Below are 115,343 nucleotides of genomic sequence, written 5' to 3' on the forward strand. Positions count from 1 at the left end.
GCATACCCTTTGGCGGGCATCCAACCGCTTGGATGGATTGTTTGATGACTCATGACGCTTGGTCCTTGAATTCGGTTAACTTGGTACGGAGTGTTTCCGGCCACGCCGTAGAACGACCGTTTGCGCCGACATGCACAAGCGTGGCTGTCGTGGCAAAGCGCAACTCACCTCCGCAATGTGCGGTCAGTTTGTATTCGACTGAGCTTCGGCCAATCCTAGCAACAACAAGTCGCAGAAACAGGTGATCGCCGTGTCTGCTGGGCGCGGTAAACCGGGTCTCGATCTGCGCCGTGGGCACTCCACCGCTCTGATGCATTTCTTCAAAGGGCGCGTTCAGCACTTCGTCAAAAAACGCTTCGACGCAATCGTTCATCATCTCGAAATATCGGGGATAAAAAACGATCCCGGCCGGGTCGCAGTGTTTGAACAACACTTTCTGTTGAAACTCGAAAGCCATCAAACCCCCACGTATCTTTCGGAAATCTCGGGTGTCAGATCCGCCATGAGACCCGACCAGACAGTTTTGCCGCGCTCCAGAATAACGGCCTTGTCCGAAACGGATGCGAGTTCTTTCAGAGATTTGTCGATCAGCAGAATGGCAACGCTGGTTTCCTGTTTTAGCCGGCGCAGGGCCGCCCAGATTTCTTGCCGTATGATCGGCGCAAGACCTTCAGTCGCTTCGTCCAGAATTAACAAGCGTGGATTGGTCATCAGCGCTCGACCGATCGCCAGCATCTGCTGTTCCCCACCCGACAGAGACGCCGCCCGTTGCCCCTCTCGCTCACCCAGTCTCGGGAACAGCTCCGTCACTTTGGTCATGGTCCAGTCGCCAGGGCGCGCGGCAGCAATCAGGTTTTCGCGCACGGTCAGGTCGGCGAAACAGCGGCGTCCTTCGGGAACGAGGCCAACACCTTTGCGGGCAACCTTGTGACTGGGAAGATCGTGCAGATTCAATCCATCCAGCGTCAGTGTCCCTTCGGACCTGATCATCCGGCAGATCGCTTTGACGGTGGTTGTTTTGCCCATTCCGTTGCGCCCCATCAACGCAGTCACTTCCCCTTCGGTCATGGACAGATCGACACCAAACAATGCCTGACTGACGCCGTATGTGGCTGTGAGGTTCCGGACGGTCAGAAAGCTCATGCCTCGTCCCCCAGATAGGCTTCGCGCACCTCACGGCTGCTGCGGATCTCATCCGCTGTCCCGGTGGCTATGACCTTGCCGTAAACCAGCACGCTGATCCGATCCGCCAAGGCAAAGACCGCATCCATGTCGTGCTCGACCAGCAGGATCGGAGCTTCCGCACGCAACCCATCCAGAAAGCCCGTCAGCCGTTTGGAGCCTTCCGCCCCAAGTCCCGCCATCGGTTCATCCATGATGAAAGCACGCGGCGAAAGCGTCAGGGCAACGGCGACTTCCAACTGTCGTCGTTGCCCGTGGCTGAGATTGGCGCAGCGTGTATCGCGTTCATCTGCAAGGCCAACGCGTTCCAGTGCGGCTTCGGCTCTTTCGCGTAGGGCACAGGTCTTCAGCGCACCACGCCAGAACCGCCAGGCTGCGGCTTCGGCACCCATGGCACCAAGCACCGCGTTTTCCAGAACGGTATCTTCCATGCAAAGGTCAGAAATCTGGAATGTGCGTCCCAACCCGGCACGCGCGCGCGCCTGGGTCGTTGTGTTGGACACGTCCTGCCCACACAGCGTAACACGGCCGGAATCCGGCCTGAGGCCACCACATATCTGTTTGATCAGCGTGGATTTTCCAGCTCCGTTCGGCCCGATAATCGCGTGGATTTCCTGTGGCTTCAGGTCAATCGACACGTCGATCGTTGCCTTGAGCGCACCGAAGCTTTTGTTCAGGCCATGAGTTGCAAGGATCGGTTCAGACATGCGCGCCCTCCTTGCCAGTCAACAAACCCGTCACACCGCCGCGACCAAACAGGACGATGCACAGAAGGATAATGCCCAGGTAAACATGCCAGAACTCTGTCAGCTCACCCAGAAAATGCTCGAGTGCGACAAACACACAGGCACCAATCACCGGCCCCATCAGGCGACCGACCCCGCCGATGATGATCAGAACGATCAGTTCGCCGGACAATTGCCAACTGAACATCGTGGGCGACACAAATCGGTTCAGGTCGGCAAATAATGCTCCTGCGAGCCCGGTGATCGCGCCCGAGATGATAAAGGCCACTAACTTCAGGCGCATCGGGTTCAGTCCAACGGTCTCGACCCGCGCGTTGGTTTGACGAGCCGCGTTCAAAGCCAGACCGAAAGGTGACGTCTGAAGCCGCGCAAAAAGGAAAAGCACAATGCACAGCAGGGCGAAGCAGATGCCGAAGAACTGGATCGGAACCAGCGTGTTCAATCCCGGAAAGCTGTTGCGGACATAGATTGAAAGCCCGTCTTCGCCGCCATATTGCGCCCATGAGATCGCGAAGTAAAAGAACATCTGACCAAATGCGAGCGTGATCATGATGAAGTACACGCCGGACGTTCGCAGCGACAGCAGGCCGATGAAGAATGCAACAATCGCCGACAGTATCATCGCAACAAGCCAGATGACCGGCATTGAATTGGTGCCATCAGTCTCAAAGAGCCCAAGATCCAGCGCCGTGTAGGTCTGCGCATGATAGGCAAGGATGCCCATCGCATAACCGCCTATCCCAAAGAAAACGGCGTGCCCAAAGCTGACCATTCCGCCAATGCCCAGTATGAGATTCAATCCAACCGCCGCCAATGCAAGGATCACCGCACGGGTCACCAGCGTGATTGTGAATGGCTCGTCCATAACCAGCGCCAAAAGCGGCAGCGCAAGAAGACCCAGCAGCACGACGGTGTTGATATGTCGTTCATCTAGCCTCATGCGCGCGCTCCGAACAAGCCGGTGGGACGCCAGATCAGGACCAATCCCATCAGGATGTAGATTCCCATGGATGCGATGGCCGCGCCGCTTTTCTGGGCCGCGCCTGTGTCCATGAACAGTTTGAACAGTTCGGGCAGGAACACACCGCCCAGCGTGTCGGTCAACCCGACCAGAAGCGCCCCGATGAAAGCCCCCCGGATCGAGCCGATGCCGCCAATAACAATGACGACAAAGGCCAGGATCAGCACCGGCTCACCCATGCCGACCTGAACCGATTGAATCGCGCCGACCAGCGCCCCTGCCAAACCGGCAAGCGCGGCGCCGAGAGCAAAAACAAGTGTATAGAGTTTGGAGATATCGACACCCAATGCGGCGATCATCTCGCGATCATTTTCGCCCGCGCGTATCTGAATCCCAATTCGGGTACGTTCGATAAGCAGCCAAAGCCCGCCCGCAACCGCCATCCCGATCAGGATAAGGGTCAGGCGATACAGCGGGTATTCGATCCCGCCGGGCAAAGTCACGGGGCCGGACAGGGCCTCTGGTATGTTCAGAAACAGGGGAAAGGATCCAAATACCCAACGCGTGCCCTCTGAAAAGATCAGGATCAGGGCAAAGGTTGCAAGAACCTGATCCAGGTGCGCGGCATCATAGAGCCGCCGAATGACCACCATTTCGATGATCGCGCCTGCCAGTGCGGCAGCCGCAAGCGCCGCAACAAGCCCCAGAAAGAAAGAGCCTGTCGCACCTGCTACAGCCGCCGCAGCAAAAGCCCCGACCATGTAAAGCGAGCCATGGGCCAGGTTGATCAGCCCCATGACACCGAAGATCAGCGTCAGGCCGGCAGCCATCAAAAAGAGCATAACGCCGAATTGCAGTCCGTTGAGGATCTGCTCGATAATCAGGATCGAGGACATGAAAACTCCGGGTAGCTGCCTGCCTACGTGGTCGAAGGCAGGCAGTGATCGATCACATTTTGCAGTCAGCCGCGTAGGCGTCCGAATGACCTTCCAGCGCCGTGCCGATGATCTTGTTGGTGAAGACGTCGCCTTCCTTGATCACTTCACGCGCATAGATCGTCTGCACCGGGTGGTGGTTCGGACCGAAGGCGAAATCCCCGCGCGTGCTGTTGAAATCAGCGGCCCTCAGCGCCTCGCGGAAGGCGTCGGCATCCGACGGATCGGCTTTCTCAAGCGCCGACAACAGCAGGTTTGCGGTGTCGAACCCCTGGCTCGCATAAAGCGAAGGCAGGCGACCGTATTCGGCCTGGAAGCTTTCGACAAAAGCCGCGTTGGTCGGGTTGTCGATGTCCTTGTTCCACTGCGAGGTGTTCACAACGCCAAGTGCTGCATCACCTACCGCCTGCAGGATGCCCTGATCGAAACTGAAAGCAGGCCCAACGACCGGAAGGTCGATGCCGCTGTCAGCGTATTGCTTGAGGAACGAAATCCCCATGCCGCCGGGCAGGAAGAAGAACACGCTGTCCGCATCGCTCGCCCTGATCTGAGCGATTTCTGCCGCATAGTCGGTCTGACCCAGCTTGGTATAGACCTCGCCTGCCAGATCGCCCTTGAAAAACCGCTTGTAGCCGGTCAGCGCGTCAGTGCCGGCGGGGTAATTCGGTGCCATGATAAAGGTCTTCTTGTACCCTGTATCATTGGCATAGGCCCCTGCGGCCTCGTGCAGATTGTCGTTCTGCCACGCCACGTTGAAATAGTTCTGATGGCAGCCTTTACCCGCAAGTGGCGAAGGTCCGGCGTTGGGCGACAGGTAGAAGACATTCTGGTTGACCGCCGCCGGAACGACCGCCATCGCAAGGTTGGACCAGATGATCCCGGTCATCACATCAACGCGCTCGGACTGAATCATTTTGTCCGAAAGCTGGACGGCGATGTCGGGTTTGCGCTGGTCGTCTTCGATTACGACTTCGATGTCATCACGACCGGATTGTGCGATCGCCAGCATGAAACCATCACGAACGTCAATTCCAAGACCCGCGCCGCCACCGGACAACGTGGTGATCATCCCGACCTTGACCTCGGCCAATGCGCCTGTCGCGCAGAGGGCCGATGCCGCAGCGGCCAATAGCAATTTATTCATGTGTTTCTCCCTTGTTGGTCTTTTCTATTTCATACAAGACTCGGGCGTTCTGCACACCCGTTCGAGACCCATTCTCGGACGAAATCTCAGGCACATCACCGCGCACCTCCGGAAGAGGTCCTCAGCTTGAATCGTTGCACTTTTCCGGTCGGTGTTTTGGGAAGGGTCTGGCAGAAGCGAACTGAACGGGGATACTTGTAAGGCGCAATGACGGATTTGACGTGATCCTGAAGGGCCTTGACTGTCTCGTCCGACGCTTCGGCATTTTCAGTCAGAACCACATGCGCTTCGACGATGTTACCCCGCTTCTCATCCGGTGCTCCGATTACAGCACATTCAGCGACGGCCTCGTGCGATAAAAGGGCCGCTTCGACCTCCGGCCCGGCGATGTTGTATCCCGACGAAAGGATCATATCGTCATTGCGGGCCGCAAAATGGAAGCGACCATCGGCATCTTTGAAAAAACTGTCGCCGGTAATATTCCATCCATCCGTCACATAATCCGCCTGACGTTCGTCGTTCAGGTAACGACAACCGGTGGGACCCCGCACGACCAGCCTGCCAACCTCATTTATCTCGGCCTCGGATCCATCGTCTCGCAATACTTTCGCCTCGTAGCCTGCGACAGGTTTTCCGGTGCAGGCGGGCCGATGATCATCGAACCTGTTCGATATGAAGATATGAAGCAGCTCGGTCGCACCGATACCGTCAAGCATCGGTTTGCCGGTCCGCTCGATCCAATCGTCGTAGATGGGCTTGGGCAAGGTTTCCCCGGCCGAAACCGCGGCGCGCAGGCTGGACAGATCAGCGCCCTCGTCCATTGCCTGCAGCATCACGCGATAGGCAGTCGGCGCCGTAAAGCAGACCGTCGCCTTATACTTCTCGATGATCTCGATCATGCCCGGAGGCGATGCCTGTTCCAGCAATGTTGCAGTCGCGCCAAATCGCAAGGGAAACACGGCAAGCCCGCCAAGACCAAAGGTGAAGGCAAGGGGTGGAGATCCCACGAAGACATCCTCCGGCGTCACCCCCAGAACTTCGCGCGCGTAGCCGTCGGCGATGATCAACAGGTCACGGTGAAAATGCATCGTTGCCTTGGGTTCACCGGTCGAGCCCGAGGTGAACCCCAACAGAGCCACATCATCGCGTCCGGTCTGGACGCAATCGAATTTCACCGGTTTTTCAAGCGCCAGTCGATCAAGCTCGGCCTCGTGATTGGAAGTACCGTCAAAACTGATCACTCTGGTCAGAAATCGACTGTCCTTGGCGCAAAGGTCCATTTCTTCCATCAAGCGCGTATCGCAGAGGGCAAACTGGATTTCGGCCTTGTCGACATACTTGGTCAACTCACCCGCGCGCAGCATCGGCATGGTATTGACCACAACCGCACCAACCTTTGTCGCCGCCAGCCAGCACGCAACCATGGCCGGGTTATTGGCGGACCGGATCAGCACGCGATTGCCGGGTTTGACCCCAAGATCTTCGACCAGCACATGGGCCAGACGGTTGGTCCAATCGGTAAGTTCTTTGTAGGTCCGTTGCCGTCCGTTGCCGATCAGTGCGGTGTTGTCGCCAAACCCTTTCCCGACCATTGCATCCGTCAGCTCATATCCAGCGTTAAGAAGTTCCGGATACTCGAACCCTTCAAGCAGGAAATCGGGCCATTGGTCGACCGGGGGCAGACTATCGCGCGCAAACGTATCGGTATGAGCTGACTGGCTAAGCACTACAAACCTCCCTGATGGGCCATCATGGCCTGTCGGGCGATGATGACCTTTTGCACATCCGACGCGCCCTCGTAGATGCGAAGGGCTCGGATTTCGCGATAGAGCGTTTCGACGGCGGTTCCGGACCGAACCCCGTCACCTCCAAAAAGCTGAACCGCTTTGTCGATGACCTTTTGCGCCTGATCGGTCGAAAACAGTTTGGCCATGGCCGCCTCTCGCGAAACGCGGGCTGCACCACTGTCCTTCGTCCATGCTGCGCGGTAAACCAGCAAGGCACTTGCATCGATATCCAGCGCCATTTCGGCGATGTGGCCCTGCACCATTTGCAGATCGAACAACGGCGCGCCCTGGACGTGCCGATCAGCAACACGCGACAAGGCCTCATCCATTGCGCGACGCGCAAAGCCGAGGGCGGCAGCCGCGACCGTGGAGCGGAATACGTCCAACACCGACATGGCAATCTTGAACCCAGCCCCGGGCGCCCCAATCATGGCCGATGCCGGTACGCGGACTTCATCAAAGCGCAGCGTCGCAAGTGGATGAGGCGCAATGGTATCGAGCCGCTCGGCCACTTCGAAACCCGGCAGATCAGGTGTCACTACAAACGCCGAAAGCCCCTTTGCGCCAGGTGCTTCGCCGGTGCGGGCAAAGAGTGTGTAGACATCGGCAATACCGCCGTTTGAAATCCAGGTCTTTTCGCCACTCAGGACAAACTGGTCGCCATCGCGGGTCGCTGTCATGGTCGAGTTTGCCACATCCGACCCCGATTGGGGCTCGGTCAGGGCAAATGCCGAAATCGCCTCACCGCTTCGCGTGAGAGGTAACCATGCGGATTTTTGCGCCTCTGATCCAAACAGGGAAAGCGCACCTGTGCCCAATCCCTGCATCGCAAATGAGAAATCGGCCAACCCATCATGGCGCGCCAAAATCTCGCGAGACAGGCACAGCGTGCGCACATCCAAAGCACCGGATTCGTTTGCTGTTGGTTGCAAGATACCTGCGGCGCCCAGTTCCTTAACCAGCACACGGCACGCCGCGTCGGTGTCCGAGTGATCAATCGCGATCCCCTGCGCCACCTCTTCGACCCGTCTGGCCCAGTCACGGTGACGGTCTTCAAAAAATGGCCACGAAAGAAAGATTTGATCCGCCATCAGTCGCCCTCGAACACCGGCTTTTCTTTGGCGACGAAGGCGTTGTAGGCCCGTTCAAAGTCGCCGGTCTGCATGCAGATGGCCTGTGCCTGCGCCTCGGCCTCGATCGCCTGTTCGATCGACATGGACCATTCCTGCGCAAGCATGGTTTTGGTCATCATGTGCGCGAAATTTGGACCCGCAGCGATGCGGCGCGCCATTTTTTGCGCCTCGGCATCCAACTGAATGGCTTCGACCACCAGGTTATAAAATCCCCAGGCGGAACCCTCTTCCGCACTCATGGATCTGCCGGTGTAAAGCAGCTCGGCCGCGCGCCCCTGTCCGATGATACGAGGCAGGATGGCGCAGGCTCCCATATCGCACCCTGCAAGCCCGACGCGGGTAAAGAGGAACGCACATTTGGCCTCGGGCGTCGCGATGCGCAGGTCCGAGGCCATTGCGATGATCGCCCCTGCCCCGACGCAGACACCATCCACTGCCGCAATAACCGGTTTACCGCAGTTCACGATCGCCTTGACCAGATCCCCGGTCATTCGCGTGAACGCCAATAGGTCTTTCATATTCATGCGCGTCAAAGGGCCGATAATATCGTGCACGTCCCCGCCCGAACTGAAATTTCCACCGTTTGAGGCAAACACCACAGCGTCTACGTCATCTGCATAGACCAGATCCCGAAACCAGTCGCGAAGCTCTGCGTAACTGTCGAAGGTCAGAGGGTTCTTGCGATCCGGCCGGTCCAGCCTGACGGTTGCCACGCGGTCGCTGATCTCGCACCGGAAATGTTTGACGTCACTTCGCATCGGAAACCTCTGGCAAGCTGAATTCTGTGGTAATCGCGCGGGCTTCTTCCGCAGAGAAATGACCCAACAACTCGTTGATCCACGCCTCATGGGCTGCTGCCTGACGCGCGAATTCCTCGCGTCCTTTTTGGGTCAACAAGACGCGATGCGCGCGCCTGTCGCCCGGCACGGCCATCCGAACCAGTAGTCCGTCATCCGCAAGGCGATCCACGATCCCGGTGACATTGCCATTCGATACCCGCAACACACCCGAGATTTCACTCATCTTCAATCCGTCTTCAAAGCGGGATAATGCCGCCATGACATCAAATCTGGGCAGGGTCGTTTTGAACTGATCGCGAAAATTCTCGCGCAACGTCGCCTCGATGAACCGCGTGGTCTTGAGCAACCGCAGCCACAAGCGCAGCCTTTCCTTCGAAGCATCCTCCAGCGGCATCTGAGCAAGATTCTGGCTCATATCTCGCCTCCTGAAATGCTGAGCGTGTGCCCGTTTACGGATTTTGCGGCATCTGAGCACAACCACATCACAGCACTTGTCACTTCGCCCGGTTGAATAAAGCGACGCTGAGGGTTGCCCTGATGCAGCGTTGCTGCTGCCTGATCCGGGTTCATTCCCGTTTTCTCGACAATAGTATTGATCGAACGTTCCAGCATGGGCGTTTCTATGAATCCCGGGCAGACGGCATTGACCGTCACACCTGTTTTGGCCAACTCAATTGCAAGTGATCGGGTAAGTCCAACCACCCCATGTTTTGCGGCGCAATAGCCGGATACGTATTGGTAGCCCTTCAATCCTGCCGTCGATGCGACAGCAACCAGCCGCCCGTTGCCCGCATCCAGCATGTCCGGCAGCGCGGCCTGCCAAACATTGAAGACACCAATCAGGTTGACCTCAATCATCACGCGCAGGTCGTCCGACGTCATTTTATGAAACGGAGTCGTCGTTGCTGCCCCTGCATTTGCGATCACGGCGGTGATAGGTCCCCGGTCCGCGCGCGCCGTTTCAAACGCAGATTTCACCTGCCCCGCATCCGTCACGTCGCAGACCTCGTAGGGTAATGACTGGGTCCTTAGCGTTGCCTCGGTCCGACCCAGTATCGTGACGGCCGATCCGTTCTTGTCAAAGCTTTGCGCGATGTCTGCCCCAACACCGGTTCCCCCGCCAGAGATCACAACATGGCTCATACCTTGCCCACCATTTCTGCTTCGCGATCCGCAAGGCGCCAGGCCTGATCACGACCAGCTTCGTAGGGTTTGGGCCACGCTTCCTGCCGATCGCCAAGCGCCGTGGCCGCATGCAATGTCCAATAGGGATCACTCAGATGTGGGCGTGCCAGACAAACCAGATCCGCTCGACCCGCCATAAGGATCGAATTCACGTGGTCCGGCTCGTAGATATTGCCGACTGCCATCGTTTTGATGCCGCGCTCATTGCGGATGCGGTCCGAGAAGGGCGTCTGGAACATGCGGCCATAAACAGGTTTGGCCAGCGTCGACGTTTGACCCGCTGAAACATCAATGATGTCCGCACCGGCAGCCTCGAACATCGTCGCAATTTCGACGGCGTCTTCTGCGGTCACTCCTTCATCTCCAGCCCAATCGCTGGCCGAAATGCGCACGGACATCGGTTTTTCCTTGGGCCAGACGGCACGCATTGCGGCAAAAACTTCCAAAGGATAGCGCATACGGTTTTCCAGGCTGCCTCCGTATTCGTCATCGCGCCGGTTCGAAAGCGGCGAGATGAAGGACGAGATCAGATAGCCGTGGGCCGCGTGCAGCTCGATCATGTCAAATCCTGCGCGATCGGCCATTTCAGCCGCTGCTGCAAACTCGGCTGTCACGGCATCCATATCACTGCGGTCCATGGCCTTGGGCACAGCGTTTTTGTCCGTCCATGGGATCGCGGAGGCCGACAACAACGGCCAATTGCCCGAGATCAATGGCTCGTCCATCCCTTCCCAGCCAACCCGGGTTGATCCCTTGCGACCCGCATGACCAATCTGACAACAGATTTTTGCATCCGTTTCCGAATGCACAAACGTCGTCAGCCGTTGCCACGCGGCTTCATGATCCGGAGCGTAAAGCCCAGGACAACCCGGCGTAATTCGCCCGTCCGCCGAGACACAGGTCATTTCAGTATAGATCAGGCCGGCACCACCTTTGGCTCGTTCGCCATAGTGGATCAGATGCCAGTCGGTCGGACAGCCATCGACCGCCTTGTATTGCGCCATGGGTGAAACAACGATCCGGTTCTTCAGCCGCATGTCTCGCAGGTGGAACGGTGCGAACATCGGTGCGCGGGCAGGACCGTTCACACGTTCTCCTGCCTGTTCCATAAACCAGGCCTCGGCGCTTCCCAGCCAGTTGGCATCCCGTTCGCGTAAATTTTCGTGGCTGATCCGCTGCGACCGAGTCAACATTGAGTAGTTCAATTGAACCGGATCGAGATCGAGGTAACGCTCTACATCCTCGAACCACTCCAAAGAATTCCGGGCCGCCGATTGCAAGCGCAGAACCTCCAGACGGCGTTCATCCTCGTACCGGGAAAACGCCGCTTCGAGCGTGTCCTCCCCAACAATATATTCGGCCAATGCAATGGCACTTTCCATCGCAAGCTTGCTGCCTGAGCCGATTGAAAAATGCGCGGTCGCCGCCGCATCGCCGAGAAGAACCACGTTCTTGTGGCTCCACTTTTCACACAACACCCGCGGGAACCTGAGCCAAGCAGAGCCGCGAATGTGGTTGGCATTGGTCATCAGATTGTGACCACCCAGATGTTCCTTAAAAATCTCCTCGCAAACGGCAATCGACTCCTGCTGGCTCATGTCGCCAAAGCCATAGGCGTCAAAAGTCTCTTGCGTGCACTCCACGATGAAGGTCGCCGTGTCCGGATCGAACTGATAGGCATGCGCCCAAACCCAACCCTTGTCTGTGTTTTCAAAGATAAAGGTAAACGCATCATCAAATTTCTGATGCGTTCCCAGCCACACGAACTGGCACAAACGTTGATCGATATCGGGCTTGAAGACGTCGGCAAATTCCATCCGCGTCTTCGAATTCAGGCCATCGGCACCGATAACAACATCGAAGTCATCCATGTACACTGAAGTCGCCTCGACTTCGGTCTCAAAACGCATGTCCACGCCCAACTGACGCGCCCGCTCCTGCAGGATCAACAGCAACTTCCTGCGTCCGATGCCACAGAATCCATGTCCGCTCGATACGGTTCGCCGACCTTTGTGGACAAGCGCCACATCATCCCAATACGCAAAGTTGTTGCGGATGGTTTCAGCGCTGACGGGATCGTTCCGCCGAAGGTTGCCCAGCGTTTCGTCCGACAGGACCACACCCCAGCCAAACGTGTCATCAGCGCGGTTGCGCTCGAACACAACGACCTCTGCCTCAGGATCGCGAAGCTTCATCGAAATCCCAAAATAGAGACCGGCCGGGCCACCACCGAGACATGCAATGCGCATTGCTGGCGTTCTCCTATCAGTGTCGCTGACAGGAACGGTAGACCGAGTCGATTAACGCTTCAAGTTAAAATATTTTGTGCTTAAAGTTTCCGACCTCGATCAGCGGTGCCATCTCTTCATCAAGAAGACCTACTATCACATCGGTCACTGGCGCCCGGAGAGAAAAACTGTCGGCATGATTTGGGGGTAACGCACGCAAGCACATTCCATTCGGAGTATCGAGCCGTTGGCTAGCACAAGTCTCACGGCAAAAACTGCCGAACAGGTCACAAATCGCTCAACCAGTATCGGAACAAATTTGAGGCGATATTGTCACTAAGTGCCATTCTGGTTTAATTGTCGCGCCAGAACTCGCCGACGAATCTGGCGTCGAGCTCTCCAATGCCGAAAGCATAGAAGCTCTCACCGCGGCGCACTTTCTATTGAATGTTTTTCACAACGTATAACTCGGAATTCGCTTCGGTCTCCCGAATACTGAATTTGCTGTTAGTAAAACTCCAACTCAAAAAGCAACGCAGAAGCAAAATCCGAGCTGCAGGTCTATTGCATTGAAGCTGGACGTCTTTTTGAAATATATATTTAATATCCATTATCTCATTAAACTTGGCCGCACGAAAACCTTTCAGTCAAATTTTTCGGCTGAAGAAAACTGTGAGATAGCGCATCGTGACGCCGGTTGGAGCATGAGCCATCAACTTCCTCAGATCCGTGGACCATTAGGGTGCGGCTGCCAAAGCAAAGGCTGGACAGTTGCGGCGAATGTCAGGTTTGATCAGCTACTCCGAAATATCTTCGATCTCAGATGAAGGGCGGCTTGGTCTGTGCTGGACTCGCCGGGTTGCGCGATTTACCGGCGGGCAGTAGGTTTGGTTGAGACGACTGTTCATTTTTTCATATCTCAGTTTGGAGCTTTATGATGAACGCGCGCACCCCCCCTCTACTCCGTCCCCGGCCTGCTCGAAAGGTTTCGACGGCACCAATCTTCTTTCGACGGACCGCGTTGAATACTCTGTGTTCGCTCGGCTTGCTTTCTATCCTGAGTGGCAGCTTGCAGGCCGACGAACTTCCTGCGACAGAGGACTTGGTAGATACGATTTGGGTAACCGAAAGTGGATACTCTTATGTCGCGGTAACCACCGACGGGGTCGTTGAGTCATTTTCAGGTGCTGATTTTTATGTCGAATTTCTGGAGGTAAAAAATGGGGTACTGGTGGCAAGGGTTCGGTGGATCAGCCCGGAAGAGCACCTGAGTGAATTTCAACATTTGCTATTCGTTCCTGACGGCGCCGGCGGGTTCTCATTCCAGACCGCAGGAGCGCTAAACGTGGTTGGTGGCGCAGCAAATGGCAAATTACACACTGTGGACGATGACACAGCCTTGTTCACAAGCTTTAACCTGGAAAACGATCGGGCCGGATCGATCAACACAACCTTGACCAAGGTCGACATGGTTCCACCGAAGTTCGAGGCTGAAAAATAGCTGACTGGTGGCCTTCTGCCGCTTCCGGCATCGCACGTCTCCGCCAAGGGTTATGCGCTGTGAAATGGTCCGAAGCCTTCTGCGCCAAGTAACCCATGATCTATGCTACCAGGTGACCTGTCTGAACTTCCAAAGATGGGTGCAGAAGGGTTAAAAAAACAGTCTAGGAATTGTTGTCTGTGGAACGGTCTGAGATGGTGTTGAAAATCTGGGTCAACTGTCCTTCGGAGAAAATTGCCGATGAAATTGCCGATCGACTTCTTGAGCAACGTCTGATTTCTGCGGCTAATCGATATGCGGCAATCACCAGCCGCTATGTGTGGAAAGGAAACATTGAAACAGCTCGGGAGATCCCTCTCTTGCTAAAAACCCGAAAAGACCTTTTTGAGGATGTCGCCGACGCGGTCCGAAACATTCATCCATACGATGCGCCCAGTATCCTCGCGATTGAGGTGGCACAGGTCAACGAGGAGTACCTCTCATGGATGGTCGAAAGCACCCGCACTAGCAAGAATTAGCCTTGGAAATCGAAGACAACAAAGCGCCAAGTGCGAATGTGGAACTGCGGAGCAGACATATTTAGCGCTACAGCGACTCGCGACCGTATACACTCCAAAATTCAAGACCTGACGGAGCCGTGACACAAAAAATCGCAGATTCAAGAATCCGTTATTACACAAGATCCAGCGTTGGACTTCGCTGTGCCAAAGTTTCCGCAACATCAAGCAATGCACTCTCAAACATAGTCAAAGAGTGAGGTTTTGAATCGGAAACGGGGTAGAGAAGGCCAAACGTCATCCAGCGTTCAGGTGTCACCGGAACGAGGGTAAGCTTAGTTGGCTTTGACTGAGCGGCGACCAATTCATCTGCAATTGTCACACCGGCGCCTTCAGCCACCAGCGAGCAGGCAAGCTGAGATGCGGCGACTTCGCAAGTTTGCCTCGGTGTCACACCTGCTGAACGGAAGATGTCATCCAGTTGGTCGCGCAACAATAGCCCGTGCATAAGGCGAATGACGGTTTCCTGTGCCAATTCACCGGCTGTAAGCTGCGGTCTGGATGAAAGTGGGTGATCCGAAGGTAAAACGGCTTGTGCCCTTACCCTCAACAAAGGTTTGGTGACAATGCCGGGATGATCGACCGGCAACGCACCAATTCCGATATCATACTCCCTGCCGGCCAACCACTTTCCTGCTTCTCGCCTCGCGCGGACATCGAGACTGATATTGGTGTCAGGGTTATCCTTCATGAACCGCGCCACGGCCGGGGCAGACAGGGATTGCGCAATCCTGGGCATGGTCACGATACGGAGCGTTTCCGTCCGACCAGCCTTGATTTCTGCGGCAATACGGGGAACTTCATCAAGATTGTCGAGAATCCTGCCTGCCTCTTTATAAAATGCCAATCCCTCGGGCGTTGGTGTCAGGTTGCGCCCACTGCGATCAAAGAGTGTCAGCTTGAGTTCCGCCTCAAGCCCCGAAATCAAACGGCTGACTGCGGGTTGGCTGAGGTGAAGTATTTCCGATGCGGCGACCAGCGAGCCTTCGGATAACGTGGCGCGAAACGCACGGAGGGCTTTTATGTTCATTTTCCGTTGCTTTCTAATTTTGCAAGAGTAGATAACACCTTTGCATTTTTTACAATTGAAGAATTGACGTAGATTGAACCCAAGTGAAATTGGGAGGTAATTTATGAAACGCAGAACTCTACTTGGTGCCGCAATCGCTGCCATCGCAGTCACCGCAGCGGCCACAACAAGCCTTGCGGCGGACTGGCCGAAACGCCCGATCAATCTGGTTGTTCCATACAAAGCCGGCGGAGGCACTGACGCCTACGCCCGCGCCATTTCGGCAGCTGCTGAGGGCGTGCTGGATGTGCCGGTGGTCGTTGTTAACAAACCCGGATCGGGAGGGCTGAACGGCGCCAATGCTGTCGTTGGTGCGCGCCCCGATGGCTACACGATGATGATGACATCCGGCGGGTCGTTTCTCTTGTCAACCATGACGCGTGACACAGACATCGATGCACTGGAAAGCTTTGATTTCGTTGCTCAGGTCGGGCAATTGCAAACGTCGTTAATGGTTCCGGTAAGCAGCCCGTTCCAGACTGTTCAGGATGTGATCGACGCGGCAAAGGCGAACCCCGGTAAACTGCGGTGGGCACATTCGGGTCGCGGTGGTTTCCATCACGTGGGCGGCATGGGCTTCTTGGCCAGCAACGGGATCGAGGCACAGGATGTTCCCTTCAAGGGGGGTGGGCCAACCCGTGCCGCTCTGATCGGTGAGCAGGCTGATTTTGGCTTCCTCGGCGTTCAGCAGCTTGCGGGATTCGAAGAGCAATTGCGCGCACTGGCCGTCAACAGTCAGGACCGCGACGGTATCATGACAGATGTCCCTTCGTTCGGCGAGTTGGGCATTCCATTTGCCGCCGTTTCTTCGCCGGTTATCGTGTTTGCCCCAAAGGATACGCCGACCGAGGTGATTGCGGCGATGGAAACCGCGCTGGAGCAGATCGCCGCCAAGCCCGAGTTTGCCGAGCTTCTCGCCTCACGCGGGACCGGGCCGGTCTATCAGAATGGTGCAGATGCCAAAACGACGCTCTCCGCCATGAAAGAGGACGCCACTCCCTTGGTCCAAAGTCTGACCAACTAATGTCCTCGGGGCCGGGCGGGTCGTGACCCACCGGCCTTTTTCCACCCACAGAAGCTCGCGAGGAAAGTCATGCGTTCCTATGCAGAAGGTTTGGTTCTTGCTCTTATTTCGATTGTTGCCATTTGGGGTGCGTGGCAGGTGCCAGCTGCGTCTCCGGGGGATACCTGGGCCGGGATCGTGCCGTTCTCTGCGTCGATCGCCCTGCTGTTCCTGTCGGGCCTGATGCTTGCAGGAGCCGCCCGTCAAACCGCAGGGTCTACTGGCCATGAGCAGGATGACGGAGCAACACTGCAGATCATCGGCCTGTTCATCATCGCCCTGATCTATCAGCAGTCCTTCCGCTGGTTTGGCTACCTGCTGCCGACGGCTATTGTTGCGCCGATCGCCCTATACTTCTTCGGAGTGCGCAACTGGATCGGGCTGAGCTTGTCAGTTGTCCTCTGCCCGCTGGTTTTCCACCTCATCTTTTTTGTCCTTCTTGGCGTGTTCCCGCCCTATGGCGAGGTCTTCGATCTGCTTAGCTGGATTCAGGGGTAAAACATCATGGAAATATTTCCCGCCCTTCTTTCGGTGATCACCGACCCCACGCTGCTCTTTGCAATCGTCCTGGCTGCAGTCGTGGGTATGGTTGTCGGCGCAACACCCGGTCTGACGGCCTCGGCAGCGATTGCGATGCTGTTGCCCATCACCTTTTACATGTCGCCAATTTTTGCGCTCGCTTTCCTCTATGTGATCGGAAAATCCGGACGTTATGGCGGTTCAATCGCGGCCATTCTGTTCAACACCCCGGGCACGGCGGCAAGTGCGGCGACACAGATCGACGGCTACCCTCTTGCGCGAGCTGGCAAGGCCGGAAAGGCAATGAAAGTGGCGACCATCTCATCCATCATAGGTGACCTGATGGGCGATATCCTTTTGGTCATCGGCGTTGGTTTCATCGCGGCCATCGCCCTCAAATTAGGACCGCCCGAAACCTTTGCCATCTACTTCGCTGCCTTCGTCGTCATCGGATCGGTCATCGGAAATTCCATCGTCAAAGGTCTGGCGTCCGCGCTGATGGGGATTCTGATCGCTATGATCGGCCTCGACCCGATCTCCAGCGAAGAGCGCTACACTTTCGGTTCATTCGAATTGTCCAACGGCATAGGTCTGGTGCCACTGATGATCGGCGTGTTCGTTCTTGGCGAGGTATTCGCCCAGCTGGAATCGCGGCGCAAAGCGACCGGAGAGACCGAAGAAAATGAAAGCACCAAAGACGGCAATACGCTGACCTGGGAAGAATACAAACCCTGCCTGCCGCACGCGGTCCGCGGTGGATTCATCGGTGCGGGTATCGGCGTGCTGCCCGGGCTGGGATCGGCCATCGCGGCGTTCATCTCGTACGGTGAAGGCAAGCGCCGCGCCAAATACCCCGAGATGTGGGGCAAAGGCGCATTGGAAGGCGTCGCCGCGCCCGAGGCTGCCAACAACGCTGTCTCCGGCCCGTCGATGGCGCCGTTGCTGACTCTGGGCATTCCAGGTTCGACCATCGGGGCGATCCTGCTGGGCGTTTTCCTGATCCATGGCATTCAGGTTGGTCCGACCCTGTTCCTGACGGATAAAGAGCTGGTCTACAAACTCTTCGCCTGTGGCATGCTGGGCATCCTTGCCTACGGCCTGATCGGTTACTTCGGCGCCACACAGGTCGCGCGCCTGATCTTGAAGATCCCGACCAACGTTCTGTATCCGCTGATCTTCCTGACCGCCTTCGTCGCAGCCTATTCCGCGCGCGGGTCGATGTTCGATGTGACAGTAATGACATTTGCAGGGTTTGCCGGTTGGCTGATGCGGAAATACGACTTCAACGTCGCAGCCTTCGTGATCTCCTTCGTTCTTGCCAAAGGCGCCGAAGAAACCTTCCGCCAATCCCTGCTGATGTCCGAAGGTGGAGCGATGATCTTTGTGGAACGTCCAATTGCCCTTGCATTCATCATCGTCGGCTTTGCAGCTATGGCGTTCCGAATCCGAGGCATCGTCAAAGAACGCCGTATCGCGCGCGGAGGGTTGGAAGATGCTTGACTATGGTATCTACCGGGATTGCTTTTCCAGCGCAGACATGCGTTCGATCTGGTCCGAGCAGGCAACAATTTCTGCGTGGCTCAAAGTCGAACAGACGCTTGCCGAGCATCAGGCAATCGCCGGCCTGATCCCGGCCGAAGCGGCTGTGGCGATCAAGGCTTTGTCCGTTTGCGACTTGAACCGCTTCGAATTGCAGAACGAGATGAATCTCGTGGGTCGCCCTATCGTTGGTTTGACAAAACAGCTTCGCAAGCTCGTTCCGGACCACGCGGATCATGTCCATTTTCGCGCGACCACGCAGGATGTCATGGACACCGCAATGGTTCTTCAAATGAAGTTGGGGCTTGAGCATATCCACGCGTCCCTTAGCGTCGTAATTGCTGCCATCGACCAACATATTTCCTGCCATCCGAACACAATGATGATGGGCCGCACCAACGGACAACATGCCGTTCCCATGCACCTAGCGACGAAACTAAAAGTCTGGCGATCTGAACTGGACCGTCGGTCACAAGCTTTGGAAGACGCGGCAAAAAGGGGCCTAAACGTTCAGATTGGCGGACCGGTCGGAGACCTGCGCGAATATGAAAACGGAACCGGCCAGCAGGTAAAACAGGGCGTTGCGGTTTCGCTTGGACTGAATATTGTCGAGCCGCATTGGCAAAATGCCCGCGACGGTGTGGTTGACATTGTCGCAGCCCTCGGTGCCCTATGTGGGACACTTTGCAAAATCGCACACAACATCAATCAGCTGTCATCGTCCGACATCGGCGAATTCTCCGAGGCGCATGAAACCGGCAGGGGAGTGTCCTCGGCCATGGCCCACAAACGAAATCAGCGGGCGTCGGAATTCGGCGAGGCCGTTGCCCGCTTGGGGCGCCAGCGCGCCGAACAAATTGGTGAATTGACGATGCATGAGCACGAACGGTCTGGGGGTGTTTGGATTTGTGAGTGGATTGTAGTGCCAGAGACTTTTCTTCTGACCTCGGGTGCCTTGCACTGGTCAATTCAGATGTTCAAATCGTTGGTCATCGATGAAGAGGCTTTAAAGAGATCCATTGGGAACAAAGTTCCGGATGACAAAAATATACGTCACTGATGTGATTGCGGTACCTGAGTTCGGCTTCAAGGTAGGCTACCAGACGCCCCGCACTTTTTCACTTGGAAAACTGCGGCATCGCCTTTTTCGGAGTTCATTCAAAGAGCCACAAGTGCGGTTACATTTTCGCATCAGGCGATTTGCCGACAGTCGCCAAGGGATACCGGTTCGATCATTTCCGCTGTTTCCGGATAACGACTGATCTGTACGGTCGAACGGAGACATTGGGCCCTATGCGAACACTACCGCAAAGCGGACAGAAAAGTTTTGGTTCAAGGCAGGCATTGAGACCGATACACATTGGGCTAAGTCTAGCGCATTGGATAGAGCAGTTGGGTGCAAAGGTCTCGCTTGACCCAGTGTGGAGAAAAAAATGTCGACCCTAAGGAAGTCTCGCCGCAGTTTGCTTGCTGGAGTTGCGGGCCTGGTTGGAAGTAGCGCCCTTGCGGGCAGCGCTGTTACCGTCCTAACTCCTGCAGCCGCAGAAGGGCCCTTCTATCCCAATCCTTCCATGCGGATGCCCGATATCGATAATGACCTTGTCAAAATCGATGTATTGGTTGAGGAGGCTGGCGGCGAAATCTTCATCCTGCGCGGCAAACTCTCGGACCGAAACGGAAGGCCACTTGCCGGACACCGCATCGAGATCTGGCAGTGCGACATGAACGGCAAGTATCTGCATCCAGGTGATAGACGAAACGTCCAATATGATCGCGCATTTCAAGGGTTTGGTCATGACATAACGGACGAGTTCGGAAGATACGTGTTTCGCACGATAAAGCCAGAGCTCTACCCGGGGCGCGCACCGCACATTCATGTAAAAGTACTTGAAGGTAAGCGCGAGTTGCTGACCACCCAGTTCTATATCAAAAATAATCCAAACAATGCGCGCGACGGATTGTTCAATCGCATGTCAGACGCTGAAGTCGATATGGTTTCGATGGATTTCATCAAAGGTGAAGCTGGGCCAGAAGCAATTATTGACATTGTCATTTGAACACGAGCTTCTAACAAAAAAATCCCGGATACTTCATTTCAGCATAAGATTTCAAGAAACACGGGGCTACCAGTGCTGTGCTGCTCAGCTTAATGCTCAATTGGAACACCCAAGAGTCTCGCTGGCGCGGTTTTCTCGAATCCAACTGGCTGCGAACAAACTTCGCACAGTTACTTTTCGAAACGTCGCAGATATCGTAGCGAATAGATGTCTGAAAACAACAAAGGCGCCCTTGAGCGCCTTGTTTTATTGGTCGGAGTGAGAGGATTCGAACCTCCGACCCCTGCCTCCCGAAGACAGTGCTCTACCAGGCTGAGCTACACTCCGACCGTAGCGGGTGATCTATACTTGGCGACATGGATGTGCAAGAGCGAAAAAGAGAGTGGCGTTTGAGTCGGCTAATGCAGTGATTATCGCAGCCACTTATCTCAATGTCATGGACTTGAACTGTATCCATTTGGTGAACGATTACCGAACAGCGTCAGAATTTCACACATTGTTTGGCTTACCGTTAACCGGGCCTGGTCATGGGTCAGCGTACAGTATGGCATTCCCGATGTGGGTATTACGCTCCACTTAGAGTGCGTGGATCACTCGATCGTGGTTGCCCGCAACAAATATGGCAATCGAAACATGTTTCCATCCTATCTAAGTTTATGGGGTGAAAATGGGGACCAGTGTGTTAGGTTTCTCGAGTGTATTTAATGAGTTTTGACTTGGAGTGCCATTTTGCTGCGTCAGTTTTTTTTCGAGTTCTGGGCAGATCTTCCCACGATAACCAGGAACCTCGGTCAGACAATTCGTGACTTCATGGCATGGCTGGTTGCGGTCAGGGTCGACATATTGATCGCCTTGGCAATCGGGATCGTCACTGCTGCTGTAACGTATTCGTTGGCCGAGCGCGTGCCCGACGCAGTTTATGACGTCGAGATGGACCTGTGGCTTTGGTTCAATGCAGACACCCTGAGAGTCAAGAGCACGATGATCAGCCTTGGAGGGGAACATTTCAGAACCCAGGTGCATCCGCTGGCGTCGATCATTATGTATCCGCCTACTAAAATCATGCTAATGGCCGGGGTCGAAGAACGTGACGCTTTAACTGCCTACCTGGTTGCCATCAATTTGATGTGGACAATGGCGCTTTATGCCGCGGTTCGCGGGTTGACGCTTCGGCGCACCGATGCGCTTGTATTTACGATTTTCGGAAACACGACTGCAAGCGCCATATTCTGGATGCCGATCGTCGAGGTGTATAGCACAGCGTCGCTCACGGTCTTGTTGACACTGGCATTGGGTACGCTGATCCCAAGCGGAAGGTTGCCCCAGTTCATGCAATCCGTGACAAGCGCGCTTTCACTTTCGATGACGACCACCAACTGGATGGCCGGATGGTTTGTCACAATGGCGGGAAACAACTATCGGCGGTTTCTGCGTATCACCTTTGACGCGTTGCTGATCGTCACGCTGGCTTTTGCCGTTCAGAAAATGCTGATCGCAAAGACCGTCTTTTTCGTTCCAAACGTCAGTTTGGAAATGACTTATATGTTCCATGATTATTCGCTCGGCATACCAGAGAAGTTGCGCGCATTCTTCCTTTATGCCTTTGCCGCGCCGTTTCCCGACTTCCAGGTCCACATAGAAAATGACGGCCTGATCGGACATTACCTGAGCTTTCAGGGCTCATCACTATGGGGAATGAGATGGACCGGTTTGATCGGTCTTGCTGCGGCAATTCCGTTGCTGGCTTGGGGTGTCTGGACCGCCTTGAGCGGTGCGAACCCCTCTCGCTTGGTCGGACAAGCCATATTGTCATTTGTTGCCCTGCAATGCCTATTTCACTCCGCCTGGGGTGATGAAACGTTTCTGTACTCGATGAACTATTTACCCGGGATCATCCTTCTTGTGGCGATGGGTGCACTAACCAGGGCCCGCAAATTGGTTTTGGCTGCCACGGTATTTGCAAGCGTATTTCTCGGCCTTAACAACTTCGCGGCGTTCGAGTCTTCGATGCAGGAAGTAGAAGCCTATGCTGCTGAAGAGGTAGAAAAATCGGCAAGCACATCAAGCACCCTGTTCGCACCGTTTGCGCAAGGCTCTTCTGTCGTGCCTCAAAAACACACAAGTGGCTGAATCAAGGAACCCTGTCATGAATAATCTGAAACCTGTAGCGGCCTGGCCAGTATTCGAGCTCCGCAACCTCTGCCAATGACGAGATCTTTCATGTCACATTCGGTTGGTCGGCTTGCTGCCATTTGCAATGGCTTAATTCTTCTTTTCATTTTATTCAGCGCATTGCTTCCAACCAATTTCGCCACTGCATTTCTTATCAATGCTTTGATCTATTTCGTACCCGGTATTGCTTGGCTGGGTCTGGTTGCCTCGCGCATCAAGCATGATTTCATGCTTACAGTTTTTGCAGTCGTTTTTTCGGCGCTCGCCTGGTGCATCATCATCTTGGCGCTTTATGCGCTTGGACTCACGCCAGAGAAGGCAACCTTTCTTATTGCGTTGTTTTGCCTTACCAATCTTGGCTTCTTGGTCACACGCCGGGCCGACCTCAGCGGTTTTTTTCTGGTGCGACTGCGCGATTCATCCGATGCACGCACAGGGCTGAGCCTTTTCCTGGGGTCCTTCGCAGCACTTTACACGGCAGCGGCGTTCTATGGACCAGGCATTGATCATGACTATGAGGTCCCAGGGGCGGCACCCGGAATGATCACCGAATTCAAGCCGTACTTCGCCTATAACTTGCACAATAACGTACTGTACTTTGCGCACCCGCCCATGGGGATCGTGAATGTAGGTCTTGGTGTTTTGTTGGAAGACCGCCTCAATGAGTTCGAATTTTATCTGATATCAGGAAAAGCGAGCCGAAAGGTTGTTGAAGCCGCTGAGCAACGCACAACAGCAATTTACCCGGATGCGGGTTCAGGTCTCGGTGAAACCAGAATTGTGTCCGAACTACTTCCCGACCTGCTTGTCAGGGTTACGGAAACGAACGAAAGAGGGAATTTGACCGACCTTTTCGTCGAAGGCGGTCAATGGGTGCCATCAGATGTGGACATCATCCAGCAGACCGAAAACTCGATAACCTACCAGTTTCATAAAGACCGAATTTCGCAGTTCTTTTTTGCCCACGACCTGCAGCGATTCAAGGGGCTGGACCCCATTTTGACTGTCCGCACCGGAAACATGTTTCCTACGGCAATTGCTGCGCTTCTTATTTTTCAGATCGCGATGCTGGTGTTGGGGCGGTCGCCGCCTGCAGTGCTTTTGGCACTTGCATACCTTCTGTCGGTCGGGATTTTCACGCGTTCGGTCATGGCCGGGCATGTCGGCATCTCGTCACTCGCCATTCTCATGCTGTTCCTTCAAAACTGGTCTCAGCGTGAATCCGACAGCTGGAAAGCCTCACCGTTTCTCATGCTGCCGCCAATATTTGCAGCGTGGTGCGATCAAAAGTCGATTGTTGTCCCTATCGCGATCTGCGCCTACTTGGGGCTTCGTTACCTTGTCGCCGACAGAACCTGGGCCGGGCTGGTAAACACGATCCGCCTCGCATGGTTCAACCCGATCAACATGGGTTGGGCGACAGGGCTCATGCTATTTGGACTCTACGGTTATCTGGTTGCGGCCTGGCAGTTCAAAGTATTCTTCCTGTATGTCCACGTATTGGACCGCCTCAACCCTTTGCCGGACGAGCACCTGACCAGTCTGTCCCAACTGTTTCTAAATGTCTTGGTTGAAGCCCCACAACTGCTGTTTGCGCTGGTAATAATTCCCTTGCTTCTGCTTCGGCGAAACCGCGACATGTTGGAGCCACGCTGGGCAATTCCTGCAATTGCAATCGCCATTGGTGTACTTGTCTACAGCTTGATCGATTGGCGCCAGTCAAAGCACTATATGACGCTTGTCCCAGCGGCATCATTGATACTGCTGCTTGCCTTTTCGCTTGCACCAAGAAACGTTGGCCGATGGCTTTTTGCACTGGTTTCAGTATTTGTGGTGTTCGGAGCAGGTTTTTTGCTGATGCTGGGTTACAATTTTTCGTTCTACCGGCCAGCGGGTCTTTGGTAGGCGTTGATTGTCGAACCGAACGCATACGCCGCTGTAGTGAAAATTCGCATGCCTAGCCTGTAACTAGCGATACTCCAGTTTCGGGCTGCAAGGACTTTCGACCTTCAGATTCCAAGACCCAACAATCGTGCCCCTCAAAAACGGCGGCGGTCAGCGCATGGCCATAAGCTGCACCTGTATCAAGGTTGACACGGTTTCCGTGATGTTCGGGTTTCGGTACATGAGAATGCCCGTGCACAACAAGCCAGGGATGCACGCGGCGATCATTCAGAAACTCTTCGCGGATCCAGATCAGGTCATCGAGGTCCTGTTCATTTAGCGCTGTTCCGGGCCGGATTCCGGCATGAACGAAAAGCAAGCCGTTTTCCTGATGATACGGGGTCAAATTGGTCAGAAAGTCGATGTGGGACTGAGGTACGGCCTTTTTTGCCCTTGCGTGGACTTGATAAACCCGGTCCCCATCTTCAACTTCCACCCCGTAGGACTTTAGCGTTTCAACGCCGCCGATCCGAGGATGAAGCCAATGGTACCCGACCAGGAACCGGGCGTCGCTGCGTGGATAATCTTCCAAGAACATCGCACAAATCTGATCGTGATTGCCGCGCAGAAAAATCCAGTCTCGCCCGCTGTTTTGCCCTTGAATCAGCAAATCCAGAACCTCGCGGCTTTGCGGGCCACGATCGGTGTAATCGCCCAGAAAGACAACCTTGGCGTTTGGCCCGCCATCTTTCTCAACCCGTGACAGGACATCCTCAAGCATGCCCAGCTGACCGTGAATATCTCCGATGGCATATATCGGATCTGTCATGGAGGTCCTTTTTCTCAGTTCTGGTGGTAAAAAACCTGAGCTTAATCAGCCCAGTCGATGCTGAAGTCTTCGCGAAACGCAAACCGAGAAAGATGGGATTCAATCACCCCCTGCCAACTGGGCATATCGCCCCTTGGTCCGGTTTCGGCCATAAGCGTCAAACTGAAGTCATCGGCGCGCATTGTAACCCGGTTTCCCCCGGGAAAAGCCACCCTCCCCTGATTTGCATCGAAAGAAACGTCGGCCTTATGAGACCAGTGTTTGCAAAGTTGCTGCAGGTATTTGCCGCCCGATGGCGTTCGGGCAATCCCGGACATCTTCTGATCCGGCAACAGGGTCAGCGCTCGGTCGGCGGCTTCGCGCAATGACTTGGCAAACAAGGTCACGTCGATATCGGTCGCAAGAAATGTAACGCCCAGTTCCAGGCATTTGCGCTGCATCGCAGGATCCAGCGTCAGAATGCCTGCGGCCCTGCCGGCCGCAACAATCCGGTTCAAAGCATCCAGGACCGCTTCGACCACATCAGGGTGTCCGGCGTTGCCAATGTGACCCATATCTGCCGCCAAGTCTGAGGGCCCGATAAACACGCCATCCACATCGGTGGCCAGAATGTCATCCAGCGCCTCCAACCCAAGACGGTTTTCGACCTGAACCAGCAGACAGATCTGGTCATCAGCCGTCGTCAGGTAGTCCGGGATACCCGCAAAACGCGAAGCGCGCGCCAAAGCAGACCCTACGCCACGGACGCCGTGCGGAGGGTATCGGACAGCCCGCACAAGCGCGCACGCCTGATCCCCGCTCTCGACCATCGGGACCAGAAGGCTCTGTACGCCCGCGTCGAGGTATTGCTTGATCAGCCAGGTTTCACCGATCGGCAAACGCGCCACCGGGTGACTGCCGGACCCTTCGATCACCCGAACCTGCTCGAGGATCGAACGCAAGTCGTTCGGTGCGTGTTCGCCATCGATCAGCAGCCAGTCGAAGCGCGCGGTCGCGGCGATTTCGGCGGCATAGGCATTTGCCATCCCGACCCAGCATCCGATCTGAGGATCTCCGGCCTTTAACGCGGCCTTGAACGTGTTCTTCGGCGCGGGCATCACGGCGCTCCTTTACGCGAAGTTGATGTCGACCGAACCAAACGGTCCGAAATCTGCATGGATCTCTGTGCCGGGCGGGCATTCGATCGGGCGGATGAAGCTGCCGGACAGAATAACGTGACCGGGCGCGATGCTTTGGCCGTATTGCGCCATGCGACGGGCCAGCCAGACGACACTTTCCACGGGATCATTCAGCACCCCCGCGCCCAGTCCGGTCTCTTCGATCTCGCCACTGCGAAAAGTCAACGCGCCGACCCAACGCAGGTCACAGGCGTCTACTGCGTGACGCTCGCCGCCCAGAACGATGCCCGCGTTGGCGGCATTGTCGCTGATCGTGTCAATAACCGTGCGGGCCGAGCCCGTCTCAGGGTCCACACGTTGAATGCGGGTGTCGAGGATTTCGATAGACGGCGCGACATATTCAGTCGCGGCGAGGATGTCATCGCGGGTTACGTCCTCTCCACCCACAGCGGATTTCATGACAAAGGCGATCTCGGCCTCGATCCTTGGCTGGATGAATCGGCCGGCGGGGACGGTGCCGCCCGTTTCGAACACCATGTCATCGAACAGAATTCCGCTGTCGGGGATGTCGATGTTCAGCGCGTATTGCATTGCCTTCGACGTCAGCCCGATCTTCCACCCGATCACGTTGCGCCCCTCGGCCAGTTTCAGACGGTAGATGGCATTCTGCACCGCGTAAGCGTCGTCCATCCCCATCTCCGGGTGGCACAGGGACAGAAGGCCGATCTGTTCGCGGTTGCGTTCGGCCGCCAGCAGGTTGGCCGCCGCACGGGCGTGATCTTCAGGGGTCATACCTGCTCATCCTCAACCGTGTTGCGCAAGGTGCCGATGCCTTCGACCGAGACCTCGACTACATCGCCGGGGGCCAGGTATCTGGGCGGATCAAACCGCGCGCCCGCGCCCGTCGGCGTGCCAGTGACGATGATGTCACCGGGCAACAGGGTCATAAAGGTCGAGATATATTCGATCTCGCGCCGGATCGGGAACATCATGCGGTTCAATGTATCGTCTTGTCGTAGCTCACCATTCACGCGGGTCTGAATGCGGGCCTCATCCAGTTGAGCGGCATCAGTGAATGGAACAAGCCACGGGCCAATCGCGCCCGAATTGTCCCAGTTCTTGCCCTGCGTGACGTTGAACTTGGCATGTCGCACCCAGTCGCGGATGGTCCCTTCGTTGCACAGTGTCAGTGCGGCGACGTGGTCATAGGCTTTGTCCTGAGAAATCCGACGCCCGGCCTTTCCGATTACAACGGCCACTTCGCCTTCATAGTCCAGCGTATGATTTTCCGGCGGGCGGATCAGAGGTCGGTCATGGCCGGTGAAGCCGCTGGCGAAACGCGGGAACAGCGACATGAACTTTGGTTGCGCACTGCCATCTTTGTACTCGGCGTTCCGATCGGGAAAGTTCACCCCGACGCACAGGATGCGGCGGGCATCGGGCATCACCATCTCATAGGTGAAATCGGTATGGGTCACGGACCTTCCCGCCACCGCCTTGTTCAGTTGGTCGAATGCACCCGCGGCAATCACCTCATACAGGCTGGCGTGAGCCGGAAATGCGTCATTCAGCGCAATCGCGCCCTCATGGGTGATCGCGCCAAAGTAGGTTTCACCATTGGCGGAATAGGTTGCAAAACGCATCTGGCCTCCTTGGCGCATAGTGTTCCGCGTCAACATTACGGCGCGATAATGGGTGAGGCGGCAAGATCAGCCTCGGTCACATTCACGCCGACAAAGGGCGTGCCGTGTTCGAACCAACTGCGCGGCGCAGGCGCGCCCCAAAGCGTCTGTCGTTGCGGGTCTTTCAGGTCCCATTTGATTGGTTCCAGATCCGGGTCGACGGTCTGGTAATCCGAGCAATAGATCTCGATCCGGTGCCCGTCCGGATCGAGGACATACAGGAAAAACGCATTCGAAATCCCATGTCGCCCGGGCCCGCGTTCGATATTGTCCACATAACCGGTGGTGGACATCAGATCGAGCAGGTCGATGATGTTCAGCGGCGTTGGCACCCAGAAGGCCACATGGTGCATGCGCGGACCCCTGCCATTGGTAAAGGCCATGTCATGCACGCCCCCCTTGCGGTGCATCCAGGCCGCCCACAGACGCTTGCTCTCTTCATCCTCGGTGTATTCCGTCACGCGAAAGCCGAAATCGCTGTAGAACGCCACGCTGTCATCGACATTGGTCGAAAAGCAGTTGAAATGGTCGATCCGCAGCGGCTTTACCCCACGATAGAGCGCATATTTCTGGTGGATAGGCCCCAGCCGGTCCATCTTGTGATAGAATTCCAGCGGTATCCCCATATTGTCCGATGTCAGCAATGTGCGACCCTGAAAGGGGCGCTTAACCCATTCCGTCGGTCGCCCTTTTGACCGGAAATAGACCTCGGCCCGGTCCAGATCCTCTTCGTCGAAGGTCTTGAACCCCATCACTTCGACCGTACCGGGCTGATCGGATTTCTGCAGGATCACGCAATGATGCCCGCGTTCCTCCATCGCGCGCAAATACACATGGCTGTCGCCTTCATCCGAGACCTGAAGGCCCAGAACCTCGGAATAGAATTTGCGCGAAACGGCCAGATCACCGACATTCAGACAGACATGGCTCAGCCGTATGGTATTGAAATCCGGGTATAGATTGGGGGCGGGAACGGGCATGGAAGCCTCCTGTCAAACTGGGAAGACGACGTTGGTCTGGCCGGTGCCTGAACTGGGGAAATACTCGGTCACGACCTCGCATTTCTTGTTGTATGCGTCCCATCCCAGCGCTCCGTACAGCATCGACGTGTCATGCATCGATCCTTCTCCGCAGCAATAGGTGGCATATTCACCCAGCATTTTCAGGAAGGTGGCGTGATCACCGTTCTTCCACATCTCAAGCACGTGCAGGTCCACCTGACGGTTGAATTCGGAACTGATGGTGAAAGTGCCGTTGTTGGCGGCATAGTCCTTGTTGGCCCAGATCTTATGGGACAGCGAGCCGGAGGCCACCAGCAGCACCTTTTCGTCGCTGGCCTCGACCGCCTCGCGAATGGCTTCACCTACAATGCGGCTTTCGTCATGGCCGTGTACCGTGGCCCAGGCCGCGACCGAAACGACCTTCATCTCGTGCTCGCGGCTCATGAACCGCATCGGGACCAGCGTGCCATATTCCAGTTCCAGACTGTCAAGGTGATGTGCCAGCGTATAGGCACCCTTGTCCGAAGCGATTTTCGCAATCGCATCGCCCATTTCAGGGTTCCCCTTGTAGGAATACGGCAGATCCTGAATGAACTGTGGAAACTCGTTCGAGGTGAAAAGCCCCTCGAACCTGTCATTGGCGTTGATGTGAAAGCCCGCGTTTATCACCCAATGGGTATCGCAGATGATCGCCGTGGTCGCGCCAAGCTCCTTTGCCCGACGGGCAATTTCACGGTGGCCGTCGATGGCCGGCTGGCGCTTGCCTTTCAACGGACCCTCCTGCTCGGACATGAGCAGGGTCGGAACGTGGGTCATTTTTGCGGCAAGAACGATTTCTCCCATAATCTCCTCCCGGAGTTGACGTTGGTTGGCGCGTTTCCAAAAGGTCGCTTGTTACAGCTTGCCCAATTGCATGATCTTGTGCTGACCGGTGGCAAAACCGGTGTGCTTTTGTTCCATGTAGAACTCAAAGCTCCAGTCGCCGCCGTCCCGACCGATGCCCGACGCCTTGACCCCGCCAAAGGGTGTCGGCAGGTGGCGGACGTTTTCCGAATTCACCCAGATCATCCCCGCCTCAAGCCTGTCGGTGAAACGCAGCGCGCGGGTCAGATCGTTGGTCCAAACATAGCCTGTCAGACCGTAAGGCGTGTCATTGGCGATCTGCAACGCGTCTTCTTCGGTCGAGAACGGGATTGATGTGAGGACCGGCCCAAAAATCTCTTCGCGCGCAATACGCATATGGTTTTTGGCGTCGGTGAACAGGGTCGGCCGCACGAAATACCCCTCGTCACCAACCGTCTCGCCACCGGCCGCGACGGTCGCGCCGTCCTCTTTGGCGATATCGAAATAGCTGGTGACTTTGTTGTAATGCTCCTCGGTTACAAGCGGGCCGATTTCAGTGACCGGGTCCAGCGGATGCCCGACCTTGATGTTGTTCACCCGTTCGATCAGCTTGGCTTCGAACGCCTCCTTGATCGTGTCCTGCACCAGCAGGCGCGAAGAAGACGTGCAACGTTCGCCATTGATCGAGTAGATCATGAAGATCACCGCATCCAACGCCCGGTCCAGATCGGCATCGTCAAAGACGATGACCGGGTTCTTGCCGCCCAGCTCCAGATGGTTGCGCTTATGGGTATCGGCCCCCTGTTTCACGATCAGGCTGCCGGTGCGGCTTTCACCGACAAAGGCGATGGCCTTCAGCAGGGGGTGTTCACACAGCGCCTTGCCGGCATCCGGGCCAAAACCGTTCACGGTGTTCAACACGCCCCCGGGCAGACCGGCCTCTTCGGCGATTTCCACCAGCAGGCGGGCCGTCAGAGGCGAATCCTCGGCAGGTTTGTGAACCACTGTACAGCCTGCGGCCAATGCTGGTGCGATCTTCCAGGTGGACAGCATGAATGGCGTGTTCCACGGGGTGATCACGCCAACCGGGCCGATCGGCACGCGGGTTGTAACATTCATCAGAGTTGGCGATTTCAGATGCTGCCCGTCCCGCGCTTGCACCACTTGATCAGCGAAGTACCGAAAGTTCTCTGCCCCGCGCAGAGCCGCCTTGGACATGAATCTCAAAGTCTGACCGGTATCCCAGCATTCGCACAGAGCGATTTCCTCGGCGCGGGCTTCGATGGCGTCCGCCACATTCAGAAGGATACGACGGCGCTCGGTTGCGGGCATGTCGCGCCATTCGGAAAATGCAGCATGCGCAGCTTTGGCAGCGGCGTCGATATCATCTGCAGTGCCGTGGGCGACATTGCAAATCACCGATTTGTCCACTGGCGAGACGGACTGGAACACCCCCGCAGCGCCCTCCCGGTCCTCACCCGCAATGCGGTTCTTGATCCCTGTGTTCTTGAACCGGGCCAGAAAGCCCTTCAATTTTTCGATATTCGTGTCCAGGGCGCTCATTTTTCAGGTCTCCTGCGTGGTCGCGCGCAAGTGATCGCGGATCGTGCCGGTCTTGGGCGAAAGGTTGGGGTCGATATCGCGCATCTCAAGTGACAGCGCGATTGAGTGCTTTGAGAAGGCCGGGGCCAGAAAAACCTTCACGGCATCAAAGATGCGATTAGATGCATCCTGCTTGACGTCGTCGGACCGCCCCGCGCGCAGGCGGACCGAAATATCGATAAAGCCATGTTCCGGATTACCATCAGCGATGGCATAATGATCCACGCGTGTCGCGCGAACGCGAATACCGGGAAGCGGAAAGGTGTCGATCCCTGCGGCCGTTTCCCGAATGCATTCACACAAACCACCCATGTCGATCCGGTCTTCCAGATTGCCTGAATATTCGACATGGAAATGCGGCATGACCTCTCCCTTTTCGTTAACATGTTTAGTAAATAGAATGGCGCCTGTCAAGAGCTTGCTTTGTTAATCTTTGCAATTCCCAAAATGACACTCTAGAAGGCGTCATGAACACTCAAAGCCACACAAAAAGCACGTCCCGATCCCTTCCGATCGCGCTGTTGCGCGCACGGGAAACCGTCATGGCGCCTGTTCGCGACATGTTGCAGGACATCAATCTGACCGAGCAGAAATGGCGTATCCTGCGCGTTCTGGACGAACTGGGCGAAGTGGAACAAAGCACCATCGCCAATGAGGCCTGTCTGTTATTGCCCAGCCTCACCCGCATTCTGCGCACGATGGAGGCGGAGGGGCAGATTACACGCCGCCAGGACAATCAGGACAGGCGCCGGACCATGGTGACAATCACCAAAGCAGGCCGCCGTATTCTGGAAGACAACCTTGTGACTTCGCTGGCGATTTCCAGTAGCATCGAAGCGCAGATGGGACGGGAAAAGCTCGATCACCTGCTGGACTTGCTTGAGGAATTACAGGCTGTGAAGGTCTGACTTCACCGATATCTTGCAATGTCTCGATATGCCCTACACACTCACCGGTATCCAAGCCGACAGGATCATCGTTTCTTCAACCGAAGTGATAGCCAAGGGTGGCGCAAAACAGAATTATTCGCCGAAACGCGGACCATCTCACCATCCTCAGCAGACGCCTTCCGAACCAGGTATGAGACATTCTTGTCAACCGGCGTTTGGATGGCGCGGTCCAAACCGGTTCCAATGTGCACATCACGCCTTTAGCCACGCGTACGTAGCAAATCACGTCCTGTTAACTGCCCAGCTTTTGCGGAGCGGTAAACAATTCAGACCCTCAGGCGCCTTATCTCAGGAAGTGCCGCTAAATTGGTCACATAAGCTCTCTCGGACGGGTGCTTCGACGGGATGGTTGCCACGGCTGGAGCCATGGGACAAAGGGCGAGAATGCCCATGACCCGGAAGCACTGGCTGATATGATCGGCCAAGCCGGGAAAGTGATGCCCCGTCGCGACGCCATGACAGGGTTTGATGCAGGTATCTTTGATACCGCATTTAGTGATGCGGTGCTGGCTCAGCCGCTGTTCCGGAACAGAAAACGTGCAGTACACGCGCGAGATTTGACCTGGTTTCAGGCACCTTCCGAGCGAACAAGGCGGGTCGGCAAAAAACCAACCGCTTCCGATCCTATTTCAAGGCTCTGGCCAGAAATCTGCGTGTCGAATCTTGCGACGGCGATCCAAACAGGACATCAGGCGGACCTTCCTCGATAATGCGGCCATCCTTCAGGAAACACACCTTGTCAGCCGCCTCGCGCGCAAATCCCATTTCATGTGTGGCCATGACCATGGTCATCCCCTGCCCTTTCAACATCAACAGAACGTCCAAAACCTCTCCGACCAGTTGCGGATCGAGCGCCGAGGTAATCTCGTCGAACAGCATGACTTCGGGCTGCATCGCAAGCGCGCGGACAATCGCAACGCGCTGCTGCTGCCCACCCGAAAGCTGATCGGGATAGTTGTACATCTTGTCTGCAAGCCCAAACCGGTCAAATAGGCTTTCGACATCCGGCTGAAGCTCTGCGCGCGACAAACCCCGCACGCGACGGGGTGCCAGCATCACGTTCTCAAGCGCATTCATGTGCGGGAACAGATTGAAGCTCTGAAAAACGATACCAATCCGCGCCCGGACAGATTGCGGGTCCCGGCCGGGGACAGAAATGTCCTCTCCATCCAGGAAAATCGCCCCATCTTCGATCGGTTCAAGCAGGTTGATACAACGCAGAAGCGTGGATTTTCCGCCGCCTGAAGCCCCGATCAGACAGACCATTTGCCCTTCTTCAACAGTCAGGTCGATTCCATCGCAGACAGTGCGGTCACCAAAGCGTTTGACCACGCCTTGCAAATTCAGTTTGGCCATCAGGTGCGCTCTCGCATTTGTCGGGCCATCAGATGATCCGCATAGCGCGTCGCCGGAATCGTCACGACCAGAAAGATGATGGCCGCCCCGACATATGGCGTGAAATTGGCCAGAAGAGATTTGAACACACCGGCTTGTCGGAAGATTTCCACTGGTCCGATGAAACTCAGCAGTGAGACATCCTTTTGCAACGCAATCAGCATGTTCATTTGCGACGGAACCACGTTGCGTATCGCCTGAGGCAGCACCACATCACGCATCACCTGCCGTTCGGACAGTCCCAGAGACAAGGCCGCTGCCCTTTGACTGTGGTGGACACTGTCGATTCCCGACCGGAAGATCTCGGCCACGTAGGCCGAATATGTCAGGATCAGAGCGAGCGACCCCCAAATATACGGTGAGTTCCACGGGCGCGGCAGCCCCAAACCGGGGATGCCGAACCCGATCAGGTACACGGTCAGGATCACCGGAACACCCCGAAAAATATCCGTGAAGGCCGCGCCAAAAATACGCAAGGGGAACAGGGCCGGGGATTTTGCATCGCGAGCCAGCGCAATGAGAAGGCCAAGAATAGCAATCGCTGGCGCCGACCATGCGAAGATCATGACGTTGACCCGAAAGGCTTCCAGCAGCTTGGGGAAGGTCTTGACCAGCACCTCGCCGTTGAAAAAGCTTTGCTGCACCTTGGCCCAGCCCGGTGCCAATGGCACCAGAAAGTAGAGAGTGACAATTACAGTAATCGTACTTGTTGCGGCGATCGCCATGGATCGGCGCCTCTGCTGCGCCTCATAGCGTTCGCGGCGGGTCATCCCCGCCGCACGGTACCTGGTCATGTTACTTGATCAAGGGAACACCCGTGGTGTCCTGCAGCCATTTCGCCTCGATCTCGGCCAGTTTGCCGCTCTGTGTCAGGCTCGCCAGAGCGTCGTCGATGCAGGGCTTCAGAGGATTGCCTTCCTCCATCAGCATACCGAACTGATCTGGGTTATCGCTCTGATCCGGCGCGAATTGGCCAATGACCTTGGAGCCTTCGATCATCACCGCGCTCAGAAACAGGGCCGTCGGCAGATCAAACAGCGCCGCGTCGATCTGATTTGCGGTCATCGCAGCGTTCACATCCGCGTTGTCGCCGTAGAGAAGCGGTTCATTGTCCGGCTGAATGACGTCCGCCAATTTCGGTACAGCCGTCGTTGAGCCGACTGCACCCCATTTCAACCCTTTCAATGCATCAAGCGTCGGAGCCGTTTCAGTTGCGTTCGGGCTGACCAGAACGGCCATTGGGGCAGTGTAGTAAGGTGCCGAGAAATCGACCACCTGGTCCCTTTCAGGCGTGATCGAGTACTGTTGGATATTGACGTCAAATTCCTTTGCACCGGGCTGAATTGCCTCATCAAAGGACGATCTCACCCAAACCACGTCGTCGTTGGAAAACCCCATTTCTTCAGCCACGGCATAAACCACGGCTGCCTCGAACCCCTCGCCCTTTTCCGGAGCGTCATCAAGCACCCATGGATAATAGGCAGGATTCCCGGTCGCCACGGTAAATTTGCCTTCTGTCAGGGTTTTGCCGGCGGCGCAGTTCTCCTGAGCAACAGCCGCCGTTGCAAACGCAAACGAAGCTGCGGTGATCGCTAATATCCTGGACATCAATTCAAACCTCCTGTTAGGCAGTTTTGCAGCTACGGTAGTTCCGCCCTTGGACACTGTCCAGCGGGTTGGTCCGACTGGCTCTGGTGCGCCCCGGCCCACCTGTTTCGAAGCACCACACAAGAAAGCCAGCATAATTGCGGCCAGAATAGCGCCGCCGGAGGACAACACGGGGTTCACCGCGACTCGCGCTGGCCGGAGTCTTCTCGAAAGAAGGCTCAGATTCCACACGGCCAAGACGAAAGCTCTGTCCGGTTCTTGTGGAAGGGTAGAGTCAAAACCAAGACCGGCACGATGTTGCTGATCGGACCCAAAACTTCGTGACCCAGCGTCGCCTAACGGCTCCATCCGGTTGGAGCTGTTTCAAATGATTTCAATTTCTCTGTTTCTGAGCTCTGGTCTCGTGTTCGCGAATCCATCGCCGATACGACTTTGCCGGGCGTTTGCTCGGCATATTTTTGCTGGATTTTCACTTTCCGGCTTATGGAACTGGCCCATTAAAATCAGTGAGATTACAAACCCCCGTTGTTCGTGTTGAGCGCATCGATATACAGTGTTGATATGTCGGGCATCGAATTGGGCCGTCACCACCGGTCGGGCTCAACTGGGGATAGTAAGGACCAACAGTCGTGATTTTTAGAAATCGTATGTCCGCGCCGCGGCGACAGGAACTGCTGAATGTGGGCAATCAGGGGATCGCGTTCATAGCTCTCGCCTTTCTGTTCAGCATATTTGTGAACCTGCTGATGCTGACAGGGCCGCTTTTCATGCTTCAGATCTACGACCGCGTTCTCGGCTCACGCTCGGTCGAGACGCTGACCGCTCTGTTCTTGCTGGTGGCGCTGCTTTACGCATTGATGGCGATGCTTGATTACGCGCGTGGCAGGATCGTGGCGCGATTTGGCGCCCGATTCCAGTCCATGCTCGACGAGCGGGTGTTCGATGCGACCATGCGCCGATCATTGTTCCCGCAGGTCAGGTCCGCTCCGGCAACCGCTTTGCGCGATCTGGAATCGATCCGCTCCTTATTTGCGTCTCCGGTCTTTCTTGCTGTGATGGACATTCCCTGGACGCCGATCTTTCTGGCGGCCATTTTCCTGTTTCACCCGTTGTTGGGATGGCTTGCCGTCGCCGGCGGCGCGCTTCTGATCGCGATAGCCGCTGTGAACCAGGCCATGACTCACCGTAAAGTGGCCGAGGCGCAGGTCGCCACAGCGCAGGCAAACTCCTTTGCGGAACACGCGCGGCAAGCGGCCGAAGTCGTGCGTTCACAAGGGATGCAAAAAGACGTAACAACCCGTTGGCTCAAGCAGCGAACCGCAGCGCTTTCACAATCCATTGCCGCAAATGACTGGACCGGCAGCTTTTCTTCGCTGACCAAGTCGCTGAGGCTGTTCCTGCAATCCGCGATGCTGGCTCTGGGCGCCTGGCTGGTTTTGCGCAACGAAATGACGCCAGGCGCCATGATTGCCGGCTCGATCCTGCTTGGGCGGGCTCTGGCACCCGTGGAAATGGCGGTGGGCCAGTGGGCGATGGTTGAACGCGCCCGCACGGCGTGGCTGTCGCTCAACAAGTTTCTTGATTCCACGCCTCCCGAAGCACCGCGAACCAAGCTTCCGGTTCCATCAGGCCGCCTTGTGGCAAAAGGGCTGACGGTGATCCCGCCCGGCATCAAAACCCCGACCCTGCGAAACGCCTCGTTAATTCTTGAGCCGGGGCGCGCCCTTGGTGTGATTGGAAAAAGTGGCTCGGGCAAAACCACGCTGGCCAAAGCACTGCTGGGTCTCTGGCCCCCTGCGGCGGGTGAAATTCGTCTGGGCGGAGCAACTCTGGATCAGTACGAACCCGACGATTTGGGAAATCACATCGGATACCTGCCGCAGCAGGTGACACTGTTCAACGGGACAGTTGCGGAAAACATTGCCCGCATGTCCGAGACGCCGGACGCAGCGGCCGTTGTCGCCGCGGCCAAGAAGGCGAACGCGCACGAGATGATTCTGAGTCTGGAAAAAGGGTATGACACCTTTCTCGAAGGCAACGACAGCCAGTTGTCGGGTGGGCAGAAACAGCGGATCGCGCTGGCGCGCGCGCTGTATGGCGACCCGGTTCTGCTGATCCTCGACGAGCCCAACTCGGCCCTTGATGCCGAAGGAACGGAAGCGTTGAACGCGGCCGTTCGTGGCCTCAAGTCAGAAGGAAAGGCTGCGATCATCATGACGCACAGACCGCAGGCCATTTCGGAATGCGATGATCTGGTCGTGGTCGAAAAAGGCCAGATCGTCAAATCCGGCCAACGGGACGAGGTTCTCAACTCGATGGTGCAAAACGCAAATGTCATCAAACGGCACCTGAACAAGGTGGGTGAAAAATGATCGGCTCATTTGAACGTACGGCCTGGAACATCACGGTTCCGGCTATCATCGGGTTCTCGGCTCTGGCCGTTCTGGTCATCGGATTGGGAGTATGGAGCATTCGGACCGAGCTGGCCGGTGCGGTCATCTCGCAAGGTATCGTCGAAGTGCAAAGCAACCGGCAGGTGATCGAACACCCCGATGGCGGTGTTGTAGGCGAAATCTTCGTGCGTGATGGCGATACGGTAAAGCGCGGGGATCTGTTGTTGCGGCTGGATGATACCTTTCTGGCGTCCGAAAACACCATTGTGGAATCGCAGTTGTTCGAGCTTCTGGCCCGCAAGGCCAGACTCGAGGCGGAACGCGATGACGCGGACGAAGCGGGCCTTTCCGCACGGCTGCAGGAACTGAAGTCTCAAGAGGACATCGCCCCCGAACTGCTGGACGGGCAGCTGAGGTTGTTTGCTGCGCGGCTCGAGACTTTGAACCAGAAGACCGAGCAACTGGGCAAACAACGGATCCAGATTGAAAGTGAAATCGAAGGAACTGAGGCTCAACTGGTCTCCTTGCGGACTCAACTTGAGCTGATCGCCAACGAGCTGACCGATCAGGAAGGGCTTCTGAAAAAGGGGCTGACCCAGGCCAGCCGTGTCTCGGCGCTGCAGCGTGAACAGGCTAGCCTGACGGGTGAGATCGGGCGTCTGGAGGCATCGGTCGCTCGATTGAAAGGGCAGATTGCCACCACCGAAATTCAGATCGTCGAGCTGAAGGCAACGCGTCGCGAGGAAGCGATAACCGAACTGCGGGATGTCGAGGCCCGGGTCGTCGAACTGTCGGAACAGCGCTTGTCGCTGTCCGAGCGCATGTCGCGGCTGGACATTCGCGCCCCGGTCGGAGGAACCGTTTACGACAGTCAGGTCTTTGCCATACAGTCCGTTGTCCGTCCGGCCGAACCGATGATGTATGTGGTGCCGCAGGATACGCCACTGGTTGTGGCCGCGCGTGTGGACGCCCTGCATGTCGACCAATTGCATCGCGGGCAGGAAGTTGCCCTGCGATTCCCTGCATTCAACCAGCGTGAAACGCCCGAGCTTTATGGGCACGTGATCAACGTCTCGGCGGACACCTTCACGGACGAACAAACCGGGTTCACCTTCTACCGGGCCGAAGTCGTCCCTGATGATGGCCAGCTTGAAAGGCTTGAAGGCCAGGAGCTGCTGCCAGGAATGCCGGTTGAGGCGATGATTAAGACAGATGAGCGCACACCGCTTTCCTATCTGGTGAAACCCATGTCCGACTATTTCTACCGGGCGTTCCGCGAATAGCGGAAGCAAGCTTGCGCGTCGCTCAGGCGGCCTCGATATTGCCCAGCAGTATCGAGGTCATGTCTGCCGACACCGCTCCATCCACGACTGTGACGGAAACGCCCGTATCATATGACACATTGGATTTGGTAATCGCCGACAGATCGGCTGCGGCGTCCAGAAACACCCATTCCGCATCATGGGCCGTTGGCTGCCGGACGGCGACCTGCAATATCGCCAGGGCGTCCAGTGCATTGACCGTCCCATCGCGCGTGATGTCCGCCGCAATCAGGTTTTCAGCGGATGCCGGCCCGAATGTCGGGTCAAGGCCAACCGAAATACGCAAAACCTGCAGCGCATCCAGCGCTGTTATTTCTCCACTGGCCGTGGAATAGGATTTGACGATATCCAGCTCGCCGGAAAAGGTGCCCGACGGCATATCCAGAGTGAACTCTCCCTGATCGTTTGCCTGTGCAGTGATGGTCGATCCCCCTTGCGGCGTAAACTGGACCTCTGCTCCTTGTAGCGCGGGGTTTGTGGTACTGGAGTCCAGCCTCACCGGGCCTGTTACGCCGGGCGCTGCGTTGTTGTCCGGGCCGCTGCTCAGATCCACCGGGATGTGGTCCGGGCCGTCGAACCCTGCCCCAAAGACATCTGTAATGGTCAACGGCCCGCCTGAGGCCGAGGTTACATCGATCGTTTCATCCCGATACTGTATTTGCGCGCCCTGAGCGGTGGACGTGAAGCTCAGCTGGGCCGGTGACCGCAGGAAAGGGAAATCGGTCAGGTCCAGCCGGTCCGTGCCAACCTCAAAATCGGTGATCGTTGTTGGACCGCTGCTTTCACGCAAAACAAAGATATCCGCACCCGCGCCGCCAGTCATTGTCGTCGCGCTGGTGCCGGTGATCAGCATGTCATCCCCTGCCCCGCCTTCCAGGGTTGTGTCCAGAATGCCGCCGCTCAGAATGTCATCCTTCACCGTGCCGGTTAAGGTACCGTAGCCCTGACGTACATCGCCCAGATTCGAGACATCGACGCTCAGTTGAGTCAGTCCCGCGTCCTGCTGGGATGCCGCGAAAATCTGCAGCTGATTTCCGATATGCGCGACGCTCAGGGAACCGACATTTTGCAACCCGCTGGACAGTGTGTCCGCGAAACTGTCCATGTGGATCAGTTGACCATCCGGTGTCAGCGTGAACAGGGTGACTCCGTCGTCTCCACCGCCCGCGACAACGAAGACACGGCCCGAAACCTCGACCAGAGACATGTCCTGTACGGCCCCAAAGCGAGTGTGCAGAGTATCCAGAACGTGATCCTTCGCTGTCAGTTGACCATCGCTGCCCAACTCCATGACACTCAGCGAGTTGCTGCCCGCCCCTGCCACGACCACCCAAGACTCACCATAGGCTTGAATGGCCTCGACAGCGGTGGGTGCGTTGATTCCCAGCGTCTGAATTGCGCTGCTCGTGGCGATTTCAGTGAGCTGCCCGGTGCTCGAATCGACCGAAAAAGTGGACATGGCGCTGCTGGTTGTGTCTGCGGCAATCACGAACTGGTTGGCTCCCGATTGCAGCGTTTGCAGAACATCTGCCTGTGACATCGCCGACCCGGCTGCAGTCAAGGAACCGTCAATGTTGATATGATACGTTCTGAGTTGCCCGGTATCGGAATGTGCCAGGGTCAGCAGGTCGGTTGCACCAAGCGATACCTGCACCGCAGCCGAGATATCCCCGCCGCCGGAAATGATTCCCGTTTCCCTCAGTGCGCCAAAAGTTCCGTCCGTATTCAGCTCGTAACTGACAAGCCCGGTCGCCGTATCCACATCCAGTAGCAGATGATCCTCACCGGACAGTGTCACTGGCACACCACTGCGACCGACCTGATGACTGATTGTGACGTCGAAATACTGCTGATCCTGAATGATCGGAACGGCCCCGTCCACCAGGCGCCACGAAACAATGCCTCCGCCGGGCCCGGTTGTGCTGAAGAGATACGTTTCCCCGTTAAACGTTTTTAAAGCCGTATCGCCGATACCTGAATCAAGCGCCGCGGTCCCCGTTGCCACCACACTTTCGAACTGAAGCATCATCACACTCACCCCAAGCCACCCCTGGCTGTGACAACAGGTTGAGCTGATGCCTAGGCCGAAACCAGAGCACGAATGTGGTGAAAACGAGGAGTTCGGTTTCAGTTTAACTCAAGTTTTTCGGTTCGACCTCATGGAACACCCGGCCGCAAGACTGATTAACAAATTCCTGCAATTTCCGGGGCATATCCCGGCTTATTGCACCCGTCAAATGTGAGGGCATCATGACCAAGAAACCCGTTTCGACGACACGCGCGACCTCGGAAAACCTTACCGAAACAGGGCGCAATCGCCACGTCCGAAAGTGGATCGATGGAAAGTTCCGGAAATGGGTCGGTCGCAGCCTGGCCGGAGGGCTGGGTTCGACCCTGATGGCCCTGCCTGCACTGGCGCAGGCCACGGATGCCGAATTGGAAGCCTATCAGTTTGCGGAATCCATACCGGGCGTCCGCTCGGCCAAATTGCTGTCCAACGGCGATCTGCAACTGAAAATGGCAGACGGTCGAACCGTGATCGTGGCCGCCGAGAATGTGCACGTCCTTGAAAATGGCGCGGTTATGATTGCCGACGCCGCCGTTGGCGAGATCGTGGAATTCAGCGTTGCCGCCGAGGCAGGCGGCGCTGCGGCTGCAACTGGCGGCATCAGCGGAGCAGGTGCTGTTCTGGGTGGCGTCGGATTGGCTGGCGCCGCAGCAGCTGGCGCCGGAGGCGGCGGCGGTGGTGGAGGAGACAGCGATGGAGGTAGCAGTTCGGTCACTCCTCCGACCCCAAAGCTTCCCAGTCTCAACCTTGCTGAACTGCAGGCGAGCGCACTGAACAACGGCAGCGCAAATCTAACTGTCCCGGAGGGCACTGCTTCAGTCGAAATCACGATCGGGTCTTTGACAAAGGTCGTCACACCGGACGCTGACGGAAACTGGAGCTTGTCGCTGACCGAGAGTGAAGCCAAGGGTCTATCGCAAGGGGTTTCGACAGTCACAATCCGGAATCTGGACAGCGGCGGCACGGAAATATCAACTCAGACAGTAGAATACGTTGTTGATACAGTTCCACCGACTCTCAGCATTTCCGCATTCTCAGCAGGGACAATCCTGAACTCCGCAGAGCAAGTCACAGACCTGAGTGTCACCGGGACCACAGATGCTGAAAACGGGCAGTCCGTAACCGTTATGATCAACGGGCAGACTTATACAGGCACTGTTACGAACGGGACGTGGGGCGTTGCGGTCCCGGCGGCGGATTTGGCTTCGCTGCCTGATGCCTCGACAATCTCCGTGACCGCAGACGTCTCTGACGCGGCAGGCAACCCGGCCAGTCAGGCTGCCAGCAGCTTCGACACCGATTTCAGCGCACCCACAATCACTCTGGATGCCGTGGCCGGAGGTTCGATCGACCTCGTGGACCTGGGCAGCGATCTGGTTCTGACCGGCACCACAACCGCCGAAGACGGGCAGGCCGTCACCCTAACCTTTGACGGGCAGGTCTACACTGGTGCCGCCTCAGGCGGAACATGGAGTGTTACTGTTCCAAGCGCCGATATGGCGGGCTTGTCGACCGGGACCCCGGCTTCGATCAGCGTGACGGTCAGCGACACGTCCGGGAATCCCGCCACTCCGGTTTCTGTAAATGTGCCGGTTGACTTGACCGGGCCCTCAATTGCGATTTCGCCTCTGCCCGTGGGTACCGCCATCAATGCGGCTGAGGCCGGATCTGACCTGATCATCAGCGGCACGACGGGGAATGTGTCGGACGGTCAACAGGTTACCGTTTCTCTTGACGGGCAAACATACACCGGAACCGTTGCTGGCAACAGTTGGACGGTGACCATTCCCAGCGCCGACCTGGGCACACTTTCCGATGGCGGGAACTTCACGGTAACGGCCGACGTCTCGGATAGCGATGGTCTCGCTGCTCCGCAGGCCAGTGTCGGTGTATCCAAGGACGTCACTGCCCCAAACCTGAGTATCGACAGTTTCTCGGACGGCGCCGTGATGAGTGCGGCGGAACAGGGAACGGACCTGACCATTTCCGGGTCGACTACAGCAGAAGATGGACAGGTCGTAACTGTCAGTTTGAATGGCCAGACCTACACAGGTGCGGCAATCAGCGGTGCATGGAGCGTAACGGTCCCGGCCGCCGATCTAACCGCGTTGCCGGACGGCGCTACAATTACGGCTACAGCAGACGTCGCCGACGCAGCCGGAAACCCCGCCGTACAAGCGACGGGCAGTTTCGATACGGATTTCACAGCCCCCACATTGACAATTTCCGCCCTGTCTGACGGCGCTGTGATGAATGCGGCCGAACAAGGCACTGATCTGACGATAACCGGCACGTCTGACGCATCTGACGGCACGATGGTGTCAATCGACATTGTTCGCCCTGACGGTACAGTTGATGTCAGCGGCACCGCAATGGTTACCGGCGGAGTTTGGGTATTTACAGCCCCGGCCGCTTCGCTGAGCAGTTTGCAGGACGGCGTGTCCTACGATGTCAACGCCTCGGTTTCGGATGCGGCGGGCAACGGCGCCAATACCTCGGCCAGTTTCGGAACAGACTTCACTTCTCCGACAATTGCATTTGATCCGCTACCTGTAGGTGCAGTGCTGGACATCCTGGAACAAGGAGCGGATCTGGCCGTTTCCGGAACAACTTCTGCCGAGGACGGTCAGACCGTCACAGTCAATCTGGGGGGACAGAACTACACGGCCATTGCTTCCAGCGGGACATGGGTGGCAACAATTCCCTCTGCAGACCTGGCGGCCTTGGCAGACGGAACTGACTTTACGGTCACGGCCTCTGTTCAGGACGTCGCCGGAAATGCCGCGCCGAACGCAACTGCCTCACTGACAACGGATTTCCGGCCAATCCTGAGCATTGACCCGGTCGGCACAAACGATGCTGTTGCGTTGGGCAATGCGCAGACCGCGGGCCTGGCTGTCACCGGTTCTTCGGTAGGCCTGTCGCCAGGCCAAACCGTGGATGTGACGCTCAATTCCGTATCCATCGGAAACGCCACCGTCGCAGCGGACGGCAGTTGGAGCCTGAATGCGCCAGCATCGGCCTTCGCAGCGCTTGGCGCCGGGGACGCGATGAATTTCCAGGCTCAGGCGACGGTCTCTGGCGGGCCAGACCCTGACCCAGTATCCGATCAGGCCACCGCACATGTGCCTGCGGCCTATGTCATCACTCAAACCGGCCAAAGCGGTTCGACCATTACATTCGAACTCCTCGCCGACACGGACCGGGACATTACCAGCGGTCTGGCCGTCACCGCCGATCTTGGATTTGACCCATCGGTCGTGTCCTTTGACAACGGGTCAGATGTCGAGAACAGCGATTTCGACCTGTTCCTCACCAATCCCTCCGGTCCGTCCACAATCAGCTTTGCGGGTGCGGCAACAAGCTATAGCGACCTGTCTCAACCAGTCGTCACCTTTACCATGACGGTTCAGGATCCAACCAAGCCCATCGAGTTGACAATCACGACACCTGACGGTGGCCCATCGCAGTTTCTACTGGGCACCAGCGGTGATGACACTCTGACCGGGTCCAATATCGATGACGTAATCCGCGGAGGAGGAGGCGACGACACCATCGACATTTCCGGCTCAGGCCGCGATGTCGTGATCATTGAAGCCAACCCGACGGCCAACGGTGTAGATACAATCAGCGGCTTCACGCTTGGTCCGGCTGCGGACATATCCGACGCGCTGGTTTTCCATGGGTTGGACGTAGCCTCGTTACGCGGGAACGGAACAGGAGTCGAAACCCTGAATGTCGGAGATGTCCTGGGAACCAATACCGGATTTGTCGGCCTTCAGACGACTCTTTCAGATTTGACAGCGGGCACCATAGCAAGCGCGGTCGAGGGGCTTACAGGCGCTCAAACCGGCGACGAGATTTACGTCATGGCAACCGATGGAACCGATAGTGTCCTGGTCAAAGTCGATTACTCCGCACCGGATTCGGCGTCCGTTGAAACGCTTGCTCAGTTCGACGGGCTTTCTGATCTGAGTGGTCTGAGTTCCGACAACATCCTGCACACGGATCCTACGGGCGCGTCAGCCTGACCGCGGATCGAAATAATGGCAATGCGATCCCGAACGCATCGCTTCCACAAACACGAAGGGTTCACATGGCACAGAATGGCCTTTTCCCAGTCAGCATCGATCGCCACCGCGATCGCTTCTGGCGTCGCTACACCTCGTATGATTTCGCACGTCACATCTGCGAATGCCTCCTTGTCAGGGCTGAAATCCTGCTGGCTGCTGCGACGTTCCCCATTGTGTTTCGAAAAGAGGCGCAAGGCGTTTTTCCGTTTGCCCTGCTTTCGATGGTCGAGGGTGCAAAAACTCCGTTTGTGTCACCTGAGGGACATTGGCTGGCGACATATGTGCCGTCCGATCTGCGTTGCTATCCGTTTCTGGCTGAACCGGTAGATAGATCTAAGTCATCTGGGCCCCATACGCCTCGTTTGTATGTCAATGAAGCGTCTGGTCTTGTCACAACTGACAAACGTGATCTGGCTTTCTTTACCAAAGACGGCACACTTACAGACGAGCTGCAGGGCGTATTCAGGTTTTTTCAGAACCGCCAGTTTTCACTAGTTGAAACCCGCCAAACCTGCAAGATCCTGGATGAGATGAAGCTGTTCACACCTCTTGAGCGGCACGAAAGCATCCCCCTTCCCAACAACCTGCTCGGAATTGATGAATCGCGGCTGGGGCGCCTGCCCCAATCACACATTTCCGTTCTGTTCAACAGCGGAGCTATGCAAATCGTCCATGCGCATCAGGTTTCCCTTTCCCATTGCAAATGGCTGTCTCAGGCACATCAACGCGTTTCTTTTCAGCCTCAACCTGCTGAACCCAAGTTTGAATTGAACGGGTTCCTTTCAGCGTTGGCCACAGACTCCGCTCTCTCTCAATCGGATTTGAGGATCAGCCATGCCGTTTAGATGGATCGCAAGTGTGATTTCCACTCTGTGCTTGATACTCCTGGTCTCTGCGTGCACCCCCGCGCCGGATTTGTCGGCAGTAAAGATGTCCTTTGCCGAAGGTAGCACCGGGGCCGGAGCCGTAAACACGTCAAGTCGGATTACGGAAAGCTTGTTCGGAAAACGGGTGCGTCTGGCCGTGCAGGACAGCCCAAATCTGGCGCAGAGCGATACGCGGATGGACATAGCGCAAGCGGAACGGGACGCCGCGGAAGGGGCGTTTCTGCCGCAGGTTTCGCTGGGTGTAAATGCCCGGTCGGAACGTATTGACTCAGATGTCGCGGACGTGTCGCCGTATCTTCGGGTTTCTCAGTTGGTTTACGATGGGGGCGCAGCGCGTGGCGATCTGACGGCTGCGCGCGCCCGCGTTCTGGAAAGTCGAGGGGATCAGATTCAGACAGCGGCGGCGACAACTCTGGCTGCCATCGAAACTTATGTACTGGTTTTGGATCGCCGCGAAATCCTGAAGATCACAAGCCAGAACGTCAAAGTCCACGAAGAGATCGAACAGCAGATCACTGACCGGGTTTCCGGTGGGCTGGGGTCCAATGCGGACGTGCTGACCGCGCGGTCCCGGGTCGCCGACGCTCGAACCAGATTTGCCGACGCCATAGCCCGGACAGATCGTGCCGAAGCCCGATTTCGTGAGGTGTTCGGGGCAAGTCCGGGCGAATTATCCCCTCCGGTTGCGGCGCCGGAAATAAAGCGCAGCAATGCTCAAGTCGTCATGGACAGCCCACAAATCCGTCGAGCAGATGCCAACCTGGTGGCCGCAAAGGCCGAATGGGCAGCTGCACAGGCGCGCCGCCAACCACACATTCGGGTTGCCGCCTTCGCCAATCAGGATGACAGCAGAGACGCAAATTTTGGTGTCGATCTATCCTTTAACTATGAGCTGGACAGTACAGGCAAACGGCGCGCGGCCATTGCAGCTGCCGAAGCCCGTGTGAAGGAAGCCGAAGCCAGCCGCGAAGCTTTGATCAGGGAAATCAAGCGCGAGCTGGATTTCATTCGCTCAGACCAGAAGGCGGGCGCTGACCGTTTGCGCGATGCTCAAATTGCAGTACGCGCCAATGCAGACAGCGTTGCTGCGGCTCGGGCGCAGTTCACTATCGGTCGACGAAGTCTGATCGAGATTCTGGACGCGCAACGCGACTATGTGAATGCACAAGAACGTCTGATTTTGGCAAAGCAGAATTTCTTTCTGACAAACTACGCTGCGCTGAGTCTGACAGGCGACATTCTGGATCTGTTCGGTATTGCCCTTGATCCCTGGGAGAAACCACAATGACCGGCTTGCGTCTGACTGATCTGGAAGCATGCGTTTTGCATGTGGCCAGCACTCTTGAACATCCGATGACGATTGCTGCTTTGCATGCGGTGCAGACCGGGCCAGAGCGCGCCGTTACAGTCCGCGATGCGATTGCCGCAGCAAACCAGGTTGGGCTTCAGGCAGGTTTCGGGGCGCGAAGGCTGGGCACGTTCGATGCAGCCCTGGCTCCGGCCATTCTGCTTTTGGAAAACGACAGAGCTGTGGTTTATCACGGCCGCACCCCGGCCGGGGATATGCTGATATTTGACCCAGCTATCGGTGACGGCATCGGTGAACTGGGTGAAAGCCTACTTCGTGACAGCTATACGGGGTATGCTCTGTTGTTTCGGCGCGTGCATCGTGACACCAACGCATCCGGCTCCGAAGTACAGAATGGCCACTGGTTCCGGTCCGCATTGGCGGCAAACCGATGGTCCTACACGCAGGTCGCGCTGGCGGCCGCGCTTGCAAATATTCTGGGATTATCCACCTCTGTCTTCATTATGATTGTCTATGACCGGGTTCTGCCCAACGAGGCGACGGAGTCCCTGATAGCTTTGACCACCGGTGTCTGCCTGGCCCTTGTCTTTGATTTTATTCTCAAAATACTACGCGCGGGCTTCATTGACCGCGCGGGCCAGAATGCTGACATGTTCATAGGCCGGCGTGTTTTCGATCAGTTGCTGAACATTCGCATGACCTCTCGCACCGGGTCGACGGGCGCCATGGCCAGCACGGTGCGGGAATTTGAAACCCTGCGTGAGTTTTTTACCTCGGCCACTCTGGTTGCGGTCGTAGATTTGCCCTTCATCGGCCTGTTTGTCTTTACGATCTATTTGGTGGGCGGCCCACTGGCGATGATACCCGCATTGGCGGTTCCGGTTGTCCTGCTGACCGGTGTTGCGATTCAACCCGTATTGTCCCGCCTGGCGGACAAGAGCTTTGCAGACGGGCAGTCCAAACAATCTGTGCTGGTCGAAACAGTCTCGGGTCTTGAAACCATCAAGACGACCGCAGCGGGGCGACACATGCGCAACCGCTGGGAAGGTGCGATTGAACGGCAGACCGACCACGGAATGCGCAGCAGGGCAGTGACCCAGTTTGCGTTGAACCTGACCGGCTTTACCCAACAAGCCGCACAGGTTCTGATCGTGTTCTACGGCGTCTTTCTGATTGCAGAGGGCCAAACCAGCATGGGCGCGCTGGTTGCTTCCGTCATGCTGACTGGCCGCGCGTTGGCGCCTTTGGGACAGCTGGCCCAAACGCTGACCCGCATGAATCAGGCGCGTAGCGCGTTTCGAAATCTGGACACGTTGATGAAGGCAGAAAGCGAACGACCTGTCGGGCGAAATTGGATCAGTCGGCCAAGATTTGATGGCCGCATCACGTTCAACAACGTGCATTTCAACTATCCTGATCAGACGGAAGACGCGCTGAAAGGTGTATCCTTTTCTGTCGCTCCCGGTGAAAAGGTTGCAATCCTCGGACGTATCGGCTCGGGGAAAAGCACAGTCGCACGGCTGTTGCTGGGCCTTTATCAACCACGGGTCGGATCGGTGATGGTAGACGGTCTGGACATCCGACAGATCGATCCGGGCGATTTGCGCCGCAACATCGGTTCGGTTCTGCAGGACGTCTGGCTGTTTTCTGGAACGATACGGGACAATATCAGCGCGGGGGCCATACGCCCCCGCGACGAAGACCTGATCCGGGCGGGCCGGATTGCCGGGGTCGAAGAGTTTGTGGCCCGCCACCCGAGCGGATATGACATGCAGCTGGCTGAACGAGGCGAGGGTCTGTCGGGCGGTCAGCGACAGGCCATCACCCTGGCCCGTGCCCTGATCGGGCGCCCGCCGGTTCTGTTGCTGGACGAGCCTACCAGCGCAATGGACGTGAAAAATGAGGCAGAGGTCATCGCCCGCCTGAAGGAGGCCACAAAAAACACGACGATGGTAATTGTCACGCACCGCACCAGCCTTCTTGAACTGGTCGACAGGGTTATTGTCATCGAGGACGGCAAGGTCGGAGCCGATGGGCCGAAAAGCTTGCTGACCCAGCACGCCGACAAATCCCGGGGGCATCTGAATGTCGCGGCATCCTGATCTGGATATGCTGGCGCGCGATATGCGCGGGCGTTCTTCACTGCGCGGGTCGATGTTGTTGATGGTGATCCTGGGATGTCTGCTGACAGCAGGACTGTGGGCCAACTTCACCGAATTGGATGATGTCGTACGCGCGGATGGGCGCATCGTACCGTCGGGCGACATTCAGTTGATCGAGGCCACCGAACCCGGCGTTCTGCAGGCTATTCATGTTCGCGAGGGGCAGGTCGTCGACGCCGGAACCTTGTTGATGGAGTTCGACGCGACCCAGATCGACAGCGAGCTCAGCCAGGAGCAACAGCGCGCCTTTGGCCTGATGGCCCGCGCTCAACGTCTGCAGGCGGAAATCGACGGTTCCGACCTATTGTTCCAGCCGCAATTGATCCGAGAGGCGCCAGAAGTCGTCCGGTCGGAAACCGCATTGTATCAGGGGCGGATGGCAGAATTGATGGCAGAGATCGCGATCCTTGAACGCCAACGTCAGCAGCGGCAACAGGAATATGAAGAAGGTCTGGTTGATCAGGTGATGGCAAAAGAAACCTTGCTGGTTTTGGCCGAAGAGCGCGCGATGATGGCACCACTGGTCGAGCAGCGCATGGAGCCTGCCACCACATTGCTCGCCCTGCGCCGCAGCGAAGCAGAGTGGAAGGGTCGAAAGGTCCGGGCCGAGGCCGTCATAACTCGGTTAAAATCTGGTCTGGATGAGGTCGATGACCGTATCAAATCCGTCCGCAGCCGGTTTCGCACCGCAGCGCTAACCGATCTGGCATTGGTCACGGCAGAACTGGCGGCACTGCAACCGTCCCTTCCGGCTCTTCGCAGCCGCGCTGAACGGGCTCAGGTGCGCGCGCCTGTTCGCGGGGTGGTCAACAGGATTTATCGCTCAACCATCGGAGGGCTGGCACGCAGCGGCGAAGAACTGATCGAAATCGTCCCGCTCGACGATTCCCTGCTGGTCGAGGCCTATGTCCGGCCGGAAGACATCGGGTTTCTGCACGCGGGACAACGCGTCAAGGTCAAGATCACAGCATATGATTTTGCAAGATATGGCGGTCTGCACGGTGAGATCATTCGCATCGGGGCCAACACGATCACGCGATCAGAACGCAGCGATGAGGAGGTGTTCGTCGTTGAAATCCGCACTGAGAATACCATGCTTGACGCTGGCGGTGTCGCCGTCGAGATCATTCCGGGCATGATCGCCGAAGTCGACATTCTGTCGGGCCGCAAAACTGTTCTGGAATACCTGATTAAGCCGGTATTGAAGGTCAAGGATCAGGCATTGCGCGAATAGCTTCCGGTCACATTCAGGGTCTACGGCTGTCTGATCGCTATCGGGCTCTTGCGAAATGCCTTGAACAACTGGCTTAGTTTCAGTTCATCACCGCCACTCGACATCGCCGAGAAATATATATCCCGCTCCGTATATCGTCTTGATCAATCTCGGGTTTTTGGGGTCTTCGCCAAGTTTAGTGCGCAATCGCGAAATGCGCACATCCATAGCGCGGTCGAAACTGTCGCCCGCGCCGCCCCCCAACATTTCCTGCATACGGGCGCGACTGATCAGCCTTTTCGGGCTTTCAAGGAACAACCGCAAAACTTCTCCCTCTGCGTGGCTGAAAGGGGTTTCTGAACCCTCGGAGTTGATCAGGACGTAGCGATCGAAATGTGCAGTCCACCCATTGAACTTCGCCACATCCGAGACCTGCACTCCGCTTCGCGGCGCGCGCAGGCGGGCGCGAATTCGGGCTACAACCTCGGCCGGATCAAATGGCTTGGTGATGTAATCGTCCGCCCCAAGCTCCAGCCCGGTTACCCGATCCTGAACCTGAGCGCGACCCGAGATTATGATCACTGCGGCCCCTTGCTCCAGAGCCAGGCGATGCACAAGCGCCAGCCCATCGGTGTCGGGCAGCGACAGGTCAACCAGGCACACATCCGGAGTGACCCGTTTCAGCGAAGCTTCGAACTCACGGGCGCGGGAAAAGCTTTGGGTGCGAAACCCGGCCTCTTCCAGAGTATCGGTCAGGATGCGGCGTATTTCGGGTTCATCGTCAAGGATGGTCACCAGCGGTTGAGTCATCAGGCGGCCTCGGTTCTGATAAGCGCTGACAATTGTGCGCGGGAAAAGGGTTTGCGCAGCACCGGTGCCAGGGCCAGGGCCTGACGGTGCAGCGGATCGGTGTAGGACAGCGATGTCATCAGAATGCAAGGGATTGCGCCGTCCACCTGTTTGATAAGGTCAAGCCCGGTTTCCGCACCCTGAAGGCGAATGTCCGAAAGCACAAGCGCGATATCCCCGATATCGGTAATCAGCGCCATTGCCTCATCGACCGACGTCGCCTCGATCACCGCGCAACCCAGATCGACCAGCATGTCGCGGAACTGGCTGCGCAGATCGTCCTGATCCTCGACCAGAAGCACAAGACCGGACTGCGCGGGTGGCGCCGGCCTGTACGGCAACCGCAGAATGACGGAAGCACCCGAAGGTGTGTTGCGCAATTGCAGGTCGCCGCCGGCCAGTTTGACAGTGTCATAGACCATCGGCAGGCCCAATCCGGACCCGTCGCTGCCCTTGGTCGTGAAAAAAGGGTTCAAAGCCTTGTCCAGCGCCTCGGGCGAAAACCCCGGCCCGGTGTCCGAGACGGTAATCTCCGCCCAGATCTGACCGATGGCATGAGCACTGATTGTGATCTGTCCCGAGGTGCCACAAGCATCCCGCGCGTTCAGAACAAGGTTCAAAAGCGCGTCCTGAACCATGCCGGGATCCAGCATCAACGCCCTGTCTGGCAGTGTATTGACGACCGAAAGCCCCATGCCCCGTGGCAACGAGGGCGAAGCCAGCGTGCGAAGATCCTCCAGCAGGGCCTTCATATCCGTTGCCTGTGGCTGTGGTGTGCGGTGCCCCGTCATGTCCGCGATCCGGTTCAGCAGCTGACCGCCACGGCGCGCGGTCTGTTGCGTGGCGGCGATCAGCGTTTCGGCCTCGTCCGGCAGATCCATCTTGGCCAGTTTCGATTGCATCCCCAGAATAATCGTCAAAAGGTTCGAGAAGTCATGCGCAAGCCCGCTGGTCATCTGCGCTGCCATTTCCCTGCGACGCGTCTGTTGCAAGGCAACGCGCGCTTGCGTTTCTTCGGTAATATCCACGGACATCACGTAAACGCCGCCCGCTCCATCCGGTGTGAAAGACACGCGAATGCGGCGTTGATCCTGATCCTCGGTAAACTCGAAAACCGAAGTTTGGCCGCCATATGCCTTGTCCAGATGAGGTTTGACCCGTTCAAATGCGACTGCCCCCAGCGCCTGCGAAACGTGCAGTCCCAAAATATCCGACGGACGACCGGGCATGACAGCGCTGAGGCGGCGGTTGGAATAGTCATACCGCGCGTCAGCATCCAGATGGGCGATATGGGCAGGCATCATCTCGGTCGTCAGGCGCGTGCGGGCTTCGATTTCAGTAAGCTGCCGTTTGGCCTCCTCCAACGCCGTGATGGTGGCGGCCAGTTTCCGGTTCGAAGCCGACAACTCTTCGGCCCGGTTCAGCAATTGACCGGACAGTTCCTCGGATCGGGCCCGCAGCATGTCTTCGGCCTGTTTTGTGCGGGTGATGTCCGTATAGACAGCCACCCAACCGCCCATGGGCAAGGGTGCGCCTTCAACGGAAATCACCTGCCCGTTCGGGCGGGTACGCTCCATATAATGCGGCTCGAATGCCAAGGCTTGTTCGACCCGTTGCGATACCATTTCATCAATGTCGGGCGTATCACCATACTCGCCACGGTCGGCCAGAAAATGAATCGTATCCCGGAACAGGGCGCCGGGCTGGATAAGATGTTCAGGCAAATCGAACATCTCCTGGAACCTTTGGTTGCACAGCACCAGCCGCAATTTGCTGTCATAGATCGACAGGGCCTGACCGATCAGGTTCAGACCCGCCGTGGTCATCGCCTTGATGCGTTGTTCGCTGACGTCCAAATCATCCTCCCCTGCGCCTATGGGTAACACCAGTTCCGACGCAGGTGTAGGGGTCTGATTCAGCCGTGCAGCGGCAGGTTGTTGGCCGCGCGATATGCCTGAACATAGCCCCGAGCGACCGATCGTACCGCAGTGCCAATTTGCGAATAAGCCTCGTCCGGCAGGTTGGCGAAGGATACCCTTGCCGACCACCCCGGCGCGTCGAAGCCACTGCCATTGAGCAGCACGATGCCGTAGTCTTCTGCCAGTTTGAACGCAATATCCAATGGATGAACGTTCTGCTTGATCCAGGTAACGACATCTTCGCCGACGTATTTCCGCAGCCAGAATTCGAAATCGAGAATGCCGTAATAGGCGTCATAATGCGCGCCCGCCGTGACGTCGATCCCCATGGCGTCCGTCAGCAATTTGAAGCGCCGGTGCACCAGTTCCATGCAAGCGGTTTGATAAGCTTTTTTCGTGTCCACCAGCTCACAAAGCGAAAAAAGCGTCATCATGACCTGCTGCGGCAAAGACAGACCGGCGGTGTGGTTGAGGGCTACATCACGGCTGTCAGCCACGAGCCGGTCGATGAAACGAATGTCGCGCGGCGTCAGGCTGAGCGTGCCATAACGTTTGTCGAGCGTCTGTTTGATCTCTTCCGGGTGGTTCGCCAGTTTGAGATCGAAGATGTTGTCCTGCGCCACCGCGATCACACCCAATCGCCAGCCGGTACACCCGAAATACTTGGAATAGGAATAAACCCCGATGGTATTGCGCGGCAATTGCCCCATGACCGAGGTAAAGTCATGCACGAATGTCCCGTATACGTCGTCCGTCAGAACAATCAAATCGGGGCGGTGATTTTCCACCAGATCCGCCAGCTTCTGCAATGACGCCGAGCTGAGCGCAACCGAAGAAGGATTGCCCGGATTGACCAGAAAGAATGCCTTGACCTTCGGATCTTTGAGCTTTTCGACCGCAGCATCGGTCAACTGGAACCCGTCCGCCTCGTCGGTCTCAACATGCACAGAGTCCAGGCTGTAGTCTTCCAGCTCGGGCATCTCCAGATACGGCGTGAAGATCGGAGTGCACAGTGCAATCGTATCGCCCGGATTCAGCAGCCGGTTGGCCTTTAACGTTTTGAAGATATAGCACATTGCCGCTGTTCCGCCTTCGACGGCGAACAGATCGAATTGCGCATCGGGGCGGTGGCCCGAGCACATGGCCCACATCAGATATTCATGCGCAATGGCGGCATTGTGCTTCAGAATTCGATCGGGCACCGGGTAATTGTCGCCGATGATGGAATCCGTCAGTTCGTGCACAAACTCATCCGCATCAAAGTCGAAGGCCGCGATGGCATGGCCGATGACTTCGACCAAGGTATCGACGCCCGGTATAGCGGCATTCTCTGCCGCCCAGTCCAGCAAGCGCGCGTGGCACCCTTTCATGGCTGGCATCCCACCCAGACCTGCGGGGTGGTTCATCACTCGTTTGGATTCCGTGATGGCAAACTGGCCCAATGCAAAGAATGCCTCGCGCGGGCGGGTGGCGACCCAGTTTGGATTTCCGCGGCCTGCGTTCAGAAAGACAGTATTGGCCTTGCGCGCCTCGGCCGAGGCCAGCTGGATCAGTTCATCCTTGATCTGAAACGGGCTGAGCGCCTCGTAATCGTGCAGCTTCACTCTATCCATGAATAAGACCTTTCCAAATCAACTGAGGATCAAAACAACGACCATGCCGAAGATGGTCAGCAACGTGTTACCGATGGCGTAGGGCATGCCATAGCCAAGCGCCGGAATGCGGCTTTGCGCGGCCTCCTGTATCATCCCAAGCGCGGCAGTGGTTGTGCGCGCACCTGCACAGGCACCGAACAGGATGGCGGGGTGAAATTTAAATACGTAGTGACCGACATAGACCGAGAAGATCATTGGCAGCGACGTAGCAACGATCCCCCACAACAAAAGGGCCACGCCCGCTTGTTGCAATCCGGCGACAAAGCTCGGGCCGGCAGTAATCCCGATCACCGCGATGAAGACGTTCAGGCCCAGAGTGTTCATCAACCATAACGACGGTCCGGGAATGCGCCCAAAGGTCGGATGCACCGTGCGCAGCCAACCCAGAACCAACCCGGAAAGCAGTGCACCGCCCGTTGTCGACAGGCTAATGGGAAAGCCACCCATCATGATGGCAATTGTCCCGACTACGCCACCAATGAAGATACCCCATCCCACAAAGGCCAGATCGGTCGTGTCCACTGGTCGATCTGCATAACCGATTCTGGCAATTGCGGCCTCGACATGACGCTTGCTGCCTTGCAGGGTCATGATATCACCACGATGCACGACGGTGCCGGGCAACAACGGCAACTCGACCATGTTCCGCATCAGTTTGGTCAGGTAGACGCCGCGTGCGCGCGACATCTTGCTGAGCTCTTCCAACGTTTTGCCATGGACGTCCTTGCTGGTGATCAGCACATCCAGCTTTTCCGACGGGATGCTGAGCAGATCCGGTGCGTCGGCCTCCTTCAGATTGGCCTCGAGCAGCCCGACCAGATCGGCCCGTCGGCCCGAGAACATCACGACATCTCCGGCCTCCAGCACCGTGTCATCACCCACTTCGATGATCTGGTCGCCCCGGCGCAGCCGTTCCGCATAGATGCGAACACCCGGCAGCAGATTCTTGACCGGCCGGCCCAGCAGATCGCTGCCTTGAGGAATTTCAAAAGCCCGCGCCTCGATTGCGCGATAGGCCGACACGATACCTTCGCCGGTTTCCAGATTGGCGCCACCGCCCAGCTTGGCTTCGTATTCCTTGCAAGCGGCAACCAGGTCGACACCGATCAGACGCGGGCCGATTTTTGCCAGAATGATCGCCGAACCAATGGTGCCATAGATGTAGGTTACGGCGTAGGCGACGGGGATCTGATTGGCGTACGTTTTGGCTTGTTCGGCTGACAAACCAAGTTGGCCAATCTGATCCGTGGCCACGCCGATAGCCGCCGAGATTGTCTGCGACCCGGCATACAGACCTGCCGCATAGCCCAGCTCGAGCCCTGCCACCTTGGCCGCGACAACCGGAATTATCAGGCACAGAACCAGAACGCTCAGCGCAAAGAACACCTCGCGCGCGCCGTCGACTTTGAGACCACGTATGAACTGCGGGCCAACGCCGTACCCAACTGCGAAGATGAACAGTATGAAGAAGGTCGATTTCACTGCGGAATCGATATTGATATGCGCCTGCCCGATCACCACTGCTGCCAGCAATGTCGCGGTCACGGTTCCAAGGCTGAAACCCATAAGCCTCCAGGGGCCGACCAGAAACCCGATGCCGATCGACAGGAATACCGCCAGTTCCGGATAGGTTTGCAGAATATTCACAAGCCAATCGATCATGAATTCCTCCTAAGCACACGCATGCAACAGACCGGTAGAAACGTCCACGGGCAGGTCTTCAGATGACCCGGTCAATTGCCGGACGCCACTCAATCAAAACTAGAATTCTCGGAGGCAACGATACCTTTAGTATCTCGTTTGTCTACATTTTTTGGAATATGTTGGGAATTCGGCAAACCGGTTCTACTGTATCCACCAAGCACCCTGATCCCAAAATTTCCAGCAGGTTGGCACAAACACGTTGCAGCGTTCCGGCGTTTCACTTCACATATGCCCATGACACGACCCACGATAACCTCGGACAGCGATGCAACTGGTGTTTGCATTCGGATTACCGGTGATTTGCTGACGCAATCGCTCGAGTTTGTCGAAGGCGCGTTCAGGAATGTCAAACCTTCCGGTAAGGAAGTGGTTCTGGACCTGTCGCAGGTTCAGGGTCTGGATACCGGCGGGGCGTGGCTGATTGCAAACCTGCAAAAGCGACTGACCTCGGGTGGCGCGGACGTGCAAATCAAAGGGGCACAACCCGCACATTCCGATTTGATTGAAACTGTCGCTCGGAACATCCCCGAAGAAATCGGCGAGCAGGCGCCGCCGGGCGGTTTTGTCAATTGGCTTGCGCGGTTGGGCCAGCGCACGGCCTCGGGGTGGAAGGACACATTGTCCATTCTCGACTTCCTGGGTCTGACACTGCATCGCCTCGCGCGCACTCTGGTTATGCCGTGGCGCCTGCGCCGCGCGGCGCTGGTTTCTCAGATGGAACAGGCCGGGTTCAAGGCGCTACCGATTGTCTCGCTGATGGGATTCCTGATCGGCGTTGTCCTGGCATTTCAAGGCGCAACACAGCTGAAACAGTTCGGAGCCGAGATTTTTGTGGTGGAACTGATCTCGATCTCTGTGCTGCGTGAGCTGGGCGTCCTGCTGACCGCGATCATCGTTGCAGGGCGGTCGGGATCAGCCTTTACCGCCTCGATCGGATCAATGAAGGTGCAGGAAGAGATCGACGCCATGCGCACGCTGGGTCTGGATCCGATTGAAGTCCTTGTTATCCCGCGCGTTGTCGCCCTGCTGATCATGCTGCCGATCCTTGCCTTTGTGGCCGATATGGCCGGGCTGATTGGCGGCGCCTTGATGAGCTGGATTGACCTCGGTGTCAGCCCGGGCATGTTTCTCACCCGCCTGAAAGAAAACACGGATGTCTGGCAATTGGCCGTGGGGCTGATCAAGGCTCCGTTCTTTGCGCTGGTGATCGGGGTGATTGCCTGCTGGCAGGCGATGCAGGTCAAAGGCTCGTCTGAAAGCGTGGGGCAAAGAACCACTGCGTCGGTCGTGCAATCCATCTTTATGGTCATCGCCATCGACGCGCTGTTTTCGATCTTCTTTTCTGAGATCGGGGTCTGACATGGACGGAACTGTCATGCAGGACGCCAACAAAGCCGATGCCCAACGCGAGGCCGTAATCCGGGTTCGCAACCTGACCAATCGGTTTGGCGAACAGGTGGTGCATGACAATTTGAACCTTGATGTCTGGCGGGGCGAGGTGCTGGGCGTCGTCGGCGGGTCCGGTACAGGCAAGTCGGTTTTGCTTCGGACGATTGTCGGGCTGAACAAGCCGGCCGCCGGCAGTATCGAGGTTCTGGGCGTCGACGTTCTGAACGGACCTGAAGAGGAACGTCAGCGGATCGAAAAAAGCTGGGGTGTGGCCTTTCAGGACGGCGCGCTGTTTTCTTCCTTGACCGTGTTGCAAAATGTGATGGCTCCCTTGCGGGAACATACCGGCATCAGCGAAAGCCTGATGGAGGCGCTCGGAGGGCTAAAAATCAGCCTTGTCGGCCTTCCACAGCTGAGCTGCAGCAAGTTCCCGTCGGAACTGTCGGGCGGTATGCGAAAGCGGGCAGCGTTGGCGCGTGCCCTGTCTCTCGACCCCGAAATCGTGTTTCTGGACGAACCCACCGCTGGGTTGGACCCCATCGGCGCAGCCGCCTATGATGATCTGATCGGAGAGTTGCAGCAGGCGCTGGGTCTGACCGTTTTTATGGTAACCCATGATTTGGACAGTCTTCATGCCATCTGCGACCGCGTCGCAGTGCTTGCAGAAAAGCGCGTGCTGGTGGAAGGTCCGATTGAAGATATGACCAAGGTCGACCACCCTTGGGTTCAGGAATACTTCACAGGCCCCCGCGCCCGTGCGGCACAACAGAAGGGGCAAAGCAGGTAGAGGCGATGGAGACCCGAGCGAACTACATCCTGATTGGCGCGTTCACCCTTGCAGGTATCCTGGGGGTCTTTGGCTTTTTCCTGTGGCTGGCTAAATTCGAGGTGACCCGGCAATACGCCTATTACGAGATTCTGTTCGACAATGTCTCGGGCCTTTCTGCAGCAGGTGGCGTGAATTACAACGGCTTGCCCGTCGGTCAGGTCATTTCGCTGAACCTGGATGAAGACGACCCTTCCAAAGTCCGTGTCCGCATCGAAGTGGACGCCGACATTCCCGTGACCAAAGAAACCATCGCCCAACTGCAATCGTTGGGCGTAACTGGCGTTGCCTATATCGAATTATCGGGCGGTTCAGCCAATGCCGAACGCCTGCCGCAAAACAGCGTTATCCAAAGCAAGCGCAGCCCGATACAATCTCTGCTGGAAGGCGCCCCGCAGGTGTTGGAAAAGGCCTTAACCCTGCTGGAGGACCTGAACGCAGTCGTCGACGAGAAAAACCGCAAATCGGTGTCCGATATCCTCGAAAATCTGGCGTCGGCTTCCGGCAGGCTGGACAAAACCTTGTCAGACTTTGAGTCTCTGTCCGGTGATCTGGGCAGCGCCGCAAAGGAAATCGGGGCCTTCACCAAACGTTTGGACACTCTGGCGGACACGGCCGAGACAACTCTGAAGACTGGAACCGATACACTGAACAGCCTCAAGGAGGCCTCGGAATCCGCCAAAACCGCATTGGACACCGCAAACGGGACATTGCAAACCGCCGAACGGGTCATCACGCAGGACATCCGCCCCTTTATCGAGCGCGGCTCAAAGCTGGCGGACCATCTGATTGTTCTGTCTGAAGAAGGCAGCATTTCCCTTGGAGTCATTACCGAGACCTTTGCAAACGCAAACACAACGCTCGGGGCGATCAACTCGGCAATGGACACTGCCAAGGCAGCTCTGGCGTCTGCCGAACGCGCTTTTGACTCGGCCAATCGCGTGATGGACGAAGATATTGCGTCCGTCGCGGCAGATGTTCGTAACGCTGCGAACCAGGTGGCCGAGACCGTGTCGAACATCACGGGGAAAATCGACTCGATTTCCGATGACATTCTCAGCGCCTCGCAATCCGCATCAGAATTGCTGGGAACGATCGACGGTATTGTTCAGGACAACCGCCGGCAGGTTTCGGACTTCCTGCGCGTCGGCCTTCCGCAATTTGTCCGGTTTGTCGAAGAATCCCAGCGTCTGGTCATCAGCCTCGACCGGCTGGTCGACAAGGTGGAACGCGATCCGGCCCGCTTCCTACTCGGCACCCAAGCATCGGAGTTTCGTCAATGATCCGGCCCATTATTCTGACTCTGGTTCTTGCTTCGCTCGCCGGATGCGCTGGTCTTGGCACGTTGCGACAGGCATCCAAGCCCAACGATCTGTATCTGCTGACACCCAAAAGCACGTTTTCCTCGTCGTTGCCACGAATTCAGAAACAGATCGTCGTCGAAGAACCCACTGCGACAGCGGCGGTCAACACGGACCAGATCGCGGTTCAGCCTACGGCGTTGCAGGTGCAATATCTGCCGCGTGCCCGATGGGTGGATCGCGCGCCCTTGATTGTGCAGGCATTGATGGTCGAAAGCTACGAGAACTCGGGCAAGGTCGCGGCGGTTGGCCGGTCGACTGTAGGACTGCGGGCTGACTATGTCATCGCACCGGACTTGCGCGAGTTTCAGGGAATGGTGGTCAGCGAAACAGAAGACACGAAAACTGTTCGTGTGGAAGTGCGCATCAACATCAAGATCATCGACGAGTACGAAGACAAGATCATCGCCTCAAGCTCATTCCGGGAAAACGTGGTGGCCGCAAGCGACCAAACACCCGATCTGGTCGAAGCCTTCGATGTCGCACTTGGCAAAACCATGCGGGACGCCGTCGAATGGAGCGTGCGCAGAATCCATACACATTCGACCAATAATCCGCGCGACTCGCGGTTTTGAACGCGAACATCGCGGTCAGTTGTCGGCTGCCATCACAGCGGCGAAATCAGTCAGAAATGGTCTGACGAAGCTCGGTTCCAATCAGCGGCATAGGTTTGCGGAACCTGATCCGAAAGCAGAACGCCATCATCGAGAAACTCATAGAGTTCGGCATAGGATCGTTCGTGCTCATCCGCTGTGCGCCGCCGTATATCCGATGGGCGCAACTCCGAAACCTTTTCTTTGCCCATCGCGCCCAGAATATCCCGGAAACTCTCCAGTGTACTGTCATGGAAGCGATGCACTCTTTTTCGTTTTTGCGGAACACTGATCGCGCGCCCTCGGATCGGATCCTGCGTCGCCACCCCGGAGGGGCAGCGATTGGTGTTGCACTGCAGAGCCTGGATACATCCGACCGCAAACATCATCGCGCGCGCGGCGTTGCACATATCCGCGCCCAAGGCGAATTTCTCTACCATGTCAAAGCCGGTGGCAACTTTGCCCGAGCAGATGACCCGAACCTTGTCCCGCACACCAATACCGCGCAGGCAGTTGCTCACGAAAATCAGGGCTTCGTTCAACGGCATCCCTAGTCGGTTGGTAAATTCGACCGGCGCCGCACCGGTTCCCCCTTCGGCACCGTCCACAGTGATGAAATCGGGCAGGATTCCCGTTTCCAGCATCGCCTTGCATATCGCCATGAACTCGGAGGGATTGCCGATGCACAGCTTGAACCCGACGGGCTTGCCGCCCGACATCTCGCGCAGGTGCTGCACAAATTCCATCAGCCCTGTCGGGCCGTCAAAGGCCGAATGGATCGGCGGCGAGATAACGTCCTGATGCTCTGGCACACCTCGGATCTCGGCAATTTCTTCATCTACCTTTGCGGCTGGCAGCACTCCGCCATGAGAGGGCTTGGCACCCTGAGACAGCTTGATTTCGATTGCCTTCACAACATCCTTCTGTGCGTTTTCGGCAAACTTGTCCTTGTCGAAACCGCCGTCAGACGTGCGACAGCCAAAATATCCGGTTCCGATTTGCCAGATGATGTCTCCGCCTTCGGCCAGATGATACGGTGACAGACCGCCCTCGCCGGTGTTGTGGGCAAATCCACCATCTTTTGCGCCCCCGTTCAACGCGCGGATGGCATTGGCGCTGAGGGCGCCGAAGCTCATTGCGGATACATTCAGACGCGACGCGCTGTATGGTTTTTCGCATTGCGGGCCGCCCAGCATTATGCGTTCTTCGCTGACATCTACATTCTTGGGTGCCAGCGAGTGGTTGGCGCGGTGATAACCAACGGTCATGATGTCATATTGGGTTCCAAATGGTTGCGTATCGACCTGGCCTTTGGCACGCGAATAGACAAGTGCGCGGGTGATCCGATTGAAGGGTCGCCCGCTTTCATTGGTTTCCACGAAATACTGACGGATTTCCGGGCTGACGAATTCCAGCATGTACCGGAAATGGCCCAGAACCGGATAGTTGTTCAGCACATTGTGCTTGGTTGTATTCAGGTCAAAATAACCGATCAGCACATACGGAACGACGAGGACCAGCAGCCAGAAGGCAGGGTTCCAGAACACCCCGAATAGAACCGTCAGGGGTAGAATGAAAAATGTCACCGCGAAATAAATTCTGCGAACAATCATGAACGATCTCCTCTGGGCGCGATGTGCGAAATTGCAGGCCCCGGCCGGTTCCATGTTCAATCGTGAAACAGATAGGTCATAGATTGCAAGCAATTGAAGGCCTTGCTCTGACGTGCATTTGCTATTCAACCTTCGAATGCTTCGCCCCAACGCCGGACATTGATCCGGAGATGCGCAATCTGTATGCCGAAAAGAACACGTACCGGGGCAGGGTCTATCGTTGTGGCAAAGCCAGCATCCAATGTCATGGATCGCACGCTGATGTATTGTGCCGTCTTCATCGGCGGGGCAGCGGGGTCGCTGCTGCGCGAGGTGTTTGCGCTGGAAATCCCCGGCGCGCCTCTGCTGACGGCGACTTTCGGGATCAACGTTGTAGCCTGTTTCGTTCTGGGCTGGCTATATGCCTTGCGTCACCGGGTCCATGCCCATGTGCTGCATCTGGGCGCCGTCGGCTTCTGCGGCGGGCTATCTACCTTTTCCTCATTCGTGGCCGAGTTGGAGCGGATTGCAGAAACCAGTGGATGGTCCGTTATCGTTGCGATCATGGCCGAGATTGTGTTTGGCCTTGGGGCAGCCATGCTGGGTGAAACGCTGGGCCGCAGGTCCCGGATGGGGAGAGCCCGGGAATGACCGACCTCTATCTGCACGCCATGTTCGCGTTGGGCGGAGGTTCGGGCGCCGTGCTGCGTCACTGGCTTGCGCAGCGTGTGACCCATGATCTGCCCTTCTCGACACTGATCGTGAATGTCGTCGGCAGCCTGTTGTTGGGTCTCTGGATCGGGTATCTCGGCGGTCCTGTCGAGATGGGAGAAGAAGAAAAACGGCTGGTTTTTGGCTTCTGCGGCGGCTTCACGACGTTTTCCAGTTTTGCGTACCAATCGCTGGAACTGCACCGCAATCGCACAGTTGTATTTGCCGCAGGGAATATCCTGCTCAGCCTCGTCCTGTGCTGGCTGGCCTTGTGGGTTGGATTGGTTCTGACAGGTGATTTCACATAGCGTGCATATGCATGCGGACGGCAAGATTCCCCAAAATCCAGACTGTTCCACCGATTATGATCAGCAGGACCAGCGTTGAGAAAAGGATCAGGTCCAGATCCTCCCGGCTGCTGCGGCGTCGATCGATATGCAGGAAATAAACCAGCTGCACGACCAGCTGAGCCAACCCCAGCAAACCGATGGTCAGGTAGACGCCCTTTGTTTCGATACCGAACCAGTAGGCGATCAGGAATACCGCCAGTGTCAGCAGCAGGGACCCGCCATAGCCTATCACATAGCGCCGGCGCTCGCGGTGGTGCATTTCGGTCCGTCTATCCATAAGCCAGCCCTCCGAAGTACACGATTGTAATGATGCCGATCCAGATCAGGTCCAGAAAATGCCAAAACAGCGCCAGCCGCACGACCCGTGACATCAGCAAGTCGGTCAGGCCCATCACCCGCAACTGGATCCCGAGCACAATCAACCAGAGACAACCTGCCGCGACGTGCAGACCATGCAGCGGGACCAACCCGTAGAATGCCGACAAGAAGCCGCTGCGCTGAGGAACACCTCCCTTTTCCGCCATGGCGATGAAATCACGGATTTCCAGAACCAGAAAGCTGAGGCCCAGAACCAGTGTCACTGCGAACCAAAGAACGATGCGCGCTCGTGGCAGATTGTATTTCAGTGCCAACATGGCCAGCCCTACCGTGAGACTGCTGGTCAGCAGGATCATGGTTTGGGCAAAGATGCTGTTGAGATCGAACAGCTCATGCGGCCCGGGCCCACCGGCCTGCGCATCGATCATCGTGATGTAGATGGCGAACATCAGTCCGAAGTAGACCAGATCGCTCATCAGAAAGACCCAGAAGCCAAAGGTGACAACCTCCGAGAACTTGTCGGCGCTGGCGTGGTCTTCGCCAAGGTTCAGGCCAGGATAGCTGTGCGATGGTGCACGTCTCATGTCACGGCCTCCATGTCGGGGCGGGCAAGGCCACGGTTTTCCGGGGCTGTTTCGTGGTCGCGGTCGACAGCTGTCGAGCTGTGCACCAGATCCAGCCAGGCCTCGTGGTCCTTTCGAACTTCTTCTGCCGGGATGACCAGTTCTGTGCTGGTATCAAAGGTCCAGACAATGATGGACAGGATGATCAGAACGGTCATCAGCGCCGCCAGCCACCAGATCCACCACACCAATGCAAACATCCATATGCCACTTAGAACGCATAGGATGAATCCGATTCCGGTGTTGCGCGGCATCTCGATATCTTCATAGGCGTCCGGCGAAGGATAGGCCTCGCCCCGCTCTTTGGCGGCTGCAAAATCGTCCCGATCGGTAACATGCGGGATGATTGCAAAATTGTAGGGCGGCGGCGGCGACGGGATCGACCACTCCAGCGTGCGCCCATCCCACGGGTCGCCCACCGGCACACGGGTCTTGTCCCGATCACGGATGCTGACCCACAGTTGGATCAACACCGAGAACAGCCCGCAGGTGATGATCAGCGCACCGATGATGGCAACGATCATGAAGGGCTGGAACGACGGGTCGGCGTAGCTGAATGACCGCCGGGGCATGCCCATGAGCCCGACAAAGTAGAGAGGCATGAACGTCAGCAGGAACCCAACAGTCCAGCAGAACACCGACACCCGCCCCCAGAACTCGTTCAGGCGAAACCCGAAGGCTTTGGGGAACCAGTAGTTATAGGCCGCCAAAAGACCGAAAAGCACACCGGGCAGCAGCGCGTTGTGGAAATGCGCCACCAGGAACAGTGTGTTGTGAACCTGATAATCCACCGTCGGGTTGGCCAGAACGACGCCGCTGAGACCACCGATCACGAACAGCATCAGAAACGCCAGCCCGTATAGCATTGGCACCGAAAACCGTATTCGCCCTCGCCAAAGCGTCGCCATCCAGTCATAGACCTTTACACCGGTCGGGATGGCGATCAGCATAGTAGCGATGCCGAACACCGCGTTGATCAGCGCACTTTGACCCATGGTGAAAAAGTGGTGCAGCCAGACCGTGAAGGACAGCACTGCAATCGACATGGTGGCGATGACCAGCGAGTTGTAGCCGTAAAGGCGCTTGGCCGAGAATGTGGCGAAAACTTCGGAATAAATTCCGTAAGCCGGCAGGACCAGCAGGTAGACCTCGGGATGGCCAAACAGCCAGAACAGGTTGGCATAGTTCATCATGTTGCCGCCGAGGTCGTTGGTGAAGAAATGGAAGTCCAGATACCGATCGGCCGCCAGCAACAGCGCGGCAACGCCCAGCGGTGGCATCGCGAAGATGATCAGGATCGAGCTGCAGATGATCGTCCAGCAATACATCGGCAGCCGCATGAACTTCATCCCCGGCGCGCGCAATTTGTAGATCGTGACAGCGAAGTTGATACCTGTTAGCGTTGTACCAACGCCCGAAACGACAATGGCCCAGATCCAGTAGTCCGGGCCAACGCCCGGATTGAACGCAGCCCCTGTATAGGGTGGATAGGCTGTCCAGCCGCCGGTCGAAAACTCTCCGACAACCAGAGAAACCATCAGCATCATCCCGGCCGAGACCGTGACCCCAAGCCCGATCTGGTTCAGCCTCGGAAACGCGACGTCCCGTGCTCCGATCATCAGCGGGATCACATAGTTCGCAACGCCGAAAACAAAGGGAACGGCTACGAAGAAGACCATGATCGTGCCATGCGTGCTGAAGAGCTCGGCAAAGTGTTCCGGTTCCAGAAACCCGTCCCCTGGTCCCGCTGCCTGCTGCGCGCGCATCACGACGCCTTCCAGCACACCGCGCGCCAGCATCACGATGGCAAAGACGATATACATTATGCCGATCTTCTTGTGGTCCGCACTGGTCAGCCAGTCCCGCCACAAGGGCCCCCAAAGCCGGAAATATGTCAGCAGCCCGAGCACCGCCACGACACCGATAACGACAATAGCCGCGGCTGCGTTGGCGATGATCTCATTGGTCGTGGGGTTCTGAATCAACCCGGCGACGGGAAACGCGTCCCAGGTGAGGCGGCCAAAGAACCCGGTATCGGTGGTAGTCATTGACTTGCCTCCTGCCCGAAGACTGCGGTTCCCGGTTGTTGGTCCAGCGGCAAGGATTTGCCGCTGTGGTAACGTTGCAGAATACTGTGGAACAGATCGCCACCCTCCACCGTAAAGTACAACGCGGTCTTGGGCATGTTTTCGGTTCCAAGAGCGGCCTGTACCTCCTCCCGATCCGTGCGCATGGCGAGCGTCTTGTAGGTCGGCGGATCAAGTGGAATACCGTTCTGACGTACGGTTTCGACCCACGCATTGAAATCGTCCGCCTGCATCGCAAGTGTGTTGAATTTCTGCTTGGTGAAACCGCGCCCGTTATACTGCGTGTTTTCTCCTTGCATTGTCTCGGGCGCGTCTGCCACCAAATGCAGCTGTGTCGTCATCCCCGGCATGGCGTAGATCTGCCCCGCCAGCGCCGGGATCATGAAAGATTGCATGACCGTGTCGGTCGTCAGCGTCATCGCAATCTGCTGTTTCACAGGGATACCCAGCTCTCCGACACTGGCAATGCCAAGGTCTGGGTAGATGAAAAGCCATTTCCAGTCCAAGCCGACGACCTGCACCCGCAGCGCTGGTTCTTCGCCGAAGGGGGCGGAATAGGGATCCAATCGGTGCGTGGCCTTCCAGAGATAGAAGGACAAAAGGGCCACGATCACCACCGGAACACCCCACATCAGAAATTCCAGCCCGGGCGAGAAATCCCAATTGGGCGTGTAGGCGGCGGCACTGTTCTTGCGACGGCGGTAGCGCAAGGCAATCAGCGGGACCAAAACGAGCACAGGAACCACGGCAATCAGGATCAACGCCGTTGCACGCAAGAGATGAGTCCTTTGCACGGCCGCAATCGGGCCCTGAGGATCCATGAAGCTATCGCTGGCCAAGGCGACCTGTGCGGATGCAAGCACCAACGAAGCACCCAAAAGTGCTGGAATGGCCACACCGAACATCCTGAAAATGGTCACGCCTGCTCGCCCTCAAAGAATAAGTCCAATACGGTCAACTATCGGCAGAGTCAGACAATTTCTCAAGGTATTTTCCAGATGGTGCCGATGCGGGACAGGCAGGCGCGTCCTGAAACGGTAGATTATTGACTTGTTGCGATCCGCGGGCGAGACCTGAAGGTGATGTTTCGGATCGCAATCACTTTAATGCTTTGCCTGTGCGCATCGGCTTCGCCGGCGCGGGATCGCGCGGCAATCGAGCGACAGTTTCAGAGCTGGATCTGGAAAACTGTCTGGCCGCAGGCGCGGGCCAAGGGCGTATCACGCCAAACTGTCGAACAGGCCTTTTCCGGGGTGACATTGAACTGGGATTTGCCGGATCTGGTGCCACCCGGTTACAAGCCTTCGGAGCGGAAAAAACAACGGCAGGCCGAATTTGGTTCCCCTGCCCGGTATTTCAACGCAAACGCGGTGCAAGGTGCCACGTCCGCAGGCCGAAAGATGGCAAGGCGGCATGCGCAGGTACTTGCGCGTGTCGAGGCGGAGACCGGTGTCCCGCCACGCATTCTGCTGGCGGTCTGGGGCCGCGAAAGCGGGTATGGCCAGGTGCCGATCCGCCACGATGCAATTCAGGTTCTCGGCACAAAAGGGTTCATGAGCACACGGGCCGACTTCTTCACTGATGAGCTCATAGCCGCCCTACAGATTGCCGAAGCGGGCCATGTGTCGGGGCGGGGGATGAAAAGCAGTTGGGCTGGAGCTCTGGGGCAGCCGCAGTTTATGCCCTCCAGTTTTCTGAACTATGCCGCCGATGGTGATGGTGATGGGCGCGCCGATATCTGGGGGTCGCCAGAGGACACGCTTGCATCGATCGGAAACTACCTTGACCGGCACGGATGGGTCGAAGGTCGCGACTGGGGATTTGAGGTGGTCGTACCGGACACGGTGTCCTGCGCGTTGGAAGGCCCGGATCAGGGTCGACCCATTCAAGACTGGGTGGCTATGGGAATTGAAAGAGTTTCCGGACGGCCGTTCCCGGCGCATGAACTACCGGCCGAGGGGTATCTGATGTTGCCAGCCGGTCGCCACGGCCCGGCCTTTATCGTCACGCCGAATTTCTATGTCCTCAAGGAATACAACACCAGCGACCTATATGCGTTGTTCGTGGGTCATGTTGGGGATCGAATTCAGTACGGTGTCGGGGATTTCAGCGGCGGTTGGGGCAAGGTTGGTGGCCTTTACCGTTCGGACATCACCCGGATGCAGCAGGCTCTGGAACAACAGGGGCATGACGTCGGAGGTGCCGACGGGTTGCCGGGCTACAAGACCCGAAGGTCCATCGGGCGCTGGCAGCAATCAACCGGTCGCGCGCCGACCTGCTTTCCCGAGGCCCGAATGAAAGCCCATCTGGTACCCTGAACACCCAGGTGATTCGCGACGGATTGCCCTACCGCGCGCACCCATCTCGACAGCTGAATATTTGACCTTCACAAAAATGTCATGGCTGCGAGGTGTTTCAGAATATTATTTCATCAGCCTACCCTGTTACGGTTTCATTCGGCCTTCCCCCGCTCATTTCCTCACATAACCTTTCACCTTTGTTAAAAAGGTGCCACGTTCTGCGGCAGTGAAAGATGGCTTTCGCAACTGGATTTCCGACATTTCAACTGGAGCCGACACGACCGGACTCTCGCGTTCCTGCACGATCTGGATCAAAGCAAAACCCTATTGGATACCGGAAATACAACGGATCAGGGCCGCCCCGCATCCCGAAGATGCGAGTACCCGACGCCAAAAAAATGGGAGTAACACGAATGAACAGAATTATCCGAACCTCACTGGCGGGGCTATTGTCCACGACCATGATCACCGGTGCTGCGCTGGCGGCCGGCACCCATCCCGAAACCGGCGAGCCGCTGGCGGATGACCAGACCTTTACCTATCGCATTCTGGACGAGCACAGCTCGGTCGACCCGCAGGTGGTCGAGGATGTTTCGGGTGCGGAAATCGTCCGCGACCTGTTTGAAGGCCTGATGAACCAGGACGAAGACGGCAATCTGGTGCCGGGTGTGGCCACCGAGTTTTTCGTCAACGACACCAAGGACGTCTACACCTTTACCCTGCGCGACGATGCAAAGTGGTCGAATGGCGACCCGGTAACCGCAGGTGATTTCGTTTACGCCTGGAAACGCGCTGTCGATCCCGAACTGTCCTCGCCTTACGCGTGGTACATGGAGCTGATGTCGATCGAAAACGCCGCCGACATCATCGCGGGCGAAAAGCCGGTTGACGAATTGGGCGTCAAAGCCATCGACGACAAGACTCTCGAAGTTCGCCTGAGCGCGCCGTTGCCGTATTTCCCGCAGATGACCACGCATTCGACCACCTTCCCTGCCCCGCAGAAAGTGGTCGAAGAGTTTGGCGATACCTGGACCAAGCCTGAAAACATCATCTCGAATGGCGCCTATGTCCTGACCGAACACCTGCCGCAGGAACGTTCCGTGCGTGAGCGTAACGAGATGTACTGGGACAACGACAACACCATCATCGACAAGGTCGTGGCACTGGTGATCAACGACGAAAACGTTGCCCTGACACGCTACCTGGCCGGTGAACTGGACCGCACCGAAATCCCTGCCGGTCAATACCCGCGCCTGAAGGAAGAGCACCCGGAAGAGGCCATCAGCTTCCCGCGCCTGTGTAACTATTATTACACGTTCAACCTTTCGGAAGGTGGCCCCGAAGCCTTCAAGGACCCCAATGTCCGTCAGGCCCTGTCGCTTGCCGTCGACCGCGAAATCATCACTGAAAAAGTAATGGCCGGCGGTGAACCCCAAGCCTATACATTTGCACCCGAAGCAACCGCGGGCTTCACCGTGCCGGCAGTTGAAATGGCGTCGATGACTCAGGCCGAGCGCGATGAGCTGGCCAAGGAGCTGCTGGCCGAGGCAGGCTATGGTCCTGACAATCCGCTAAGCTTCGAAATGGTCTACAACACCTCGGAAAACCACAAGAAGGTGGCCGTGGCGCTGAGCCAGATGTGGAAACAGAAGCTGGGTGTTCAGGCCGAGCTGGCCAACATGGAATGGAAGGTGTTCCTGGAAGAGCGCGGCAACCAGAACTTCGATCTGGCCCGCGGTGCGTGGTGTGGAGACTACAACGAAGCATCCACCTTCCTGGACCTGTTGCAGTCGGATTCCGGCTATAACGACGGCAAGTACAACAACGCGCGCGTAGACGAGCTGCTGGCCGAGGCCAAAACCTCGGACGATCCGGCACCCCTTTACACTGAGGTTGAGCGTATCATTGCGCAGGAAACCCCAGTGATCCCGATCTATCACTATGCCGGTGTCTACATGATGGACAGCGACGTCGGGAACTGGCCGGTGAACAACGTCGAGCAGAACTGGTACTCGAAGAACCTCTACAAGATCGCCGAGTAATCGTCTTTGGACCGCGCCCTGTCCCGAAACAGTTCGGGGCAGGGCCAAAAAACATGGGGGCATGGAATGCTTGCCTATAGTTTGCGGCGACTGCTGGTTGCCATTCCGACGATCCTGTTGCTGATCGTCGCCTGTTTCTTTCTGATGCACTTTGCGCCCGGTGGGCCCTTCACCTCGGAACGGCCTTTGCCACCGCAGGTTCTGGCCAATATCGAGGCGCGGTACGGGCTGGACCAGCCGTTGTGGAAGCAGCTTTGGGATTACCTGTACAACATCGTCGTGCATTTCGATTTCGGCCCATCCTTCAAGTTCAAGGACCGGGACGTGAACGACATCATCGCGCAGGGCTTTCCGATCTCGCTGACCTACGGCTCGTTGTCGTTTCTGGTGGCGACGGCGGTTGGCGTCAGCCTCGGCATCGCTGCGGCAATCAAGCACAACAGCTGGATCGACTATTTCGCTGTTGGTTTGGGCATTGCGGCGCAGGCGCTGCCGAACTTCATCATGGGCCCGATCCTGATCCTGACATTCACCCTGTGGCTGGGATGGCTGCCGGGCGGCGGCTGGAACGGCGGTCAGTGGCAATACCTGATCATGCCGGTCATCGCGCTTGCAACTTCCTACATGGGGTCGATCGCACGGATCACCCGGTCGTCTATGCTGGAAGTTCTGAACTCGAACTTCATCCGCACCGCACGCGCCAAGGGACTGCCGACCAGAACCGTGATCTGGCGTCACGCACTGAAGCCCACGCTGCTGCCGGTCGTATCCTATCTGGGACCGGTCTTTGTCTACGTTCTGACCGGTTCGGTCTTTGTCGACATCTACTTTTCGACCGGCGGTCTGGGACAGGCCTATGTGGGATCTGCCCTGTCGCGCGACTATGCCGTGCTGCTGGGGGTCACGATCCTTTATGGCGCGCTGACCGTCATCGTGAACCTGCTGACCGACCTGGCCTATGCCTGGTTCGATCCGAAAATCCGCTACTGAGGGGCAGGCAATGCTAGGAAAATCACAAAAAGCCGCCCATCTGGCCGAAGAGATCACTGATTACACGGTCATTCAGGGGCGATCGCTGTGGCAGGACGCACGGATGCGTTTTGTCCGCAACAAGGCCGCAATGGCCAGCGTCTTCATTCTGGGTCTCATCGTGCTGTTCACGATCATCGGACCTTATTTCGCTGTCTGGAACAACGAAGAGATCGACTGGAATGTCATGGGTGACGTGCGCGGCATGGGCATGCCATCGGTCGAGACCGGCCACTATTTCGGTGTCGACGATCTGGGGCGCGACCTCTACAGCCGTGTCATTCAGGCCACGACCACGTCACTGCTGGTTGGTCTGATCGGTGCCGCGACGGCGCTGATTGTCGGCACCTGCTATGGCATCGCAGCGGGTTATATCGGCGGTCGCACCGACAGCGTCATGATGCGCTTTGTCGACATCCTTCTGGCGATCCCGGCAACATTGGTCATCATCCTGTTGCTGGTCGTGGCGGGTCGGTCCTTCTTCATGCTGTTCATCGCCCTCGGCGCAGTTGGCTGGCTGACCATGGCGCGGATCGTGAGGGGGCAAACCCTGACCCTGAAGAACCGCGAGTTCATCGAGGCCGCGCGCGCTGCGGGTGTCAGCGAGTTCACCATCATGTATCGCCACATCCTGCCCAACCTTCTGGGCGTGGTGATTGTCTACGCATCTCTGCTGGTGCCCGAAATGATCCTGACCGAAAGCTTCATCTCATTCCTGGGCCTGGGTATTTCGGAACCCTACACCTCGCTGGGCCGTCTGATTGCCGAAGGGGCTGGGACCATGAGCTATGGCACCCTGTGGCAGCTAATGTATCCCCTGACATTCTACGTCGCCATCATCATCACCATGTTCTTCATCGGCGATGGGTTGCGCGACGCTCTGGACCCGAAGGATCGCTGATATGAGTCTGTTTTCCGTAAAGGACCTGAGCGTCCGGTTCGATACTCCTGATGGCGTGGTCGAGGCCGTCAAAGGCATCAGTTTCGACATCAATCCGGGCGAATGTCTGGGCATTGTCGGTGAAAGCGGTTCGGGCAAAAGCCAGACCTTCATGGCGGCGATGGGGCTGTTGCCGCCGGCCGGGCGCGCCACCGGATCGGCCATGTTGAACGGACAGGAAATCCTGAACCTGCCTGTGAACAAGTTGAACCAGATCCGCGGCGATGACGTGGGCATGATCTTTCAGGATCCGCTGACCGCCCTGACACCGCATCTGCGGATCGGTCAACAGATGCGTGAAGTGTTGCAGGTGCATGAGGGTCTGACGGGCTCTGCCGCCCGCGCACGCTGTCTGGAATGGCTGGACCGGGTGCGCATCCCCGAGGCCAAACGCCGTCTGGATCAGTACCCGCATGAGCTGTCCGGCGGTATGCGCCAACGGGTCATGATTGCCATGTCGATGCTGTGCAACCCTAAGCTGCTGATCGCGGACGAACCGACAACGGCGTTGGATGTGACCGTACAGGCCGACATTCTGGACCTGATGGTGCGTCTGCAAAAGGACGAAGGTACGGCGATTGCCCTGATCACGCACGACATGGGTGTTGTCGCGCGGATGTGCGACCGCATTCAGGTCATGCGCCTCGGGCAGTTCGTGGAGGCGGGGGATACCCGCGAAATCTTCCGTGCACCGCAGCACGAATACACCCGCACCTTGCTGGAAGCGATGCCACGTATCGATGCCGGCGACGCACCCAAGGCACTGGGCAAGGTGGATGAACCGCTGCTGACCGTCGATGACGTCAAGGTTCATTTTCCGATCCACGTTCCGGGCGGCCTGTTCGGTCACAAGGTGCCACTGAAGGCCGTGGACGGTGTCAGCTTCGACATCCGCAAGGGCGAGACGCTGGGTGTGGTCGGTGAATCCGGCTGTGGCAAGTCCACGCTGGCGCGGGCCGTTCTGCAATTGATCGAACCCAGCGCGGGCAATGTCAGCTGGCTGGGCCATCCGATTGTCGGTCTCAGGCGAGCGGAACTGAACAAGTACCGCAAGGACCTGCAGATCGTGTTCCAGGACCCGCTGGCCAGTCTCGATCCGCGCATGACGATCTCGGCCTCGATTGCGGAACCGTTGAAAACATACCGCCCCGACCTGACCGAACGCGAACGCAAGGACATGGTCGCGGAAATGATGGAGAGGGTCGGGCTCAAGGCCAACATGATCAACCGCTACCCGCACGAGCTGTCGGGCGGGCAAAACCAGCGAGTGGGAATCGCGCGCGCAATGATCAACAAGCCCAAACTGATCATTTGTGACGAAGCGGTTTCCGCTCTGGACGTGTCCATTCAGGCTCAGATCGTGGAATTGTTGCGAGAATTGCAACAAGAATTCGGCTTGTCGATGATCTTCATCAGCCACGACCTGTCGGTCGTACGGGCAGTGTCGAACCGGATCATGGTTCTGTATCTGGGCCGCATTGTCGAGCTGGGAGATGGTGAGGTGATCTGTTCCGAACCCATTCATCCCTACACCAAATCGCTGATCTCGGCCGTGCCGATTCCGGACCCGGACGTAGAGCGCACCCGCACCCGCCTGAAACTGCCTGGTGAATTGCCCTCTCCGATGGATCCCAAGGCGGCACTTCGGTTTTTGCCCAGTCGTTTAGCGGCTGGTCAGACGAGTTACGTTCCGAAGTTGAGCGAGGTTGCTCCGGACCATTTCGTAGCCGAACACGATCCGCTTGAAGCCATCATGGGCACCGCCTGACCGTGTCCCCCAAAGCCGGCCAAACGGCTTTGGGGGCTTGCCCAATCCAAGTGTCCAACATTTTCGTGAACAGCAGGTTTATGTCTTACCTAGGCCGCGTGACCTCGCCAATATGCGGCTGGTACGGTGCCCGACCGGCGATATCCCGCCCGCAAAGTTTTGACTCTACCCAGTCCTCAATGGCACATTTTAACTTGCGAGCGTCGGTCATGCCGCACCACATTGATAATCCCGGCTTCGCAGCCTAAGAGCATTTCTGAATGCGCTACGGATTGAAAACAGTAGATTGAGTTTGAGAGGTCACATGACACGCAAGGTTACCAAGGCGATTTTCCCCGTAGCGGGGCTGGGTACGCGTTTCTTGCCGGCAACGAAGTCTGTTCCCAAGGAAATAATGACGTTGGTTGACCGCCCGCTGGTTCAATACGCCATTGACGAGGCCCGTGCCGCCGGCATCAAGGAGTTCATCTTTGTCACGTCCCGCGGCAAGTCCGCGCTCGAGGATTACTTCGACCACAATCTGGTGTTGGAACAGGAACTGAAAGCCAAGGGCAAGGACAAGCTGCTGGAGACACTGAGTGCCACCAACATGGAAAGTGGCGCCATCGCTTACATTCGTCAGCACAAAGCCCTGGGTCTGGGACACGCTGTCTGGTGCGCGCGCAGATTGATCGGTGACGAACCCTTTGCCGTCATGCTGCCCGATGACGTAATCGCAGGTGACAAGCCCTGCCTTCAGCAAATGATCGAAGCCTATGAGGAAACCGGTGGCAATATGGTCGCCGCCATGGAAGTTCCGAACGAGAAGACAAGCTCATATGGTATTCTGGACGTGAATGGCGGGGTTGGCACCGTGACCCGCGCAAAGGGTATGGTGGAAAAACCGAATCCCGAAGAGGCTCCGTCCAATCTTGCGGTGATTGGCCGCTACATTCTTGGCCCGTCGGTTCTGTACAATCTGAACCAGAAAAAGAAAGGCAGCGGCGGCGAAATCCAACTGACAGACGCAATTGCCGAAGACATCGGGAACGGTGTCCCGGTATTCGGCTATAAGTTCGACGGTCAGCGATTTGACTGTGGATCAAAGTCAGGGTTCCTGCAGGCCACGGTTGCCTTCGCACTGGCCCGAGATGATCTGCGCGATGATCTGAACCGATACCTGCACGACCTCATTGTTGCGAACCGGGCTGCACAGTAACGAAATGCCGTGCACGGAACCGGAAACGCTTGCGAAGCCTGAGTGTCAATGCTGTCGGAAGGCGGGCACACCATGAAAAATATCCATCCCGTCATTTTGTGCGGTGGCTCCGGCACGCGTCTCTGGCCGCTTTCGCGCAAAAGCTATCCCAAACAATTCGTTCCGCTGATCGGCGACACCAGTCTGCTTCAGGATTGTGCTGAAAGGCTGCGCGGACCGGCAGAGGCGCGCTATGCAAAGCCGCTGATCCTCACAAATGAAGCCTTTCGTTTTGTGGTGCCGGAACAATTGGCAGCCGTTGGAATCGATCCCGGCCCGGTGCTCATCGAACCCGGGGGACGCAACACGGCTCCTGCAGTGCTTGCGGCCGCTCTATATTTGGCAAAGTCTGATCCTGACGCGGTAATGCTGGTGGCCCCGTCCGATCATGTCGTTCCGGACAAGGCCGCATTTCACGCGGCCGTCGTTCAAGGCACCAAGGCCATCGAAGAACGCGGCGATCTGGTGACTTTCGGCATCACGCCAGACCGACCGGAAACGGGATATGGCTACCTGAAGCTCCGCCACGCGCCGGATGCGACCAATGGCACGGTGCCTCTGGACCGGTTTGTTGAGAAGCCGGATCTGAATAGCGCCCAGGCCATGGTGGACGAAGGCACATATTTGTGGAACTCAGGCATATTCCTGTTTGGCGTCAAAGACATCATTGCTGCCTATCAACAGCACGCACCGGACCTGATGGAACCGGTTCAGTCGGCTGTCCAAAAAGCCAAGGTGGACCTTGGATTCCTGCGACTTGATGCCGAAGCCTGGGCTGAAGTTCAGGATATCTCGATCGACTATGCGGTAATGGAAAAGTCCAGCAATCTCAGCGTGGTGCCTTATGCCGCGGGTTGGTCGGATGTCGGCAGCTGGTCCGCTGTACAGGAGCTGAGTAACCCTGACGCTAACGGGGTTGCCACCACTGGCGAAGTCACGGCAATTGATTGCCGCAATGTGCTGGTGCGTTCAGAAGCGTCATCGCAAGAGGTAGTTGCGATGGGGCTGGAGAACGTGATCACCGTGGCCATGCCTGACGCTGTTCTGGTTGCCAGCATGGACAAAGCGCAGGACGTCAAACTGGCGGTTGCGGCGCTCAAGGAAAAAGGCGCGAAACAGGCCGAAGAATTGCCCGTCGATCACCGCCCGTGGGGCTGGTTCGAAAGCCTTGTGGTCGGAGAGCGGTTTCAGGTCAAACGCATTCACGTCCATCCGGGCGCGGCGCTGAGCCTGCAATCGCATCATCACCGGTCCGAGCATTGGATTGTGGTCGAAGGCACAGCGAAGGTCACGATCGGCGAAGAAGAGCGCCTCGTTTCGGAAAATGAGTCGGTTTATATTCCCTTGGGCGAAGTTCACCGGATGGAGAATCCCGGCAAAGTTCCGATGGTGCTGATCGAAGTGCAGACCGGAACCTATCTGGGTGAGGATGACATCGTCCGATACGAAGACATCTACGCCCGGGATTAGGGCGCGCGGTACGGGCCACTGGTGACACCTGCACCGTCGAGTGATTGACGGTTCAGCCATCCTTCTTGCGGCAAACAAGGAAACAATTTTGGTGCCTTCGCTGGCATTGTTTCCGTTTTTGCACTTATCGATTAACAATACCTTTCCGGGGCGTTCGTCCTGGTCACAGGAGATTCAGTCCTGCCACGGCAGTTTGGCGCGCAATCATTGTCGGACCGACGGTCTCAGGAGGACGCCCATGTCGCAAAGCTCACCCCGATTGAACCTGCCCTATCTGCAACCGGCGCAGGCTCAGAAACACGTCACCCATAACGAAGCGCTGCGCCACCTGGATTTGGTGGTGCAACTGACTGTTGCAACGACGAACGCAACAACCCCGCCCGCTGTCCCCGCTCAGGGAGAGGTACATGCGCTGGGGTCCAATCCAGCGGGTGACTGGAGCGGGCAACCGGGAAAACTGGCCGCATGGCTGGACAACGCATGGCATTTCGTTTCGCCCGAACCCGGCTGGCGTGCGTGGGATCAGGCGAACGGTCAACTCAAAGTCTGGGATGGCACGGGCTGGATCGACCCACCGATGGCAACCCAGAACCTGGATGGTCTGGGCATCGCTACCGGTTCCGACGGCACCAATCGCCTGTCCGTGCGGTCACCGGCCACGTTACTGAGCCATGACGGCGCCGGTCATCAACTGAAGATCAATAAGGCTGGCGACAGCGATACAGCCTCACTTCTGTTTCAATCGAACTGGACCGGCCACGCGGAAATGGGTCTGGCCGGCAACACCGGTTTTTCCATCAAGGTCTCGGCGGACGGAGGCACCTGGACCGAAGCGTTGAGCTTTGATCCCACAACTGGCGCTGCCGGCGGAGCGGCCGTTCAGGCCAGCGCGGATGACACCACAGCAGGCCGCCTCATGCGTGCAGATTACGGGTATGGGCCGGGCAACCTGTTGGGAGCGGTCTCGGAAAGCAACGGAACACCCACTGGCGCAGTGATCGAACGGGGCAGCACCGCTGACGGAGATTATGTTCGATTTGCCGATGGCACGCAGATTTGTTCGGCCTCGCTGAACGCGGTCGGATGCACATCTGTCACGGGCGCTCTGTTTGCGAGCAGCTCGGTGGTGTGGAACTTCCCGGCCAGCTTCGCTGCAGGCAGCACGCCTGTCCTGTGCGGCAGTGGCGGAAAAATCGCACGTTTCCTAAGCTTTGAAACCCCATCAACCACGGACGTGACCTGTCAGGTTCTGTCGGCAACCTCGGATACCACGACTGTGGCCCCGACGGTTGTTGCAATTGGTCGCTGGTTCTGACGTCATGCGCCGCCTGGGCATATGTTCGGGCGGCTATTTGCTGCGCAGATCCGTCTCAGCCTGTTTCAAGAACCAGTCATAGGTTTCACGTAGCCCATCCTCAAGCCGGATACGGGCCTGCCAGCCCATATCGCGCAGCCGCGAAACGTCCATGAGCTTTCGTGGTGTTCCATCTGGCCTGCTGGCATCCTGCGTAATACGCCCCTTGAAACCGGTTATCCTGGCAATCAAGGCAGCCAGTTCAGCGATCGAGATATCCTCACCACATCCGATATTGATGTGGCTCAGCATCGGTTCGGTATTGGCCTCGTAAACATCCCTTGGCAGATCCAGAACAAACAGCGCTGCGTCGGCCATGTCGTTCACATGCAGAAACTCGCGGCGCGGCGTGCCGGAGCCCCAGATCACCACCTCGTCCAGCCCGTCGCGCCGCGCCTCGTGAAAGCGGCGGATCAGGGCGGGCAGGACATGGCTGTTTTCCGGGTGAAAGTTATCTCCGGGACCGTACAGATTGGTCGGCATGACCGAGCGATAATCTACCCCGTATTGCCGGTTGTAGCTTTCGCAAAGTTTGATCCCTGCGATCTTGGCCACCGCGTAGGGTTCATTCGTGGGTTCCAGCACTCCGGTCAGCAGCGCATCTTCACGTATGGGTTGGGCCGCATCGCGCGGATAGATACACGAGCTTCCCAGTTGCAACAAAGACTGAACCCCAGCTTCAAAAGCCTGATGGATCACGTTGCATTCCATCATCAGGTTTTCATAGATGAAGGCCGCGGGATAACTGTTGTTGGCATGAATGCCTCCGACCTTGGCCGCTGCCAGGATCACGACATCGGGGCGTTCGGCCTGCATGAAGGCACGCACAGCGGATTGATCGGTCAGATCCAGCTCGTCGTGAGTGCGCGTGATCAGGTCAATGGCCTCACCCCCGGCCTGCCGGTCCCGAAGCAGGCGCAGAATGGCGCTGCCCACCATTCCCCGATGTCCTGCGACGTAGATCCTGCGCATCACGCCCCCTCAGCCGTTTTCCAAAGTGACGGGCAATTCGTAGCCATGCCGTTTCAACAATGCGTGCCTCTTGGCGGTGGTCAGATCTTCGGCAACCATCTCGGCGCACATCTCCTGAACGGAAAGCTCTGGCTCCCAACCGAGTTTCTGTTTCGCCTTGGAGGCATCGCCCTGCAAGCTGTCGACCTCGGCCGGGCGGAAGTATTGGGGATCGATGCGCATGATCACATCGCCCGGTTTCAGGGCGGGCGCGTTTTCGCCCTCAATCGCTGAAACGGTCGCGATCTCGTCCACCCCTTCGCCGGAAAACTGCAAAACAATACCCAGCTCGGTGGCAGACCACTCGATAAACTGACGTACCGAATACTGCTTGCCGGTTGCGATCACAAAGTCTTCGGGCGTGTCCTGCTGCAGCATCAGCCACTGCATCTGCACATAGTCCCTGGCATGGCCCCAATCACGCAGGCTGTCGATATTGCCCATGTAAAGGCAATCTTCGAGGCCTTGCGCGATATTGGCCAAACCCCGGGTGATCTTTCGGGTCACAAACGTCTCGCCACGGCGCGGGCTTTCGTGATTGAACAGAATGCCGTTGCAGGCATACATCCCATATGCCTCTCGGTAGTTCACGGTTATCCAATAAGAATAAAGCTTGGCCACGGCATAAGGTGAGCGCGGGTGAAACGGCGTTGTCTCGCGCTGCGGCTTCTCCTGCACAAGACCGTACAATTCAGACGTCGAAGCCTGATAGAACCGCGTCTTCTCCTCCAACCCAAGAAACCGGATCGCTTCAAGCAAGCGAAGCGTGCCCAACGCATCGACGTCTGCCGTATATTCCGGCGCTTCGAAACTGACTGCGACATGAGACTGGGCGCCCAGATTATATACTTCGTCCGGTTGAACCTGCTGAATGATGCGGGTCAGGTTCGACGTGTCGCTCAGATCGCCGTAGTGCAGACGCAGTTTGGGATCGGGTTCGTGCGGGTCCTGATAGATATGGTCTATCCGCTGCGTGTTGAACGAAGACGCGCGTCGCTTGATACCATGGACATCGTAGCCTTTGCTCAGCAGCAGCTCGGCCAGGTATGACCCGTCCTGACCTGTAATGCCTGTAATCAACGCAGTCTTGGCCATGATTACGCCCCGCCCTGTTCCATAACGCTTTTCTTCTGTTCCAAAGACAGTAAGAAGCCGAGGAAAGCAACCCAAGGCCAGATCAGGGATTGAATCCGTTCACGGTTTCTTGGACTGTGCGGTGCTTAAAGGCGGTTTCGACGAAAAGGGAATTTGAGTGATGCGCATTGCGATGATTGGCACCGGATATGTGGGGCTCGTGTCGGGTGTGTGTTTTTCGGATTTCGGCCATGATGTGGTCTGCGTCGACAAGGCCGCCAACAAGATCGAGATGCTACAGGCCGGCAAGGTTCCGATTTACGAACCCGGTCTGGATGTCCTGATGGCCAAAAACGTGACCGCTGGCCGGCTGAGTTTCACGACCGATCTGGCCGCCGCTGTGGGCAGCGCTGATGCCGTATTCATCGCCGTCGGTACACCGACCCGCCGCGGTGACGGCCATGCGGATCTGACCTATGTCACTGCCGCGGCCAAGGAAATCGCGCAGGCCGTCAAAGGCTATACAGTGATTGTCACCAAATCGACCGTACCGGTCGGGACAAATCGCATGGTCCATAAGGTGGTCTCGCAAACAAACCCGCAGGCCGAGTTTGACGTTGCTTCGAACCCCGAATTCCTGCGTGAAGGCGCAGCCATCGACGATTTCATGCGTCCCGACCGGGTGGTCGTGGGCGTTGAATCCGATCATGCCGCCGAAGTTATGAACGAAATTTATCGGCCCCTCTATCTGCGCGACTTTCCGATCCTGACCACGGACCTGGAAAGCGCCGAGATGATCAAATACGCCGCCAATGCCTTTTTGGCGACCAAGATCACCTTCATCAACGAAATTGCCGGCCTGTGCGAACGGGTCGGCGCGGATGTCAAGGAAGTGTCGCGTGGCATCGGTCTGGACGGCCGCATCGGCAACAAGTTCCTGCATGCAGGCCCCGGATATGGCGGGTCGTGCTTTCCCAAGGATACCGCCGCGTTGGCCCGGATCGGGCAGGAGCACGCCTATCCGATGCAGATCACCGAGACAGTCATTCGGGTGAATGACGAGGTCAAAAAGCGGATGATCGAGAAAATCCGCGAAGCTTGCGACGACAGTTTCAATGGCAAGACCATCGCGGTTCTGGGGGTCACGTTCAAACCCAATACCGACGATATGCGCGATGCACCGTCACTGACCATCGTTCCCGCCCTGATCGGCGGTGGCGCCAAGGTTCGGGTCGTCGACCCGCAGGGCCGGGCCGAAGGCGAGGCGCTGCTGCCCGGTGTGGACTGGGTCGAAGATCCTTATGCGGCAGCAAGGGATGCAGATGCCGTCGTACTGCTGACCGAGTGGAACGAATTCCGAGCGCTGAACCTGACCGAACTGGCCGAAACTATGCAAACCGCCCGCATGGTCGATCTGCGCAACATCTATTCTGAAACCCAGGTGTTGAAATCCGGCTTTGCCGCCTATGTCGCTGTCGGGCGCTGACCACGCCGGACCACGCAAGGCACGGCGCCTGAGGCTTTTTTGTTGGATTACTCGGCTGTCCAGATCTTGCGCCGACGTTCCTTGACCATTTCATTCCCTTCGTCAGTCCCGTCGTGGAACGTGTTGAACCACTCATCCCAGGGCGTTTCCCAGGTGCCATAATTGCAATCGAAGAATTTGTGATGCAGCTGGTGAAAGAAGTCTCCGACCTGGAACTTGGCCTTGTTCCCGAACTTCACATGCTCGAACCCGGCATGCGAGGTCGGAGCGCCGATCCCGTGGTGGAACAGCAGGAAGATGGCGTGGACCGGATGCGATGGCAGCAGGAAGAAAATCATCGTGTCGAACATCAGAAAGAAGCTCTCGACCGGATGCATCGCCAGCCCGGACCACGGGCCGGTGTTGATGTTGCGGTGATGCCAGGCGTGAACCCTGGTGTAAAAAGGCCCGACATGCAGCAGCCGATGCAGCCAGTAGAAATGGAAGCCCGCCCAGATCGGGATGAAAATTACCATCGTTACAAACCAGACCGGGTTGCTGTCGAATGTGATCATCGTGACCCAGCCATTGGCATAAGAATACAGGATGAAACACTCCCAGAACGTCCAGAAGGTCAGCGCCGGACCGAGGGTCCACAACATGTTGTCCCAGACCTGGTTCTTGAAGGTGAAAACCTTGGCGCCTTTCATCATCGGGCGCATATCGTACCGGTATTCGTCTGCCTGTGTGCGGAACTTCCACAAGGCCAGGTGCAGACCGCCTGCAACGACCATCAGAATGCAGAAATTGCGAAACCAGATCTCGGCCACCCAATCCCAGCTGAACGTCTCGATCCGCGCCAGAGATGGCGTCAGGTAAGTCCATGTAATGATGGCAAACACCAAAAGAAACGCACGCAGCGCCAGCGGGTTCCAGCTTTGCAGCAGGTATTTCAACGCGGCCAGAGGCTTCATCGGCCAATCCCAGTATGGAGAGGTCTGGATCGGCAACTGTGGCGTGTAGTTCCAAACCTTACGTTTGGGGCGCGGGGGCAAGGCCGGTTCAGTCATGGCTTAACTCATCAGTTCTGTTCGCTGTCGGAAACTGTACTTGCATTCGCGCACACCCCAGAACGCTATGTCTTGCAGGTCAGGCCAAGTTTTGCTTAGCCTCGCTTCATGACAACCCGTATCCCCTCTCTCAACTGGTTGCGCGTGTTCGAGGCAGCGGCCCGCACCGAAAGTTTCGCACGGGCAGCGGTGCAGCTGAACATGTCCGCCGCAGCCGTCAGCCAACAGGTCAAGGCGCTGGAAACGCGTCTGGGCACGCCGCTGTTTCACCGACATGCCCATGCGGTGACACTGACGGAAGCCGGTCGTGCCTATCTTCCATCCGTGCAGCAATCGCTGCTGATGCTGGAAACCGCCACCACCGGATTGTTCGGGGAAACGCGGGAACAGCGGTTGTTTGTGCAATCTGTTCTGCTGTTTGCGCACGGCGTTCTGGCGCGGGGGCTGCCCGAGTTTCAGGTCGCCCAACCTCAGATCAATCTGTCGTTATCGACCGGCAATCTGATTTCGGATTTTGCCAACCGATTCACCGATTTGCAGATCGTCTTTGGAAATCCGGCATTGTTCGGTACGGAACACGACGAGTTACTGCGCGAGCATTTGTATCCTGTCGCGCCACCAGAAGTCGCGGCTCAGATCACCGGGCCGCAAGACCTGCTGCGGTTCACTCTGATTGAGGTTTCGACCCACCGTGCAAGTTGGCTGCACCTGTTCGAGACGCTTCGGTTGCCGACCGCTCAGGCCCGCTATTTCTTTGCCGACAATTCCCTGATGGCGGCCGAGCTGTCAGCGAATGGCGGCGGCATCGCTCTGGCCCGTGCACCGGCGTCGGATCGGATCATGCGCATGTCCGGGCTTGTCCCCTGTCTTCCCGACATCGCCTGCCCGGGACAAGAGGCCTATCATCTGGTCTATCCGTCCCGAACCGCGTTGCGCCCTGTCGCCCGCATATTTCGCGACTGGCTGCTGGATTACAGCGCCGAAATCCAAAGGCGATAGAGGCTCACCGCTTCGGTCCGTCCGCAGGAATCTTTATGACCGTGCTCCGATCACCCGGCAAAGCCTGTGGTCAGAATATCCAGCTGTCCTGTCAGGTCGGTTTGCGCATCATGGCCCAGCACCATGTAGCCATAACCATCCTGCGCCCAAGTCGCCGTGGCAAGACCGCTGAGCACCGCATGTTTGACCGGTTTGTTCTCGGCTGCGGGACCCTGACGGATGACACAGAACGCAAACGGCTGCCCCTGTTCATCGGCATAGACAACCTGGATCAAAGGTTTGCCCTTGAACGACAGAACCTGCGCCCGTTTCAGATCCAGCCCCGGCAGGTTTTCCAACACTTCACGGTTCAAGGACCGGCCTAACTGAGCTTCGGCCTGCGCAATTTGCGCATCGAGTGCAGCGGGCGAATTGTCCAGCTCGGCAATCGTGTCCGGAACATAGAGCGACTGATAAATTGCAGCCTGCGCAGCCCAGCCCAGTTCGGGCGGGCGCGTGGCCCAGAATGTTGCGGACACGGCAATGACAGCGACCGAAGCCGCCACCGCGAAAAGACGAAGAGGGCCCGAGGAATATGAGACAGGCGGCGGCGCGGGCATATCCATTGCGGGCGTTTTTGCTGGGATGTCCCGGAATACGTCCTGAACAACGCCTGCTATCGGATCAAGCGCCATCAGACGCGCCTCAATCTCGGGGTCGCCTTCGACGGCAGCTTCAATCACGCGGCTCTGGCCTTCGTCCAGTGAGCCGTCCAGATATGCCCGCAAAGTCTCGTCGGAAAACGTCATTTGCCACTCCGCCGAATTGCGCCTGTCGCGTCGTGCTGCATCGCGGATTTCAGTTTCTGCCGCGCGTTGGACAGGCGGCTCATGATCGTACCGATAGGAACCTCCAGCAGCGCGGCAGCTTCGCGGTAACTATAGCCTTCGACAAACACAAGCATCACCGTTTCCCTCTGCGCTTCCGGCAGGTGCATCACTTGGGTAAACACTTCAGCGGCGAAAATATTCGTTTCTGCGTCGGGGCCGGTCGCGACCAGTTCGGCCTCGGGTGTCACCGACAGGGCCTGTGCCTTGCGGACGGATCGCGCGCGCAGTTCGTTCAGCCAGATCGAGCGACAGATGGTCATCAGCCAACTGTCCAGCCGCTCATGCGATGTCACCTGATGGTGCCGCTCCAGCGCGCGCAGGCACGTGGCTTGCAACAGATCGTCGGCAATGTCCGAGACGCCGGACAGCGCAAGCCCGAACCGCCAGACGCGTTTCGAATGCGTCTGGATCGCGCCGCGCACGGCCTGTTCGGAACTCATCTCACCGCTCATCGAATAAATCGTGACCTGTGTGTGTTTGTCTTTCACGAGCCGGGCCCGTGGGTTCAGGACTGACATAGACTCTGGAGGAATGAAATGAAACTTCTGTTCAAGGCGATCACGATTGCGTCGACGATTATTGCAGCTCCGGCCTTTGCGGCCAACTGGACGCTGGACTCGGATGCCTCGCACCTGGCTTACGGCACGGTCAAGATCGACGATATCGGAGAGGTCAATTCCTTCACCAATCTGTCCGGTCACGTGGGTGATGACGGCAGGGTCGAGATTCAGATCGACTTGTCTTCGGTCGAGACCAGTATCGACATCCGCAATGAACGCATGATCGAACACGTGTTCCGCAAGGCCGCCACGGCCACGTTGTCAGCAACGATCGACATGGACGCCGTATCGAAACTCGATGTCGGGAAAAGCGAGACTTTCGAAGTAGATGCAAAACTCATGCTGGCGGGCACTGATGTGGATTTCACGACTGGGATGTTCGTGCTGCGCCTGTCGGACACATCCGTGATGGTTTCGACCAACGACATGGTCTTTATCAGCGCCGAAGATGCCGGCGTCACGGCGGGCGTGGACAAGCTGATGGAACTGGCCCAATTGCCGGGCATCACGCGGACCGTTCCGGTCACCGCACGCCTGATGTTCAGTCAGGACGGCTGATCGGTGCCGCGTCGGGCGGCCATGAGCGTCAGCAACTGTTCTTTCGCCTGCCCGATATGCGTCGCCAACAGCGCGCAGGCCGCCTCGACCTGACCGGCCTGCGCCAGACGCAGCAGTTCGCGATGGTCCTGGCGGGCCGACTCGCGCTGCTCCATGACACTCAGGTGCATGCGGATATAGCGGTCGGATTGCAGTGCCACCCGATGAAGCAGGTCGTTTGTCAGCCCGCGCCCGGCCGCCGCATACAACGCCGCGTGAAACTGATGGTTGAGCGCGCCCCACTGGCCCACATCATTGGCATCGTAAGAGGCTTCCATCTGCTGCAGAATCCGAGCGCAGCGGTCGATGTCCCCGTCCGTCATCACCGGAATTGCCCGGCGGAACAGATCGACCTCAAGCAAGATACGCAAATCGAAGATTTCGGCAATTTCGGCCAGGGAATGCTCGGTCACCGAGGCACCGCGATTATTGGTCAGCACCACCAGCCCTTCGGCGTCCAACTGCTTCAACGCCTCTCGCACCGGCATGCGCGAGACAGCGTATTCCTCGGCCAATGCCTCCTGCCGAATGGTCTCGCCTTCGGACAATTCACCGCTCAGGATGCGGTCGCGCAGGTCGTTGGCTATGACGTCGGGAAGACTCTGACGTGTTATTGCGCGTTTCATTGCCATCGGATTACCCGCTTTCCGGGGGCGAACCGGCCCCCCAAGTGTCGCTCAGGCGGTAACCGCCAGGCCAGGGGTCGTCCGGGTCCAGCATGTGCTGATGCAGTCCGGTGATCCAGCCCCGGCCGGAGATTTCAGGGACGATCGCGTTGCGATCGCCGATGCGCGTGGCCTGCATAATTCGGCCCGTGAACCGCGAGCCGATGATCGAAACCGCCTCGAAACTCTGTCCGATCTGCATCTCTCCTTTTGCCGCCATCAGCGCCATGCGCGCCGACACCGCGGTTCCGGTCGGGGATCTGTCAACCTTTCCCGGCTGGATCGCCACCGCAGATTTTCCGCGCAGGCCGGTTGCCGTCTTTTCCAAAGGTCCGCAAAACGCACAGAACGAGATATGATCCCAATCCGGAGTGTCAGGGTGAGAAAACCCCAGCTGGTCATTCGCGGCATCAGTGATCGCGACGCCCAGACGGGCAATATCGTGGGCCTCGGCTTCGACGATGTCAAAGCCCAACGCAGATGCATCGACAACAACAAAACTGTCCCCGCCATAGGCCGTGTCGACTGTCAGCGTCCCCACACCCGGCACCTCGAGCGGAACAGCGATCTTGTCGGCAAAACTGGGCAGGTTCTGCACAAAAATGCGCTCGGCCTTGCCATTGCGGCATTCGGCCCGAACCCGGACCAGACCGCCCGGCGCCTCAAGCGTCATTCGGGTTTCCGGCTCCTGCATCGGGATAATGCCACCATCCAGCAGTACGGTCGACACACAGATCGAGTTTGACCCGGACATCGGTGGCGTGTCTTCGGGCTCCATGATGATAAAGGCGGCGTCCGCTTCGGGGTTCTTGGGCGGCACCAGCAGGTTTACATGCCGAAACACGCCCCCGCGCGGTTCGTTCAGCACAAAGTTGCGCAGGGTCTGATCGCGGGCGATAAAGGCGCGCTGATCCCACAGCGTGTCGCCCGGTGGCGGCACCACACCGCCGACGATTACATCCCCAACCTCGCCCTCGGCATGGGCAGAAATGACGTGAATGGTCTTGCTGCTGCGCATCATTACCCTTTCAGAACCGTGTTGCAGAGAAGGGGTCAGATGAAATTGGTGGCTCTTGCCCGCCAATCATCGCCCCCACCATCTCGGCCGTTCCGGCCGATTGCGTCAGACCCAGATGGCCATGCCCGAACGCGTATATGACGTTCGGCGAATTTGGGGACGCGCCGATTACCGGAATACTGTCCGGCAGCGACGGGCGAAAACCCATCCACTGGGTACCGCCTTCGGTCTTCAAACCCGGCAGGAACCGCTGCGCCTTTCTCAGAAGCGTATCAGCCCGTTCATAATTCGGCGGCAGCTTCAGCCCACCCAGCTCGACCGCACCCCCAACCCTAACACCACCATTGATACGGCTGGCTACAAAGCCATGCCTTGAAAAGGTCAGATGCATCCGCAGATCGAACGCCCCCTCGGGCAGGGTTGTATTATATCCGCGTTCTGTCTCGAGCGGAATGTGATCGCCGAGGGTTCGCGCCAGATGATGCGACCAAGCGCCCGCCGACAACACAACCTTGCCCGCATCGACCGTGCCATTCGCACAAGCCAACCGAACACCTTTCGAGGTTGGTGCAAGGCCCAGCACCTCCTGCAGCTCAATCTGACCTCCGCGGTCGCGAAATGCCCGTGCCAGATGCTCAACCCATGTTTTTGGATCGACGGTATTCATCCAATTGGGCGTGAACCCCGCATGCGTAAAGCGCGGGCTCAGGCCCGGTTGCTTTTCGGCAATGGCCTCGCGGCTTTCCAACAACTCGAAATCGATCCCATGACGGCGGCGCAACTCCCATGTGGGCAGGCTGGCGCGAAATTCCGCTTCGCTTTCATAAAGCTGCATCTGGCCGTCGCGCTGCATCAGGGCCTCGCCATCGACCGAAGCGATCTGACGGGTCAGTGCGATGCTGGACAGTTCCATCAGGCTGGCCTGCGCGCCCAACAGGCTTTGGTAGCGATCCGGGCGGCTGGCGCGCCAGAACCGGTACATCCACGGGGCGATCTGAAATGCGTAAGCCGGCGGGATCGACAACGGCCCCAGCGGGTCCAGCAACCATTTCGGAGCCTTGCGCATTATGCCCGGTGTCGCCAGCGGCTCGACCTCGGAAAAGGCAAATGCCCCAGCATTGCCAGCCGAGGTCTCCGCCGCCACGCCCGCGCGATCAAACACACGGACTGAATGGCCCAGCCGTTGCAGCTCAAGCGCTGCGCTGATCCCGATGACGCCGGCCCCAATGACAATGACCTGCTGCATCAGGGTTCAATGCCCCCTTTGAACGGATCATCAGGGGCAAAAATCAACCGCGCCTCAGCCATCACGAAGGCTTTCCCGGTAATCGAAGGGATGACGCCCCCGCCCGGCCCCGGCTGATAGGACAGGCGGTAGGAACTGCCGATCACGCTTTCCTGCACAATCTCTTCTCCGGGCGCCAATTTGCCTTCGGCCGCCAAACAGGCCAGACGCGCGGAACTGCCCGTCCCGCATGGGGACCGGTCATAGGCATCATCCGGGCAAAGCACAAAGTTTCGGCCGTGCACGCCTTCATTTTGTGATGCGCCCTGAAAGATGACGTGATCGATCGGCTCGGCTTTCTCACCGCCAAGCCCCTGCGCGATCGAGGCCTTACGAATTGCAATCGCTGTGTCGGACAACTGACGAATATTTGCGGGCTCGACCGGGATGGGGCTGGGATCGACGATGAAAAACCAATTGCCGCCATAGGCGACGTCTCCGGTCACCACGCCGATCCCGGGCACATCGAGCGTGGCCGCGCCGTGAACCCGGCGACTTTCGATATTCGTGACTGTCACCGTGTTGGCATCGTGCAATTCGATTGTGACCACCCCTGCCGGCGTTTCGATCCGATGGCTACCAACATCGATCCGTCCCAGATGCGCCAGCGTTACTGCCAATCCGATGGTCCCGTGACCGCACATGCCCAGCACCGCATCCACGTCAAAATAAATCACGCCGGTCGCACATGTCGGGTCCACCGGCTCGACCAGCAATGCTGCCACCATTGCCGGCTGACCGCGCGGCTCCAGCATGATCGAGCGATAAAACTCCTTGTGCTCTGTCGCCAACCGGCGGGCGCGCTCGGTCAGCGGACCAGATCCCAGGTCGGGCGCGCCGTCCAGGATCACCCGCGTGGGTTCTCCTCCGGTATGGCTGTCGATCACATGCATTCAGCGATCACTCCACCCTGCTTCGACCAGTCGTCGAACCATTTGCGGAACAGATCATATTGTTGCTCGCAATAGTTGCGCTGCGCATCGGTCAGCTCGTCAGTTTCATTGAAATGCAGACGGTATTCGGGTTCGCCGTTTAAGACCAGCAGGTGTTTGTAATAGAGAACCAGATCCGGCCCTTCGTCAAAACTGGACAGAACGTGAAAGGCTTCGGTCAGTTCCTGTGCGCGCTGGCGCGCTTCGGCATGACCTTCGGCAGCCTTTTGCGACAGGGCAGCCAGCAACAATGCTTCGCGCGGCAGAGCGGTTCCGATTCCGGTGATCGAACCTGTTGCGCCGCAATTGACGAAACCGTGGTAGACTTCGGTATCGACGCCGACCATCAGCGTGACCTGATCGTCCTGACTGGTGATGTTTTCCGCCGCGTAGCGCAGATCGTCCTTGCCACCGAACTCCTTGAAGCCCACCAGATTCAGATGCTCGGCCCGCAAGGCAAAAAACAAATCAGCCTTCGTGGCAAACCCGTAATACGGGCTGTTATAGATGATTGCGGGTACATCCGGCGCTGCGGACAGAATGGCCTTGAAGTGGTTTTTCTGCGCAATCGGCGACGTCCCCCGCGACAAGACACGTGGGATCACCATCAGTCCTGCCGCTCCGATCTTCTGCGCATGCGCGGCATGGGCCACTGCGGATTTCGAGTTTATTGCACCGGTGCCGACCACCACCGGCAAGCCCGCATCGATCAGGCGCTCGACCCCTTCCATGCGTTGCTGGTCCGTCAGCAAGGGCCAATCGCCCATCGAGCCGCAATAGACTACGGCAGACATGCCGGCCTCGATCATCTCCTTACCCTTGCGCACCAGCGCATCGAAATCCGGTGTCCGGGCTGGCGTGCACGGGGTCATGAGTGCGGGCATGGTGCCGGTAAATACATCTGATTGCATGAAATTCATCCTTTGAGGGGCAGTTGCGCATACGCAGTTCACGTATTTCGACTCGCCATATCGGATATTGGATACAAAATCCACAAGATTCACCTGGCAAAGAAAAAGGCGGCGCCCTTTGTCGGACGCCGCGTCTAACTCCGCTCAGGTCTTTGCGCTTATCGCAGCCTTAGCCCGGTATCCGGATCGAACAGCATCGCGCGTTCCGGGCGGACCGAGATTCCGATCTTCTCGCCCTGCTTGCTGCGCTGATCATCCCGCTCTTCCACGATCAGCTTGTCGCCGTTTGGTGTCAGCAGATAGGAATAAGACACACCACCCAGCGCCTCGGTCAGATCGACAGTACACGTATCCGCAGCGCGATCGATCTGGATGTGTTCCGGGCGGATGCCCAATGTCACCTTGGTCGCGTCCGATGGCACCGTATTGGTAACCGGAACAGAGTCCGTCAGTGCAGGGTGCCGGACAAGACCGTCCACGACGTCGCATTCGAGGAAGTTCATCGCCGGAGACCCGATAAAACCTGCCACAAAGCGGTTGTCCGGATCGCGATACAGGTCCATCGGCGCGCCGACCTGCTCGATGCGCCCATCACGCAGCACTACGATCTTGTCCGCCATGGTCATCGCCTCGACCTGGTCATGGGTCACGTAAATCATCGTCGCGCCGATTTCGTTGTGCAACCGCGCGATCTCGACCCGCATTTCCACGCGCAGTTCGGCGTCAAGGTTGGACAGAGGTTCGTCAAACAGGAACACTTCGGGGCCGCGCACGATGGCACGGCCTATCGCAACACGCTGACGTTGCCCGCCCGACAGGGCCTTTGGTTTGCGCTTGAGATACTGGTCCAGCTTCAGGATGTTCGACGCTTCCTGAACTTTCTTGTCAATCTCGCCTTTGGCCACACCGTTCATGCGCAGACCAAAGCCCATGTTCTCGGCCACGGTCATATGCGGGTATAAGGCGTAGGTTTGGAAAACCATTGCCACGCCACGTTTGGCCGGGTCCATATGGGTGACGTCGCGCGGGCCTATGTGGATCTCGCCCTCGGACGTCTCCTCAAGCCCGGCTATCATCCGCAGCAGTGTTGACTTACCGCATCCCGATGGGCCGACAAATACGCAGAATTCGCCGTCTTCGATCTGCAGATCAATGCCGTGAATGACCTGCGTCTGGCCATACCGTTTGATCGCCCGGTTCAGATTTACTCCCGTCATGTCGCTTGCATCCTGTCGTTACTGGCCATTTGCCGGCTCTCGGGGAACCGCCATGCCTGTGCTTCGGCCCCGATTTGATCCGCCACGTGCCGTACACGAGGAATCCAGGCCTCCAATTGGTCAAAATCCATACGCCCGGTGGAACCGGTCACTGAAATTGCCCCCAGCATCCGTCCGCCCGATGTCAGGATCGGACAGGCGATGCAAATGATGCCGGGTTCGTGTTCTTCGTCATCGATGGCGTATCCCCGGCTGCGGATCAGGTCGAGATCGGCCCGCAGGGCCGCCTCGGTCGTAAGTGTCTTGTCGGTAAAGCGATGAAAGCTCTGCTGTGACATCGCCTTGTTCAGAGCATTCTCATCGAGGAACGCCAGCATCGCCTTGCCAACGCCGGTGCAATAGGCCGGGCCCACCTTGCCAGCCTGCGAATACATCTCGATCGGCTGCGCCGCGTTCCGCTTGTCGACATAGAGAACCTGACTGGAATCAAGCTGCGCGAGATGCACGGTCTCTCCGGTCTCGCGGCTCAGCGCATCCAGAAATGGCCGCGCAATGGGCGCCAGCGAACTTTGCGTCCAGGCCGCGTGAGCCAGACGGACCAGCCGCAGCCCCGGAGCATAAGTCTGCCTGTCAGGGTCATAAGACAACATTCCCTGATTGGTCAGGGATTGCAGAAACCGATACAGCGACGCCTTGGGAAAATCGCTGCTGTCCAGCAATTCCGCAAAACGCACCGGGCGTTGAAACGCTGCGACCTGTTCAAGCACGTTGCATGCTTTGCCTATTGTTCCGTCACCAGCCACGGGTGCCTGACCTCCTCCACTTTCCCCACAGCACCGCTGCGAGGGTCTTGACAACGCTAACCGATTCGATGTGTAGTTTTCAATATATAAAACTTGGTTTCACTATTTGGAACCTCTAAATGGAAGCTAAGGGAGGAAACCATGCATTCCATGTTCAAGCGCACGGCGGCGGCGTTGGCTGCCAGTGTGGCAATTGCTGCTCCGGCATCAGCCGAACTCACCGGTGAGTTGCGGATCTTTCTCGACACGTCGAACCCCGCACCGCGAGCGACGATGGAAGCGATGATCGCGCGGTTCGCGGAACAGCATCCGGGTCTGGAAATTGAAACCACGGTGATCGACCGCGAGGCGTATAAAACGCAGATCCGAAACTTCCTGACCGCGGACACGCCAGACGTTGCAACATGGTACGCCGCGAACCGGATGAAGCCCTATGTCGAGGCGGGCCTGTTCGAAGATGTGTCGGACCTGTGGGCCGAGCCTGAAATTGCCGACAATCTGGCCTCGACCAAAGGCGCGATGACCATCGATGGCAAACAGTGGGGTGTGCCCTACACCTATTACCAGTGGGGTGTTTACTATCGCAAAGACATCTTTGACGAACTGGGCCTGAGCGAGCCGACCACCTGGGAAGAAGAGCTGGCAAACTGCCAGAAGATCATCGATTCCGGTCGCGCCTGCTATACCATCGGCACCAAGTTCCTGTGGACCGCGGGTGGCTGGTTCGACTACCTGAACATGCGCACCAACGGCTTCGACTTCCATCAGCAACTCGCAAATGGCGAGGTTAGCTGGGAAGACGACCGGGTCAAGCAGACCTTCGCCAACTGGAAGCAGCTGATCGACATGGGCGCGTTCATCGACAACCACCAGACCTATAGCTGGCAAGAGGCCCTGCCCTTCATGGTCAATGGCGAGGCAGCGGCCTACCTGATGGGCAATTTCGCTGTGGCACCGCTGCGTGAGGCAGGACTGACCGACGACCAACTGGATTTCTATCAGTTCGTTGCCATCAACCCCGATGTCGAACTGGCCGAAGACGCGCCAACCGACACCTTCCATATCCCGGCCAACGCGTCGAACAAGGAAGCGGCACGCGAGTTCCTGCGCTTTGTAGCCTCACCCGATGAACAGACCGAGATCAACAATGGTGCGAACCTTGGTCAGTTGCCGGTGAATGCACAATCGTCAGTCGATAACGACAAATTCCTACAGCAAGGCTTTGAGATGTTGTCGTCCAACAGCCCCGGTGGCGTTGCCCAATTCTGGGACCGTGATGCGCCTGCGGAAATGGCCAAGGTCTCGATGGAGGGCTTCCAGGAATTCATGGTCAAGCCGGACAATGCCGACCGGATTCTGGCCAAGCTGGAACGCGCTCGTCAGCGCATTTACGACAACTGATCGCAGTTCGGGCCGGGGTAGCGACCGGCCTGAACGCAACCCAAACGCAGGGTGGGTGTCAGCCCGCCCTGCCCCACAAACCAGAGATTTGTCATGACCGTTGCCGTCGACATCCCCGAACAGGAAAGCTGGTTCCACAGAAACCAACAGCGCATTGCGCCCTGGCTGTTTCTGGCGCCGGGCCTGCTGTTCTTCATGGTCTATGTGATCCTCCCGGTGTTCGAATCCTTCAACCTGTCGCTTTATGAATGGGACGGGCTGGGGGCGGCCGAATATGTCGGCTTTCGCAACTACGAAGACCTTTATTGGGAATGGGTCGACCGGGACGCTTTCTACGTCTCGCTCAAGAACAACCTGATCTGGCTGATCCTGTACCTACTGGCGATCCCTGCGGGTTTGTTTATCGCCCTGTTCCTGAACCAGACCGTTTGGGGCATCCGGCTGTACAAGTCGCTGTTTTTCTTCCCGTTTGTGATCTCGCAGGTGGTCGTTGGCCTTGTTTTCACATGGTTCTACGATCCAACCTTCGGCCTGCTGAATGAATTCCTGAGCCTGTTCGGCCTCGGCCCGCTGAATGTCCTGGGTGACGAGCGGTTCGTCACCTATGGCATCATCTTTGCCGGCCTCTGGCCGCAAACGGCCTATTGCATGATCCTGTACCTGACCGGCCTGAATGCCGTGGACCCGGAACAGATCGAGGCCGGACGTCTGGACGGCGCAAAAGGCTGGCGCATGCTGTGGCATATCATCCTGCCGCAACTGCGCCCGGCGACCTTCATCGCCTTTGTCGTGACCATTATCGGCGCGCTTCGGTCTTTCGACCTGATCTCGATCATGACCCAGGGCGGCCCGTTCGGTTCATCCCGCGTGCTGGCCTATTACATGTTCGAGGTCGCGCTCTCTGAATATGGCTTCCGCATGGGATATGGTGCCGCCATCGCGGTCGTCCTGTTCCTGATCATGCTCTGCTTCATCGCCTATTTCCTGTGGTCGATGTATCGCGAAGAGAAGGGGCACTGAGATGTTTCCCAAACCCATCGAAAAACAGCCCCGCGCGGCGCAGATCACCTATCAGGCCATGCTGCCGCTGGCCTTGCTGCTGTGGCTCGGGCCGCTTCTGGCCGTCGCGCTCTTCTCGGTCAAACCGGCTGCGGACTTCACCAACGCAAACTATTGGGGCATGCCGTCCAGCTTCGAAGGCGCGTTCAACTACGGGCAGGTGTTCTTCAACTCGGACATGCCGCGTTACCTGCTGAACTCGTTCCTGATCACTGTCCCCACGGTGATCGGTGCCGTCGCGCTCAGCTGCATGACCGGGTTCGCACTGGGAATCTACAAGTTCAAATCGAACCTCTGGATCTTCTTCATGTTTGTCGCGGGCAATTTCGTGCCCTTCCAGATCCTGATGGTTCCGGTCCGCGACCTGACCCTGCAACTGGGCCTCTACAACACCAAAACCGGTCTGGTCCTGTTCCACATCGCCTTCCAGACCGGGTTCTGCACGCTGTTCATGCGCAACTTCATCCGCGCCCTGCCGTTTGAACTGATCGAGGCCGCGCGGGTCGAGGGTATCAGCGAATGGCGCATCTTCTGGTACGTGGTGCTGCCGCTGATGAAACCCGCCATCGCCGCGCTCAGCGTGCTGATCTTCACTTTTATCTGGAACGATTATTTCTGGGCCGTCGTGCTGACCCAGGGCGCGGAAAGCCAGCCTGTCACCGCAGGGATCACAAGTTTCAATGCCCAATTCCGGGCCGCCTATCAGTTGATGAGTGCCGGCTCCATCGTCGCGGCCTTGCCGCCGGTGGCCATGTTCTTCCTCATGCAGAAACACTTCATCGCGGGTCTGACCCTCGGTGCCGTAAAATAACGTCAAACCAGAGGTTTGCCTCATGACAAAGATCACCTTTATTGGTGCGGGTTCCACGATCTTCATGCAGAACATCGTGGGCGACGCGCTGCTGACCCCTGCGCTCGCAGACAGCCACTTTGCGCTGATGGATATCGATCCGCTGCGTCTGGCCGAAAGCGAAGCCGTCGCCAAGGCGATGATCCGATCCGTCGGAGCAGGTGCGACCGTCTCCACCCACACGGATCGCCGTGCAGCGCTGGACGGGGCCGATTTCGTGATCACCGCGTTCCAGATCGGCGGATTCAAACCCTGCACGGTGACGGATTTCGAAATCCCCAAACAATACGGATTACGCCAGACGATTGCCGACACGCTGGGCGTGGGTGGCATCATGCGCGGCCTGCGCACGGTTCCTGTTCTGTGGGACGTCGCAAGGGACATGATGCAGCTCTGCCCCGACGCGACGCTGCTGCAATACGTCAACCCGATGGCGATCAACACCTGGGCGCTGGCCGAGCGTTTTCCGGCGCTGAAACACGTAGGTCTCTGCCACTCGGTCCAGAACACGGTCGAAGAACTGGCCCATGATCTGGACCTGCCTAAAGACGAGCTCCGGCACAAAGTTGCAGGCGTGAACCACGTCGCCTTCTTCCTCAGATTGGAACATCAGGGCCGCGACCTCTATCCGGCTCTGCGTCAGGGATACGCCAGCGGTCGTCTCCCCAAACCGCCGCTGCTTCACGCCCGCTGTCCCAACAAGGTACGCTACGAGGTGATGGACCATCTGGGTTATTTCTGCACCGAAAGTTCCGAGCATTTGGCGGAGTATGTCCCGTGGTTCATCAAAGACGGTCGGCAGGACCTGATCGAGCAGTTCAGCATCCCACTGGACGAGTATCCGACCCGTTGCCAGGAACAGGTCGCAAACTGGAAGGAACAGGCCAAGACCCTGACGGACGGGCGCGACATCGCGGTGATCCGCAGCCATGAATTTGCCGCGGACCTGATGAATGCGATCGTTACCGACGCGCCATATGCAGCCTATGGCAATCTGCCCAACACCGGTCAGATTCCGCAATTACCCCTCGGCGCTGCGGTTGAAACCCCATGCCTTGTGGATTCGAACGGCGTGCAGCCATCAGTTGTTACCGATATCCCGCCTCAACTGATCGCACTGATGCGCACCCAGATCAACGTGCACGAACTGACCGTTCGGGCATTGGTTGAGCAGAACCCCGAACACATCTATCACGCCGCCATGATGGACCCGCACACAGCCGCCGAGCTCGACCTTCGGCAGATCCGAAGCCTTGTCAACGACCTGCTGACCGCGCATTCCGACTGGCTGCCTGATTGGTGCCGACCTGCACGCGCCGCCTGATCTTCATCTTTTCAAAAATACTCAATTCTCGACCCAACCGGAAAAGCAACGACAGAAATGACCAAACGCCGCTCTCATAACTGGTATGGCAAACTGGACAAAGACGGCTTCATCCACCGCTCGTGGATGAAGAACCAGGGCTTCCCCGACCACGCCTTTGACGGGCGTCCCATTATCGGCATCTGCAACACCTGGTCCGAACTGACCCCCTGCAACTCGGGCCTGCGCGATTTGGCCGAGGGTGTCAAACGCGGCGTCTGGGAGGCCGGAGGCTTCCCGGTCGAATTCCCGGTCATGTCGCTGGGCGAGACGCAAATGAAGCCAACCGCCATGCTGTTCCGCAACCTGCTCGCGATGGATGTCGAGGAATCGATCCGCGCCTACGGGATCGATGGCGTTGTACTTCTGGGCGGGTGTGACAAGACCACACCCGGTCAGCTGATGGGCGCCGCCTCGGTCGACCTTCCGTCTATTGTCGTCAGTTCCGGCCCGATGCTGAACGGGAAATATCGAGGTCAGGATATCGGTTCGGGCACAGATGTCTGGAAGTTTTCCGAGGCGGTCCGTGCCGGAGAAATGACCCTGCAGGACTTCATGAACGCCGAATCCGGCATGTCCCGCAGCGCCGGGGTGTGCATGACCATGGGCACGGCTTCGACAATGGCCTCGCTGGTCGAGGCGATGGGCATGAGCCTGCCCACGAACGCCGCCCTGCCCGCTGTCGACGCCCGCCGCATGGCGCTGGCGCATCTGACCGGCAAACGGATTGTCGAGATGGTGGATGAAGATCTGAAACCTTCCGACATTCTATCCAGAGAAGCGTTTGAAAACGCCATTCTCGCCAACGCCGCCGTTGGCGGTTCGACCAATGCGGTCGTCCACCTTCTCGCGCTTGCGGGGCGCGTGGGGGTTGACCTGACACTTAAGGACATTGAAATCGGCTCGGACATCCCGCTGCTGGTGAATTGCATGCCGTCCGGCAAGTACCTGATGGAAGATTTCTGCTACGCAGGCGGCATGCCGGTCGTGCTTTCAGAATTGAAGCCCTTCCTCCGCCCTGCCAAAACCGTTCTCAACAAGGATATCTCGGCCCATTACGAAGGTGCGGAATGCTACAACCGTGATGTGATCCACGGGTTCGACGATCCGGTGAAACCCGCCGCCGGTCTGCGCGTGCTGCGCGGCAATCTCGCGCCGAACGGGGCCATCGTGAAACCCTCGGCCGCGACGGATACGCTGCTGGAAACCGAAGCCGAGGCCTATGTTTTCGAAAACATCGAAGACCTGAAAGCCAATATTGATCGTGACGATCTGCCGGTGACACCCGAGACCATGCTCGTGCTCAAGGGCTGCGGCCCCAGGGGCTATCCCGGCATGCCCGAGGTCGGCAACATGCCGATCCCGGCCAAGCTGGTGAAAGAAGGCGTGCGCGACATGATCCGCATATCCGACGCCCGCATGTCCGGCACCGCTTATGGCACCGTCATCCTGCATGTCAGCCCCGAGGCACAGGCGGGCGGCCCTCTCGCGTTAGTGAAAACCGGCGACCGTATTCGCGTTTCAGCCAGCAAGGGCGAGCTTGAGCTGCTCGTCGACGAAAACGAACTGGATGCCCGCCGTGCCGCCTGGCAGCCGGATGATCCGCCCTACACGCGCGGCTACGCGAAACTCTACATCGACCACGTCCTGCAGGCGGATCAGGGGGCGGACCTCGATTTCCTCGTCGGCAAAGACACCCGCCTTGTGACCAGAGAGAGCCACTGATGGATCAACCCGCCACATTTCACGACTTGAACGGCGCCTCGGTCTATATCACCGGCGGCGGCTCGGGCGTCGGCGCTGCACTGACGGATGGCTTTCTGGCCCAAGGCGCCAATGTCGCCTTTATCGGTCGCTCAGACGCCAGCGGATTTGTCGAAGAGATGCGGGAAAAGCACGGCCGCGCGCCCTTGTTCCTGCAGGGCGACATGACCGATACCGAATTGTTGCACGCCACAATGGCAAAGGCCGCCGAGGCGCACGGCCCTCTGAACGTATTGGTCAACAATGCGGCCAACGACAAGCGCCACTCGCTTGAGGAAACCACAACCGAGTTCTGGGACTGGATGATCGAGGTGAACCTCAAAGCCTATTATTTTGCCTGCCAGGAAGCCGCCCGTCAGATGCAGGGCAATGGTGGGGCGATCGTCAATTTCAGTTCGATCAGCTACATCATGGGCAACGCGGGCTATCCGATTTACACCACATCGAATGCCGGGATCACCGGCATGACGCGATCGCTGGCGCGTGAACTGGGGCCGCAGAAAATTCGCGTCAACGCGCTCGCCCCCGGTTGGGTGCTAACGCAGAAACAACTGGATATGTGGGCCACGCCCGAAGATTTGGCCGCGCATCTGGACCGCCAATGCCTCAAGGACCATCTGACGCCCGAAGACATGGTTGCGCCAACCTTGTTTCTGGCGTCCGAGGCCAGCCGGGCCATGACCGGGCAGTGCATGGCCGTCGATGGCGGCGTCGTGGTATCGGGGTGAGGCTATGAAGACGGAATGGATCGCTGTTGATTGGGGAACGTCTCACTTGCGGGCCTGGGCCATGCAGGGCGATGCGGTTCTGGATACGGCGCAATCAGATCAGGGCATGTCCCGCGTGGCCAAGGATGAGTTTCAGGATACGCTACTTGCGCTCATCGAACATTGGCTGGGTGACGCCCCGGTCGACGTCATCGCCTGTGGCATGGTCGGTGCACGGCAGGGTTGGGTCGAAGCGCCCTATTCGGCGGTGCCTTCGGCCCCGTTGCCCGGCGCTCCGATCCGGGTACCAAATACCGATCCCCGAATCCGCGCCTTCGTGGTGCCCGGTTTGAAACAGAACACGCCACCGGACGTCATGCGCGGCGAAGAAACCCAGATCGCCGGATTCCTGTCAACGCGCGCAAACTGGGACGGTGTGATCTGCCTGCCCGGCACGCATACGAAATGGGTGCAGGTCAGCGCCGCCGAGGTGGTCAGCTTCCGCACCTTCATGACGGGCGAAATGTTCGACTTGCTTCGCTGCCAATCGGTGCTGCGCCATTCGGTCGGCGACGGCTGGGATGACACCGCCTTCGCCGAGTCCGTCGAGGATGCCTTGTCGAAACCGGAACAGTTGGCCGCGCGCCTGTTCGGGTTGCGCGCCGCGGATTTGCTGCATGCGCAGGACGGCGGCGTCGCGCGGGCGCGTCTATCCGGACTGCTGATCGGCGCAGAGCTTGCAGCCTCGCGCCCATATTGGCTGGGGCAGCAGATCGCTGTTGTCGGCACGGAAGGTCTGTCCGAAATCTATGTCAAAGCCCTGCAAAATCAGGGCGCATTTGTCGAAACGGCAAATGCCACACAATCCACTTTGGCCGGCCTGACAATGGCCCGCAACCTGACGAGGCAAACTGCATGAGCCGCCCCATCATCGCCATTCTGCGCGGCCTGACCCCGACCGAGGCTGCACCCGTTGCGCAGGCCCTGATCAAAGCCGGGATAGACCGGATCGAAGTTCCGCTGAATTCACCCGAACCATTTGAGAGCATCGGCATCATGGCCGTGGAATTCGGGGATCGCGCCCTGATCGGGGCCGGCACCGTTTTGACTGCGGATCAGGTCGATACAGTGGCGGACGTGGGCGGTAAACTCATCGTTTCACCGAATTGCGACGCCGAGGTGATCGGGCGTTCGGTCGCGCGGGGCCTGGAAAGCTGGCCCGGTATCTTCACGCCAACGGAAGCTTTCGCCGCATTGCAGGCCGGCGCCACCGGTCTCAAGCTGTTTCCCGGCTCGATGGCCGGACCTCAGGGGCTGTCCGCGCTGCGGGCGGTTCTGCCTTCCGGCACGCAAGTCTTCGCCGTGGGCGGTGCGGGCACTGACAACTTCGGCACTTGGATCAAGGCCAGTGCGGATGGGTTCGGTATCGGCTCGGCACTTTACAAACCCGGCATGACAGTGAAGGACATCGCCGAACGCGCCCGTCAGATCGTTTCAGCCTATGACAAGGCAATCGCATGACCCAGATTCACGATGACCGCCCCTGCGAACTGGGCGAAGGCCCGCTGTGGCACCCCGCCAGACGGCAATTGTTCTGGTTCGACATCATCGGCAAGCGCCTGATGACACGCGAAAACGGAGAACCGCAGAGCTGGACCTTCGATGAACACGTCTCAGCCGCCGGCTGGGTAGATCGCGCGACGCTGCTGATTGCCTCGGAAACCGGGGTGTGGCGGTTTCGCCTGCAAGACGGTCAGAAAGAACTGGTCGCGCCGCTCGAAGCCGACAACCCTGTCACACGCTCGAATGACGGGCGCGCCGATCCCTGGGGCGGTTTCTGGATCGGAACCATGGGCAAAAACGCCGAGCCGGGTGCCGGGGCGATCTATCGGTATTCGCGTGGCGATTTACGCCGTCTTGTACCGGATGTGACGATCTCGAACGCGATCTGTTTCGCGCCGGACAAATCCTGCGTCTATTATGCCGATACCGTGACGCAGCAGGTCATGCGATGGTCCTTGAACCCCGACACCGGCTGGCCCGAGGGCGATCCGTCGGTGTTTCTGGACCTGCGCGCAGACGGGTTGAACCCGGATGGAGCCGTCGTGGACTGCGTCGGCAACATCTGGATCGCGCAATGGGGCGCCTCACGCGTGGCGGCATATGACTCCGCGGGCCGGTTCCTGCAAGCCGTGGCCTTTCCCGCAAGACATACCTCGTGCCCTGCCTTTGGCGGTGACGATCTGACGACGCTCTTTTGCACAACGGCACGCGAAGGACTGGATGCAGACACGGTCGAAACGGAACCCACCAACGGAATGACCTTCGCCGCACCGGACGCGGGTCGCGGTCAGCCCGAACCACGGGTCCTTCTATGACCCCAGAACTTGGCGTCTGCTACTATCCCGAACACTGGCCCGAGGCGATGTGGGCCAAGGATGCCGCCCGCATGGTCGAAACCGGGCTGACATGGGTCCGCATCGGTGAATTCGCATGGGGCCGGATGGAACCCTCATCCGGTGATCTGCGTTTGGATTGGCTCGACCGAGCAGTTGAGACCCTGGGCAACGCGGGTCTCAAGGTGGTTCTGGGCACGCCCACGGCGACGCCACCGCGCTGGATCGTGGACAAAAATCCCGACATGCTGGCCGTTGACGCGCAGGGCAACCTGCGGAAGTTCGGTTCGCGGCGCCATTATTGCTCTAGCCATCAGGGGTATATCAGCGAATGCACCCGCATCGCCCGGATCTTGGGCGAGCGGTACGGGCGTAACCCGCATGTCGCAGCCTGGCAGATCGACAATGAATATGGTTGTCACGATACGGTGCTCAGCTACAGCCCGCCTGCCCGGCAGGCTTTTCGGGCCTGGCTGGAAGCGCAGTACACCTCGATCGCGGCACTCAACGAAGCATGGGGCAACGTGTTCTGGTCGATGGAATATGACAGTTTCGACCAGATCGACCTGCCCAACCTAACCGTGACCGAGCCCAACCCTGCGCACGTGCTCGCCTTCCGCCGGTTCAGCTCGGATCAGATGGTGGCGTTCAACAAGGCGCAGGTTGACGTGCTGCGGCCCCTGACCGACGCACCGCTCTTGCACAACTACATGGGACGGGTGCTGGATTTCGATCACTTCAAACTCGGTCAGGATCTGGATATCGCCACATGGGACAGCTATCCCATCGGGTTCCTGTCTGACCGGCTCGAGGCCGACGCCGACCACAAGGCCGCCTTTCTGCAACAGGGCGACCCGGACATGCAGGCCTTTCACCATGACCTCTATCGCGCGGTTGGTCGCGGTCGCTGGTGGGTGATGGAGCAGCAGCCCGGCCCGGTGAACTGGGCTCCCTACAACCCGGCGCCACTGCCCGGCATGGTCCGGCTGTGGTCGTTGGAGGCGGTGGCCCATGGGGCCGAAGTGGTCAGCTATTTCCGATGGCGGCAAGCCCCGTTCGGGCAAGAGCAGATGCACGCGGGGCTGCAAACCCCATCAGGACACGATGCCCCCGGTCTGGCCGAAGCGCGCCAGACGGCCGAAGAACTTGCCGGTTTGGGTGACATCGAACCTTGTCAGGCACAGGCGGCGATCCTGTTCGACTATCCCTCGGACTGGGCTTGGGCAACGCAACCTCAGGGCGCGGGGTTCGATTACTTCCGGCTGGTGTTCTCGGCGTACCGAGCCCTGCGGCGCGCGGGCTTGTCGGTGGATATTGTTTCGGCGTCGGATATTCCGAGCGGGCGCTACAAGGTGATCGTTGCACCGGGTCTGGCCACATTGGACGACACTGCGATCAAAAACCTGACCGAGGGCTGCGCCCTTGCCGTTCTCGGCCCACGCACAGGCGCAATTTCGCGTGACTTCCAGATCCCCCCGCAGGGCCGCCCGGGCCTGCCCTCGCTGGATTGCTCCATAGATCTGATCGAGACATTGCCGCCCGGTTCCGAACGTCCCGTTGCGGGCGGCGGCGCGGCGGCACATTGGGTGGAACGGCTGTCCGGCTCCGCCGCTGATCTGCTGAGCTTTGATGATGGCACTCCGGCGCTAAAGGGGGGCGACGGGCAATGGTATCTCGCCGGTTTCCCGGATGATGTGCTGTGGGATCGGTTGGTGGCCATGGCTGCAGAACAAACTGGTCTGACCCTGCACCCGATGCCGCCGGGTCTCCGAAGACGCGAAACCGCGCGCCATGAGGTGCTGGTGAACTATAATGCTGAACCCGTTGAGTGGAACGGAACACTGGTGCCGGGCTGCGGCGTTGTGTTCAACACCTCGGGTCCGGACACTCCCTGACTCGGGGCTGCTCAAAAAGTTTGATACCGCTAACATAACCTGCTAGGGGCCTCTGGCAGGTCTCGGTCCGATTTTGCAAAATGATGGCGGACCAAGTATCGAAACCAGAAGCAAACCGGGATCACCGACATTGCCCAATACCAGCCAACCCAGCGCTCATACACATTGGAACCTTGTCGCCGATATCGGCGGGACCAACACGCGGCTCGGCGTTGTCACGAACGGTGTCCTCACCGATTTGCGCAAACACCCGACCGGGACACTGGCCGAACTGCTCGAAGCGTTGCACGCCCTGCGCGATGAAATAGGTACTGCCCCTCTGGCCGTGGTGGCCGCCGGCGCCGGGCCGGTCAAGGACGGCCGCATCCGTCTGACCAACGCGCACCTCGACCTGTCCGAGGACGAGCTTGCCCGCGCCACCGGGTCCAAGCACACTTACGTAATCAACGACTTCACCGCCGCCGCCTGGTCCGTGGCCGAGATTACGGGCGCGGATGTCGAAGTTCTGCAAGGCGCCGCGACCCCTCCGACGGGAACACGGCTGGTGGTGGGCCCCGGAACAGGACTGGGGGTCGGCGCACTGCTCTATTCCGAGGGGCACTTCCACACAGTGTCAGGCGAAGGCGGCCATATGGGCATCTCGCCCCGCCACCGTGATGAAGTCGATGTATTCGATGCCGCCCGCCGGATCGCACCGGACTGTTTCTTTGGCGACAGCCTGACGCTTGAAGCCGAGATGTTTCTGAGCGGAACAGGTTTGCCGGTTCTGTATCAGGCAGTGGGCATGGCGGAAGGGCAAGGCAATACTCCGGTCCGGTCCGCCAAGGACATACTGCAGGGCGCGTGTGACGGATCAGATCCTTGCGCCGTCAAAACCGCACGAATCTTCACCGAGCATCTGGGCGCCATCATGGGTGATCTTTCTGTGGCGCTGGTGCCCACAGGCGGTGTCTTCCTCGTGGGTGGCGTGGCAGAGAAAAACCGCTGGCTGTTTGGGCAGGATTTTCTGCGCGCATTCAACGCGGGCGGTCGCTTTGACGCCTTGCGTCAATCCATGAACCTGTATGTTTCCGAACAGGACGAATTCGGCATTGTTGGCGCTAACAATTTCTGCAAAAATGCGCTCGCGCACTGAACAAATGGTTTAGAACCCAGCCGTCAAAGAAGGAAACGTGAATGATCCTGTGCTGCGGAGAAGCCCTGATCGACATGATTGCCGAGCCTACGGTTTCCGGCGCCGAAGGATTTGTGCCCCATTCCGGCGGTGCGGTTTTTAATACTGCCATCGCCTTGGGTCGTCTGAGCGCACCCGCCGGTATGCTGACGGGCCTTTCGACGGACATGTTCGGAAAACAACTGGCTGATGCGTTGCAGGCCAGCCATGTGGACACGACCCATCTGATCCGGTCGGATCGTCCCACGACATTGGCGTTTGTACAACTGGAAGACGGCCACGCCTCCTATAGTTTTGTCGACGACAACTCGGCCGGCCGGATGTTGCGCCCCGAGGATATGCCAAAGCAACTACCAACCGCCAGCGCGCTCTATTTCGGGGGCATCAGCCTCGCCTGCGAACCCTGCGCCGATGCCTACGCGGCATTGCTGGAAGGCCATGGCGCAGATCGCGCCGTGATGATGGATCCGAATATCCGCCCCGGCTTCATCAAGGACCAGACCCGCTATCGCACCCGGCTGAACCGAATGATCGCGCAATGTGACATCGTCAAGGTATCGGATGAGGATCTGGACTGGATCATACCGGGACCTGAGAGCCTTGCGGAAAAGGTCCCTCTGTTGTTGCAGGCTGGCCCCGCGGTGGTAATCATCACACGTGGCGGCGATGGTGCGACCGGCTATCTGGCGGACGGCACCCAGGTCTCGGTTCCCGTCAAACCGGTTCAGGTTGTCGACACTGTCGGGGCAGGCGATACTTTCAACGCGGGTGTTTTGGCCGAACTCGACCGGGCGGGTCACCTGAACAAATCCGCCCTGCGCGCTCTGCCGCCGGAAAGCCTGCGATCGGCGTTGGCCAAAGGCGCCGAAGTGGCTGCAATTACCGTGTCCCGCGCCGGAGCGAACCCGCCCTGGGCACATGAACTTTGATATCGACGAGACACCCATGAAACGTTCCGACATCAACCGCATTAAGACCGAGGCGCAGGCCTTCATCCGCTCGTTCGGCGCCGTTCTGCCGCCCTTTGCCGACTGGTCTCCCGAACAGATGCGCGGTGCGCAGGCTGCGGGTATCCGCGAACGCGGGTTGGGTTGGGATATTACCGATTACGGTCAGGGCCGGTTTGATGAGCTTGGCCTGTTCCTCTTTACCCTGCGCAATGGCGACGTGAACGACCTGACCCAGGGCCGCGGGATGCTGTATGCCGAAAAGCTGCTGATCTCGCGCGAAAAGCAGCTGTCTCCGATGCATCGCCACATCCTCAAGGCTGAGGACATCATCAATCGGGGTGGTGGTGATCTGGTGATGGAGATCTATGCCTCGGACGCCGAAGGCGGCATTGACCGCGAAACGCCGGTCGTGGTGCCCAGCGACGGGTGCCCGATCACGATCCAGCCGGGCGAGCATCTGCGCCTGAAACCGGGGCAAAGCGTAACCCTGATGCCCGGTATCTGGCACGCTTTCTGGGCCGAACAGGGGGATTGCCTGATCGGCGAGGTCTCGACCGTCAACGACGACCGCACCGACAACGTGTTCGAAGATCCGATCCCCCGCTTTGCAACCATCGAGGAAGATGCCGAACCCGATTTCCTGCTGGTTGCGGATTATTAGACAAGCCGCTCTGTCCGACGCCCAGTCTGCCCCTCGGTCGCACTGATCGTTTCAAACGTTGTTTCTAAATGCAGTGGGGGTCTGCCCGAACTCGGCCCGAAATGCCCGTGTCATCGCACTGGGGTTCTCATAGCCGCAGCGGCTGGCGATTTCGGCCACCGACTGATCGGTTTCGGCAGCAAGCTTGCGGGCGAGGTTCAACCGCAGTCGCCGATATAGCGCACGCGGGGTCGTTCCAAGGTCCGATCGAATGCAGGTTTCAATCTTCTTTTGAGAACATCCCAGCTTGCTGGCGATCTCCGATATCTGAATTGGCGTTTCCAGCGCGTTCTGCATGATCGCCAACACGCGGTTCACCAATGAGCTTTCGGACTTCATCGGCAGGGAATAGGCCTGTGGGGTTCCCCGGTGCATCAGCAGATACGCAATTTCCATCGACAACAGCGGCCCGTGATCGGCACGGATCAGCTTGTCGGTCAGATCAAAGGTGGCCATCGCCCCCGAACAGGTCATCCGGTTTCCGTCGATTACGAAACGTTCGTGTACCACGTCGACATTGGGAAACGTCTCTTCAAATCGGGACAGTTCTTCCCAATGGATCGTGGCACGGCACTCATCCAGCAGACCGGCACGGGCCAGCAGCCAGCTACCGGTGTCCAACCCGGCCAGTTTTACGTGCCGCTTGGCAGCCGCCCTGAGCGCGCGGGCAACCTGTGCTGAGTCCAATTTCAGAAACCCGTAGGAGGGCATGACGACCAGAACATCGCCCTTCTCCTGCCCCAACGCATCATGGGGTGAAACCTGCAAACCACTGGAGCTTTGGACGGGCAGTCCGTCCATCGAATAGAATCGCCAGGCATAAAGCGGTTTACGCGACAACGTGTTCGCCGCGCGTAAAGGCTCGACCATGTTTGCAAGGCAAAGGTTCGAGAACCCGTCAAACAGAACAAAGTTGAATCTCTGCATCAATTTTTCCAGTTCTGCACGACAACAAGCCAATTCAGCATGCCATTGCATAATGCGCTGCGGTTTCATCCGTCAATCACCTATCAAAGGAAGCCGCCTTATGAATTTTGGTTTGTCCGACGAACAGGAAATGATCGTTTCCACCGTTCGCAGCTTTGTGGAAAACGAAATCTACCCGCATGAAGACGCCGTGGAGCGTTCGGGCCAGGTGCCGCATGAGCTTGGTGAGGACATCAAGCGGAAGTGCATCGACCTGGGGTTCTATGCCTGCAACTTCCCCGAAGAGGTTGGCGGTGCCGGCCTGTCGCATCTCGATTTCACACTGGTCGAGCGGGAACTGGGTCGCGGGTCCATGGCGCTGACGCATTTCTTTGGCCGCCCGCAGAACATCCTGATGGCCTGCAACGACGACCAGCGCGAGCGTTACCTGCTGCCCGCAGTACGCGGCGAAAAGATGGACGCGCTGGCAATGACCGAACCGGATGCGGGATCGGACGTGCGCGGCATGAAATGCCAGGCCGTAAGGGATGGCGGAGACTGGGTCGTCAACGGCTCGAAACACTTTATTTCGGGCGCGGAACACGCCGATTTTTTCATCGTCTTCATCGCGACCGGCGTGGATGAAACCCCGAAGGGCCCGAAAAAGCGGATCACCACCTTCCTTGTGGACCGTGGCACGCCGGGTTTCGAAGTGCGCGAGGGGTATAACTCGGTCAGCCACAGGGGTTACAAGAACTACATCCTCTATTTCGACAATTGCCGCCTGCCGGACGCACAGGTTCTGGGCGAGGTCGATGGCGGCTTTGCGGTGATGAACGAATGGCTCTATGCCACCCGCCTGACGGTCGCGGCCTTTTCGGTCGGTCGCGCGCGCCGCTGCTTTGACTACGCGCTGAACTATGCCGCCGAGCGGAAGCAGTTCGGTCAGCCCATCGGCAAGTTCCAGGGTGTCGGGTTCCAGATCGCCGACATGATCACCGAAATTGATGCCGCCGACTGGCTGACCCTGTCTGCGGCCTGGCGTCTGGATCAGAACCTGCCCTCGAACCGCGAGATCGCCTCGGCCAAGCTCTACGCGTCCGAAACTCTGGCACGGGTCACGGATACGACACTGCAGATCTTTGGCGGCATGGGTCTGATGGATGACTTCCCGATCGAACGCTTCTGGCGTGACGCCCGGGTCGAGCGCATCTGGGACGGCACCAGCGAAATTCAGCGCCACATCATAAGCCGCGATCTTCTGCGCCCCTTGGGGGCATGAGACCGCGTCCCGGCGGAGGGTTGGTTATGGCAGGCAACGCTCTCAACCTGCTGAACCTGTTCTCCGCCGGGGGCCTTTCCAAACGCCACGATCAGGATCGTCAATGAACAAAGATCTTTCCCGGCTGCTGCGCCCGAAAACCATTGCCGTCATAGGCGGCGGCGCGTGGTGTCAACAGGTTATCCTGCAATCGGAACGCATGGGCTATGCCGGGCAGATTTGGCCGGTGCATCCCAATGCCCGCGAAATCGCCGGGCATGCGGTTTTTTCCCGGCTCGAAGACCTGCCAGCCGCGCCTGATGCAGTCTTCATCGGCATCAACCGGCACGCCACCATCGAGGCTGTAAAACTGTTGTCTGATACGGGTGCGGGCGGGGCCGTGTGTTTCGCCTCGGGCTTTTCCGAGGCGGTGGCCGAGGACGACACCGGCGGGGACCTGCAGGATCAACTGATCACTGCAGCGGGCAACATGCCAATTCTGGGGCCGAACTGCTATGGCTTCATCAACGCGCTGGACGGGGCGCTGCTGTGGCCGGATCAGCACGGCGCCGTTCGGGTTGAAAAGGGTGTCGCGATCCTGACGCAAAGTTCGAATATCTCGATCAACCTGACCATGCAAAAACGCGGACTGCCGATTGCCTATATGGTGACCTGCGGAAACATGGCCCAGACCAGCCAGGCCGAGATTGCTGCGTCGCTGATCGACGATCCGCGCGTTACCGCGGTGGGTCTGCATATCGAAGGGTTCAAGGATATCCGCGAGTGGGAGGAACTGGCGGCCAAGGCGCATCAAAAGGGTATCCCGCTTGTCGCCCTCAAAGTTGGCGCGTCCGAACAGGCGCAGGCGGCGACCGTATCTCACACTGCCTCGCTGGCGGGCAGCGACGCAGGAGCGCAGGCACTGCTGGAACGCCTCGGCATTCCGCGCCTGCCCGCCCTGCCCGACTTTCTCGAAACACTGAAACTGTTGCATTGCTATGGTCCGTTGCCGGGCGGCAATATCGCTTCGATCAGTTGTTCGGGGGGTGAGGCCAGTCTGATCGCGGATATGGCGGTTGGCACCGGATTAACCTTCCCCCGCCTGACCGACGACAAGAAGATCAGATTGCGCGATGCACTTGGGCCAATGGTGGCTTTGAGCAACCCATTGGATTATCACACTTATGTCTGGCGCGACGAGGGTGCGATGGCACGGGCATGGTCCGGGATGACCGGGGATGACATCGACCTGACTTTCTCGATTGTCGACTACCCGACCACCGATGCCACGGATTGGGCCTGTGCCTCGCGCGCCGCATTGAAAGTTCGGGCCGAGACCGGTGCGCGTTTCGCCATCACTGCAACGCTGCCGGAACTCCTACCCGAAGACGTTGCACAAAAGCTGATGGATGGCGGCGTTGTCCCCCTGATGGGTCTGCGAGAAGCCCTGTCCGCCGCACGCGCAGCCAGTCAGATCACGGCACCCAATATTGATCCCGTTTGCCTGCCGGGCGAGGCCGAAGCGACCCGGACCCTGACCGAAGGTGAGTCCAAACAGGCGCTGGCCAATCACGGCCTGCGCATACCGCAGAACCGGACAGTGCGCGGCGCTGCTGAGGCCTGGTCCGCCGCGCTAGAGCTGGAGGCGCCCTTTGCCGTCAAAGGTGTCGGTCTGGCGCACAAGTCCGAACATAGCGCCGTTCGCCTGGGGGTTCAGGCTGCGGACGTGGCGAACGTGGCCACAGAGATCGGCACCGACGAGATCCTGATCGAAGAAATGATTACCGGAACCGTAGCCGAGCTGCTGGTCGGCGTCGTGCGCGATCCGGCCCATGGATTCGTTCTGACACTCGGCGCGGGCGGCGTGCTGACCGAAGTGCTGCGCGATACCACATCGCTGCTGGTGCCCAGCACCCCCGATGACATCCGCGCCGCCCTTGGGAAACTGAAGATCGCGCCGTTGCTGTCGGGCTATCGCGGTCAGCCGCCGGCTGATATGGATGCGATCATCACCGCAGTTCAGGCCGTTCAGGCCTATGTCATGCAAAATGCCGACACGCTTGGCGAGGTCGAGATTAACCCGCTTCTCTGCACGCCTGACAAGGCGGTTGCAGTGGATGCCCTCATCAGAAAGGCCTGAGACATGGACCCGATCAAAACCCGTCGCGACGGCGCAATTCTCGAAGTGACGCTCGACCGGCCAAAAGCCAACGCCATCGATCTGGCTACCAGCCGTGTCATGGGCGAGGTCTTTGCCGAGTTCCGCGATGACCCCGACCTGCGCGTCGCCATCCTGACGGGCGCGGGTGACAAGTTCTTTTGCCCGGGTTGGGATTTGAAGGCTGCGGCCGACGGTGACGCCGTTGACGGAGATTACGGCGTTGGCGGATTTGGCGGCCTACAAGAGCTGCGCGACATGAACAAGCCGGTCATCGCTGCGGTGAACGGAATTGCCTGCGGAGGCGGGCTCGAGCTGGCCATCTCGGCTGACATGATCCTGGCGGCCGAACATGCGACCTTTGCCCTGCCCGAAATTCGCTCGGGCACCGTTGCGGATGCTGCCAGCGTCAAACTTCCCAAGCGCATCCCCTACCACATCGCCATGGAGCTTCTGTTGACCGGGCGCTGGTTCGACGCCGAAGAAGCCAACCGGTGGGGTCTGGTGAACGAAGTTGTTCCCGCCGACCAACTGATGGATCGCGCATGGGAACTGGCACGCCTGCTGGCCTCGGGTCCGCCGCTGGTTTACGCCGCAATCAAAGAAGTCGTGCGGGATGCGGAAGACAGCAAGTTTCAGGACGCCATGAACCGCATCACCAAACGCCAGCTGCGCACTGTCGACGTGCTCTATGCCAGCGAGGATCAGTTGGAAGGCGCGCGCGCCTTTGCCGAAAAGCGCGATCCGGTCTGGAAAGGCAAGTAAAGTACCCCTCTATCGAAACGTGGTCGCGGCGGGAAAACCCGCCGCATCTCAGATTGCGGCGCCAAACGCGTCAGGATGTCGTGACCGACGCCGTCAGGCCGCGATGCAGGCCCTATTCAGCCGTTTCAAGGCGTACCGACCTTACAGACGGGTCAACCCGCCCGTATGCGGCCAGCAATCGCCCGGTCCATTTCTGCGCGATGTAATCCGCCATGAAGCGCGACGGGGCCACAAGAGTTGCCACGCCCCCTGCCCTTTCGGCCTCACTGAGATGCTGAAACCAGCTTGACCACAGTTCGGGGTCGCGGGCGTGCAACGCGGCCTGAACAAGGCTCCAGACATCATCGCCTGCCGGCGCCTCGGGTGGGGGCTTGACCTTGAAGGGAACAATGTTGGTTTCAGGCTCGGCCCCCTGCCCCATCCTCTCCTGAAAATCCGTTCCGATGACCGGCCAGATTTCGGACGTGTCGATCATGATCTGCTTGAGGTCCAGTTCATACACGGCCACTCGGCCACGCGCCGCCGGTCGCTTGACCGCAATCCACCCCATACCGCGAAACCTGGCCATCTCCCGTTTGACGGTCCGTTGATCGACGGACCACAGGCGCGCGATCTCCTCGCGACCGATCGACAATTCGTTGGTGCGCCAGTTGTACCGTGTAGTTATCAATGTCAGAATGCGCAGAATACTGCGTTGCCGGTGCTTGTCCCCGGACAATGCATGAACGCCCAATGCAGAGAGAATATCATATTTCAAGGCTGGCGCATTCCGGCCAACCGGTTTCGTAACCTGCATTCGCGTCCTCACCGTTCTGTCTGCCTCATGCGGGATGTCCCGCAGCTCTGCGTCGTTTCCCAACGCTTTTCGTGATGTTGCACTGATTAGCGTCCAAAGCATCGATTCTGTCAAGTGAAGACTGTCCGGCACCGGAACTCGGCGCATGATCCTCAAAAAATAATTAAAGAAATTGGTGAAGTATTGGTGAAGGGGGACAGCCAGAGTGACCCCCTATTTGAGGCTTTTGTCCCCCTAAATCCGGGTATATCGCCTCTAGCGTCCCCCTAAATGATGTGGTCATCGCTAATGTGACCCCATGGCTGCCGGGCATGGCTTCCGAATCGGTCGCTGCCCTGGAACCCTTTGTTTTCTTACCCGTGGGTAAGATCGCTATCACATGATAATTTCTTTTGCCAAATATGCAAATCGCGCGTAAAAAGCGAACAGGTCAAAATTAACGTCCAATATAATGAGGCAGAGGCATGTACACGCACGAAGACCTGAATGCATTGCGCAATCAGTCTCTCAAATTGCAAGGCTGGATCAGGCAGCAGACATTCAGCCCCGAGATGGAGAAAACTCTGAGACGATTTTCCAGCTGGGAAGTCTCCGAGCTGATCTTCCGGGTCAACCAATCGACTTTCCGCGGCAAGCTGGCCGCGGACCCTTCGCTGCCGGGGGGCGAGGTCGAGCCCGAAGGACGCCAACGATGGTTCAGTCTGGATGAGGTCAACGAGCTGCGGCGGCGCCTCAAGGTCAATCGAAAATCGCTGATGCCGCCCCGCCCGGTGGGTAAGCGGGCAATCCGCGCCGCTGTGGCGAACTTCAAGGGTGGTGCGGGAAAATCAACCGTTGCACTCCACCTGGCCCATGCCGCAGCGCTGGACGGCTATCGTGTCCTCGTCGTCGACTTTGACCCACAGGCGACGCTGAGCCATTCCATGGGGCTGACGGACGTGGCCGAAGACTTCACGGTCTGGGGCATCATGGCGCGGGACCTGATCCGGGAAACCGAGCGTATGAACAACAGGCCCGCAGCGGCCCAGTCCGGAACCACCCTGCCCCGCCGTGAACTGCCGCCTTCGATCTCGGACATGGGCCTCGGCGATCTGCGCATCTCGGACTTTATCAAGCAGACGTCTTGGTCGACCATCGATGCGATCCCCTCCTGCGCCAATGCCGCCTTTGTCGAATTCGCTTCGGCACAATACCGTCACCTCAATCCTGAGTGGTCTTTTTTTGCTGCCGTTTCCCGCTATCTGGATCAAATCCCCGACGACGCTTATGACCTGATCCTTTTCGATTGCCCCCCGGCGATCGGGTATCAATCGATGAACGCGGTGTTTGCAGCGGACATGCTCTACATCCCTTCCGGCCCCGGCTATTGGGAGTATGATTCGACGACGTCGTTCATCGGACAATTGGCCGAGGCGTTGGAGGATCTGGCCTATGGTTTCGACAAAACCTTACCCACGGGTAAGATCGGCCTACCCAAAACGTTCTGCGAACTGCGTTTTTTGCTGACGCGGTATGAGCCGGGCAATGCACTGCACCTGGCCATGTTCGACGCCTTTCGCAAGGTCTTTGGCGACCATGTTGCGGAGCATCCTGTCGAAATGACCCGCGCGGTCGAACAGTCCGGTCGCTTTCTGAGTTCGGTCTACGAGATGGACTATCGCGAGATGACCCGCGAGACCTGGCGCCGC

100 protein-coding genes and 1 tRNA gene (2 of these 101 cut by a window edge) are annotated in these 115,343 nt (G+C 58.0%); 51 read left to right on the top strand and 50 right to left on the bottom strand.

The window, feature by feature from the left end; translation table 11 throughout:
- The 13 genes from AC2TEL_RS12415 to AC2TEL_RS12475 form a co-directional block, all read right to left on the bottom strand.
- Positions 1-53: the 5' portion of a RidA family protein gene (locus AC2TEL_RS12415; RefSeq protein ID WP_480862327.1), read on the bottom strand. It extends 343 nt beyond the left edge of the window; only the first 53 of its 396 coding nucleotides appear in the window; the start codon lies at positions 51-53; its stop codon lies beyond the left edge, outside the window.
- Positions 50-457: an acyl-CoA thioesterase gene (locus AC2TEL_RS12420; RefSeq protein WP_480904254.1), complete on the bottom strand. Its 408-nt coding sequence runs from the start codon at positions 455-457 to the stop codon at positions 50-52. The genes AC2TEL_RS12415 and AC2TEL_RS12420 overlap by 4 nt, the downstream gene beginning before the upstream one ends.
- On the bottom strand, positions 457-1,143 hold the full coding sequence (locus AC2TEL_RS12425; RefSeq protein ID WP_480904257.1) for an ABC transporter ATP-binding protein: 687 nt from the start codon (positions 1,141-1,143) through the stop codon (positions 457-459). Before AC2TEL_RS12425 ends, AC2TEL_RS12420 begins: the two co-directional genes overlap by 1 nt.
- Complete coding sequence (locus AC2TEL_RS12430) at positions 1,140-1,889, bottom strand: ABC transporter ATP-binding protein (RefSeq protein WP_480841902.1); 750 nt, start codon at positions 1,887-1,889, stop codon at positions 1,140-1,142. Before AC2TEL_RS12430 ends, AC2TEL_RS12425 begins: the two co-directional genes overlap by 4 nt.
- Positions 1,882-2,868, bottom strand: coding sequence for a branched-chain amino acid ABC transporter permease (locus AC2TEL_RS12435; protein ID WP_480862332.1), 987 nt, complete (start codon positions 2,866-2,868; stop codon positions 1,882-1,884). The genes AC2TEL_RS12430 and AC2TEL_RS12435 overlap by 8 nt, the downstream gene beginning before the upstream one ends.
- Complete coding sequence (locus AC2TEL_RS12440; RefSeq protein WP_480841906.1) at positions 2,865-3,785, bottom strand: branched-chain amino acid ABC transporter permease; 921 nt, start codon at positions 3,783-3,785, stop codon at positions 2,865-2,867. Before AC2TEL_RS12440 ends, AC2TEL_RS12435 begins: the two co-directional genes overlap by 4 nt.
- 52 nt (positions 3,786-3,837) lie before the next feature.
- Positions 3,838-4,968: an ABC transporter substrate-binding protein gene (locus tag AC2TEL_RS12445; RefSeq protein WP_480862334.1), complete on the bottom strand. Its 1,131-nt coding sequence runs from the start codon at positions 4,966-4,968 to the stop codon at positions 3,838-3,840.
- Positions 4,969-5,063: 95 nt separating this feature from the next.
- Positions 5,064-6,695: an AMP-binding protein gene (locus AC2TEL_RS12450; protein ID WP_480904260.1), complete on the bottom strand. Its 1,632-nt coding sequence runs from the start codon at positions 6,693-6,695 to the stop codon at positions 5,064-5,066.
- Entirely contained in the window at positions 6,695-7,846 is a 1,152-nt protein-coding gene (locus AC2TEL_RS12455; protein WP_480841912.1) for an acyl-CoA dehydrogenase family protein, read from the bottom strand. Before AC2TEL_RS12455 ends, AC2TEL_RS12450 begins: the two co-directional genes overlap by 1 nt.
- Positions 7,846-8,646 (bottom strand): enoyl-CoA hydratase family protein, encoded by an 801-nt coding sequence (locus AC2TEL_RS12460; protein WP_480841914.1) that lies wholly within the window; start codon positions 8,644-8,646, stop codon positions 7,846-7,848. The genes AC2TEL_RS12455 and AC2TEL_RS12460 overlap by 1 nt, the downstream gene beginning before the upstream one ends.
- On the bottom strand, positions 8,636-9,103 hold the full coding sequence (locus AC2TEL_RS12465) for a MarR family winged helix-turn-helix transcriptional regulator (protein ID WP_480904263.1): 468 nt from the start codon (positions 9,101-9,103) through the stop codon (positions 8,636-8,638). The genes AC2TEL_RS12460 and AC2TEL_RS12465 overlap by 11 nt, the downstream gene beginning before the upstream one ends.
- A complete protein-coding gene (locus tag AC2TEL_RS12470) occupies positions 9,100-9,831 on the bottom strand; it encodes an SDR family NAD(P)-dependent oxidoreductase (protein WP_480841918.1) in 732 nt (243 codons plus the stop codon). Before AC2TEL_RS12470 ends, AC2TEL_RS12465 begins: the two co-directional genes overlap by 4 nt.
- A complete protein-coding gene (locus AC2TEL_RS12475) occupies positions 9,828-12,122 on the bottom strand; it encodes a bifunctional salicylyl-CoA 5-hydroxylase/oxidoreductase (protein ID WP_480904265.1) in 2,295 nt (764 codons plus the stop codon). The genes AC2TEL_RS12470 and AC2TEL_RS12475 overlap by 4 nt, the downstream gene beginning before the upstream one ends.
- Positions 12,123-13,038: 916 nt before the next feature.
- Here AC2TEL_RS12475 and AC2TEL_RS12480 point away from each other — a divergent pair.
- On the top strand, positions 13,039-13,602 hold the full coding sequence (locus AC2TEL_RS12480; RefSeq protein WP_480862344.1) for a hypothetical protein: 564 nt from the start codon (positions 13,039-13,041) through the stop codon (positions 13,600-13,602).
- A 194-nt stretch (positions 13,603-13,796) separates the two neighbouring features.
- Positions 13,797-14,120, top strand: coding sequence for a divalent-cation tolerance protein CutA (gene cutA / locus AC2TEL_RS12485; protein WP_480862346.1), 324 nt, complete (start codon positions 13,797-13,799; stop codon positions 14,118-14,120).
- Positions 14,121-14,274: 154 nt separating this feature from the next.
- On the opposite strand, the gene AC2TEL_RS12490 is transcribed toward cutA, so the two are convergent.
- Positions 14,275-15,333 carry a LysR family transcriptional regulator gene (locus tag AC2TEL_RS12490; protein ID WP_480862348.1) on the bottom strand — a complete coding sequence of 353 codons (1,059 nt, stop codon included), beginning with the start codon at positions 15,331-15,333 and terminating at the stop codon, positions 14,275-14,277.
- Here AC2TEL_RS12490 and AC2TEL_RS12495 point away from each other — a divergent pair.
- The 5 genes from AC2TEL_RS12495 (at position 15,293) to AC2TEL_RS12515 (ending at position 20,406) form a co-directional block, all read left to right on the top strand.
- On the top strand, positions 15,293-16,252 hold the full coding sequence (locus AC2TEL_RS12495; protein ID WP_480862350.1) for a tripartite tricarboxylate transporter substrate binding protein: 960 nt from the start codon (positions 15,293-15,295) through the stop codon (positions 16,250-16,252). The two genes, AC2TEL_RS12490 and AC2TEL_RS12495, sit on opposite strands and share 41 nt — an antisense overlap.
- 69 nt (positions 16,253-16,321) lie before the next feature.
- Entirely contained in the window at positions 16,322-16,789 is a 468-nt protein-coding gene (locus AC2TEL_RS12500) for a tripartite tricarboxylate transporter TctB family protein (protein WP_480862352.1), read from the top strand.
- A gap of 6 nt (positions 16,790-16,795) precedes the next feature.
- A complete protein-coding gene (locus AC2TEL_RS12505) occupies positions 16,796-18,310 on the top strand; it encodes a tripartite tricarboxylate transporter permease (protein ID WP_480904268.1) in 1,515 nt (504 codons plus the stop codon).
- The gene (locus AC2TEL_RS12510) at positions 18,303-19,409 is read left to right on the top strand and encodes a lyase family protein (RefSeq protein ID WP_480862354.1); all 1,107 of its coding nucleotides are present in this window, start codon (positions 18,303-18,305) and stop codon (positions 19,407-19,409) included. Before AC2TEL_RS12505 ends, AC2TEL_RS12510 begins: the two co-directional genes overlap by 8 nt.
- Before the next feature lie 373 nt (positions 19,410-19,782).
- Positions 19,783-20,406 (top strand): dioxygenase family protein, encoded by a 624-nt coding sequence (locus tag AC2TEL_RS12515; protein WP_480841934.1) that lies wholly within the window; start codon positions 19,783-19,785, stop codon positions 20,404-20,406.
- A 250-nt stretch (positions 20,407-20,656) separates the two neighbouring features.
- Here AC2TEL_RS12515 and AC2TEL_RS12520 read toward each other — a convergent pair.
- Positions 20,657-20,733, bottom strand: a tRNA-Pro gene (locus tag AC2TEL_RS12520).
- Between the two features lie 516 nt (positions 20,734-21,249).
- Here AC2TEL_RS12520 and AC2TEL_RS12525 point away from each other — a divergent pair.
- Together AC2TEL_RS12525 and AC2TEL_RS12530 are read left to right on the top strand one after the other, a co-directional pair.
- The gene (locus tag AC2TEL_RS12525; protein ID WP_480904271.1) at positions 21,250-22,536 is read left to right on the top strand and encodes a hypothetical protein; all 1,287 of its coding nucleotides are present in this window, start codon (positions 21,250-21,252) and stop codon (positions 22,534-22,536) included.
- A 162-nt stretch (positions 22,537-22,698) separates the two neighbouring features.
- Entirely contained in the window at positions 22,699-24,483 is a 1,785-nt protein-coding gene (locus AC2TEL_RS12530; protein WP_480904274.1) for a hypothetical protein, read from the top strand.
- A 52-nt stretch (positions 24,484-24,535) separates the two neighbouring features.
- Here AC2TEL_RS12530 and AC2TEL_RS12535 read toward each other — a convergent pair whose 3' ends face one another.
- The 8 genes from AC2TEL_RS12535 to AC2TEL_RS12570 are packed head-to-tail and all read right to left on the bottom strand — an operon-like array spanning position 24,536 to position 31,900.
- Positions 24,536-25,291 (bottom strand): metallophosphoesterase family protein, encoded by a 756-nt coding sequence (locus AC2TEL_RS12535; RefSeq protein WP_480862360.1) that lies wholly within the window; start codon positions 25,289-25,291, stop codon positions 24,536-24,538.
- A 41-nt stretch (positions 25,292-25,332) separates the two neighbouring features.
- Positions 25,333-26,388, bottom strand: a complete 1,056-nt coding sequence (locus AC2TEL_RS12540) for an aldolase/citrate lyase family protein (RefSeq protein WP_480862362.1) — start codon at positions 26,386-26,388, stop codon at positions 25,333-25,335.
- Positions 26,389-26,400: 12 nt separating this feature from the next.
- Positions 26,401-27,201 carry a 2-oxo-hept-4-ene-1,7-dioate hydratase gene (gene hpaH / locus AC2TEL_RS12545; protein WP_480862364.1) on the bottom strand — a complete coding sequence of 267 codons (801 nt, stop codon included), beginning with the start codon at positions 27,199-27,201 and terminating at the stop codon, positions 26,401-26,403.
- Positions 27,198-28,052, bottom strand: coding sequence for a fumarylacetoacetate hydrolase family protein (locus AC2TEL_RS12550; protein ID WP_480862366.1), 855 nt, complete (start codon positions 28,050-28,052; stop codon positions 27,198-27,200). Before AC2TEL_RS12550 ends, hpaH begins: the two co-directional genes overlap by 4 nt.
- Before the next feature lie 35 nt (positions 28,053-28,087).
- Positions 28,088-29,071 (bottom strand): 3,4-dihydroxyphenylacetate 2,3-dioxygenase, encoded by a 984-nt coding sequence (hpaD, locus tag AC2TEL_RS12555; protein ID WP_480862368.1) that lies wholly within the window; start codon positions 29,069-29,071, stop codon positions 28,088-28,090.
- 12 nt (positions 29,072-29,083) lie between these two features.
- On the bottom strand, positions 29,084-29,935 hold the full coding sequence (gene hpaD / locus AC2TEL_RS12560; RefSeq protein WP_480862370.1) for a 3,4-dihydroxyphenylacetate 2,3-dioxygenase: 852 nt from the start codon (positions 29,933-29,935) through the stop codon (positions 29,084-29,086).
- Positions 29,936-29,986: 51 nt separating this feature from the next.
- Positions 29,987-31,498, bottom strand: a complete 1,512-nt coding sequence (gene hpaE / locus AC2TEL_RS12565; protein WP_480862372.1) for a 5-carboxymethyl-2-hydroxymuconate semialdehyde dehydrogenase — start codon at positions 31,496-31,498, stop codon at positions 29,987-29,989.
- Positions 31,499-31,501: 3 nt separating this feature from the next.
- Positions 31,502-31,900 (bottom strand): 5-carboxymethyl-2-hydroxymuconate Delta-isomerase, encoded by a 399-nt coding sequence (locus tag AC2TEL_RS12570; protein WP_480862374.1) that lies wholly within the window; start codon positions 31,898-31,900, stop codon positions 31,502-31,504.
- Between the two features lie 104 nt (positions 31,901-32,004).
- Between AC2TEL_RS12570 and hpaR the strand changes: the two genes are divergently transcribed.
- Positions 32,005-32,445 carry a homoprotocatechuate degradation operon regulator HpaR gene (hpaR, locus tag AC2TEL_RS12575; RefSeq protein ID WP_480841953.1) on the top strand — a complete coding sequence of 147 codons (441 nt, stop codon included), beginning with the start codon at positions 32,005-32,007 and terminating at the stop codon, positions 32,443-32,445.
- Positions 32,446-33,111: 666 nt separating this feature from the next.
- Here the strand turns inward: hpaR and AC2TEL_RS12580 are convergent.
- Genes AC2TEL_RS12580 through AC2TEL_RS12590 form a run of 3 tightly spaced genes read right to left on the bottom strand, consistent with a single transcriptional unit; the run spans position 33,112 to position 35,490 of the window.
- Complete coding sequence (locus AC2TEL_RS12580) at positions 33,112-33,843, bottom strand: amino acid ABC transporter ATP-binding protein (protein WP_480862376.1); 732 nt, start codon at positions 33,841-33,843, stop codon at positions 33,112-33,114.
- The gene (locus AC2TEL_RS12585; RefSeq protein WP_480862378.1) at positions 33,843-34,676 is read right to left on the bottom strand and encodes an amino acid ABC transporter permease; all 834 of its coding nucleotides are present in this window, start codon (positions 34,674-34,676) and stop codon (positions 33,843-33,845) included. The genes AC2TEL_RS12580 and AC2TEL_RS12585 overlap by 1 nt, the downstream gene beginning before the upstream one ends.
- 1 nt (position 34,677) lies before the next feature.
- Positions 34,678-35,490 carry an ABC transporter substrate-binding protein gene (locus tag AC2TEL_RS12590; RefSeq protein WP_480862380.1) on the bottom strand — a complete coding sequence of 271 codons (813 nt, stop codon included), beginning with the start codon at positions 35,488-35,490 and terminating at the stop codon, positions 34,678-34,680.
- A gap of 647 nt (positions 35,491-36,137) precedes the next feature.
- On the opposite strand from AC2TEL_RS12590, the gene AC2TEL_RS12595 reads away from it, so the two are divergent.
- Both AC2TEL_RS12595 and AC2TEL_RS12600 read left to right on the top strand, forming a co-directional pair.
- Positions 36,138-37,862, top strand: coding sequence for a type I secretion system permease/ATPase (locus AC2TEL_RS12595; RefSeq protein WP_480841958.1), 1,725 nt, complete (start codon positions 36,138-36,140; stop codon positions 37,860-37,862).
- The gene (locus tag AC2TEL_RS12600; protein WP_480862382.1) at positions 37,859-39,166 is read left to right on the top strand and encodes an HlyD family type I secretion periplasmic adaptor subunit; all 1,308 of its coding nucleotides are present in this window, start codon (positions 37,859-37,861) and stop codon (positions 39,164-39,166) included. The genes AC2TEL_RS12595 and AC2TEL_RS12600 overlap by 4 nt, the downstream gene beginning before the upstream one ends.
- A gap of 22 nt (positions 39,167-39,188) precedes the next feature.
- Here the strand turns inward: AC2TEL_RS12600 and AC2TEL_RS12605 are convergent, their stop codons facing one another.
- The gene (locus AC2TEL_RS12605) at positions 39,189-41,234 is read right to left on the bottom strand and encodes a dockerin type I domain-containing protein (protein WP_480904277.1); all 2,046 of its coding nucleotides are present in this window, start codon (positions 41,232-41,234) and stop codon (positions 39,189-39,191) included.
- A gap of 221 nt (positions 41,235-41,455) precedes the next feature.
- On the opposite strand from AC2TEL_RS12605, the gene AC2TEL_RS12610 reads away from it, so the two are divergent.
- From AC2TEL_RS12610 to AC2TEL_RS12630, 5 genes are all read left to right on the top strand, one after another.
- Positions 41,456-45,304, top strand: a complete 3,849-nt coding sequence (locus tag AC2TEL_RS12610) for a beta strand repeat-containing protein (RefSeq protein WP_480862385.1) — start codon at positions 41,456-41,458, stop codon at positions 45,302-45,304.
- A 65-nt stretch (positions 45,305-45,369) separates the two neighbouring features.
- Positions 45,370-46,191 (top strand): SapC family protein, encoded by an 822-nt coding sequence (locus tag AC2TEL_RS12615; protein WP_480862387.1) that lies wholly within the window; start codon positions 45,370-45,372, stop codon positions 46,189-46,191.
- A gap of 85 nt (positions 46,192-46,276) precedes the next feature.
- The gene (locus AC2TEL_RS12620; RefSeq protein ID WP_480862389.1) at positions 46,277-47,521 is read left to right on the top strand and encodes a TolC family protein; all 1,245 of its coding nucleotides are present in this window, start codon (positions 46,277-46,279) and stop codon (positions 47,519-47,521) included.
- A complete protein-coding gene (locus AC2TEL_RS12625) occupies positions 47,518-49,644 on the top strand; it encodes a type I secretion system permease/ATPase (RefSeq protein ID WP_480904279.1) in 2,127 nt (708 codons plus the stop codon). The genes AC2TEL_RS12620 and AC2TEL_RS12625 overlap by 4 nt, the downstream gene beginning before the upstream one ends.
- On the top strand, positions 49,628-50,938 hold the full coding sequence (locus tag AC2TEL_RS12630) for an HlyD family type I secretion periplasmic adaptor subunit (protein ID WP_480904282.1): 1,311 nt from the start codon (positions 49,628-49,630) through the stop codon (positions 50,936-50,938). Before AC2TEL_RS12625 ends, AC2TEL_RS12630 begins: the two co-directional genes overlap by 17 nt.
- A gap of 87 nt (positions 50,939-51,025) precedes the next feature.
- Here AC2TEL_RS12630 and AC2TEL_RS12635 read toward each other — a convergent pair whose 3' ends face one another.
- From AC2TEL_RS12635 to aspT, 4 genes are all read right to left on the bottom strand, one after another.
- Positions 51,026-51,727 (bottom strand): response regulator transcription factor, encoded by a 702-nt coding sequence (locus tag AC2TEL_RS12635; protein ID WP_480841967.1) that lies wholly within the window; start codon positions 51,725-51,727, stop codon positions 51,026-51,028.
- Entirely contained in the window at positions 51,727-53,592 is a 1,866-nt protein-coding gene (locus AC2TEL_RS12640; protein WP_480842252.1) for a PAS-domain containing protein, read from the bottom strand. Before AC2TEL_RS12640 ends, AC2TEL_RS12635 begins: the two co-directional genes overlap by 1 nt.
- Positions 53,593-53,681: 89 nt before the next feature.
- Positions 53,682-55,298: a bifunctional aspartate transaminase/aspartate 4-decarboxylase gene (locus tag AC2TEL_RS12645; RefSeq protein WP_480862395.1), complete on the bottom strand. Its 1,617-nt coding sequence runs from the start codon at positions 55,296-55,298 to the stop codon at positions 53,682-53,684.
- A gap of 18 nt (positions 55,299-55,316) precedes the next feature.
- Entirely contained in the window at positions 55,317-57,002 is a 1,686-nt protein-coding gene (gene aspT / locus AC2TEL_RS12650) for an aspartate-alanine antiporter (protein WP_480862397.1), read from the bottom strand.
- Positions 57,003-57,278: 276 nt separating this feature from the next.
- On the opposite strand from aspT, the gene AC2TEL_RS12655 reads away from it, so the two are divergent.
- Genes AC2TEL_RS12655 through AC2TEL_RS12670 form a run of 4 tightly spaced genes read left to right on the top strand, consistent with a single transcriptional unit; the run spans position 57,279 to position 61,195 of the window.
- Positions 57,279-58,403 carry an ABC transporter permease gene (locus tag AC2TEL_RS12655; RefSeq protein ID WP_480862399.1) on the top strand — a complete coding sequence of 375 codons (1,125 nt, stop codon included), beginning with the start codon at positions 57,279-57,281 and terminating at the stop codon, positions 58,401-58,403.
- Position 58,404: 1 nt separating this feature from the next.
- On the top strand, positions 58,405-59,220 hold the full coding sequence (locus tag AC2TEL_RS12660) for an ABC transporter ATP-binding protein (protein WP_480904285.1): 816 nt from the start codon (positions 58,405-58,407) through the stop codon (positions 59,218-59,220).
- A gap of 5 nt (positions 59,221-59,225) precedes the next feature.
- Positions 59,226-60,542 carry an MlaD family protein gene (locus AC2TEL_RS12665; protein ID WP_480841973.1) on the top strand — a complete coding sequence of 439 codons (1,317 nt, stop codon included), beginning with the start codon at positions 59,226-59,228 and terminating at the stop codon, positions 60,540-60,542.
- Positions 60,539-61,195 (top strand): ABC-type transport auxiliary lipoprotein family protein, encoded by a 657-nt coding sequence (locus AC2TEL_RS12670; RefSeq protein WP_480862403.1) that lies wholly within the window; start codon positions 60,539-60,541, stop codon positions 61,193-61,195. Before AC2TEL_RS12665 ends, AC2TEL_RS12670 begins: the two co-directional genes overlap by 4 nt.
- A gap of 50 nt (positions 61,196-61,245) precedes the next feature.
- On the opposite strand, the gene AC2TEL_RS12675 is transcribed toward AC2TEL_RS12670, so the two are convergent.
- A complete protein-coding gene (locus tag AC2TEL_RS12675; RefSeq protein WP_480862405.1) occupies positions 61,246-62,826 on the bottom strand; it encodes an FMN-binding glutamate synthase family protein in 1,581 nt (526 codons plus the stop codon).
- Between the two features lie 246 nt (positions 62,827-63,072).
- Here AC2TEL_RS12675 and AC2TEL_RS12680 point away from each other — a divergent pair, with 246 nt between their 5' ends.
- On the top strand, positions 63,073-63,456 hold the full coding sequence (locus tag AC2TEL_RS12680) for a fluoride efflux transporter FluC (RefSeq protein ID WP_480841976.1): 384 nt from the start codon (positions 63,073-63,075) through the stop codon (positions 63,454-63,456).
- Positions 63,453-63,824 (top strand): fluoride efflux transporter CrcB, encoded by a 372-nt coding sequence (gene crcB, locus AC2TEL_RS12685; RefSeq protein ID WP_480841977.1) that lies wholly within the window; start codon positions 63,453-63,455, stop codon positions 63,822-63,824. The genes AC2TEL_RS12680 and crcB overlap by 4 nt, the downstream gene beginning before the upstream one ends.
- Here crcB and AC2TEL_RS12690 read toward each other — a convergent pair.
- The 4 genes from AC2TEL_RS12690 to AC2TEL_RS12705 are packed head-to-tail and all read right to left on the bottom strand — an operon-like array spanning position 63,817 to position 67,814.
- Positions 63,817-64,143, bottom strand: coding sequence for a cytochrome o ubiquinol oxidase subunit IV (locus tag AC2TEL_RS12690; protein WP_480841979.1), 327 nt, complete (start codon positions 64,141-64,143; stop codon positions 63,817-63,819). The two genes, crcB and AC2TEL_RS12690, sit on opposite strands and share 8 nt — an antisense overlap.
- The gene (locus tag AC2TEL_RS12695; protein WP_480841980.1) at positions 64,136-64,768 is read right to left on the bottom strand and encodes a cytochrome c oxidase subunit 3; all 633 of its coding nucleotides are present in this window, start codon (positions 64,766-64,768) and stop codon (positions 64,136-64,138) included. Before AC2TEL_RS12695 ends, AC2TEL_RS12690 begins: the two co-directional genes overlap by 8 nt.
- Positions 64,765-66,855: a cbb3-type cytochrome c oxidase subunit I gene (locus tag AC2TEL_RS12700; protein ID WP_480862409.1), complete on the bottom strand. Its 2,091-nt coding sequence runs from the start codon at positions 66,853-66,855 to the stop codon at positions 64,765-64,767. Before AC2TEL_RS12700 ends, AC2TEL_RS12695 begins: the two co-directional genes overlap by 4 nt.
- Positions 66,852-67,814, bottom strand: a complete 963-nt coding sequence (locus tag AC2TEL_RS12705; protein ID WP_480904287.1) for a cytochrome ubiquinol oxidase subunit II — start codon at positions 67,812-67,814, stop codon at positions 66,852-66,854. The genes AC2TEL_RS12700 and AC2TEL_RS12705 overlap by 4 nt, the downstream gene beginning before the upstream one ends.
- Before the next feature lie 162 nt (positions 67,815-67,976).
- Here AC2TEL_RS12705 and AC2TEL_RS12710 point away from each other — a divergent pair, with 162 nt between their 5' ends.
- The 8 genes from AC2TEL_RS12710 (at position 67,977) to AC2TEL_RS12745 (ending at position 78,995) form a co-directional block, all read left to right on the top strand.
- Positions 67,977-69,212 (top strand): lytic murein transglycosylase, encoded by a 1,236-nt coding sequence (locus AC2TEL_RS12710; RefSeq protein WP_480862411.1) that lies wholly within the window; start codon positions 67,977-67,979, stop codon positions 69,210-69,212.
- Positions 69,213-69,607: 395 nt separating this feature from the next.
- Positions 69,608-71,236: a peptide ABC transporter substrate-binding protein gene (locus AC2TEL_RS12715; RefSeq protein ID WP_480862413.1), complete on the top strand. Its 1,629-nt coding sequence runs from the start codon at positions 69,608-69,610 to the stop codon at positions 71,234-71,236.
- Between the two features lie 66 nt (positions 71,237-71,302).
- Positions 71,303-72,226, top strand: a complete 924-nt coding sequence (gene oppB / locus AC2TEL_RS12720) for an oligopeptide ABC transporter permease OppB (protein WP_480841990.1) — start codon at positions 71,303-71,305, stop codon at positions 72,224-72,226.
- Between the two features lie 10 nt (positions 72,227-72,236).
- Positions 72,237-73,166: an ABC transporter permease subunit gene (locus AC2TEL_RS12725; RefSeq protein ID WP_480841992.1), complete on the top strand. Its 930-nt coding sequence runs from the start codon at positions 72,237-72,239 to the stop codon at positions 73,164-73,166.
- 1 nt (position 73,167) lies between these two features.
- Positions 73,168-74,973, top strand: coding sequence for an ABC transporter ATP-binding protein (locus tag AC2TEL_RS12730; protein WP_480904290.1), 1,806 nt, complete (start codon positions 73,168-73,170; stop codon positions 74,971-74,973).
- A 304-nt stretch (positions 74,974-75,277) separates the two neighbouring features.
- Positions 75,278-76,171 carry a UTP--glucose-1-phosphate uridylyltransferase GalU gene (galU, locus tag AC2TEL_RS12735; RefSeq protein WP_480841996.1) on the top strand — a complete coding sequence of 298 codons (894 nt, stop codon included), beginning with the start codon at positions 75,278-75,280 and terminating at the stop codon, positions 76,169-76,171.
- A 72-nt stretch (positions 76,172-76,243) separates the two neighbouring features.
- Complete coding sequence (locus tag AC2TEL_RS12740) at positions 76,244-77,680, top strand: mannose-1-phosphate guanylyltransferase/mannose-6-phosphate isomerase (RefSeq protein ID WP_480862415.1); 1,437 nt, start codon at positions 76,244-76,246, stop codon at positions 77,678-77,680.
- Between the two features lie 238 nt (positions 77,681-77,918).
- Complete coding sequence (locus AC2TEL_RS12745) at positions 77,919-78,995, top strand: DUF2793 domain-containing protein (RefSeq protein WP_480904293.1); 1,077 nt, start codon at positions 77,919-77,921, stop codon at positions 78,993-78,995.
- A gap of 33 nt (positions 78,996-79,028) precedes the next feature.
- Here the strand turns inward: AC2TEL_RS12745 and fcl are convergent, their stop codons facing one another.
- Complete coding sequence (gene fcl / locus AC2TEL_RS12750) at positions 79,029-80,006, bottom strand: GDP-L-fucose synthase (RefSeq protein WP_480862419.1); 978 nt, start codon at positions 80,004-80,006, stop codon at positions 79,029-79,031.
- A gap of 9 nt (positions 80,007-80,015) precedes the next feature.
- The gene (gene gmd, locus AC2TEL_RS12755; protein ID WP_480862421.1) at positions 80,016-81,140 is read right to left on the bottom strand and encodes a GDP-mannose 4,6-dehydratase; all 1,125 of its coding nucleotides are present in this window, start codon (positions 81,138-81,140) and stop codon (positions 80,016-80,018) included.
- Positions 81,141-81,300: 160 nt separating this feature from the next.
- Here gmd and AC2TEL_RS12760 point away from each other — a divergent pair, with 160 nt between their 5' ends.
- Positions 81,301-82,605, top strand: coding sequence for a UDP-glucose dehydrogenase family protein (locus AC2TEL_RS12760; protein ID WP_480862423.1), 1,305 nt, complete (start codon positions 81,301-81,303; stop codon positions 82,603-82,605).
- Positions 82,606-82,652: 47 nt separating this feature from the next.
- On the opposite strand, the gene AC2TEL_RS12765 is transcribed toward AC2TEL_RS12760, so the two are convergent.
- The gene (locus tag AC2TEL_RS12765) at positions 82,653-83,654 is read right to left on the bottom strand and encodes a sterol desaturase family protein (RefSeq protein ID WP_480842007.1); all 1,002 of its coding nucleotides are present in this window, start codon (positions 83,652-83,654) and stop codon (positions 82,653-82,655) included.
- Between the two features lie 108 nt (positions 83,655-83,762).
- On the opposite strand from AC2TEL_RS12765, the gene AC2TEL_RS12770 reads away from it, so the two are divergent.
- A complete protein-coding gene (locus tag AC2TEL_RS12770) occupies positions 83,763-84,653 on the top strand; it encodes a LysR family transcriptional regulator (RefSeq protein WP_480862425.1) in 891 nt (296 codons plus the stop codon).
- 50 nt (positions 84,654-84,703) lie between these two features.
- Here the strand turns inward: AC2TEL_RS12770 and AC2TEL_RS12775 are convergent, their stop codons facing one another.
- Both AC2TEL_RS12775 and AC2TEL_RS12780 read right to left on the bottom strand, forming a co-directional pair.
- Positions 84,704-85,441 (bottom strand): hypothetical protein, encoded by a 738-nt coding sequence (locus AC2TEL_RS12775; protein ID WP_480862427.1) that lies wholly within the window; start codon positions 85,439-85,441, stop codon positions 84,704-84,706.
- Complete coding sequence (locus tag AC2TEL_RS12780; protein ID WP_480842013.1) at positions 85,438-86,040, bottom strand: RNA polymerase sigma factor; 603 nt, start codon at positions 86,038-86,040, stop codon at positions 85,438-85,440. Before AC2TEL_RS12780 ends, AC2TEL_RS12775 begins: the two co-directional genes overlap by 4 nt.
- Before the next feature lie 18 nt (positions 86,041-86,058).
- On the opposite strand from AC2TEL_RS12780, the gene AC2TEL_RS12785 reads away from it, so the two are divergent.
- A complete protein-coding gene (locus tag AC2TEL_RS12785; RefSeq protein WP_480862429.1) occupies positions 86,059-86,640 on the top strand; it encodes a YceI family protein in 582 nt (193 codons plus the stop codon).
- Here AC2TEL_RS12785 and AC2TEL_RS12790 read toward each other — a convergent pair.
- The 7 genes from AC2TEL_RS12790 to AC2TEL_RS12820 all read right to left on the bottom strand — a co-directional run bounded on the left by AC2TEL_RS12790 (position 86,628) and on the right by AC2TEL_RS12820 (position 93,510).
- Positions 86,628-87,311 carry a GntR family transcriptional regulator gene (locus tag AC2TEL_RS12790; RefSeq protein ID WP_480862431.1) on the bottom strand — a complete coding sequence of 228 codons (684 nt, stop codon included), beginning with the start codon at positions 87,309-87,311 and terminating at the stop codon, positions 86,628-86,630. The genes AC2TEL_RS12785 and AC2TEL_RS12790 overlap by 13 nt on opposite strands.
- 4 nt (positions 87,312-87,315) lie before the next feature.
- Positions 87,316-88,362, bottom strand: a complete 1,047-nt coding sequence (locus AC2TEL_RS12795) for a trans-3-hydroxy-L-proline dehydratase (protein ID WP_480842254.1) — start codon at positions 88,360-88,362, stop codon at positions 87,316-87,318.
- Between the two features lie 10 nt (positions 88,363-88,372).
- A complete protein-coding gene (locus AC2TEL_RS12800) occupies positions 88,373-89,611 on the bottom strand; it encodes an NAD(P)/FAD-dependent oxidoreductase (protein WP_480862465.1) in 1,239 nt (412 codons plus the stop codon).
- On the bottom strand, positions 89,608-90,540 hold the full coding sequence (locus AC2TEL_RS12805) for a 4-hydroxyproline epimerase (protein ID WP_480862433.1): 933 nt from the start codon (positions 90,538-90,540) through the stop codon (positions 89,608-89,610). Before AC2TEL_RS12805 ends, AC2TEL_RS12800 begins: the two co-directional genes overlap by 4 nt.
- Complete coding sequence (locus AC2TEL_RS12810) at positions 90,531-91,490, bottom strand: dihydrodipicolinate synthase family protein (RefSeq protein ID WP_480904295.1); 960 nt, start codon at positions 91,488-91,490, stop codon at positions 90,531-90,533. The genes AC2TEL_RS12805 and AC2TEL_RS12810 overlap by 10 nt, the downstream gene beginning before the upstream one ends.
- Positions 91,491-91,648: 158 nt before the next feature.
- Positions 91,649-92,707: an ABC transporter ATP-binding protein gene (locus AC2TEL_RS12815; RefSeq protein WP_480862435.1), complete on the bottom strand. Its 1,059-nt coding sequence runs from the start codon at positions 92,705-92,707 to the stop codon at positions 91,649-91,651.
- Positions 92,704-93,510, bottom strand: a complete 807-nt coding sequence (locus AC2TEL_RS12820; protein ID WP_480842025.1) for an IclR family transcriptional regulator — start codon at positions 93,508-93,510, stop codon at positions 92,704-92,706. Before AC2TEL_RS12820 ends, AC2TEL_RS12815 begins: the two co-directional genes overlap by 4 nt.
- 141 nt (positions 93,511-93,651) lie before the next feature.
- On the opposite strand from AC2TEL_RS12820, the gene AC2TEL_RS12825 reads away from it, so the two are divergent.
- The 13 genes from AC2TEL_RS12825 (at position 93,652) to AC2TEL_RS12885 (ending at position 107,730) form a co-directional block, all read left to right on the top strand.
- On the top strand, positions 93,652-94,911 hold the full coding sequence (locus AC2TEL_RS12825) for an ABC transporter substrate-binding protein (protein WP_480862437.1): 1,260 nt from the start codon (positions 93,652-93,654) through the stop codon (positions 94,909-94,911).
- Between the two features lie 93 nt (positions 94,912-95,004).
- Positions 95,005-95,931, top strand: coding sequence for a carbohydrate ABC transporter permease (locus AC2TEL_RS12830; RefSeq protein ID WP_480842029.1), 927 nt, complete (start codon positions 95,005-95,007; stop codon positions 95,929-95,931).
- Position 95,932: 1 nt separating this feature from the next.
- Positions 95,933-96,781 carry a carbohydrate ABC transporter permease gene (locus tag AC2TEL_RS12835; protein WP_299948950.1) on the top strand — a complete coding sequence of 283 codons (849 nt, stop codon included), beginning with the start codon at positions 95,933-95,935 and terminating at the stop codon, positions 96,779-96,781.
- Between the two features lie 22 nt (positions 96,782-96,803).
- Positions 96,804-98,144 (top strand): alpha-galactosidase, encoded by a 1,341-nt coding sequence (gene melA, locus AC2TEL_RS12840; protein WP_480842031.1) that lies wholly within the window; start codon positions 96,804-96,806, stop codon positions 98,142-98,144.
- 57 nt (positions 98,145-98,201) lie between these two features.
- Positions 98,202-99,908, top strand: a complete 1,707-nt coding sequence (locus tag AC2TEL_RS12845; RefSeq protein WP_480862439.1) for an IlvD/Edd family dehydratase — start codon at positions 98,202-98,204, stop codon at positions 99,906-99,908.
- Positions 99,908-100,675, top strand: coding sequence for an SDR family NAD(P)-dependent oxidoreductase (locus AC2TEL_RS12850; protein WP_480862441.1), 768 nt, complete (start codon positions 99,908-99,910; stop codon positions 100,673-100,675). The genes AC2TEL_RS12845 and AC2TEL_RS12850 overlap by 1 nt, the downstream gene beginning before the upstream one ends.
- Before the next feature lie 4 nt (positions 100,676-100,679).
- Positions 100,680-101,573, top strand: a complete 894-nt coding sequence (locus AC2TEL_RS12855) for a 2-dehydro-3-deoxygalactonokinase (protein ID WP_480842037.1) — start codon at positions 100,680-100,682, stop codon at positions 101,571-101,573.
- Positions 101,570-102,175 carry a 2-dehydro-3-deoxy-6-phosphogalactonate aldolase gene (locus tag AC2TEL_RS12860; protein ID WP_480862443.1) on the top strand — a complete coding sequence of 202 codons (606 nt, stop codon included), beginning with the start codon at positions 101,570-101,572 and terminating at the stop codon, positions 102,173-102,175. Before AC2TEL_RS12855 ends, AC2TEL_RS12860 begins: the two co-directional genes overlap by 4 nt.
- Complete coding sequence (locus AC2TEL_RS12865; protein WP_480862445.1) at positions 102,172-103,032, top strand: SMP-30/gluconolactonase/LRE family protein; 861 nt, start codon at positions 102,172-102,174, stop codon at positions 103,030-103,032. The genes AC2TEL_RS12860 and AC2TEL_RS12865 overlap by 4 nt, the downstream gene beginning before the upstream one ends.
- The gene (locus AC2TEL_RS12870; protein ID WP_480862447.1) at positions 103,029-104,945 is read left to right on the top strand and encodes a beta-galactosidase; all 1,917 of its coding nucleotides are present in this window, start codon (positions 103,029-103,031) and stop codon (positions 104,943-104,945) included. Before AC2TEL_RS12865 ends, AC2TEL_RS12870 begins: the two co-directional genes overlap by 4 nt.
- Positions 104,946-105,075: 130 nt before the next feature.
- A complete protein-coding gene (locus tag AC2TEL_RS12875; protein WP_480862449.1) occupies positions 105,076-106,080 on the top strand; it encodes a glucokinase in 1,005 nt (334 codons plus the stop codon).
- 41 nt (positions 106,081-106,121) lie between these two features.
- Positions 106,122-107,048 (top strand): carbohydrate kinase family protein, encoded by a 927-nt coding sequence (locus AC2TEL_RS12880; protein WP_480904298.1) that lies wholly within the window; start codon positions 106,122-106,124, stop codon positions 107,046-107,048.
- A gap of 16 nt (positions 107,049-107,064) precedes the next feature.
- Positions 107,065-107,730, top strand: coding sequence for a D-lyxose/D-mannose family sugar isomerase (locus AC2TEL_RS12885; RefSeq protein ID WP_480842049.1), 666 nt, complete (start codon positions 107,065-107,067; stop codon positions 107,728-107,730).
- A 51-nt stretch (positions 107,731-107,781) separates the two neighbouring features.
- Here the strand turns inward: AC2TEL_RS12885 and AC2TEL_RS12890 are convergent, their stop codons facing one another.
- Positions 107,782-108,696: a GlxA family transcriptional regulator gene (locus tag AC2TEL_RS12890; protein ID WP_480862453.1), complete on the bottom strand. Its 915-nt coding sequence runs from the start codon at positions 108,694-108,696 to the stop codon at positions 107,782-107,784.
- A gap of 100 nt (positions 108,697-108,796) precedes the next feature.
- On the opposite strand from AC2TEL_RS12890, the gene AC2TEL_RS12895 reads away from it, so the two are divergent.
- The 3 genes from AC2TEL_RS12895 to AC2TEL_RS12905 all read left to right on the top strand — a co-directional run bounded on the left by AC2TEL_RS12895 (position 108,797) and on the right by AC2TEL_RS12905 (position 112,859).
- Complete coding sequence (locus AC2TEL_RS12895) at positions 108,797-109,957, top strand: acyl-CoA dehydrogenase family protein (protein WP_480862455.1); 1,161 nt, start codon at positions 108,797-108,799, stop codon at positions 109,955-109,957.
- Positions 109,958-110,060: 103 nt separating this feature from the next.
- The gene (locus AC2TEL_RS12900; protein ID WP_480904300.1) at positions 110,061-112,076 is read left to right on the top strand and encodes an acetate--CoA ligase family protein; all 2,016 of its coding nucleotides are present in this window, start codon (positions 110,061-110,063) and stop codon (positions 112,074-112,076) included.
- 3 nt (positions 112,077-112,079) lie between these two features.
- Complete coding sequence (locus AC2TEL_RS12905; RefSeq protein ID WP_480862459.1) at positions 112,080-112,859, top strand: carnitinyl-CoA dehydratase; 780 nt, start codon at positions 112,080-112,082, stop codon at positions 112,857-112,859.
- A 112-nt stretch (positions 112,860-112,971) separates the two neighbouring features.
- On the opposite strand, the gene AC2TEL_RS12910 is transcribed toward AC2TEL_RS12905, so the two are convergent.
- A complete protein-coding gene (locus tag AC2TEL_RS12910; protein ID WP_480842058.1) occupies positions 112,972-113,655 on the bottom strand; it encodes a DnaA N-terminal domain-containing protein in 684 nt (227 codons plus the stop codon).
- 464 nt (positions 113,656-114,119) lie between these two features.
- On the opposite strand from AC2TEL_RS12910, the gene AC2TEL_RS12915 reads away from it, so the two are divergent.
- A protein-coding gene (locus AC2TEL_RS12915) for an AAA family ATPase (RefSeq protein ID WP_480862461.1) crosses the window boundary here: on the top strand, positions 114,120-115,343 show its 5' portion. Its footprint extends 84 nt past the window's final position; 1,224 of the gene's 1,308 nt are visible here — the first part of the coding sequence; the start codon lies at positions 114,120-114,122; its stop codon lies beyond the right edge, outside the window.

Source organism: Ruegeria sp. HKCCD9138, assembly GCF_057220975.1.

What these genes read in the sequence shown, in the direction of transcription:
- AC2TEL_RS12860 (WP_480862443.1), top strand. Translation starts at nt 101,570, where the DNA reads ATGAGCCGCCCCATCATCGCCATTCTGCGCGGCCTGACCCCGACCGAG.
- AC2TEL_RS12550 (WP_480862366.1), bottom strand. Translation starts at nt 28,052, where the DNA reads ATGCGTTTTGCAACCTATTCCGCCAATGGTGAAACCTACTTTGGCGCG.
- AC2TEL_RS12440 (WP_480841906.1), bottom strand. Translation starts at nt 3,785, where the DNA reads ATGTCCTCGATCCTGATTATCGAGCAGATCCTCAACGGACTGCAATTC.
- AC2TEL_RS12850 (WP_480862441.1), top strand. Translation starts at nt 99,908, where the DNA reads ATGGATCAACCCGCCACATTTCACGACTTGAACGGCGCCTCGGTCTAT.
- AC2TEL_RS12885 (WP_480842049.1), top strand. Translation starts at nt 107,065, where the DNA reads ATGAAACGTTCCGACATCAACCGCATTAAGACCGAGGCGCAGGCCTTC.
- AC2TEL_RS12585 (WP_480862378.1), bottom strand. Translation starts at nt 34,676, where the DNA reads ATGACCAGGTACCGTGCGGCGGGGATGACCCGCCGCGAACGCTATGAG.
- AC2TEL_RS12715 (WP_480862413.1), top strand. Translation starts at nt 69,608, where the DNA reads ATGAACAGAATTATCCGAACCTCACTGGCGGGGCTATTGTCCACGACC.
- AC2TEL_RS12905 (WP_480862459.1), top strand. Translation starts at nt 112,080, where the DNA reads ATGGACCCGATCAAAACCCGTCGCGACGGCGCAATTCTCGAAGTGACG.
- AC2TEL_RS12910 (WP_480842058.1), bottom strand. Translation starts at nt 113,655, where the DNA reads ATGCAGGTTACGAAACCGGTTGGCCGGAATGCGCCAGCCTTGAAATAT.
- AC2TEL_RS12640 (WP_480842252.1), bottom strand. Translation starts at nt 53,592, where the DNA reads ATGACCACGGCGGGTCTGAACCTGATCGGTCAGGCCCTGTCGATCTAT.
- AC2TEL_RS12625 (WP_480904279.1), top strand. Translation starts at nt 47,518, where the DNA reads ATGACCGGCTTGCGTCTGACTGATCTGGAAGCATGCGTTTTGCATGTG.
- AC2TEL_RS12675 (WP_480862405.1), bottom strand. Translation starts at nt 62,826, where the DNA reads ATGATTGTTCGCAGAATTTATTTCGCGGTGACATTTTTCATTCTACCC.
- AC2TEL_RS12600 (WP_480862382.1), top strand. Translation starts at nt 37,859, where the DNA reads ATGATCGGCTCATTTGAACGTACGGCCTGGAACATCACGGTTCCGGCT.
- AC2TEL_RS12615 (WP_480862387.1), top strand. Translation starts at nt 45,370, where the DNA reads ATGGCACAGAATGGCCTTTTCCCAGTCAGCATCGATCGCCACCGCGAT.
- AC2TEL_RS12830 (WP_480842029.1), top strand. Translation starts at nt 95,005, where the DNA reads ATGACCGTTGCCGTCGACATCCCCGAACAGGAAAGCTGGTTCCACAGA.
- AC2TEL_RS12430 (WP_480841902.1), bottom strand. Translation starts at nt 1,889, where the DNA reads ATGTCTGAACCGATCCTTGCAACTCATGGCCTGAACAAAAGCTTCGGT.
- AC2TEL_RS12775 (WP_480862427.1), bottom strand. Translation starts at nt 85,441, where the DNA reads ATGACGTTTTCCGACGAGACTTTGCGGGCATATCTGGACGGCTCACTG.
- AC2TEL_RS12765 (WP_480842007.1), bottom strand. Translation starts at nt 83,654, where the DNA reads ATGACTGAACCGGCCTTGCCCCCGCGCCCCAAACGTAAGGTTTGGAAC.
- AC2TEL_RS12810 (WP_480904295.1), bottom strand. Translation starts at nt 91,490, where the DNA reads ATGCAATCAGATGTATTTACCGGCACCATGCCCGCACTCATGACCCCG.
- AC2TEL_RS12835 (WP_299948950.1), top strand. Translation starts at nt 95,933, where the DNA reads ATGTTTCCCAAACCCATCGAAAAACAGCCCCGCGCGGCGCAGATCACC.
- crcB (WP_480841977.1), top strand. Translation starts at nt 63,453, where the DNA reads ATGACCGACCTCTATCTGCACGCCATGTTCGCGTTGGGCGGAGGTTCG.
- hpaR (WP_480841953.1), top strand. Translation starts at nt 32,005, where the DNA reads ATGAACACTCAAAGCCACACAAAAAGCACGTCCCGATCCCTTCCGATC.
- AC2TEL_RS12570 (WP_480862374.1), bottom strand. Translation starts at nt 31,900, where the DNA reads ATGCCGCATTTCCATGTCGAATATTCAGGCAATCTGGAAGACCGGATC.
- AC2TEL_RS12660 (WP_480904285.1), top strand. Translation starts at nt 58,405, where the DNA reads ATGGACGGAACTGTCATGCAGGACGCCAACAAAGCCGATGCCCAACGC.
- AC2TEL_RS12425 (WP_480904257.1), bottom strand. Translation starts at nt 1,143, where the DNA reads ATGAGCTTTCTGACCGTCCGGAACCTCACAGCCACATACGGCGTCAGT.
- AC2TEL_RS12655 (WP_480862399.1), top strand. Translation starts at nt 57,279, where the DNA reads ATGACACGACCCACGATAACCTCGGACAGCGATGCAACTGGTGTTTGC.
- AC2TEL_RS12815 (WP_480862435.1), bottom strand. Translation starts at nt 92,707, where the DNA reads ATGACGGGAGTAAATCTGAACCGGGCGATCAAACGGTATGGCCAGACG.
- galU (WP_480841996.1), top strand. Translation starts at nt 75,278, where the DNA reads ATGACACGCAAGGTTACCAAGGCGATTTTCCCCGTAGCGGGGCTGGGT.
- hpaE (WP_480862372.1), bottom strand. Translation starts at nt 31,498, where the DNA reads ATGAGCGCCCTGGACACGAATATCGAAAAATTGAAGGGCTTTCTGGCC.
- AC2TEL_RS12795 (WP_480842254.1), bottom strand. Translation starts at nt 88,362, where the DNA reads ATGCGCAGCAGCAAGACCATTCACGTCATTTCTGCCCATGCCGAGGGC.
- AC2TEL_RS12680 (WP_480841976.1), top strand. Translation starts at nt 63,073, where the DNA reads ATGGATCGCACGCTGATGTATTGTGCCGTCTTCATCGGCGGGGCAGCG.
- AC2TEL_RS12510 (WP_480862354.1), top strand. Translation starts at nt 18,303, where the DNA reads ATGCTTGACTATGGTATCTACCGGGATTGCTTTTCCAGCGCAGACATG.
- AC2TEL_RS12845 (WP_480862439.1), top strand. Translation starts at nt 98,202, where the DNA reads ATGACCAAACGCCGCTCTCATAACTGGTATGGCAAACTGGACAAAGAC.
- AC2TEL_RS12500 (WP_480862352.1), top strand. Translation starts at nt 16,322, where the DNA reads ATGCGTTCCTATGCAGAAGGTTTGGTTCTTGCTCTTATTTCGATTGTT.
- aspT (WP_480862397.1), bottom strand. Translation starts at nt 57,002, where the DNA reads ATGATCGATTGGCTTGTGAATATTCTGCAAACCTATCCGGAACTGGCG.
- AC2TEL_RS12635 (WP_480841967.1), bottom strand. Translation starts at nt 51,727, where the DNA reads ATGACTCAACCGCTGGTGACCATCCTTGACGATGAACCCGAAATACGC.
- AC2TEL_RS12730 (WP_480904290.1), top strand. Translation starts at nt 73,168, where the DNA reads ATGAGTCTGTTTTCCGTAAAGGACCTGAGCGTCCGGTTCGATACTCCT.
- AC2TEL_RS12780 (WP_480842013.1), bottom strand. Translation starts at nt 86,040, where the DNA reads ATGTCAGTCCTGAACCCACGGGCCCGGCTCGTGAAAGACAAACACACA.
- AC2TEL_RS12515 (WP_480841934.1), top strand. Translation starts at nt 19,783, where the DNA reads ATGTCGACCCTAAGGAAGTCTCGCCGCAGTTTGCTTGCTGGAGTTGCG.
- AC2TEL_RS12475 (WP_480904265.1), bottom strand. Translation starts at nt 12,122, where the DNA reads ATGCGCATTGCATGTCTCGGTGGTGGCCCGGCCGGTCTCTATTTTGGG.
- AC2TEL_RS12595 (WP_480841958.1), top strand. Translation starts at nt 36,138, where the DNA reads ATGTCCGCGCCGCGGCGACAGGAACTGCTGAATGTGGGCAATCAGGGG.
- AC2TEL_RS12670 (WP_480862403.1), top strand. Translation starts at nt 60,539, where the DNA reads ATGATCCGGCCCATTATTCTGACTCTGGTTCTTGCTTCGCTCGCCGGA.
- cutA (WP_480862346.1), top strand. Translation starts at nt 13,797, where the DNA reads ATGGTGTTGAAAATCTGGGTCAACTGTCCTTCGGAGAAAATTGCCGAT.
- AC2TEL_RS12620 (WP_480862389.1), top strand. Translation starts at nt 46,277, where the DNA reads ATGTCCTTTGCCGAAGGTAGCACCGGGGCCGGAGCCGTAAACACGTCA.
- AC2TEL_RS12630 (WP_480904282.1), top strand. Translation starts at nt 49,628, where the DNA reads ATGTCGCGGCATCCTGATCTGGATATGCTGGCGCGCGATATGCGCGGG.
- AC2TEL_RS12825 (WP_480862437.1), top strand. Translation starts at nt 93,652, where the DNA reads ATGCATTCCATGTTCAAGCGCACGGCGGCGGCGTTGGCTGCCAGTGTG.
- AC2TEL_RS12605 (WP_480904277.1), bottom strand. Translation starts at nt 41,234, where the DNA reads ATGATGCTTCAGTTCGAAAGTGTGGTGGCAACGGGGACCGCGGCGCTT.
- AC2TEL_RS12455 (WP_480841912.1), bottom strand. Translation starts at nt 7,846, where the DNA reads ATGGCGGATCAAATCTTTCTTTCGTGGCCATTTTTTGAAGACCGTCAC.
- AC2TEL_RS12580 (WP_480862376.1), bottom strand. Translation starts at nt 33,843, where the DNA reads ATGGCCAAACTGAATTTGCAAGGCGTGGTCAAACGCTTTGGTGACCGC.
- hpaD (WP_480862368.1), bottom strand. Translation starts at nt 29,071, where the DNA reads ATGCCCGTTCCCGCCCCCAATCTATACCCGGATTTCAATACCATACGG.
- AC2TEL_RS12895 (WP_480862455.1), top strand. Translation starts at nt 108,797, where the DNA reads ATGAATTTTGGTTTGTCCGACGAACAGGAAATGATCGTTTCCACCGTT.
- AC2TEL_RS12805 (WP_480862433.1), bottom strand. Translation starts at nt 90,540, where the DNA reads ATGCATGTGATCGACAGCCATACCGGAGGAGAACCCACGCGGGTGATC.
- AC2TEL_RS12785 (WP_480862429.1), top strand. Translation starts at nt 86,059, where the DNA reads ATGAAACTTCTGTTCAAGGCGATCACGATTGCGTCGACGATTATTGCA.
- AC2TEL_RS12890 (WP_480862453.1), bottom strand. Translation starts at nt 108,696, where the DNA reads ATGCAGAGATTCAACTTTGTTCTGTTTGACGGGTTCTCGAACCTTTGC.
- AC2TEL_RS12790 (WP_480862431.1), bottom strand. Translation starts at nt 87,311, where the DNA reads ATGGCAATGAAACGCGCAATAACACGTCAGAGTCTTCCCGACGTCATA.
- AC2TEL_RS12420 (WP_480904254.1), bottom strand. Translation starts at nt 457, where the DNA reads ATGGCTTTCGAGTTTCAACAGAAAGTGTTGTTCAAACACTGCGACCCG.
- AC2TEL_RS12470 (WP_480841918.1), bottom strand. Translation starts at nt 9,831, where the DNA reads ATGAGCCATGTTGTGATCTCTGGCGGGGGAACCGGTGTTGGGGCAGAC.
- AC2TEL_RS12480 (WP_480862344.1), top strand. Translation starts at nt 13,039, where the DNA reads ATGAACGCGCGCACCCCCCCTCTACTCCGTCCCCGGCCTGCTCGAAAG.
- hpaH (WP_480862364.1), bottom strand. Translation starts at nt 27,201, where the DNA reads ATGACCCCTGAAGATCACGCCCGTGCGGCGGCCAACCTGCTGGCGGCC.
- gmd (WP_480862421.1), bottom strand. Translation starts at nt 81,140, where the DNA reads ATGGCCAAGACTGCGTTGATTACAGGCATTACAGGTCAGGACGGGTCA.
- AC2TEL_RS12690 (WP_480841979.1), bottom strand. Translation starts at nt 64,143, where the DNA reads ATGGATAGACGGACCGAAATGCACCACCGCGAGCGCCGGCGCTATGTG.
- AC2TEL_RS12535 (WP_480862360.1), bottom strand. Translation starts at nt 25,291, where the DNA reads ATGACAGATCCGATATATGCCATCGGAGATATTCACGGTCAGCTGGGC.
- AC2TEL_RS12590 (WP_480862380.1), bottom strand. Translation starts at nt 35,490, where the DNA reads ATGTCCAGGATATTAGCGATCACCGCAGCTTCGTTTGCGTTTGCAACG.
- AC2TEL_RS12745 (WP_480904293.1), top strand. Translation starts at nt 77,919, where the DNA reads ATGTCGCAAAGCTCACCCCGATTGAACCTGCCCTATCTGCAACCGGCG.
- AC2TEL_RS12495 (WP_480862350.1), top strand. Translation starts at nt 15,293, where the DNA reads ATGAAACGCAGAACTCTACTTGGTGCCGCAATCGCTGCCATCGCAGTC.
- AC2TEL_RS12435 (WP_480862332.1), bottom strand. Translation starts at nt 2,868, where the DNA reads ATGAGGCTAGATGAACGACATATCAACACCGTCGTGCTGCTGGGTCTT.
- AC2TEL_RS12505 (WP_480904268.1), top strand. Translation starts at nt 16,796, where the DNA reads ATGGAAATATTTCCCGCCCTTCTTTCGGTGATCACCGACCCCACGCTG.
- AC2TEL_RS12695 (WP_480841980.1), bottom strand. Translation starts at nt 64,768, where the DNA reads ATGAGACGTGCACCATCGCACAGCTATCCTGGCCTGAACCTTGGCGAA.
- melA (WP_480842031.1), top strand. Translation starts at nt 96,804, where the DNA reads ATGACAAAGATCACCTTTATTGGTGCGGGTTCCACGATCTTCATGCAG.
- hpaD (WP_480862370.1), bottom strand. Translation starts at nt 29,935, where the DNA reads ATGGGAGAAATCGTTCTTGCCGCAAAAATGACCCACGTTCCGACCCTG.
- AC2TEL_RS12460 (WP_480841914.1), bottom strand. Translation starts at nt 8,646, where the DNA reads ATGCGAAGTGACGTCAAACATTTCCGGTGCGAGATCAGCGACCGCGTG.
- AC2TEL_RS12700 (WP_480862409.1), bottom strand. Translation starts at nt 66,855, where the DNA reads ATGACTACCACCGATACCGGGTTCTTTGGCCGCCTCACCTGGGACGCG.
- AC2TEL_RS12870 (WP_480862447.1), top strand. Translation starts at nt 103,029, where the DNA reads ATGACCCCAGAACTTGGCGTCTGCTACTATCCCGAACACTGGCCCGAG.
- AC2TEL_RS12770 (WP_480862425.1), top strand. Translation starts at nt 83,763, where the DNA reads ATGACAACCCGTATCCCCTCTCTCAACTGGTTGCGCGTGTTCGAGGCA.
- fcl (WP_480862419.1), bottom strand. Translation starts at nt 80,006, where the DNA reads ATGCGCAGGATCTACGTCGCAGGACATCGGGGAATGGTGGGCAGCGCC.
- AC2TEL_RS12760 (WP_480862423.1), top strand. Translation starts at nt 81,301, where the DNA reads ATGCGCATTGCGATGATTGGCACCGGATATGTGGGGCTCGTGTCGGGT.
- AC2TEL_RS12900 (WP_480904300.1), top strand. Translation starts at nt 110,061, where the DNA reads ATGAACAAAGATCTTTCCCGGCTGCTGCGCCCGAAAACCATTGCCGTC.
- AC2TEL_RS12710 (WP_480862411.1), top strand. Translation starts at nt 67,977, where the DNA reads ATGTTTCGGATCGCAATCACTTTAATGCTTTGCCTGTGCGCATCGGCT.
- AC2TEL_RS12645 (WP_480862395.1), bottom strand. Translation starts at nt 55,298, where the DNA reads ATGGATAGAGTGAAGCTGCACGATTACGAGGCGCTCAGCCCGTTTCAG.
- AC2TEL_RS12725 (WP_480841992.1), top strand. Translation starts at nt 72,237, where the DNA reads ATGCTAGGAAAATCACAAAAAGCCGCCCATCTGGCCGAAGAGATCACT.
- AC2TEL_RS12855 (WP_480842037.1), top strand. Translation starts at nt 100,680, where the DNA reads ATGAAGACGGAATGGATCGCTGTTGATTGGGGAACGTCTCACTTGCGG.
- AC2TEL_RS12465 (WP_480904263.1), bottom strand. Translation starts at nt 9,103, where the DNA reads ATGAGCCAGAATCTTGCTCAGATGCCGCTGGAGGATGCTTCGAAGGAA.
- oppB (WP_480841990.1), top strand. Translation starts at nt 71,303, where the DNA reads ATGCTTGCCTATAGTTTGCGGCGACTGCTGGTTGCCATTCCGACGATC.
- AC2TEL_RS12665 (WP_480841973.1), top strand. Translation starts at nt 59,226, where the DNA reads ATGGAGACCCGAGCGAACTACATCCTGATTGGCGCGTTCACCCTTGCA.
- AC2TEL_RS12490 (WP_480862348.1), bottom strand. Translation starts at nt 15,333, where the DNA reads ATGGCAGCGATTGCGGCACCAAGTAGAGTTCTGCGTTTCATAAATTAC.
- AC2TEL_RS12445 (WP_480862334.1), bottom strand. Translation starts at nt 4,968, where the DNA reads ATGAATAAATTGCTATTGGCCGCTGCGGCATCGGCCCTCTGCGCGACA.
- AC2TEL_RS12880 (WP_480904298.1), top strand. Translation starts at nt 106,122, where the DNA reads ATGATCCTGTGCTGCGGAGAAGCCCTGATCGACATGATTGCCGAGCCT.
- AC2TEL_RS12865 (WP_480862445.1), top strand. Translation starts at nt 102,172, where the DNA reads ATGACCCAGATTCACGATGACCGCCCCTGCGAACTGGGCGAAGGCCCG.
- AC2TEL_RS12540 (WP_480862362.1), bottom strand. Translation starts at nt 26,388, where the DNA reads ATGCCCGCGCCGAAGAACACGTTCAAGGCCGCGTTAAAGGCCGGAGAT.
- AC2TEL_RS12610 (WP_480862385.1), top strand. Translation starts at nt 41,456, where the DNA reads ATGACCAAGAAACCCGTTTCGACGACACGCGCGACCTCGGAAAACCTT.
- AC2TEL_RS12740 (WP_480862415.1), top strand. Translation starts at nt 76,244, where the DNA reads ATGAAAAATATCCATCCCGTCATTTTGTGCGGTGGCTCCGGCACGCGT.